The 115,343-nt window shown below is 43.0% G+C and carries 78 protein-coding genes, 2 tRNA genes and 2 pseudogenes (2 of these 82 only partly in view); 44 read left to right on the top strand and 38 right to left on the bottom strand.

The genetic code is table 11. The features are described from left to right. The 3 genes in view from trkA to EHV08_RS10460 are tightly spaced (at most 11 nt apart) and all read left to right on the top strand, a layout consistent with a single transcriptional unit that may run on beyond the window. Nucleotides 1-483: the 3' end of a Trk system potassium transporter TrkA gene (gene trkA, locus EHV08_RS10470; protein WP_126679218.1), read on the top strand. The gene continues 870 nt to the left of window position 1, outside the view; only the last 483 of its 1,353 coding nucleotides appear in the window; the start codon falls outside the window, past its left edge; it ends in the stop codon at nucleotides 481-483. After that, entirely contained in the window at nucleotides 477-1,934 is a 1,458-nt protein-coding gene (locus tag EHV08_RS10465; RefSeq protein ID WP_126679217.1) for a TrkH family potassium uptake protein, read from the top strand. The genes trkA and EHV08_RS10465 overlap by 7 nt, the downstream gene beginning before the upstream one ends. Before the next feature lie 11 nt (nucleotides 1,935-1,945). Further along, nucleotides 1,946-2,908 (top strand): type I phosphomannose isomerase catalytic subunit, encoded by a 963-nt coding sequence (locus EHV08_RS10460; protein ID WP_126679216.1) that lies wholly within the window; start codon nucleotides 1,946-1,948, stop codon nucleotides 2,906-2,908. 188 nt (nucleotides 2,909-3,096) lie between these two features. Here the strand turns inward: EHV08_RS10460 and EHV08_RS10455 are convergent, their stop codons facing one another. From EHV08_RS10455 to EHV08_RS10445, 3 genes are all read right to left on the bottom strand, one after another. After that, the gene (locus EHV08_RS10455) at nucleotides 3,097-4,239 is read right to left on the bottom strand and encodes a cytochrome d ubiquinol oxidase subunit II (RefSeq protein WP_126679215.1); all 1,143 of its coding nucleotides are present in this window, start codon (nucleotides 4,237-4,239) and stop codon (nucleotides 3,097-3,099) included. A 126-nt stretch (nucleotides 4,240-4,365) separates the two neighbouring features. Then, nucleotides 4,366-5,931, bottom strand: coding sequence for a cytochrome ubiquinol oxidase subunit I (locus EHV08_RS10450; RefSeq protein ID WP_126679214.1), 1,566 nt, complete (start codon nucleotides 5,929-5,931; stop codon nucleotides 4,366-4,368). Between the two features lie 16 nt (nucleotides 5,932-5,947). Continuing rightward, complete coding sequence (locus EHV08_RS10445; RefSeq protein WP_126679213.1) at nucleotides 5,948-6,163, bottom strand: DUF4492 domain-containing protein; 216 nt, start codon at nucleotides 6,161-6,163, stop codon at nucleotides 5,948-5,950. Nucleotides 6,164-6,693: 530 nt separating this feature from the next. Here EHV08_RS10445 and EHV08_RS10440 point away from each other — a divergent pair. Genes EHV08_RS10440 through EHV08_RS10420 form a run of 5 tightly spaced genes read left to right on the top strand, consistent with a single transcriptional unit; the run spans nucleotide 6,694 to nucleotide 12,524 of the window. Then, nucleotides 6,694-7,566, top strand: coding sequence for a hypothetical protein (locus EHV08_RS10440; RefSeq protein ID WP_126679212.1), 873 nt, complete (start codon nucleotides 6,694-6,696; stop codon nucleotides 7,564-7,566). A 17-nt stretch (nucleotides 7,567-7,583) separates the two neighbouring features. Then, nucleotides 7,584-9,065 carry a TolC family protein gene (locus EHV08_RS10435; RefSeq protein ID WP_126679211.1) on the top strand — a complete coding sequence of 494 codons (1,482 nt, stop codon included), beginning with the start codon at nucleotides 7,584-7,586 and terminating at the stop codon, nucleotides 9,063-9,065. A gap of 29 nt (nucleotides 9,066-9,094) precedes the next feature. After that, the gene (locus EHV08_RS10430) at nucleotides 9,095-10,081 is read left to right on the top strand and encodes an HlyD family secretion protein (RefSeq protein ID WP_126679210.1); all 987 of its coding nucleotides are present in this window, start codon (nucleotides 9,095-9,097) and stop codon (nucleotides 10,079-10,081) included. Nucleotides 10,082-10,084: 3 nt separating this feature from the next. Further along, nucleotides 10,085-11,266 carry an ABC transporter permease gene (locus EHV08_RS10425; RefSeq protein ID WP_126679209.1) on the top strand — a complete coding sequence of 394 codons (1,182 nt, stop codon included), beginning with the start codon at nucleotides 10,085-10,087 and terminating at the stop codon, nucleotides 11,264-11,266. A gap of 13 nt (nucleotides 11,267-11,279) precedes the next feature. Next, on the top strand, nucleotides 11,280-12,524 hold the full coding sequence (locus EHV08_RS10420; RefSeq protein WP_126679208.1) for an ABC transporter permease: 1,245 nt from the start codon (nucleotides 11,280-11,282) through the stop codon (nucleotides 12,522-12,524). Nucleotides 12,525-12,677: 153 nt separating this feature from the next. Here EHV08_RS10420 and EHV08_RS10415 read toward each other — a convergent pair whose 3' ends face one another. Both EHV08_RS10415 and EHV08_RS10410 read right to left on the bottom strand, forming a co-directional pair. Beyond that, the gene (locus EHV08_RS10415) at nucleotides 12,678-13,763 is read right to left on the bottom strand and encodes a DNA/RNA non-specific endonuclease (protein WP_126679207.1); all 1,086 of its coding nucleotides are present in this window, start codon (nucleotides 13,761-13,763) and stop codon (nucleotides 12,678-12,680) included. Between the two features lie 109 nt (nucleotides 13,764-13,872). Then, complete coding sequence (locus tag EHV08_RS10410) at nucleotides 13,873-16,086, bottom strand: chitobiase (protein WP_126679206.1); 2,214 nt, start codon at nucleotides 16,084-16,086, stop codon at nucleotides 13,873-13,875. 246 nt (nucleotides 16,087-16,332) lie between these two features. Between EHV08_RS10410 and trmB the strand changes: the two genes are divergently transcribed. Further along, entirely contained in the window at nucleotides 16,333-17,106 is a 774-nt protein-coding gene (trmB, locus tag EHV08_RS10405; protein WP_126679205.1) for a tRNA (guanosine(46)-N7)-methyltransferase TrmB, read from the top strand. A 286-nt stretch (nucleotides 17,107-17,392) separates the two neighbouring features. Here the strand turns inward: trmB and EHV08_RS10400 are convergent, their stop codons facing one another. Next, nucleotides 17,393-18,388 (bottom strand): DUF4435 domain-containing protein, encoded by a 996-nt coding sequence (locus EHV08_RS10400; protein WP_126679204.1) that lies wholly within the window; start codon nucleotides 18,386-18,388, stop codon nucleotides 17,393-17,395. Nucleotides 18,389-18,457: 69 nt separating this feature from the next. Beyond that, nucleotides 18,458-19,267, bottom strand: a complete 810-nt coding sequence (locus EHV08_RS10395) for an AAA family ATPase (RefSeq protein ID WP_126679203.1) — start codon at nucleotides 19,265-19,267, stop codon at nucleotides 18,458-18,460. A 242-nt stretch (nucleotides 19,268-19,509) separates the two neighbouring features. Here EHV08_RS10395 and dnaK point away from each other — a divergent pair, with 242 nt between their 5' ends. From dnaK to EHV08_RS10380, 3 genes are all read left to right on the top strand, one after another. Continuing rightward, nucleotides 19,510-21,420, top strand: coding sequence for a molecular chaperone DnaK (dnaK, locus tag EHV08_RS10390; RefSeq protein WP_126679202.1), 1,911 nt, complete (start codon nucleotides 19,510-19,512; stop codon nucleotides 21,418-21,420). A gap of 76 nt (nucleotides 21,421-21,496) precedes the next feature. After that, a complete protein-coding gene (locus EHV08_RS10385) occupies nucleotides 21,497-22,108 on the top strand; it encodes a peptide chain release factor 1 (protein ID WP_203227067.1) in 612 nt (203 codons plus the stop codon). A gap of 27 nt (nucleotides 22,109-22,135) precedes the next feature. Further along, on the top strand, nucleotides 22,136-22,597 hold the full coding sequence (locus EHV08_RS10380) for a DUF6078 family protein (protein ID WP_126679200.1): 462 nt from the start codon (nucleotides 22,136-22,138) through the stop codon (nucleotides 22,595-22,597). Between the two features lie 54 nt (nucleotides 22,598-22,651). Here EHV08_RS10380 and EHV08_RS10375 read toward each other — a convergent pair whose 3' ends face one another. After that, entirely contained in the window at nucleotides 22,652-23,038 is a 387-nt protein-coding gene (locus EHV08_RS10375; protein ID WP_126679199.1) for a hypothetical protein, read from the bottom strand. A gap of 6 nt (nucleotides 23,039-23,044) precedes the next feature. Next, nucleotides 23,045-24,346 carry an ATP-binding protein gene (locus EHV08_RS10370; RefSeq protein ID WP_126679198.1) on the bottom strand — a complete coding sequence of 434 codons (1,302 nt, stop codon included), beginning with the start codon at nucleotides 24,344-24,346 and terminating at the stop codon, nucleotides 23,045-23,047. A 645-nt stretch (nucleotides 24,347-24,991) separates the two neighbouring features. On the opposite strand from EHV08_RS10370, the pseudogene EHV08_RS10365 reads away from it, so the two are divergent. The 22 genes and pseudogenes from EHV08_RS10365 to EHV08_RS10260 all read left to right on the top strand — a co-directional run bounded on the left by EHV08_RS10365 (nucleotide 24,992) and on the right by EHV08_RS10260 (nucleotide 57,965). Continuing rightward, nucleotides 24,992-25,956, top strand: a pseudogene (locus tag EHV08_RS10365) (Fic family protein). Between the two features lie 120 nt (nucleotides 25,957-26,076). Continuing rightward, entirely contained in the window at nucleotides 26,077-28,626 is a 2,550-nt protein-coding gene (locus EHV08_RS10360) for a DEAD/DEAH box helicase family protein (protein ID WP_126679197.1), read from the top strand. A gap of 612 nt (nucleotides 28,627-29,238) precedes the next feature. Further along, nucleotides 29,239-29,646: a hypothetical protein gene (locus EHV08_RS10355; RefSeq protein ID WP_126679196.1), complete on the top strand. Its 408-nt coding sequence runs from the start codon at nucleotides 29,239-29,241 to the stop codon at nucleotides 29,644-29,646. A gap of 20 nt (nucleotides 29,647-29,666) precedes the next feature. Further along, nucleotides 29,667-32,183 (top strand): phosphoadenosine phosphosulfate reductase domain-containing protein, encoded by a 2,517-nt coding sequence (locus EHV08_RS10350; RefSeq protein ID WP_126679195.1) that lies wholly within the window; start codon nucleotides 29,667-29,669, stop codon nucleotides 32,181-32,183. Nucleotide 32,184: 1 nt separating this feature from the next. Next, nucleotides 32,185-32,604 (top strand): hypothetical protein, encoded by a 420-nt coding sequence (locus EHV08_RS10345; RefSeq protein WP_126679194.1) that lies wholly within the window; start codon nucleotides 32,185-32,187, stop codon nucleotides 32,602-32,604. A 3-nt stretch (nucleotides 32,605-32,607) separates the two neighbouring features. Beyond that, nucleotides 32,608-36,042, top strand: a complete 3,435-nt coding sequence (locus EHV08_RS10340; protein WP_126679193.1) for a hypothetical protein — start codon at nucleotides 32,608-32,610, stop codon at nucleotides 36,040-36,042. A 6-nt stretch (nucleotides 36,043-36,048) separates the two neighbouring features. Further along, entirely contained in the window at nucleotides 36,049-38,469 is a 2,421-nt protein-coding gene (gene pglZ, locus EHV08_RS10335) for a BREX-4 system phosphatase PglZ (protein WP_126679192.1), read from the top strand. Nucleotides 38,470-38,472: 3 nt separating this feature from the next. Beyond that, nucleotides 38,473-39,894, top strand: a complete 1,422-nt coding sequence (gene brxL, locus EHV08_RS10330) for a BREX system Lon protease-like protein BrxL (protein ID WP_126679191.1) — start codon at nucleotides 38,473-38,475, stop codon at nucleotides 39,892-39,894. A gap of 191 nt (nucleotides 39,895-40,085) precedes the next feature. Continuing rightward, a complete protein-coding gene (locus EHV08_RS10320) occupies nucleotides 40,086-41,096 on the top strand; it encodes an LPO_1073/Vpar_1526 family protein (RefSeq protein ID WP_126679189.1) in 1,011 nt (336 codons plus the stop codon). A gap of 133 nt (nucleotides 41,097-41,229) precedes the next feature. Then, nucleotides 41,230-42,681, top strand: coding sequence for an ATP-binding protein (locus tag EHV08_RS10315; protein ID WP_238988069.1), 1,452 nt, complete (start codon nucleotides 41,230-41,232; stop codon nucleotides 42,679-42,681). 145 nt (nucleotides 42,682-42,826) lie between these two features. Next, nucleotides 42,827-43,120: a helix-turn-helix domain-containing protein gene (locus tag EHV08_RS10310; protein WP_074550557.1), complete on the top strand. Its 294-nt coding sequence runs from the start codon at nucleotides 42,827-42,829 to the stop codon at nucleotides 43,118-43,120. A gap of 122 nt (nucleotides 43,121-43,242) precedes the next feature. Continuing rightward, entirely contained in the window at nucleotides 43,243-44,082 is an 840-nt protein-coding gene (locus tag EHV08_RS11745) for a hypothetical protein (RefSeq protein WP_238988068.1), read from the top strand. Between the two features lie 135 nt (nucleotides 44,083-44,217). Continuing rightward, the gene (locus EHV08_RS10300; RefSeq protein WP_126679188.1) at nucleotides 44,218-45,471 is read left to right on the top strand and encodes an ATP-binding protein; all 1,254 of its coding nucleotides are present in this window, start codon (nucleotides 44,218-44,220) and stop codon (nucleotides 45,469-45,471) included. A 307-nt stretch (nucleotides 45,472-45,778) separates the two neighbouring features. Beyond that, nucleotides 45,779-45,934, top strand: a complete 156-nt coding sequence (locus EHV08_RS11955; RefSeq protein ID WP_455430459.1) for a RipA family octameric membrane protein — start codon at nucleotides 45,779-45,781, stop codon at nucleotides 45,932-45,934. Nucleotides 45,935-46,255: 321 nt separating this feature from the next. Beyond that, entirely contained in the window at nucleotides 46,256-47,149 is an 894-nt protein-coding gene (fic, locus tag EHV08_RS10295) for a protein adenylyltransferase Fic (RefSeq protein ID WP_126679187.1), read from the top strand. Nucleotides 47,150-47,222: 73 nt separating this feature from the next. After that, complete coding sequence (locus tag EHV08_RS10290; RefSeq protein WP_126679186.1) at nucleotides 47,223-50,660, top strand: hypothetical protein; 3,438 nt, start codon at nucleotides 47,223-47,225, stop codon at nucleotides 50,658-50,660. Next, a complete protein-coding gene (locus EHV08_RS10285; RefSeq protein WP_126679185.1) occupies nucleotides 50,657-51,106 on the top strand; it encodes a DNA-binding transcriptional response regulator in 450 nt (149 codons plus the stop codon). Before EHV08_RS10290 ends, EHV08_RS10285 begins: the two co-directional genes overlap by 4 nt. After that, the gene (locus EHV08_RS10280; protein ID WP_158676080.1) at nucleotides 51,061-52,341 is read left to right on the top strand and encodes a 5'-methylthioadenosine/S-adenosylhomocysteine nucleosidase family protein; all 1,281 of its coding nucleotides are present in this window, start codon (nucleotides 51,061-51,063) and stop codon (nucleotides 52,339-52,341) included. The genes EHV08_RS10285 and EHV08_RS10280 overlap by 46 nt, the downstream gene beginning before the upstream one ends. A gap of 731 nt (nucleotides 52,342-53,072) precedes the next feature. After that, nucleotides 53,073-53,879 (top strand): SGNH/GDSL hydrolase family protein, encoded by an 807-nt coding sequence (locus EHV08_RS10275; protein WP_126679183.1) that lies wholly within the window; start codon nucleotides 53,073-53,075, stop codon nucleotides 53,877-53,879. A gap of 17 nt (nucleotides 53,880-53,896) precedes the next feature. Continuing rightward, a complete protein-coding gene (locus EHV08_RS10270; RefSeq protein ID WP_126679182.1) occupies nucleotides 53,897-55,342 on the top strand; it encodes an MBOAT family O-acyltransferase in 1,446 nt (481 codons plus the stop codon). A gap of 12 nt (nucleotides 55,343-55,354) precedes the next feature. Continuing rightward, nucleotides 55,355-56,683, top strand: coding sequence for a DHHW family protein (locus tag EHV08_RS10265; RefSeq protein ID WP_126679181.1), 1,329 nt, complete (start codon nucleotides 55,355-55,357; stop codon nucleotides 56,681-56,683). Nucleotides 56,684-56,735: 52 nt separating this feature from the next. After that, on the top strand, nucleotides 56,736-57,965 hold the full coding sequence (locus tag EHV08_RS10260; protein WP_126679180.1) for a CobW family GTP-binding protein: 1,230 nt from the start codon (nucleotides 56,736-56,738) through the stop codon (nucleotides 57,963-57,965). Between the two features lie 114 nt (nucleotides 57,966-58,079). On the opposite strand, the gene EHV08_RS10255 is transcribed toward EHV08_RS10260, so the two are convergent. From EHV08_RS10255 to EHV08_RS10245, 3 genes are all read right to left on the bottom strand, one after another. Continuing rightward, nucleotides 58,080-59,525 carry an OmpA family protein gene (locus EHV08_RS10255; protein ID WP_126679179.1) on the bottom strand — a complete coding sequence of 482 codons (1,446 nt, stop codon included), beginning with the start codon at nucleotides 59,523-59,525 and terminating at the stop codon, nucleotides 58,080-58,082. Between the two features lie 55 nt (nucleotides 59,526-59,580). Further along, nucleotides 59,581-60,312, bottom strand: a complete 732-nt coding sequence (locus EHV08_RS10250) for a hypothetical protein (protein ID WP_126679178.1) — start codon at nucleotides 60,310-60,312, stop codon at nucleotides 59,581-59,583. Nucleotides 60,313-60,780: 468 nt separating this feature from the next. Further along, on the bottom strand, nucleotides 60,781-61,794 hold the full coding sequence (locus tag EHV08_RS10245) for an aspartate-semialdehyde dehydrogenase (protein WP_126679177.1): 1,014 nt from the start codon (nucleotides 61,792-61,794) through the stop codon (nucleotides 60,781-60,783). A 104-nt stretch (nucleotides 61,795-61,898) separates the two neighbouring features. Here EHV08_RS10245 and EHV08_RS10240 point away from each other — a divergent pair, with 104 nt between their 5' ends. Together EHV08_RS10240 and EHV08_RS10235 are read left to right on the top strand one after the other, a co-directional pair. Continuing rightward, nucleotides 61,899-64,019, top strand: a complete 2,121-nt coding sequence (locus EHV08_RS10240) for a cation:proton antiporter (protein ID WP_126679176.1) — start codon at nucleotides 61,899-61,901, stop codon at nucleotides 64,017-64,019. Nucleotides 64,020-64,059: 40 nt separating this feature from the next. Then, a complete protein-coding gene (locus tag EHV08_RS10235) occupies nucleotides 64,060-64,722 on the top strand; it encodes an ABC transporter ATP-binding protein (protein ID WP_126679175.1) in 663 nt (220 codons plus the stop codon). Nucleotides 64,723-64,926: 204 nt separating this feature from the next. Here the strand turns inward: EHV08_RS10235 and EHV08_RS10230 are convergent, their stop codons facing one another. The 13 genes from EHV08_RS10230 to guaB form a co-directional block, all read right to left on the bottom strand. Then, nucleotides 64,927-65,529: a hypothetical protein gene (locus EHV08_RS10230; protein ID WP_126679174.1), complete on the bottom strand. Its 603-nt coding sequence runs from the start codon at nucleotides 65,527-65,529 to the stop codon at nucleotides 64,927-64,929. A 490-nt stretch (nucleotides 65,530-66,019) separates the two neighbouring features. Beyond that, nucleotides 66,020-67,414: an asparagine--tRNA ligase gene (gene asnS / locus EHV08_RS10225; protein WP_126679173.1), complete on the bottom strand. Its 1,395-nt coding sequence runs from the start codon at nucleotides 67,412-67,414 to the stop codon at nucleotides 66,020-66,022. Between the two features lie 75 nt (nucleotides 67,415-67,489). Further along, nucleotides 67,490-68,962: a pseudouridine synthase gene (locus EHV08_RS10220; RefSeq protein WP_126679172.1), complete on the bottom strand. Its 1,473-nt coding sequence runs from the start codon at nucleotides 68,960-68,962 to the stop codon at nucleotides 67,490-67,492. 84 nt (nucleotides 68,963-69,046) lie between these two features. Continuing rightward, a complete protein-coding gene (gene purB / locus EHV08_RS10215) occupies nucleotides 69,047-70,393 on the bottom strand; it encodes an adenylosuccinate lyase (protein WP_126679171.1) in 1,347 nt (448 codons plus the stop codon). Nucleotides 70,394-70,574: 181 nt separating this feature from the next. Next, nucleotides 70,575-70,649, bottom strand: a tRNA-Val gene (locus tag EHV08_RS10210). Nucleotides 70,650-70,823: 174 nt separating this feature from the next. Then, nucleotides 70,824-70,898 (bottom strand) — tRNA-Val (locus tag EHV08_RS10205). Nucleotides 70,899-71,223: 325 nt separating this feature from the next. Then, nucleotides 71,224-72,432: an OmpA family protein gene (locus tag EHV08_RS10200; protein WP_126679170.1), complete on the bottom strand. Its 1,209-nt coding sequence runs from the start codon at nucleotides 72,430-72,432 to the stop codon at nucleotides 71,224-71,226. A gap of 177 nt (nucleotides 72,433-72,609) precedes the next feature. Further along, on the bottom strand, nucleotides 72,610-74,424 hold the full coding sequence (gene mutL, locus EHV08_RS10195; RefSeq protein ID WP_126679169.1) for a DNA mismatch repair endonuclease MutL: 1,815 nt from the start codon (nucleotides 74,422-74,424) through the stop codon (nucleotides 72,610-72,612). 15 nt (nucleotides 74,425-74,439) lie between these two features. Beyond that, a complete protein-coding gene (locus EHV08_RS10190; protein WP_126679168.1) occupies nucleotides 74,440-74,712 on the bottom strand; it encodes a hypothetical protein in 273 nt (90 codons plus the stop codon). Then, nucleotides 74,709-76,403 (bottom strand): OstA-like protein, encoded by a 1,695-nt coding sequence (locus tag EHV08_RS10185; RefSeq protein ID WP_126679167.1) that lies wholly within the window; start codon nucleotides 76,401-76,403, stop codon nucleotides 74,709-74,711. Before EHV08_RS10185 ends, EHV08_RS10190 begins: the two co-directional genes overlap by 4 nt. After that, nucleotides 76,400-77,863: a peptidylprolyl isomerase gene (locus EHV08_RS10180; RefSeq protein WP_126679166.1), complete on the bottom strand. Its 1,464-nt coding sequence runs from the start codon at nucleotides 77,861-77,863 to the stop codon at nucleotides 76,400-76,402. The genes EHV08_RS10185 and EHV08_RS10180 overlap by 4 nt, the downstream gene beginning before the upstream one ends. Beyond that, complete coding sequence (locus EHV08_RS10175) at nucleotides 77,863-79,341, bottom strand: foldase protein PrsA (RefSeq protein ID WP_126679165.1); 1,479 nt, start codon at nucleotides 79,339-79,341, stop codon at nucleotides 77,863-77,865. Before EHV08_RS10175 ends, EHV08_RS10180 begins: the two co-directional genes overlap by 1 nt. A 24-nt stretch (nucleotides 79,342-79,365) precedes the next feature. Beyond that, nucleotides 79,366-80,844, bottom strand: coding sequence for an IMP dehydrogenase (gene guaB, locus EHV08_RS10170; RefSeq protein WP_126679164.1), 1,479 nt, complete (start codon nucleotides 80,842-80,844; stop codon nucleotides 79,366-79,368). A gap of 737 nt (nucleotides 80,845-81,581) precedes the next feature. Between guaB and EHV08_RS10165 the strand changes: the two are divergent. Then, nucleotides 81,582-82,824, top strand: a pseudogene (locus EHV08_RS10165) (phage integrase SAM-like domain-containing protein). On the opposite strand, the gene EHV08_RS10160 reads toward EHV08_RS10165, so the two are convergent. The 4 genes from EHV08_RS10160 to EHV08_RS10145 all read right to left on the bottom strand — a co-directional run bounded on the left by EHV08_RS10160 (nucleotide 82,779) and on the right by EHV08_RS10145 (nucleotide 87,664). Next, nucleotides 82,779-84,068, bottom strand: a complete 1,290-nt coding sequence (locus EHV08_RS10160; protein WP_203227066.1) for a DUF6383 domain-containing protein — start codon at nucleotides 84,066-84,068, stop codon at nucleotides 82,779-82,781. The pseudogene EHV08_RS10165 and the gene EHV08_RS10160 sit on opposite strands and share 46 nt — an antisense overlap. 113 nt (nucleotides 84,069-84,181) lie before the next feature. Then, nucleotides 84,182-85,633, bottom strand: coding sequence for a S8 family peptidase (locus tag EHV08_RS10155; protein WP_126679163.1), 1,452 nt, complete (start codon nucleotides 85,631-85,633; stop codon nucleotides 84,182-84,184). A gap of 8 nt (nucleotides 85,634-85,641) precedes the next feature. Continuing rightward, entirely contained in the window at nucleotides 85,642-87,030 is a 1,389-nt protein-coding gene (locus tag EHV08_RS10150) for a T9SS type A sorting domain-containing protein (RefSeq protein WP_238988067.1), read from the bottom strand. Nucleotides 87,031-87,037: 7 nt separating this feature from the next. Beyond that, nucleotides 87,038-87,664 (bottom strand): TetR/AcrR family transcriptional regulator, encoded by a 627-nt coding sequence (locus tag EHV08_RS10145; RefSeq protein ID WP_126679162.1) that lies wholly within the window; start codon nucleotides 87,662-87,664, stop codon nucleotides 87,038-87,040. A 395-nt stretch (nucleotides 87,665-88,059) separates the two neighbouring features. Between EHV08_RS10145 and EHV08_RS10140 the strand changes: the two genes are divergently transcribed. Together EHV08_RS10140 and EHV08_RS11835 are read left to right on the top strand one after the other, a co-directional pair. Continuing rightward, the gene (locus EHV08_RS10140) at nucleotides 88,060-88,986 is read left to right on the top strand and encodes an IS982 family transposase (protein ID WP_126679161.1); all 927 of its coding nucleotides are present in this window, start codon (nucleotides 88,060-88,062) and stop codon (nucleotides 88,984-88,986) included. A 142-nt stretch (nucleotides 88,987-89,128) separates the two neighbouring features. After that, a complete protein-coding gene (locus EHV08_RS11835) occupies nucleotides 89,129-89,263 on the top strand; it encodes a hypothetical protein (RefSeq protein ID WP_262707391.1) in 135 nt (44 codons plus the stop codon). Nucleotides 89,264-89,279: 16 nt separating this feature from the next. Here EHV08_RS11835 and EHV08_RS10130 read toward each other — a convergent pair whose 3' ends face one another. The 5 genes from EHV08_RS10130 to nagB all read right to left on the bottom strand — a co-directional run bounded on the left by EHV08_RS10130 (nucleotide 89,280) and on the right by nagB (nucleotide 96,756). Continuing rightward, a complete protein-coding gene (locus tag EHV08_RS10130) occupies nucleotides 89,280-89,765 on the bottom strand; it encodes a hypothetical protein (RefSeq protein WP_126679160.1) in 486 nt (161 codons plus the stop codon). 1 nt (nucleotide 89,766) lies between these two features. Further along, a complete protein-coding gene (locus EHV08_RS10125) occupies nucleotides 89,767-91,950 on the bottom strand; it encodes a peptidase domain-containing ABC transporter (RefSeq protein WP_394366042.1) in 2,184 nt (727 codons plus the stop codon). Between the two features lie 49 nt (nucleotides 91,951-91,999). Next, nucleotides 92,000-94,219 carry an outer membrane beta-barrel protein gene (locus EHV08_RS10120; RefSeq protein ID WP_238988066.1) on the bottom strand — a complete coding sequence of 740 codons (2,220 nt, stop codon included), beginning with the start codon at nucleotides 94,217-94,219 and terminating at the stop codon, nucleotides 92,000-92,002. A 142-nt stretch (nucleotides 94,220-94,361) separates the two neighbouring features. After that, a complete protein-coding gene (gene gwsS / locus EHV08_RS10115) occupies nucleotides 94,362-95,591 on the bottom strand; it encodes a grasp-with-spasm system SPASM domain peptide maturase (RefSeq protein ID WP_238988065.1) in 1,230 nt (409 codons plus the stop codon). Between the two features lie 373 nt (nucleotides 95,592-95,964). Further along, a complete protein-coding gene (nagB, locus tag EHV08_RS10110) occupies nucleotides 95,965-96,756 on the bottom strand; it encodes a glucosamine-6-phosphate deaminase (RefSeq protein ID WP_126679156.1) in 792 nt (263 codons plus the stop codon). A 173-nt stretch (nucleotides 96,757-96,929) separates the two neighbouring features. Between nagB and hflX the strand changes: the two genes are divergently transcribed. From hflX to EHV08_RS10085, 5 genes are all read left to right on the top strand, one after another. Next, entirely contained in the window at nucleotides 96,930-98,186 is a 1,257-nt protein-coding gene (hflX, locus tag EHV08_RS10105; protein ID WP_126679155.1) for a GTPase HflX, read from the top strand. Between the two features lie 59 nt (nucleotides 98,187-98,245). Next, a complete protein-coding gene (locus EHV08_RS10100) occupies nucleotides 98,246-100,111 on the top strand; it encodes a DUF4954 family protein (RefSeq protein WP_126679154.1) in 1,866 nt (621 codons plus the stop codon). Between the two features lie 32 nt (nucleotides 100,112-100,143). Further along, nucleotides 100,144-103,041 (top strand): M16 family metallopeptidase, encoded by a 2,898-nt coding sequence (locus EHV08_RS10095; RefSeq protein WP_126679153.1) that lies wholly within the window; start codon nucleotides 100,144-100,146, stop codon nucleotides 103,039-103,041. A gap of 216 nt (nucleotides 103,042-103,257) precedes the next feature. After that, nucleotides 103,258-104,904, top strand: coding sequence for a fumarate hydratase (locus tag EHV08_RS10090; protein WP_126679152.1), 1,647 nt, complete (start codon nucleotides 103,258-103,260; stop codon nucleotides 104,902-104,904). Between the two features lie 542 nt (nucleotides 104,905-105,446). Next, nucleotides 105,447-106,907 (top strand): sensor histidine kinase, encoded by a 1,461-nt coding sequence (locus EHV08_RS10085; protein ID WP_238988064.1) that lies wholly within the window; start codon nucleotides 105,447-105,449, stop codon nucleotides 106,905-106,907. 162 nt (nucleotides 106,908-107,069) lie between these two features. Here EHV08_RS10085 and EHV08_RS10080 read toward each other — a convergent pair whose 3' ends face one another. From EHV08_RS10080 to EHV08_RS10065, 4 genes are all read right to left on the bottom strand, one after another. After that, a complete protein-coding gene (locus EHV08_RS10080; protein ID WP_126679151.1) occupies nucleotides 107,070-110,942 on the bottom strand; it encodes a hypothetical protein in 3,873 nt (1,290 codons plus the stop codon). A gap of 114 nt (nucleotides 110,943-111,056) precedes the next feature. Beyond that, nucleotides 111,057-112,610, bottom strand: coding sequence for a DUF4465 domain-containing protein (locus tag EHV08_RS10075; protein ID WP_126679150.1), 1,554 nt, complete (start codon nucleotides 112,608-112,610; stop codon nucleotides 111,057-111,059). A gap of 57 nt (nucleotides 112,611-112,667) precedes the next feature. After that, a complete protein-coding gene (locus EHV08_RS10070) occupies nucleotides 112,668-113,945 on the bottom strand; it encodes a YncE family protein (protein WP_126679149.1) in 1,278 nt (425 codons plus the stop codon). Next, on the bottom strand, nucleotides 113,942-115,343 hold the 3' portion of the coding sequence (locus EHV08_RS10065; RefSeq protein ID WP_158676079.1) for a TonB-dependent receptor plug domain-containing protein. 557 nt of this gene lie beyond the right edge of the window; the window shows 1,402 of its 1,959 coding nt (coding positions 558-1,959); its start codon lies off the right edge, out of view; the stop codon is at nucleotides 113,942-113,944. The genes EHV08_RS10070 and EHV08_RS10065 overlap by 4 nt, the downstream gene beginning before the upstream one ends.

The following is a 115,343-nucleotide window of genomic DNA, read 5'->3' as shown; positions in this document are numbered from 1 at the left end:
GATGAAGGTATCGGAAACACTCAAGCGTTCGTTGCTCTGACAAACAATGCCGAGACAAATATCCTCGCCTGTCTCACGGCGAAGCGCATGGGAGTGCGCAAAACGGTGGCGATAGTAGAGAATATGGACTATGTAAAAATCGCCGAGAGCCTTGACATCGGCACCATTGTCAACAAGAAAGCACTTGCCGCGAGCCGAATATATCAGATTATGCTTGACGAAGATGTCAGCGTTAGCAACGTGAAATTTTTCACAACGGCCAATGCCGACGTGGCAGAATTTACCGCGCAGCAAGGCTCGAAAGTAACTCGTAAGCGCGTTTTCGAACTCGGACTACCTGAAGGAACAGCCATTGGCGGACTTGTTCGCAACGGAGTGGGAAAACTGGTAAGCGGCGGTACGCAGATAGAAGCGGGCGACGTAGTAGTGATGTTCTGTCATAACATCAATATGGCAAAGTTAGAAAAGTTCTTCAAATGCTGAATCTGAAGATTATATATAAAATCATCGGTCAACTGCTTTATATCGAAGCGTTCATGATGGCAACGTGCATCGTCATGGCATATTACTACGGCGAGGACGATCTCATGGGCTTTCTATTCTCCACAATAACCACCGTGGTGGCAGCACTCGTATTCCGTTTTCTCGGAAAAAATGCCACCGACAGTCTTGGCCGACGCGAGGCTTATCTCTTGGTTACGACGGTATGGCTGATATTCAGTTTCTTCGGTGCCCTTCCTTTCTATATAACCGGTTATCTGCCGCATTTCACCGATGCCTATTTCGAGACGATGTCGGGGTTCACTACCACCGGTGCGAGTGTAATAGAAAGCGTAGAACTACTGCCACATTCACTGAAATTCTGGCGTTCGTTGACTCATTGGATAGGCGCACTCGGAATTGTTTTCTTCACCATAGCCATCATACCATCGCTTGTGGGTGGAAATATGAAAGTGTTCTCTGCCGAGGCTACCGGACCGATACGTGCCAAGATGCACCCGCGATTGAAGACCACAGCGAAATGGATATGGAGCATGTACGGCGTGCTTACCATAGCATGCGCCATCTGTTTCTTCTTCGCCGGAATGGACGTTTTCGACAGCGTGAACTACTCAATGGCAATCACCGCTACCGGAGGCTTCGCCACCCACGATGCCTCCACAGGCTATTTCCATTCCGTGGCCATAGATTATACCGCCATAACGTTCATGTTCCTTTCCGGAATAAGTTTCTCACTCCTCTATGCAATGTTCTTCAAAGGCAAGGTAAAAGCATTCTTAAAGAACTCCGAACTGAAACTTTATGTCTCCTTAATTATCCTCGCTACGATTGGGATAACTTTTTTTCTGATGCGTTCCACAGACAATAATATCCACGACGCATTCCGCAAATCGCTGTTTCAAGTGGTTTCGTTCATTACGACGACCGGTGTTTTAAACGATGATCCCGGTAAATGGCCGCATATCACATGGGTAATCCTTACCATCTGTATGTTCTTCGGAGGCTGTGCCGGCAGTACGAGCGGAGGTTTCAAGTGTGTGCGTGGCGTAATGATACTGAAAATACTTCTCAACGAACTGAAGCGTGTGCTGCATCCCCATGCCGTGCTTCCGGTGAAAGTGAACGACCGCATCATTCCATACGCAGCGCAAGTATCGGTGCTCAATTTCCTCGTACTGTATGTAATGCTGTGCCTGCTCTCCTATTTCATTATGATTCTATCGGGTGTTGACAGCACCAATTCCATAACCATTGCAATGAGTTGTGCCAGCAATGTCGGTCCCACACTGGGACTTGAAATAGGCCCAACAATGTCGTGGAGCATCCTTCCCGACATAGTGAAATGGATATTGTCGGTACTCATGCTTATGGGTCGTCTTGAGATAATCACCATTGTTGTATTATTCACATCATCCTTCTGGAAAGACAATTAAAACATATTACTATGCAGATACTGAAATTCAAGCCCCTGCTGAAACAGACTTTATGGGGTGGAGACAAGATTATAGGCTTCAAGAACATCACTTCCGACATGCAAAATGTTGGCGAGAGTTGGGAAATTTCAGGAGTGAAGGATAACGAAACGGTGGTGAGCGATGGCCCTATGAAAGGTCTGAAACTCAACGATGTGGTGGCAGAAATGAGGGAACAACTTATGGGACGTGAGAACTACGAGCGTTTCGGCAACGAGTTCCCATTGCTCATCAAGTTCATCGATGCCTGCCAAGACCTTTCCATTCAGGTGCACCCCACAGACGAGATAGCACGCAGACATGGAAAACAACGTGGCAAAACAGAGATGTGGTACTTTATGTCTTCAGACCCGGGAGCAAAGATATTCTGCGGACTGCGCGAGAATATATCACCGGAGAAATACCGTGAAATGGTGGAGACCGACACTATCTGCGACGCCCTGGCACAATATGATGTCAGCGAAGATGACGTTTTCTTCCTCCCCGCGGGCAGGATACACGCCATACGTTCGGGCTGTTTCCTTGCTGAAATACAACAGACAAGCGATGTAACATATCGCATATACGATTTCAAACGCAAGGATAAGGACGGAAACTATCGACAACTGCACACCAAAGAGGCGGCAGAAAGCATAGACTACACCGTGGAAGAGAATTATCGGACAGACTATGAGGCACATAAGAACATGGGAGTGCCTCTCGTGTCGTGCCCATATTTCCACATTTCGGTTTACGACCTTGACGAACCTATGACTCTCGATTACTCCGAACTCGACTCCTTCGTTGTCCTCATGGCACTTAAAGGCGAGGGGCGTATCATAGACGAAGAAGGCACTACGGTGTCTTTTAATGCCGGCGAAACCGTCCTACTGCCGGCAACAACACAAATGGTGAAAGTGGAAGGTACGGTGAAATTTCTTGAGACCTACGTTTAACTCAAATCTGCGCAGACAAGAATGACCGAATAAGGCAGACGCTGCGAGCACCCTACAACAAATCACTCGCTCACGAATAGGTCGCCGGCATGACATTTATCCATTCCGGGATATTCCACAAAATAACATAAACAAATAAATGGCGTGTGGTCACAATCCACACGCCATTTATTTGTTTATATCATTAATCAATATGCCTCGTCTTCCGAAATCTCTTCCTTGGTTATCTGCTTGCGGTCGAGCGAACGCCAAGCATAGATGATATACGCAAGTACGAAGGGGATGAGGAGCGACACATAGAACATGGTGCGCAGGGTAAACTCACTGCTTGAAGAGTTCTGTATCGTCAATGAACTCTGCAAATCGGCATTGGAAGGATAGTATGCTGTTCCGTTCCAGCCTGCAATGAGGAATAGTACGAGCACTGTAAGCACTGTTCCGATACCGGCAAACCATATACCTTTTTTATAAGTCTTCTTGATTACCGGAACGATAATGCCGTAGAGCACAAGAACCACTCCAATCAAAAGCACCACTGCAAGATACCACATGCTTAACAAGTTGTTCAGATACTTCATCGGTTCCATGAATATCACGCCAGTTGCCGGGTCGAAAGCATAGCCGTCTTTCAGCACTGTGCGCACGAGGAAGGCCACGAAGAGTATAAGGAAAGGCACTGCGTCAACAAGCAGGTTTGCGTGACAGCGTCTCTCGATAGCCTCATCCTTGATGTTGTTCATGAAATAGAGATTTCCAAGAATACGTGCAAGGAAGAACACAGCAAGTCCGAGAATAATATTCCAAGGGTCGAGCAACGCATCAAGACCATGCGAAGCATTAGCCCAACTGCTTATCACCGGTTCGATACCATCGGTGAAATTCTGCTTTGCCACAAGGAAATTTGAACCATCGAAGAATGTTGCCACGGCACCACCGAGCAACACCGGACCTAAAACGCCGTTCATGACAAGGAACCACTGGAATGTCTTTGTTCCGAGGATATTGCCTATCTTGTTCTGAAATTCATAACTAACGGCTTGCAGCACGAAAGAGAAAAGAATCAGCATCCAAAGCCAATAGGCTCCGCCGAAACTGGTACTGTAGAACAATGGAAAAGAAGCGAAGAACGCTCCACCGAAAGTAACGAGTGTCGTGAATGTGATTTCCCATTTACGACCGGTACTGTTTATCATCATGCGACGTTCCTCTGCCGTCTTGCCGAGTGTGAACAGTAGCGAGTTGCCACCCTGAACGAACATCAGGAAAACGAGCAATGCACCAAGCAGTGATATGAGGAACCACCAATAATGTTGCAAAAAATCGTATGTCATACCTTTATATTAAAAGTTAAATGTTAAATATTCTATGTTTCTTATTAAGAGATACCGAGCATTATGCCGAGCGTTGCGATACTGCAATGGGATTAGCCCAAACGCCCGACATCAAACACCCAAGCATCACTTCTTGTCATACTCCGGACCTTTCTTTATCTGCTTCAGCAAGATGTTTATCTCAACCGCAAGCATTGTGGTGAAGAGGGCGAGGAATACGAAGAACGTCAGAGCAATAGAGCTGGACGAAATATTGCTCACTGCGGCACTTGTAGGCAGCATGTCCTGTATGGTCCAAGGCTGACGACCGAACTCTGCAACGAGCCATCCGCTCTCACTTGCGATGTATGATAAAGGCAAGAGTATCACACCCAACCACAACAACCAGCGTTTGGTGTTGGCAATGTCCTTACGATAGGCGATGAAACCTACGATTGCGAAGAAGAGAATGAACAGCGTGCCCAGACCTACCATTACGCGGAAAGCATAGAAACAGATAGGAATTGACGGTACGAGTTCGTCTATATTCTTAATATATCCATAGCCGAAATATGGCATATTCTCTTTCAGCACCGGCAGATGACGCTGCGCCTCTGCCTCATTGCTTGCAGCCTTTGCCTTACGATATTCGCTGAGGGCAGTGATTGCAAGTTTTCCTTTTTCTATTTTCTCGGCATAAGAGATTTCCGTCTTTCCGTCGGGAGTTGAATAACCGTTGATGAGGTCGTTCACACCGGGCACATATCCGTGCATGTCGCGCGTTGCGAGGAACGAAAGAGTGTTAGGAATTTCCAATTTCATAGGTGGCTCTTTCTCGTTCTTGTAGTCGGGCTGTGAGAATGGATCGATGAACGAAAAGGCAGTAAGTCCTTGATCGGTACCACCGTTGTATAGTCCCTCCATTGCCGCCAACTTCATCGGCTGCACCTGCGCAACCCTGTAAGCACTCTCGTCACCGGTAATTGCTGCCAGTAACGAAGCCACAAAACCTACTACGGCTGCAATCTTGATGCTCTCAACTGCCAACTTCGTATCACGCTTTTTCAAGAGATACCATGAGCAAACGGCAACGACAAAGATTGCACCGATAATCCAAGACGAAATCACCGTGTGGAAGAACTTGCTCACTGCGAACGGCGAGAGGGCTACTTCCATGAAAGAAACCATCTCATGACGCATCGTGTCAGGATTGAATTCACATCCCACAGGATATTGCATCCAAGAGTTAGCAACAAGAATCCACCATGCCGAAATGGTTGCACCAAGACCGGTGAGCCATGTAGATGCGAGATGGAACCCCTTCGATACTTTCTGCCAACCGAAGAACATCACGGCAACGAAGGTACTCTCCATAAAGAAAGCCACGATGCCTTCGATAGCGAGAGGTGCACCAAAGATGTCGCCCACTATCCACGAGTAGTTGCTCCAGTTTGTTCCGAACTCGAACTCAAGGATAATTCCGGTGGCCACACCCATTGCAAAGTTCACTCCGAAAAGTTTCTGCCAAAAGCGGGCAGTGTCTTTCCAAAACTGTTTCCCCGTGCGGTAATAGCAAGTTTCTGCGATGCCCATGATGAGTGCCAAACCAAGTGTGAGTGGCACAAAGAGCCAGTGATAAATGGCAGTCAGCGCAAATTGCGCCCTTGCCCAATCCACCGCTCCTGCATCGACTGCAAGAAATAAATTGTTCATAATTATTTTAGTTTAGTTATCTGTTCAATATCTCTGTTGCTACAAACGATGACTCCTGTCCTTTTTCACTATGTTGAGAGATAAAATTAGGGAAAAAGAAGACTTTCAGTATTACAAATATGACAAACAATTTTATGCCGATAATAAGCCATAATGTCTTGCCTAACTTCATATTACGGAATCCATCATAATACAAGTAAAATGCTCTATATAGTAAATTGTTTTTATTCATTGTTTCTTTAAGGAAATGTTTCCAACATCAATAATAATCTGCAAAGGTAATAACTTTTTCATAATCTGCCAAATTCTGTTACAAAAATAATATTTTTACAAATCTTGAAACATTGAAAATTTCCCTCTTCCAATAAAGCATTTACCACCTATTCTACACTGATTAAATCGCAAATCAACTCAATTGAAATTTCTTATGCCAACCAATTTGGGCGAATTTGTCGTGCAAAATGGGCGATTTTGGTCAGCAATTTCGCCCATTTTGCTTTCCAATTCGGGCTAAATTGCTTTACATTATTTATTATACTGAGTAATAGCAGGTGATTTTACAGAAAGCGAAAGGGTGTAAAAAGCAATTTATTAACAATATTCGAGAGCATAAATCAAGGAACCGAGATTGTTCGTTATTTCCTCAAAAATATTATTTTTAAGTTACTTAAAGGTTTAAAAGGCGTATTTTTTTTGTTCGTTTTAGGAAAATAATCTAAATTTGCAATCGGATAATAGAAAACCGGTTTAAAACAAAAAAACATGAATAAGAAGATTATCATACCACTGATTGTGGTCATAGTATTATTAATAGGAGGTGTGGCGTGGCTCGCATTTGACCTCCGAGAGCAGAAACAGGCTAACGAAGACATGCAGGAACTGGCCGAACTCGACAAGAAAGAAATGGAGAACGAGTACCAGCGTTTTGCAGAACAATACACCGAAATGAAGTCGCGCATCAACAATGACTCCATCGTGGCGCAACTCACACGCGAACAACTGCGCACACAACAGTTGCTGAAAGAACTGCGCTCGGTGAAGGCTAACGATGCACGCGAGATAACACGACTGAAGAAAGAACTCGCAACGTGCCGCGCCGTGATACGCAGTTACGTGCTCGAAATAGACTCACTGAACAGACTCAACCAGAATCTCACAGTAGAAAACACCCGCGTAAGGGGACAGTATGAAGAGGCAACACGTCAGATTGAAGGACTGAATGCCGACAAGGTGTCGCTCTCCGAGAAAGTTGCAATAGCCGCCCAACTCGATGCCACGGCAATACAGTTGGTGATGCTCGACAAGAAAGGCAAGCAGACCGAGAAACTAAAAAAGGCGAAACAACTGCGCCTGACATTCAAGATAGCAAAGAACGTCACTGCAACGAACGGCATAAGGACGCTCTATGTGCGCATCACCACTCCGACGGGAACGGTGCTCGGCAATGCCGGAGTGTTCCAATATGAGAACCGACAGTTGCAATGCTCCATGAAACGGAGCGTGGAATATGGTGGAAATGAAACACCGGTTACACTCTATTATGACATAAATCAGTTCCTCGGAGAGGGCACTTATCAGGTCGCTATCTTCTCTGATGGGCAGCTGATTGGTTCGCGCAGCGTGAAATTTGAATAACAACAGACATTTTTTATATGTATAGACTCTTATCATTTGTTGCCGCCATGGCCTTTTCGGCAGGTGCCTGTGCCCAGCGTGTGCTGTCGCTCGACGACTGTCGCAGCATGGCATTGGAGAACAACAAGCAACTCAACGTGGCACGACTGAATCAGGAAGTGGCACTGAACACACGCAAGGCGGCACGCACGAAATACCTGCCGAGGCTCACTGCACTCGGCGGTTACGAACTGACAAGCCGCGAGGTGTCGTTGCTGAACGATGACCAGAAGACGGCACTGAACAACATCGGTTCTAACGTGGCCGGCAAAATGGGAGGCGCATTGAACGAAATGCTCTCCAACTTTGCAGGGCAAGGGATCATCACTCCGCAAATGGCACAGACGATAGGCGGACTGTTCTCCGGAATGGCAACACCTATGGCGCAGACGCTGAACGGCATAGGAAGCAACATCAGAAAAGGACTGCGCACCAACAACCGCAACACTTTCGCGGCATCTGTAATGGTAACACAGCCTGTATATACCGGAGGAGCAATCACGGCGGCCAACCGCCTTGCCGACCTCAACGAGCGACTAATGGCCGAACGACTGGAACTGTCGCGACAAACGACACTCTACGACATCGACCAAGCCTACTGGTTAGTGGTGTCGGTGAAACATAAGAAACAACTGGCTCGCAACTATCTCGAACTTGTTCGCAAATTCGACCATGACGTAAAGAAGATGTTCGAGGAAGGAGTTGCCACGCGGTCTGACAAACTTCAGGTAAGCGTGAAAGTGAATGAGGCAGAAATGCAATTGATGCAGGCAGAAGACGGTGTGGCACTGTCTAAGATGTTACTGTGCCAACTCTGCGGAATGACATACGAAGAGGACATCACCCTTACCGATGAGAACACCGAAAATCTGTCGCTGCCCACGCTTTACGATGGCGGAGAGAGTCCTACATACAATACGCGTCCCGAACTACAGATGCTTCAAATATCTGTGGATATGGCAAACACATCGACTAAACTCGTACGCGCGGCCTATCTGCCGCAGGTCGCTGTCACCGGTGGCTATCTCATGACAAGCCCAAATCTGTATAACGGTTTTGAGAAAAAGTTCGGCGGAACGTGGAATCTCGGAGTGCTGGTGCGTGTTCCGATATGGAGTTGGAACGAGGGAACGTATAAGGTAAGGGCGACAAGGGCGGCCGCACGGATGGCAGAGATGGAACTTTTTGATGCCGCAGAGAAAATCGGTCTGCAAGTAAGTCAGTGCCGCTTCAAGGTGAAAGAGGCTCACCGCAGGTATGCCCTCGCCGTGAAAAACGTTGAAAAGGCAGAGGAAAACCTGCGTTGTGCAAACCTTGGTTTTGCCGAGGGAGTGATGCAGACCACCGATGTAATGGCGGCACAGACCGCTTGGTTGCAGTCGAAAACGCAGAAAGTGGAAGCCGAGATAGAGGCCAGACTTAGCGATGTGGCACTAAGAAAGGCTTTGGGAGAACTATAACGAAGAAACAATAATAAATATCAAATATCATGTCAGCAAAGACGCAACATAACAACATACTACTCGCCATACTCGGAATTGTGGCGGTAGTGGCAATAGTGGCAGTCATCGGACTGTTCGCTTTCGGACATACCGACGAAGAAATCCAAGGCGAGGTAGAGGTTACCGAGTACAGAGTGTCGAGCAAGGTGCCCGGACGTATTCTCGAAATACGAGTTAAGGAGGGCGACCATGTAAACGTAGGCGACACGCTTGCCATTCTCGACGCACCCGAAGTGGAGGCTAAGATGACACAGGCGCAGAGCGTTGAGCGTGCAGCATCTGCCATGAGCGAGATGGCTCAGAACGGAGCACGCCAGCAACAGATACAGGGTGCTTACGAGTTATGGCAACAAGCAACGGCCGGACTTGAAATTGCCAAGAAGAGTTACGAGCGTGTGCAGCGTCTCTTCGACGAAGGAGTGATGACGGCACAGAAACGTGATGAGGCCCTGGCGCAGTTCAAGGCTTACGAAGCACAGGCCAAAGCGGCAAAGAGTCAGTATGACATGGCCGTGGAAGGTGCACGCAGCGAAGAGAAGAAAGCGGCGGTGGCGAAGGTCGGACAGGCACATGGTGCGGTGCAGGAGGTGCGCTCGTATAAGCGCGAACTCGTACAGGTGGCACAGATGGAAGGTGAGGTGAGCAGCGTGTTCTCAAAGGTTGGCGAACTCGTGGGCACCGGTTCGCCGATAATGAACATATCCGTTACGAAAGATATGTGGGGCACATTCAACGTTCGCGAAGACCTACTCAACGGAATGAAGATTGGCGAAGTGATAAAAGCATACTGCCCGGCATTCGACAAAGAAATAAAACTCAAGATATTCTACATAAAAGATCAAGGTACATACGCCGTTTGGAAAGCGACCAAAAGCAACGGGCAGTATGACTTGAAGACCTTTGAGGTGAAAGCCCGTCCTATAGAAAAGACCGAAGGTTTGTACCCAGGCATGTCGTTGATAGTGAAAAGATAGACAATGTATAGCAAAAGGAATCCTTTTCTGCGCATACTTAGTGTGGCACGGCGAGAATGTGGCATAATGATGTCAACGCCGATCTACCTCTTCTGTATGGTGGTGTTCCCCATCGTGTCGGTGATTTTCTTCACCTCAATGATGGACGACGGACTGCCGCAGGAGATGCCTATCGGTATTGTTGACAACGATAATACCGTCACAACACGCTCTATCATACGCCGTCTCGACGCTATGCAGACCAATAAAGTAGTAGGACGGTATGCCACTCCGGCGGAAGCGCGTGCCGCAATGCAGCGAAACGAGATTTATGCATTCCTCTATATTCCCGCAGGCACTACCTCCGACCTTATGTCGCAGCGCAGACCGAAAGTGTCTTTCTACTTTAACAGCACGATGCTCATGGCGGGTGCGTTGCTCTATCGCGACATGAGAACGGTATGTACGCTCGCTTCGGCGGCAGTGGGACAGGCCACCATGCGTGCGCGAGGGCACACCGACGACCAGATATTGGCGTTTCTGCAACCCATATCCATTGATTTGCACATGATAGGAAATCCCTGGCTGAACTACAATTTCTATCTCGGTTCGTTCATTATCCCCGGCTTGTTGTTGCTGTTCGTATTCCTTATAACGGCCTATTCCATAGGTACGGAACTGAAATTCCGCCGCAGCAAGGTGCTGATGCGCTTGTCAGACAATGACATTTGGGTGGCAATGCTCGGAAAGATGCTGCCGCAGACATTGATATTTCTAACCATATTCTACGGCTACCTTATATATATATATGGCTTTCTCGGCTTCCCGCATCAAGGAAATTGGTTCACAATCGCCCTCATCGGTTTTCTCGCAGTAGTAGCGTCACAGTCTTTCGGGATGTTCGTTTTCGGACTGATACCCTCGCTGCGTTTGTCAATGAGTGTGTGTTCGCTGTGGGCAATGCTTGGTTTCACTATGTGTGGTGCGGCATTTCCGCTCTTTGCAATGCACCCGATGCTGGAGGCTTTTGGACAACTTTTCCCCCTTCGACATTACTATATGTTCTATCAGATATGCGTCTTTAACGGCTATCCGATGAGTGATGCGTGGTTCAATCTCATCGCTCTGATTGTCTTCATCTGCCTCCCTATATTCGTTATGAAGAACCTGCGACGAGCAATGCTTGAATACGTTTATATACCCTAAACTCCTAAAAAACATGTATGAAAGTCTAAAAGACACCTGCTATATTTGGAGAAAGGAAATGCGCTCTGTCATAAGAGATGAAGGAGTGCTGATATTCTTTATCATTGTGCCGCTACTCTACCCCCTGGTATATTCTTGGGCATACGATAACGAGGTGGTGAGAGATGTCCCGGTGGCTGTGGTTGACCTGTCGAACAGTCATACCTCACGCCAATTCATACGTCGATGCGATGCTTCGCCGGAAGTGAAAGTAGCCTACCATTGCACCTCGATAGACGAGGCACGACAACTTGTGGGGCATCAGGTGGTGCGCGGAATACTCTACTTCCCTACCGATTTCGAACAAACACTCGGACGAGGACAGCAAACCAAGATGAGCCTATTCTGCGATATGAGCATGATGCTGACATATAAGGCAATTTATTCCACCGCGATGAATGTGTCGCAAGACATGAATGCCGATATTCAAGTTGCAATATCAAGCCCCCCAACCGACCAAGAGGATCGTATTCTAACACAGCCGCTCGACTTCGAAGATGTGCAGATGTTCAACACCACAGGCGGTTACGGCAACTTCATTCTGCCCTGTGTACTTATCCTGATACTGCAACAAACGCTGCTTCTCGGCATCGGACTCAGCGCAGGTACGGCGCGAGAGAACAACCGTTACCAAGACCTTGTGCCCGTGAGCCGCCACTACAACGGCATGTACCGCATAGTATTCGGCAAGTCGCTGTGCTATCTCATGATATTCTCGGTAATGGGTGCATACGTCACACTTGTCGTTCCGCGCATCTTCGGTTTCACAAGCATACCGCAAGCGACCGACCTTTTCGCACTGATGCTGCCCTATCTGCTTGCCAGCATCTTCTTCGGTATGCTCTTCTCGTGCATCATACGCTATCGCGAGAACGTGATATTACTCGTTGTGTTCACCTCACTTCCATTCCTTTTCCTTGCCGGAGTGTCGTGGCCGGAGAGCAGTATTCCGGCAATATGGCGCGGAATATCATACCTTGTGCCCTCCACTTTCGGCGTACGCGGCTTCGTAAGAATAAGCAGTATGGGTGCTACTCTCAATGATGTTCGCAACGAATATATCTGGCTTTGGATACAAGTAATTGTCTATTTCTTCGCGACCTGCGCCGTATATAAATACCAACTGATTAGTGCCCGCCGACATGCAATAGAGCGAATGACGGTAATAAAGAATGCCGTAGAGAAGCAAAAGGCATTAAAATCACAAGTGAAAGAATAACAGTTACAATTCAGGAACTTCAAAACACATCATTCTCTCACCCGCCATTTGTAAAAAACAATATCCCATTCACGATAAATTACGCCCAAGTAAGGTCAACGTAAAGTCTGTGAATGGGATTTGAGTTTTCTCTATCTTATAATATAATGCCGTCTATTTGGAGTTAAATGTGATGCCCCAGAACCTTGCATTATCATTACTTTTATCGTTCTCAACCTCCTCTTCGATATCATCCGGGAGATTACAGAAGAAGTCTATATTCGTTCTTGACTGCAATTCCTTTATGGTTATGTATTCTGTCGGACTTTTTTTATAGTGCGGCGACCATATACCAAGAGCGTGATACTTTCCTGTTGCATTATTATAAGATAGCAGAGCCATATAGAAATATGCGGGAACACGCAACCCTGTTGCTGTCGTATTTTTTATATGTTCCGGCTTGTCAATTGTTGCAGCCTTCACGATATACAACGTGTCACATTCCACATCTGAAGCATAGTCCCTGACTTTCTTTTCCAGTTGCTGCCACACACCACTGTTATGCCCTGTCTCTTGCGGTTGCATATTGCTGAGATAGAATGTTTGCATATTCTGCTCTACGGAAAAAAGTCTGTCGCTTGACGGGCAGAGGTGACCTCTTGAGTATATTGAAGACGTAGGCCTATAATCCGCAAGTGTTGTTCTGTGAGCCGGATTTGTGATCTTAAGGTCTTCCTTGAACTTATTATTTCGCTTTGTGTTTTTGGGCAGATTGCCTGCATGCAACTGATAACATGTCCACCTGTTTCCACGTTTCTGTCCGTCCCATTCCAAAGAGAAATTCACAACCTGTTCTTTATCGGCATAGTGAGTTATCTCATAAGTGAAGTCTTCGTCACCCTGATGCAGTTTCGGGAACTCCAGTCTCCACGCCTCCTTGTTCCTTGCAAGGTCGGTTTCATTGTTTTTATTGATGTTATTATCATCCGTCTGTCCACCTTCTTGGTCGTAGAATGTAATGAAATCGATTTGCGAATAGAGATAGTCAATGCAGGAACCGTCCTTCATGTATATCTTTATACCGAGCGAATCCTTCGCTCCTCCCTGTCCGAAGATGATAACAGACCTATCTGTTTCATCTTTTTGAAATGTCAATACTGCACCGTTTTTCAGTTTTATACACTCCGGTGTCTTGTTTTTCTGTGCTATCGCATCAATAGTAACGATAAGCAACGATAAGGCTAAAATAATTTTTTTCATGATTTCTTTTTCTAATAAGTTAAATTCATTAAACAATCATTCTTTCTCACTAATCTTCCAGAATCTATCCCATTGTGTTGTTTATTTCCAATGTTCAAGTTGTATTTTATTATCTGACAACAAGTTTTTTACCATTAACAATGTATATTCCCTTGGGCAGTTGCGTTACACCATATCCTACAAACTGACCTCCAAGATTGTAAACCCGAGCATTATCAAGACATTCGTTCGTTCCCGTCATTATGCTACCGATACCTGTCGGAATATCATAGAAAGACACCATTACCTCATCTGCCGTTGCAGGCACAACGAAATATGCGCCCATTCCTGCCACCTTGCTCTGTTCTTCAGATGTCGGAGAGTATAGTTTTTCGTCTTCTCCCATGAAACGTTCGGTCTTGTCGTTCTTCATTACGTAAGGCTTGTATGTTCCAACAAAGTGGAATCCGTCGTGTTCAACGTCTTTTGCCAATACATTTGAGAGAGTGACACCTTTATATACAGTGTTCTCCAACTTCTTTGCCGGCTTATAAAGATACGGCATTCCGGGTTCTATATTCTTTGCTTCAACGAATGTCATCACGTTTTCTTCCACCGACTTATAACTGCGCAACGCACCTTCCACGTTTTCAATCCCGAACGGCAGTGTGATAGTGTTCCACGATTCGTCAGACAATTCGCGCTTCAGTCTTACCGCAGTGTTCGTGATATTCTCATTTGGTAACACAAAGTCGATATCCTCGCCGATAACATATACAATCGGCACGAACTCATTCTCTGCCACATTATGTATATTGGTTTTCTCCACCTTGTTATATATCGGGCGCAATTCGCTTGCATCCGGTGCTGTGGCGAAGACTATTGCCGACATGTCAACTACGGCATTGTCGTATGGTGTCTGATAGTATTTGTCAGCGTTCAGATTATAGGCATTGTTGATAGTAATTTCCTTTCCGTTCACAATCACCTTTCCTTTCTTCACCTGATGTTCTTTTATAACAACCCAGTCGGCTATATGGTTGCCGTACATATTATCTGTTACTGATGCCGGCATCACGTCATCTTCTGTCACGGGGTCTGCAATCAACAACTTTTCAGAGTTGGTTTTATTTATTGCTTCCAGCACAATCATTTCTCCGACACTTGTTTTCTTACCATAGACATATCCTGCCAAGTGCTGATTATATTTCATTGTAGGAGTGGTCTTTATGCCTTTGAAATAAGCCTTGTCGCCCTTCTTATCGCGCAAGAATGCATTGTCGTTGCCGTCGACAAACAGCACGCGCACATCGTCGCCATCGGGAATATAGAGGTAAACGTCTGTGCCGTCTTCCACTGTTCTCAACTCTTTCAGTCCTTTCACCTCCTGTGTCGGCTTAGGTGCTTCAGCATTTGCCGTAACGTTGATTGTATTGATGTAGCACTGACTTACTATACTGAATGTCACCGACTTGGCATTCCCTGTCCACGTACCCACTTTATCGTTTATTTCGAGCAATCCACCTGCACACGTTACGCTTCCTGCATTATCAAAATCTATAACTATCTTTGTGATAGGAGCACCGTTATCAGTCTTCAATGTCATTGTTCCGCCATCATAGATACGGAAAGTGTAACTGCCATCATTATTGTATAAACGAGCCTCTGTTATGTTTTTCGTGTTCGACAGTGTTACGCCTTTATTCTTTAAGTCATTGACGATATTTGTCCAACTTCCGGATTCCGGCACACTGATTCCTAACTCGGTAAGCCCCGCTTCGGTATTGAAAACGAAGGTTTGGGCAGTCTCTATCGGGTCTTCCTCATTCTCTTCTTCCTCTTCTTCCTCCTCCGGGTCGTCGCCCTCTTGCTTTTCGTATTCTATGGTTATCTTCTTTATATATATTGCCTTGGCTTTGTTTTCATACTTCAACACTATCTGTCCCGCTGCGTTTCCGGTAAAATTGTGTTCTGTATTGACATTTGTAAGTTTATATGTATCGCCAAAAGATTTTCCACCTACTGTAATTGTGAGATTTGCATCAATACCTTTGGCTCCGCTTGTTTCCACTTTGATAGAACTGACAGTACCCGATATGCCATCTGTCGATAAATTAACGTATGTAGCAGGTGCAGAACCCGAACCTATTTGCTGGCCTTTGTCTGCATTATAGCCGAAATATTGTGTATCGGTCTGCAAGGTCCACTTCACCCCACCGAGGTTTTGTTCACCATTTTCGGTAAACACTTTTGTTGCAAATTCATAGGTGTACGTATCTGCATACGCCGCATTTTCCCACACAGCCAACAGCAACAGCACGGTTAACCGCAATATTTTTTTCATTTTAATAAAATGTTTACGTTAATATTTTTTTAGTTATTATTCTTACGGTAAAATACATTCCATGCCACAAAGATAGTAATTTTATTTTATATAAAATAATTTTCGATTGAATTTTCCATTTTTTCATTTCAATATTCATTCTTTAATCCACAAATAGGTGACGACAATAAGGTTAAACACACTAAAAATATCAAATTTTCTTTGTAGTTCAACAGCCTTCCACTACCTTTGCACAAAAAAAGAAATATGGGCAAAGGGAAACTGGCAAAATTCGCCGATATGGAACGCTATGATAACGTGTTCCAATATCCTTATTCGGTTGTAGAGAACGTTCCGTTCGAAATGAAGGGCCGCTGGCGCGAGGATTATTTTCACAATGACAACCCGATAGTGGTCGAACTGGGTTGTGGCAAAGGTGAGTATGCCGTGGGACTGGCCCGAATGTTCCCCGACATCAATTTCATCGGAGTGGACATAAAGGGAGCGAGGATGTGGACCGGCGCGACACAGGCTGTCTCCGAGGGGCTGAAAAACGTTGCTTTCCTGCGCACCAACATCGAGATTATCGACCGATTTTTCTCCGAAGGAGAGGTACAGGAGATTTGGCTCACGTTCAGCGACCCACAAATGAAGAACCCACGAAAGCGACTTTCATCCACATTCTTCATGGAGCGTTACCGCCGTTTCCTCCTTGACAGGGGCATAATACATCTGAAAACCGACTCAAATTTCCTCTTCACATACACCCGACTTATGGTTGAGCACAACAACCTGCCTATAATAGTATGCACGGAAGACCTCTACGGCAGCGACATGCAGGGCGATGAACAGACAAAGAACATTCTCTCCATACATACTTACTATGAACAGATGTGGATAGATCGCGGTCTGAACATACGTTACATGAAATTCCTACTGCCCCATGAAGGTGTATTGACCGAAAGCGATGTGGAAATTCCGCTCGATGAGTACCGCAGTTACAAACGCGAAAAGAGGAGCGCAAAAGACAAAGCGAAATAACAACCCTCATCATTTACGACCGATTGGGGTTTGTCTCATATCGTAAATGAGCCTTGGTAAAAACATAACGCAAACCAATTTGGGCCGTTTTGCTTGGCAAAATGGGCGATTTTGCATCGCAATTTGGGCGAAATTGGTTTGCAAAATCGCCCATTTTGCAAACATACCGATATGCTGTGATCCGTATTTTAGTAGTTTACAAGCAAGTATTACAACCACGAATGCGATTGTCTTGATTTCCCTCCTCGCAGAAACCACTGATTATCAAAAACAAACAAGCGTTTGATCAGTGTAACAAATATTCCTCCACAGACTGTTGAATACGTTGGAACAGCGGAGACTTCATGTAAGAAATATTTTTCTTCAGCATCTGTTCGATGTCCTGTGTGCTGTGACTGTAACACGACAGTTCGTTGCGCATCTGCGTTTGGTGCATTGCCTGTCGGCGTATTTCCATCTCACGTTCGCGTATGAGTTGCGAGCATATTTTGTCGAGCATGGGCAGCACCGCTCTTTCAAGCAGATGATGTCCTTGTATATAAAGATAAGTCTCATCCGGCTTCACGCCCAACTTCTCTATCAATTCACGCTTCAGTTCCAGATAACTCTCCTTTGCATCCGGATGCTTGCGCTGCAACATGGCAATGCGCTTGCCCACCTTGTGACGTATGTTGGCAATCGAGGCATACGGGTTGTCAACCTTGAAGCCGCCGAACTCGATGACACGGTTGAAGTCGGTTATGGTGAAATCGATATATATAGGTCGCCGATAGTGCCATATACTCCACACGAAGAGCGGGAAAATGGCGAGACTGTATTGGCGCATGAACTCGTTGAGATCGAGCAGTTGATGGTCGTTGAGCGTCACTGCAACGCAAACATTATGCAGCGATGGCGCGTAACATTGCAGATTTTCTATGGAATAGGCAAAAGTATGGAACACGTACGGATTGCTGATTACCTTTCGGCTCGTCTCGGTGGCACCCTGTATGAGGTAGTCGTAGTCCGCATCCACACACGCAATCATGTCACGCCCCACCCTTTCTTCAAGTATTCGCATAATTGCGGACTTCTTTCCTCGTTCCAGAGTGCGGGTGGAGGGCAGCAAAACCTCGAAATAGCGCGTCTCGTCTTCATACATCGAGAGCACCGTGCGCCAGAAAAACACATCATCGTAACTCTCCACATAGGCCACGATACGCCGCCGCGCCGTCTTTGAACGCAGGCGGTTGGCCGCTTCAAGGTATTTTGACGATATTTTTTCTCTAAGCCTGTTTGACATGATAAAGAATTGAAATTGAGAAAATTATAACTGACAAAAGGACTTTCTTGAACGATAATTCGTCAAGCCTCAGGTGTCAATCAGAATATCGTTCACCTCCGTAACGTGACCCATCCAGCCGTTCATTATCACCGCAGGCGAATGGGTGGTAAGAATTACCTGAACGTTGGGATTCATCTCAAGTATGATACTTATCAAGCGTTCCTGCCAATCCACATGCAGACTCACCTCCGGCTCGTCCATGAAGAGTATGTATGGCAGTTTGTCCTCAACGAGAACGGTGAGCAATATCACAAGCATCTGCTTTTCGCCCGACGAGAGTTGGTAGGGCAAAAGCGTCTCGCCTATCTGCGAGAAACGTATCTCGTTCTCTGTCCGCACAATCTTCTTGGCAGTCTCACGGAAAAGTTCGTCTATGATGTCTTGGAATTTCTTCTTCGGTTCGCTTATCGCCTGCGCCGCCTGTGTGTCACCATGATGCAATGCTTCGATGATGCGGTTGCCCATGTTCACCTGATAGTCGAGATATTTGCGCTGCAACTTATACAACTGCAGGTCGAGTTCGGTGGCAAGACCGTGATCCATACGGCTCGTCATGTCACCATTGACAATAGGGCGGTCGAATGAACGTATCACGTCGAAGCGTATATGCGTGGCATCTGCCGGACTGGTCTTTATGTGCACTCCTTTCAAGGTGGGATTCGCGATGTTACCATCGGCCTCGATGCTCTTTACCACCTTGTTTATTATCGTACTCTTTCCCACACCGTTGATGCCGCTAAGCACGTTCACACGCCTGTCAAGATTCCAAACCACATGGCGTTTACCGCTCCATAGCGAATCAATCTCTATCTGTTCTATATAATCTGCGTGTTTCATACTCCGGTAGTATTTGTTTGCAAATATAACATTTTTTTTCCATTCCGCAATGACGTAACAGCAACATTTTTCCAAGTTTATGAAAACAACAGAGTCACGACGTACTTGACAAAATGTCAGTTCTTTTGTCATGACATGCCCAACCTGTCGCATTGGCATGGTGTTTGTTTTATCGTTAAGCGGATGGCCGACAGTGCATATCCGGATAATTAATGTGGAATAACAAATAAAAAAATAAGATTATGGGAAAGATTATTGGAATTGACTTAGGAACTACAAACAGTTGCGTTGCCGTTTTCGAAGGTAACGAACCGGTAGTAATAACCAACAGCGAGGGCAAGCGCACCACACCATCGGTGATTGGTTTCGTAAAGGATGGGGAGCGTAAGATTGGTGACCCGGCTAAACGTCAGGCCATCACAAACCCAAAGAACACCGTTTACAGCATCAAGCGATTCATGGGCGAAAACTGGCAGCAGACAGAGAAAGAAATTTCGCGCATGCCTTACAGTGTGGTGAACGAAAACGGATACCCGCGTGTGGAAATTGAAGGACGCAAATATACTCCGCAGGAAATCAGTGCAATGGTGCTTCAGAAGATGAAGAAAACCGCTGAAGATTACCTCGGACAGGAAGTTACGGATGCGGTTATCACCGTGCCGGCATACTTCTCCGACTCACAGCGTCAGGCTACGAAAGAGGCCGGAGAGATTGCGGGACTCAACGTGCGCCGTATCGTGAACGAGCCTACTGCCGCAGCATTGGCTTACGGTGTGGATAAGACAAACAAGGATATGAAGATTGCCGTGTTCGACCTTGGTGGCGGTACATTCGATATTAGTATCCTCGACTTCGGAGGAGGCGTGTTCGAGGTGCTCAGTACTAATGGTGACACTCACCTGGGTGGCGACGACTTCGACCAAGTGATAATAGACTGGCTCGTTCAGGAGTTCAAGAACGACGAAGGAGCCGACCTCACGGCTGACCCGATGGCAATGCAACGACTCAAAGAGGCGGCAGAAAAGGCAAAGATTGAACTTTCATCTTCTACAAGCACAGAGATTAACCTGCCTTACATCATGCCGGTGGACGGAGTGCCAAAGCACTTGGTGAAGAGTCTGACACGCGCTAAGTTCGAGCAGTTGGCACACAACCTGATACAGGCTTGTCTTGAACCATGCCAGAAAGCAATGAAAGATGCCGGACTTTCTGCATCAGACATCAACGAGGTAATACTCGTGGGTGGTTCGAGCCGAATTCCTGCCGTTCAGACTTTGGTGAAGAACTATTTCGGAAAAGAGCCTTCAAAGGGCGTAAACCCGGACGAGGTGGTTGCCGTAGGAGCAGCAATACAGGGCGCAATCCTAAACCAAGAAACAGGTCAGGACATCGTGTTGCTCGATGTTACTCCGCTGACACTGGGCATCGAGACCCTCGGCGGCGTGATGACAAAACTCATCGAGGCAAACACTACCATTCCGTGCAAGAAGACCGAAACATTCTCAACGGCCGTTGACAACCAGACAGCTGTGACAATCCACGTGCTGCAAGGCGAACGTCCGATGGCTTCGCAGAACAAGAGCATCGGTCAGTTCAATCTCGATGGCATCGCTCCGGCACAGCGCGGAGAACCACAGATTGAGGTAAGTTTCGACATCGATGCCAACGGTATCCTCAATGTAAGCGCGAAAGACAAGGGGACCGGTAAGGAGCAGAAGATTCGCATCGAGGCAAGCAGCGGTCTTAGCCAAGAGGAAATCGACCGCATGAAGGCAGAAGCAGAAGCAAATGCTGAAGCCGACAAGCGCGAACGCGAGAAGATTGATAAACTCAACCAAGCCGACTCAATGATTTTCTCTACCGAGAATTTCCTCAAAGAGAATGGCGACAAACTGGGCGACGACAAGGCAGGAGTAGAAACTGCCGTGGCAAAACTCAAGGAAGCGCACAAGAATAGTGACATCGCAGCCATTGACGCAGCAATGAACGAACTGAATCAGGTGATGCAGGCAGCAAGTGCCAAGATGTATCAGCAGACAGGCGGTGCTCAGCCGGGCGCAGACCAAGGCTTCCAAGGCGGACAACAGGCCGGCGGTCAACAGAGCAACAATGACGACACCGTTCAGGATGCAGACTTTGAGGAAGTGAAGTAAGAATAAGTATTAATGTAATCGCAGCTGTCCGAAAGGATTAGCTGCGATTATTGTGTTTAATCTCAATTTATAAATTATGGAAAAAGAAGCACGAACAACGTTGGAAGCCCTTATTAAGGAGCAGAAAGAAAGGATTCCCCTGTTAGAAAAGAGGTTACCTCCACCTAACGTTCCTATGCCTTCGTATTATGTATACGAAGATAACAAACTTTATATAAAATGGTTGACAAGGACTAAGAGATTCTTAGACACGCAATTTCCCGGTGATAAAGATGTTGATAACTTTGGGCGTATTAGTAAAGAGAAATTGTGTCCTGAACAACAAGAGGAATTATTAGCCATTCTCGAAGCCTTTTTAGAGTATCCGGATATTGTAGAGAAAGAAAAGCCTAATAGTTCTAAAGGATATAAGAATATCAACATAAATAACAACATAAGCAATACGAATACCCAATCCCAGCAGCAGTCTCAACAGCAAACTATTGAGATTCTCGTAAAAGCACTTGAAGACCAACTTTCGGTAACTCAGCTAAAAGAGATAAAGCAGATTGTAGAAGAAGAAAAGGGGGATTTGGAAAAAGCTAAGCCCAAACTCATTGATAAAATAAAGTCGTTTGGCGAAAATGTTGCTTCAAATATACTTGCAAATATTATAACCAATCCTGCCATTTGGTCATGTCTTGGTTAAAGTAAATACACAACAACATTTCCTTCTATGACCCTTGAAGAATACAACCAATTAGACATTGACTACGCACACTGTGCTGGCACTCACTGCGAGAAAGCCAGCCAGTGCTTGTTGCGCCATACAGCTTACACGATGCTAGAAATGAGTACGAAGGAGCGGTATATGGTTCTAAATCCGTATGTGGTAACGGGTGCGCAACCCTGTCCGCTCTATGAACCCGAGCACAAGGAACGCTACGCGTGGGGCATATCGAGCATCTACGACAAGGTGCGAGCTGCTGACTTGCACGGAGCAAAAAGGAAAGTCATGTCCTGCTTCGGCCCAGACATCTATTACAAGGTGAAGCAGCAGCGACGCGCCATCACGGAGGAAGAGCAACGAGATATCCGCCTCGCCTTTACCGAAATGGGCTACGATGGCTATGCAATCGAGTTCGACCGCTTTGAAGAACAATACCCCGCGCTGATGCGGTTGGTAAGATACAAGTAGGTATCTCGCTCTCTATACTTGACATACTCTGACTATTTATATTTAATTACCCTCTTATTTAGTCGTTCCTTGGATGATTCTCATCTCTGTCTCCTTATCACAACTTCCTTTGAAGCGTAACATGATTCTGTTTATCTCTCGATGACGATTGCGCTGGGCAATCTTATCATAAGGATGGACGAAAGTAAAGATAACCCATATTAAACCTACTGCAAGCAACAATTCCAACACTACAAATCCTGCAAAGGAAGAGAACTCTCCACAAACACTTACAGAGGAATGTGCAGTACCAAATGCATATAAAATAGCCAAGCCAAAGAAAACCGGATATATGGAATATCGAGCAACTACCGAATTGGCTTCGTATTTCAAGAACTGTTTGAGTTCCGAAACATATTCTTTATCAAAATAAGTATTCTTAATCTTAACTGCAAACTGCATTACTTGTTAGTCTTTCAGACAAGCCAGCGGAATGACCTTGACACCATCAGGACGAGTGTAGGCCATTTCTCCTCCGGTGATAACCATCAGCAAGTCTGGCTCACGAAGTTTGATTTGTCTTTCAGTTATATTATGTTCTTGTACTAATCTTTTGATTTCTTTTAAGTGTTCAGCTCCCTCTTCTATTTCACGGCTTCCTAATTTGAATTCAATTAGGGCATATCGCCCATCATCAATATGAAGAACAGCATCTGCTTCTAAATCATATCTGTCGTGATAATAAGACATAGAACCTCCAAGGGATAGTGAATAAGCCTTAAGGTCACGGATGGCCATGCATTCGAACAAGAATCCAAAGGTTTTCAAATCTGTATAGAGTGCCTCTGGCGACAATCCTAAGGCAGCAACAGCAATTGAAGGATCGACAAATTCACGCTTAGAACCACGACGTATGGCTGATGCAGAACGAATAGCAGGACTCCATGCATCAATATCTTGAATGACGAACAAGCGTTCGAGTGCATCAAGATATGCATCGAATGACGTTGTACTGACACCCTCCAAGTGCTCGTTGACATCTCGATACACCACGGTCTTCTTTGCCAACGTCGAGATATTACGTGCATAACTCTGAAGTATTGCGCTTGCTACTTTTTCGTTTCTTCTTACGCCATCTATTGTCGACATATCTGTACTACACACTATTTGTACGTAGTTCTTGGCTATTTGCAGTTTTGCTTTATCAAACTTAGCATACAACGAAGCTGGCCATCCACCACGACAAGCAGCAAATATCAGTTCTTCAATAGACATGTCAGACATTACACCATCAATGTCCAAATCCTGATTATCAAATAGTTCTTTTATTGAAATTTTGCCATTAGACTCCAAAGATTCATAAAGACTCATTGGAAGCATTTGCATCTTTGCAATTCTACCGCTACCAGAATGTTTAACAAATTCACTTTTTTTCTTTGGGTCAATAGAATTGGAACCTGTCAAAATAAATTGCCCAAACTCGTTTCGTTTATCAACCATAACTCGCACCGAGTCCCATAGCACAGGAGCCTCCTGCCATTCATCTATAAGACGTGGAGTGCCACCAGACAGTAGAAGTGAAGGTTTCACTCTAATGGTAGACTGATATTTGTCACGCATATCAGGATCTTGCAGCCTGATAACACTATTTGCTTGTTGCTCTGCAGTTGTGGTTTTGCCACACCACTTAGGGCCTTCTATGAGCACAGCTCCGGAGGAAGCCAATAGCAGACTCAGATATTCATCTGCTGTTCTTTTGAGATATTCCATATTGTTTACTAAATTTGGTGCAAAGATATTATTTTTTTATAAACCTCGCAAATTGCTTGGTGTTTTTGTGGTGTTTTGATTTGTGTTTTTGTGATGTTTTGTTTGGTGTTTTTGTGGCATTTTAGTTAGTGCTTTTGCGGTAAATTTATTTTTTTGACTTTGTGTCTGACTAAAGAAAGCATCTCAAAACCACATTGACGATTTAGCAATATGGTTTGATAAGTCTTCTACGTTGGCTTTATGTACCATATTACGTTTTCTTACCGTTTACACATTCTTGTAATGCACTGAATTTAAATAATGTTTATCTTTGAATAAATAAAGTAAGAAATCATCTATAAATAACAGTGCTGCCGCATAGGAACACAATCCTTATGCGGCTGTATTATGTTTATTACCAACGAATTATCCGACCCAAAAACATATTAGAAAAGCATGGTATGTATGCCTTGAAATCAAAAGCAAAATCAGAGAGAACAACAATCATTCATCAAATAAAAGATAGAAATAGAAGTGCTATGATAAACTTTCAATAAGAGAACAACTTTCTCACGTTTTTTCATTCTTTATACAAAAATATTTATTAAATTTGCATGTCAATCAAAAGGAGTTGAAAAACACCCAAGATTAGTAATAATATTCACTATGGCAGAACATCAAGAACGACATAAGCAATCCATCCGCTTCTTCAACGACCGTGAAGTGAGGGCTGTGTGGGACGACGACCACAACAAGTGGTGGTTCTCGGTATTTGATATAATTGCAGCAATCAATGAGCAGGACGATTATCAGAAGACGAGAAACTATTGGAAATATCTCAAAACAAAGTTGAAGAAAGAGGATACCGAACTGGTTAGTGCCACTAACCGGTTCAAGTTGCAAGCACCGGATGGTAAACAACGATTGACAGATATGTTGGATAGCAAGGGCGTAATCTTATTGGCAAAGGCAATACCAAACAGCAAGGCAATGTCATTTCTCGATTGGTTCACCTACAGCGACAACACCATTGATGGACAGAGCAAGAAAAAAGCATATCAACTCTTTGAAAGTGGAATCTTACAATCAGCAGAGCCTGGCAGCATCAAATGCCTACAACAGATACATGCTTATCTCTTTGGCGGATTATACGACTTTGCAGGACAAATCCGAACTAAGAATATATCCAAAGGAGGCTTTACCTTTGCTAACTGCATGCACTTCCCTACTACGCTGCAAACAATAGAGCGAATGCCTGAAACCACCTTTAATTTAATGAGATTATGGACAAATATGTGAAAATGAAAATTCGTGCAAGCGAGTACCATGTGAACTCGTTCACAAATGGTCGAGTGCTGCCGAATTTATGCAACGTTGCCCATCCTTTCATGGAGGGCAATGGTCGCAGTACTCGCATTTGGCTCGACCTCATGCTAAAGCGTTCTCTAAAACGGTGTGTGGATTGGAGTCAGATAGACAAGAACCAGTATCTGTCTGCCATGCGTGAAAGTGTAACTGATAGCACGCATATCAAGTCTTTGGTACAGCCTGCACTCACCACCAAGATTGACGACAGAGAAATGTTCATGAAAGGTATTGACTATTCATATTATTATGAGCAAAATGTGTGAATATAAGGTGGAACATGGCCAGATAACAATCAATGAACCTAAGGTACATTCTAAAATGGAATCAAAGCAATATAGTCATAGATTCATGTAAAAAACAAGCAACATAATAAATATAAAAAGATGATAGATTTTAAAAGTAAAATCAAAAGTAAATCCTTTGCAAAGGATACAAATCCTGTGAATATCTATTCTAACCTGGATAGACAAGCATCTGCTGGTCCTTTAAGGCCTATTCAGAGATCTGTACTTGATGATTGGTATACCAATCATAATGATGATCGTGATGTAATAATAAAGTTACATACGGGAGAAGGCAAAACGCTCATTGGGCTCTTACTATTACAATCAAGATTAAATAGTGGTAAAGGACCTTGCCTCTATGTTTGCCCTAGTATACAATTGGCCGAACAAGCATCAAATGATGCTACCAAGTTTGGCATAAAACACCAATTGCATAAACAGGGAGAAAGAATACCCGATGAATTCCTTGAGAGCAAAGAAATTTTGATAACATATGTTCAGCGACTCTTTAATGGACGAACACAGTTTGGAATAGACAATAACAGTATAAAAATCGGAACTATAGTTCTTGATGACTCTCATGCTTGTATAGATTCCATTCGTAGTGCTTTTTCTATTAAAGCCAATCGACAATCTGATATTTATAAATATTTTTTATCTTTGTTCGAAGCATCTATGCGAAAGCAGGGTGAAGGAACATATATAGATATAAAAAACACAGAAAGCTCTTATGAACTTATGCCTGTACCTTATTGGGACTGGATAGACAAACAAAACGAAGTTGCTGAATATATGAATCAACAACAGGACTGTGATGAAGTTAAATTTGTATATCCTCTCTTAAAAGATATATGGAGCGATTGTACTGCCTATTTTACAGGTTCTGGTATAGAGATAACACCTGATTATAATTTAATTCATAGATTTACTTCTTTTACAAAAGCAGATCAACGTATCTTAATGTCTGCAACGACTCAAGATGATTCTTTTTTTATAAAAGGATTAATGATGAGTAAAGAATCTGTTATACATCCATTAACAAATTCGTTAACAAAATGGTCTGGAGAGAAAATGATATTATTTCCAACACGAATAGATAAAAGTCTCAATTCAGAAAATATTCGCAATTTTGTTTGTAAATCCTCCGTGAAAGGAATTATTAGCAAAGTCGCTCTAGTTCCTTCTCTGTGGTGGGGAGATGATTATGAAAAGAGAGGAGCTAAGATTGCAATTAGGGGTAAACTTCCTGAAGAAGTTAACTACTTGAGAAGCGGTGGTCCCTATAACCACACTGTCGTGTTCATAAATAGATATGACGGAATAGATCTTGCAGATAATCAATGTCGAATATTAGTACTAGATTCTCTACCTTCATTTGGGAATCTATCGGATAGATATGAGCAACAATGTAGGGAAGATAGTGCACTTATCACAACAAAGATAGCACAAAAAATTGAACAAGGACTAGGAAGAAGCGTAAGAAGTGAAAAAGATTATAGCGTAATTCTTATAGTAGGTGAAGACTTGGTTAGTTTTATTAAGACATCTATTAATCAAAATCTTTTCTCTCCCCAAACATTAATGCAAATTAAAATAGGAGAAGATGTTTCAAATAGTGTGAAAGATGAAATTTCGGATATTCAAACCGCAGGAAAAGCATTTTCCGAAGTAATAAGTCAATGTCTTAATCGTGATGAGAATTGGAAGCAGTTCTATAAAGAAGCGATGGATGATATTAAGCTGAAAGAAGAAGCACACCCTCTTATAGACATAATAATAAAAGAATTTAGAGCAGAACAGGCTTGCATAAAATCAGATTATTCAAGAGCGGAGAAAATATATCAAGACCTTATTAACATAGACTTTAAAGATAGAGAACAAGAAAAAGGTTGGTATCTTCAACTAATGGCAAAATGCGTCTATCGTAGAAGTAAAATAGAGTTTGAAAATATACAAAAAACAGCCCATGATTTAAATCCCTATGTCCTAAAACCTTTAAACTGCAACTACAAGGTTATAAGTCCAATCAATCAAAAATCGCTTACACTTATCCACGAATATCTTTGTAGATTTAAAACATACGAGGACTTGACACTGAAAATGGATGCAATTCTATCAGACCTCAGTTTTGGTACAAAATCAGACAAATTTGAAGCTGCACTTCAAGAAATTGGAAAATTATTAGGCTATATAAGTCAAAGACCAGACCACAAATATAATGTAGGGCCTGATAATTTGTGGATATTTCCTAATGGCTTAAATTTCATAGGATTTGAGTGTAAAAATGAAGTGTTATCTACAAGAAAATGCATTTTAAAAGAAGAAGTCGGACAAATGAATAATCATATAGGTTGGTTTGAAAAAACATATGGCATAGATAAAAATATTAAATATATCCATATTCATCAAACCAATGTGGTTTCTGATAAAGCAAATTACACAAAAGAAGTCTCCATTATAACTTCTAAAGAGCTTACTGAGTTAAAAAAGAATATAAAAGGATTTATCGGCGAATTCTCCAAATATGACTTAAAAAGCATTAATGAAGACTACATTAAGAAAGCGTTAGAAACTCATAAATTAACGCTTAAAGATGTGGAAGGACTTTATTCGATAGCACCAATTCCTCTCCAAGGGCCAAACCTATGATGGTGATAACATCCAAGATGTTTTCTAATTGATACTATTCAAATTGAGGAAACATTTTTGTACCATGTAAATATAAGTCATTGATAATCAGTATAGGATATATTTGAGGAAGTAAAGTATGAAAACATCTATAAATAACAAAGCAGCCGCATAGGGCACAATACTTGTGCGGCTGTATTGTATTTGTTGCTAACGGATTTTTCAAGCAAAAAATATTAGAACAGCATGTTGTATATGTATTGAAATTAAAATAAACTCAGAGAAAACAATAATCATTACGGCTCAACAACCGGAATTATCCGTTGAGCCGTCTTTTGCAAATGGGTCTTCAGTGGTTGAAGAACTAATCAATTCTAATCCGGAGGAGAAGGAAATGTACCAAATAAACGTGCAACTATAAGATAAATGTCACCTATAGTTGCGCTTTTGGTTAATTCTGCACAAAAACAAAATGTTTTTTGTACGTTTTGGTAGTTATTACATTATTTATTATTACCTTTGTATTCAAAATTTGACAATTCAATATAAGAAAATTCGTATAATTCAAAATCTATTATCAGATGTTATTGGCACATTGCTTAACTCTGATCTAAAGATTGGATACAGATAGATATGGAAGAGACAAAAGTGTTCACACAAGAACAGAAGACTGAATCATTGCGCAAAGCTTTGATAGAAGTTGGTTATGACATGGCCTCTTCTCAAGCTGAAAGCATGGAAGAAGATACAGAATCTTGGGTAAAAGATATTATTGACGGCAAGATTAATCCTAAATGCATTGATATCAGTGACCAAGCAAGCCATTCATTTTATAATAATGAATTGGATATATGGTTTGAACCAGACGGGGAAATTTTCCCAGAAGGCTGTGGTGAATGGGGACTTAATGAACTCATTGAAAATAATGGTATTTCAGACGATGAAGTGTTTGATTTATTGTATGAAGGCGCAGCCAATTATGTAAATGAAATCTATGGCGAGGGCTGGAAAGACAGATACCCTGAGCCTAAATATAAATAAGAATTTGTGTTATAATAAATATGTTTAAAGTTTCATGGGATAGAGAAACAGGAGGAGTGAAGTTGAGCTCACTGGTTGGGAAAGATACGGTAAATATCTCTCCTCGTCCAGTATTCTATGAAGAATTAGACCTTCTTGGACTTAACACTTTGGGATGGCAATACCCACAGTGCGAAGAACCGTTGCTATGGGCATGTAACAAGGAGTATTACTATCGTGGAGACTTGGTTTTTGAGGCTAAGGATGCTAACATATATGACAAAGCAACTATAGTATTTCAACCAGGCAAAGAGAAGTTAAAACTGAAGCCAGTCAATATGCAGAAAATGCTCGAACATACAAAAGAGCAAATGTTCCTTTGCGAGAGCGAAGCTATTGAATTCATTCGTGATATATACGATACATATAGTGGAGCCAATCGCATGACAGAAAAACATGCTGCCAACAGAATGGATTTTGAATCTCTCGCTGAAATTCAAGAGAAGAAGACAAAACAGAAAATGGCCATTGTGAAGGAAGATTGCGAGAGCTTTGATATTATGCCTTTGAGTGAAGCTGAGAAGCAAGGAAAGAAAGTATTAAAAGCAACAAAGATAGACTATTTTCTCGCTTCATTCTCTGGCGGCAAAGACAGTCAAGTTGTGCTAGACCTCTGTACTCGTGCACTTCCGCCAGACTCATTTCAAGTTATATACTCAGACACAGGCTATGAACTGCCAAGTTCTTTAGAACTATATGATGAAGTGCAGAAACACTATCATGAACAGTTTCCAACGTTAAAATTCCGCACAGCAAGAAATCATGAGTCTGTCCTCAATTATTGGGATAAGATAGGAACGCCTAGTGATAAACATAGATGGTGCTGTGCCGTGATGAAAACAGCCCCACTATATAGAATGCTCAAACTTCCCAACTCAAATAAGCAAGCGAAGGTACTTGCTTTCGAAGGAGTGAGATCTGAGGAGAGTGTAAAACGTTCAAGTTACGAGCGTATTGGAAAAGGAGTTAAGCATTCATTCGTGACTAATGCAAGACCAATATTGAAATGGAATACCACAGAGATTTTCATCTATTTGTTTCGATATAATCTTACAATAAACAAGGCATATCGAATGGGAAAGCCTCGTGTAGGCTGTATTTTCTGTCCTTTTTCGTCTCCTTGGGATGATATGGTAGTGAACAACAGGTTTAAATCTAACCTGGCTCCTTTTCTTAATAGAATTATCACTATCGCAAAAGACAGAAAAATTCCTAATATAGATGAATACATACAAGAACGTAAGTGGAGACTTAGAGCAAGTGGAAATTTTGTTTCACAGAAATCATCTGTTGAATTCATAAAAAGCACTCCACATTTGGTCGCTTCAATAAGTAATGCTAAAATCGATATTGAAAAATGGCTCATCACTATAAGTGATTTTACAATGTCAAGAAATGGTAATGTTGCCCAAGGTGAGTTTAATTTCAAAAAGAAAATATATGCATTTGAGATAAATTATAAGGATGATTCAAATTACACATTCACATTATACAATGCCTCAGACATAATGCTAGTTAAAGCATTAAAGCGTGTATTGTACAAAACAACATACTGTATAAGTTGTGAGGTGTGTGAAGTTGAATGTCCTACAGGAGCACTTTCTGTATATCCAGATATTAAAATTGACAAAACAAAATGCACTCACTGTCACAATTGTCTTGACTTTCATGAGCATGGCTGTGTTGTTGCAGATTCATTAGTAAAAAGTATGGAAAATAAAGCAAAAGCAGGTAACATTTCCAAATATGGTACTTTTGGAATCCGAGAAGAATGGTTGTCTGAGTTCTTTGCGGATTCTCAGGTCACATTTTGGATTGTAGGTAATAGCTCTCTTGGTAACAAGCAAGTTCCTAGTTTTAAGGCATGGTTGAAAGATGCGGAAATTATAGATTCCAAAAATATTCTTACTGAATTTGGACAGTTCTGTATTGATAACATGGTTAATGACCCAGAATTAATATGGTCATTAATCTGGATTAACATTGTATATAATTCAGAACTTGTTAGTTGGTTTGCAAACAATGTAAAACCTAATCATGCTTTCAATCGTGCTAGTTTATCAGAACTTGCTTATGATTATTTCTCATCATCGTTCTCTAAGAACACGATTGACTATGCCTTCCAAGCACTTATGCAGGTATTCAATTATTCTCCTTGCGGTGAAACATTGTGTCAGGGTGCTGAGTATGATAAGAATCATCTTATAAGATATGAATTCAAAGAACTATCAGAGATTGCATTGGCTTATTCTTTGTATAAATTCTCAGAAGCTAATGGCACAACATCCTTAAGAGTGAAGGATTTCTATGACGAGGACTGTAAAAACGGCATAGTTCGAGAATTCTGCTTGTCAAAAGAAACATTTGAAAAAGGATTAAGAACACTAAATTCAGCAAAAGATAGAATATTAGTTGCCAACCTCAGTATGGGACTAAATCACATAACCTTACAGGATGGACTAACACCACTCGATGTATTAAAGAAACTTTTTAGGTAATATGAATCAAATTCTTGTCTCATTTTACAAAGATGCGTTTAGTTCTTTGCATTGTTCTATATGCAAAGGCAAGGTTAACGTGGCTAAACCTTTGTTGCTTTTGTCAATAATAGAATTAATAGGTGATGGCGTGCAAAGTAATCGCTTTGAAATCCAAAGTATAAAAGAAAAATATGAGGAGTTGCAAAAACAATATGCAGCAATAACACCATACCAATATCCTTTATATTTCCTAGAGAACGAGGAATTCTTCCACTTAAAATGGAAAAAGACAAGAATAAAGACTCACACTCCATCTGCTAAACTAATTCGCGAAAATATCGAGTACGCTTTCCTGGACAATGCACTATGGGATTTATTGCAGGAGCAACAGATGCGAGAAGATTTCCATACATTAGTAATAAACAATTTCTTGAAATAGATTATGACCAAAAGATATTCTGACGCAATACGGATTCGAGAAACAAAATCCGCATATAATATTCAAACTGAGGAAAGTAACGAATGGAAGAACTTCATTCCTAATGAGCAGTTTAATGAGATATTACAAAAGATAATAGGTTCTGTCAGCAACAAAATTGTTGACGAGCATCGTTCTTTTTGGTTAGAGGGTACTTACGGTACAGGCAAAAGCCATGCCGCTGCTGTTATCAAACACCTTCTGTGTGATCCGATTATAGAAATAGAAGATTACATAGGCGAAGAATACGGTGCAGATAAGTATTCTATTATTCGTGAATCATTATATGCTTTTAGAGAAAATATACGATTGTTCCCTGTGACTATGTATGGGCCATGCTCTATTTCCAACCGATATGACCTTTCCTTGCAAATACAATTACATATAACGCAAGCATTACATGATGCTGGTATTGATGTGACTGTGCAAACAGATTTCGATAATTTCATTTCGAATATTGAGAAAAGTCCTGCCATATGGGATACAATAATCAGTAATGACACAGAATTACAATCGTATGCACCTGATCGCAAAAAATTAATCAAAGAATTAAAAGATAAGGATGCTTCTTCCGCTGTTCTTTCATTAGCTAAAAATGCTCTCAGGAATTCTGGCCTTCATGTCAGACTCGAACAGGAAAACTTATGTAAATGGTTTTTTGAGGTTCAAGATGAGCTTGTCAAGAATACCGATTATAAAGGTATTTTCCTTATATGGGATGAGTTTACTGACGTTATGGATCTTGATATTGGTGCATCATTATTGGTTAGCCTTCAGGAATTGACCGAAGCTACAATGCGTTCAAATAACAATTCCTATATTCTTCATATTGCTCATCCTTCTGCATTAGATAAATTAAAAGCAGACGAACGTACGAAAACGACAGGTAGATACCACTATATGCATTATAATATGGAACCAGTATCTGCTTTCAAGATTATGTCTCGCAAGTTTATGCATGAACAAGATAGTAGCAATCCTGTTTATGCGCTATATCATGAAATGACAGATAGGTATTTTGCGCAAATGCGCGAAGTTTATGAGAAATATGCGGAAACATCCAATAATCCAATGGAAACATTGGAAGACCTTAAATCTCTATTCCCTGTACATCCTGCTACGGCAAATATGGCAACATATTATGCGCGTGAAGTAGGGTCTTCATCAAGAAGTGTTTTCGAATTTTTGGGAAGCAATCCTGCTATTCGCGAATTCCTTGACAATGAACAATTCTTCGAGCAGGGACAAATGATTACATCAGACTATTTGTGGGATTTTGTGTTGGATGAATTCAACAATAAAACTACGAAGTATGGTGTCGTAACGGAGCGTTTTAATTCATATAAACTGCACGTCGCCAAGAAAGGTGATGCGTACCTTGCTGTATTTAAGGCAATTTTACTACTCAATGCTTTTAATAATCTTGCAGCAAACGAAACTGTAACTCCAAGCGAAGAAAACATCCGCAATATGTATGTAGGAACTCCCATTGACAAAGATATGGATGAAATACTCGAGTGGATTAATACAGAGGGTGTTGTTCAGCGTTCACCACAGGGGATTTATGAAATACGTTTTTCGGCTCTTGACACAAAAGAAATTGAGGAAATAAAGCAGCAACTTCTTGATAAAGATTTTAGATTTACATCTCAAATTTTAAACTATGGTGATACTGCCAGAAAAGAGATGGAAAAGAAATTGAAAATGGTCAATCGTCCACTATCTTTTGATTTCTATTCTGAGGACAATAATGAATACTCGCTATTACACAATATTGAGATTAAATATAAAGAGACAGAGTCATATGAAGTATATCTTACTTTATTAATGGCTCGTACAAATTCTGAACTTGCAGCCATTAAGGAAATTGCAACAAAGGCAATGAATGATGAACGTTTCCAAAATGTTGCATTTGTCGTTTTTGATACGATTTTAGAGTCACTAGAATTTGATCGTTTCATAGAATATCAAGCAAACGCCATCTGTTCTGGCAAACATGGGTATGCTGAACAAACGAAATCTCATACAGACAATGCAAAAGCAATTATTTGCGATTGGATGAAAGATATTTCATCTGGCACATGCACAATATATTTAAAGGGACAAAATTCGGTTATTTCTTCGCGCACATTGCCTAGCATTATAAATAGCAGTATTGCACCGAACATATTCTATTCAGGACCAGAATCCTTAGAGATTCTACGTCTGAAGGCACCCTCTACATGTTGGGTAAAACAGTTCTCTAATAAAACTGCTGATACGGTATTGTCTTTTAACACAAAAGATGAAATAACTACACGTTGTATAGGTCCGGCAAAACATATTCAATTGCTTCTACAGGATAGTGTTGATGACAACCTTCAGTTTAAATCTGGAGTTGACACGAAACATCCATTATATGTAGTATCAAGGTTCGTGAAGTCAAGGATTGACCATACCGATAAGCAGAATATCTTTAATTTTGCTGATAAATTTAGAGAATTGACAATGCCACCTTATGGTTTATTCAAGTCTCATGCAGGATATGGTATGCTGGCATTCGCCTTACGCCCATACGTTGATAAAGTTTTCGACACAAATGGAAAGCCTATTAATGCTCAACGAATGCAAGAACTGATAGATTACACCTTCAAAATATGGGACGGAGCTTCAAGTAATATACATAAAGTTGATGTAAAGTTTGAGACTAAAGAGGAAGGTTCTATTGCCAAAGGATTGATTTCCATGTTTCAACTTGGTAAACTCAAAGATTACAAAGACGTTACCAGTTTGACAGATGCACGATGGGCTCTTCGAAATGGCTTTTGTCCTGAGGCTGGTTTCCCTTTGTGGGCAATCAAATATTGTGATAAGCTTCAAGCACTTAATTGCAAGGACAAAATAGCAAAACTGACGGACAACATCATTACTATCTATACAGAGGTCGGAAGTAAGAATCCTGCTCTTATGGTAGAAACTGATGGATTAATCACGGAAGTCAAGTATGAATACATGCCTCTTCTAAACTATGATGTGGAGAACAACTTTGAAAATGGTTTCCGCAACTATCTGTTATCTGACGAGATAGTAAACCTACAGTTAAGCGACTACGAAACAGCTTTAGCTTATATTCGTCAACATATGGAATCAGGAGTAGGCCTTTGGACAGAAGCTGCTGTCATAGAGCAATTGAAGAACTGGAAATTAAGACTTAATCAAGTCGAGCCAACGCCTAACCCTGCCCCTCAAGACGACAATCCTGGTACAAGTGTTTCAGAGCCGCCAGCGATTGACACAGGTAAACACTCGAAAGCGAAAGCTCGTATTCAGTCTATATCGTCCATCGACGAAGCGAAACAGTTGCTGGAGGCATTGTGCGATTTGGGCTATGATACAATTCTCGACACCATATTAAAATAAAAGCGTATGTTTAAAACCTTTACCAACTTTAAGGAATTACTTTGGAATGTGCATGCAGATTGCAACATAGAAGGTGATGGTGCAAGTACAGCCAACAGATTCCCAGTGAGGTTTGTCTTATTCGACAACTTCCGCGACTGCTGCATGTTCGTGGAAGACATTTCTCATCTGCCAAATATCAATATACAACGATTGGAAGACTGGATGGATGAGGAGTACCCTGATATCTTTATTCCACATGACAAGTTGGCCAAGAAGATATTGCAACTCATCAGGTCAACACCTTCTGAATATAGAATTATTATGCCTTTCTCTGAAATTGCAAGATTCTATGACAACAGAAACCAACTAGAGTTTGATGCTCTAATTTCCACTGTCAAAGGGTATGACACGGAAAAAGAAGGTTTTAAGCATAAACAGAGAATTTACATACCTATTGTGGGACAAGAAGGAAAGATGCAGCACTTCCGTGATGACTCACAATCGTTTATCTGGTACTATCACAATTCTGATAGGCAACTCGATTATCGTCTGATAATGACAGACGGCACTACGTATGGAGTCAAGGGATTAGAATCTAAGTATAATATTGCGAACACACTTACAGAATGGCTTGGCTTTTGGAAATACCCTGAGCTGAAGCAAAATATCATCAGCATTTCAAAGTCAATATATTCTCACCGAGAATATGCGAAACCAGACAATGCTTTTGAGTTTTGCAAATGCGAGAATGCTTATCAGTTCTTGACAAATGGTTTGAAGCTTGATGTTGATTGCATCCCTTACAATGAGGATGAGAAAGTATATTGGGACATGCTTGCTTCAAAGGTAAACTTTGTTAATTTCAAATTTGAGCAGTTTTTTAATGAACAGTTTGGCATCTACAATCTTGCAGACTACAAGGTGTTCTTTGAAACATGGTTTAAGAACAAAGAACCATTCATGCGTTGGCTTTTAGCAAAATACTATGTACAGAAATTCTGTGACATGGGGTATATCTGCCGTGTTCTTCAACACCTTGATGGATACAGCGATGCTGCATTTGCCAAAGGGCTAACTCTGACTATCTTCAGTCTGGATGACCAGGAATCATATATAGAAGAAAGACATGAAGGACTTATGCAGGGGTATAAGAACAATATGGAACTATCACCTGATATTCAGTCTTATCTTGTCGGGAAAATAAAGGATATAGAGGCAAAGACTGGCATATTGTCTGCAATCAAGTATGTTTCATGTATGTCGTATGGCGAAAAGGCATTGGTCATAGAATGGTATCGAGATGGAAAGATATCAAAGGAAGATTTGCTTATCCTATACCCTGATTTGTATTATTACTTAGATAAGACTGTTGCTTCTGCTGAAGACACATGGGTGTTAGACTACATGGATAAATACAAAGAGGCTAAAGTCAGGAATATCTATTCTGACGATGTAAGGGCTTATATTCAAACTAAGAACCAAAATCATGTTGAGCACTTTAAATGGACAAATAAGTTTTCCACGACAAGGACTCTGTTGAGCATGCGTTCTGACATTCAGTGTTACCTCTGGATAGATGGTCTTGGCGTTGATTGGATTCCTTTCATTAGTCAGATTGTGAAAGAGCATGAATCAGAAGGCTATTATTTGAACGAAGTGTATGTTGCTACCGCAAAAGTTCCAACAAGGACTGATATTAATAAAGCTGATATTCAAGCTTTGTCTGGAGGATTGTTTGAGAAAACTGGCGATTTGGACGAAATTGCTCATACCTGTAGGGCATATCCAAAGTTTATCATAGATGATCTTGAAACTGTAAGGAAAGCAATACATAAATTTTTGATGGAACACCCAGGAGTAAAAATTGCCATAGTGTCTGACCACGGCATTTCTTATTTGTCTCAACTCGTGCCAGGACATAATTTGAAAGGATATAAATCAGATCACTACGGCCGTATTGCCGAGACTACAGTTCAAAGCAAAACATCTATCGTAACAGATGGCAAGTATGACATAATAAATATGCCAGACAATAAGACCATATGTCTTTGTGCCTTGAAGCATGAGTCTTTGATGGCTAAGATTCCAGAAGGAATGGGATGTCACGGAGGTTGTACTCCAGAGGAGCAGTTGGTCCCTATCATGATAATCTCCCTAGAAAAGAATGTTGTCACATGGCGAGCTTCACTCAAATCATTCGAAATAGAGGAGGCAAATCCTGTTGCTATTTATGAAATAGTGGGATTAGATTCAACTCAAACTCCATTTATTGAGTACAATAATAAAAATTATGCCCTTAGTGCTAAGGGGTGCGTTTTCACCAGCGAAAGATTAACTCTCGTTAAAGATGTCACAAAGGTGAAACTAAGAATAGGCACTTGGGAAAAAGAAGATACATTTACAATTAAAATGGCCGTTGAGGAAGACGACCTGTTTGATTTTTAAGATATGAATGCAAATATAGTTCAGAAAGTACAGACGCATTTAGGAGCACAGGCTTTGTATAAAGATAGTGCGACAACTGGTAATCTGTTTGCAGGTCGTAACTTACCATCTTTCGTAAAGGATTATCTCCTTAAGAAATATGCTCATGGAGAAGATGTCGACAGAAATGGACTTACATCTTTTTTGAACAAAGTTATGCCTACAGGTGATATTCGTAGCCAACTGATATCTGGACAAGATATAACCTTGCTTACAAGATTTTCCGTCAACATTGATTTGGTACATAATGTCCGTCGTTTTGGAATTCCAGATTTAGGTATAAAAGAACGTGAGGGACAGATACCTGAACACGTTGCTTCAAAACATCCAGAATTAGTTGACGGTGAAATGTGGGGTATCATAAAAATGTGTCTTCTGCCAGATGACGATGGCAGAAAGAGTCATGTTGAAATGGTTGATTTCAAACCATTTAAGCCTTATACTTCTGTAGATGTGAGCTTCATTCAGAATGTCAGAAAGAACTTTACTACTTCGGAATGGATTGATTTGATTATATCATCGATGGAGTACGAGCCTGACTCTTTTGAAACAATGCATCAGAAATTAGAGTTTATTACTCGTCTTCTATTGTTTGTAGAGCCACGTCTTAATGTTGTCGAACTTGCGCCAAAGGGTACGGGTAAATCATATGTGTTCAACAATATCAGTAAATACGGATGGCTCGTAAGTGGTGGTAAAGTAACACGTGCCAAATTATTCTATGACAGAGCAAAAGATCAATCTGGCATTTTGAAAAACCATGATTTCTGTGCTTTCGATGAAATACAGACAATTGTGTTCCAAGAACCTGCGGAGTTACAAGGTGCTTTGAAATCATATCTAGAACAAGGTAAAGTCACCATCGGTGATAAGGAATTTACGTCAGAATGTGGTTTGATGTTGATGGGCAACATACCCCTTACGGAAGATAGGAAGCCCGTTAACAAGCGTTACTTCGATGCATTACCAGATAACTTCCGTGAATCAGCATTGCTTGACCGTTTCCATTGCTTTATAGAAGGATGGTATCTGCCTCGTATCAATAAGAGTATGATTTACAAGGGGTGGACAATGAACATGGAATACTTCTCTGAGATTATGCATACGCTTCGTGTTCAGAATGTTTATGCAGAATTGTTCGATAAACTTGTTGATTACGACAGACAAGCAGGTATGCGTGAGTTTACTGCGGTAAAACGTATTGCCACAGCATACATCAAGCTTCTCTTTCCTCATTGGATAACAGTGGAGGAAGTGGATTTGGATGAATTTGACACTTTCTGCTTGCAGCCAGCCATTCATCGCAGAGGCATTATTCAACAACAATGTCACTATATTGATCCTGAGTATAAGGCAGAAATGCCTGCAATTTGGGTGAGAAGATAAACTATAATATTTTGTTAATATGGAAAATTTAAGTTGGTTATTCGACGGAATAGGTACACAGATTATCACATTCCTGGTGGGAACTATTACTGGTGGTGTTTGTGGATACAAAATAGGTATTCACAACAAGACAAAACAGTCTCAGAAAGCAGGTAATAATTCTTCTCAAACTCAAATTGGCTCAATTAATTATGGATCTAATAAGTAAAAAAGATTTTGAACAGCAGCAGAAGGCCGGTGACAACTCCACCCAAATAATGGTTTCTGGAAATGTAACTGTTGGCATTACTGAGCAGCAAGCAAGAGATATATGTAGAACTGAATGTGCTATAGCTTTGCAAAATTGGGCATTTCAAGCAGGGGCATTTGCTGAAGCTAGAATTCAAAAATTAGAAGACAAGGTTTTGCCAAAAATGTTGTCTTATGACAAGAATCTGAGCATTTTTGGTGATCCTGGCTTTCAGATATTACTCAGAAAAGCTCAAATAGCAGCAGCTTCGTCAGAAAGGGAGGATGATTATGAAATATTGTCAGATCTTTTGTTATATCGTGCTGAACAAGATAAAAATAGAGAGATAAGATTGGGTATAGCCAAAGCTATTGAGGTTGTTGACCAGATTGATGAAGTCGCACTTATTGCCTTGTCTATTGTGTATGCAGTTTCAAAATATACCCCAATTAGTCCAAGACTTAATAAAGGGCTAGAGGTTCTTGATATTCTATATGGCAAGATTTTAGACAAAAAGAGTTTACCTACAAATTCTTCTTGGATGGAACATTTAGATTTACTATCAGCCATAAGATTAAGTCCAGATGGCATTAATTCATTCAAAAAAATCGAGGAATATATGCCAGAACGATTGGATAATTACTTTGAAGCAGGATTGAGGAAAGATTCAGATGAATATAAACTTGTAATAGAAAAACTACAGTCCGTAGGAGTACCATGTACTTGCTTCGAACCACATCCGTTAAAAGAAAACTATGTTCGTCTTACAACACCTAGAGAAGTAGACAAAATCATATTGTCAGTAAAAATTCCTCAGGGTACAATTCAAATACCTCTTACAGAGCAACAGAAAGAAGTTTTTGAATATGTAAACAGCATTAATTTTCAATTGAATTGTAAGGATCAAGAGATGACTGCGTCATTTTGGAAGATATGGGATAATTATCCTCATCTGAAAGAAGTAAGACATTGATGGAATAACCTTAAACCGTATTTTACGATTACTCCTGTTGGAGTGGCTTTGGCTAATGCATATATTCGTGGAAAAGAACCTTCAATTCCTTCAATATACTAAAAATAAAACTAACATAATTCGGAATGTAAATATGATTGGAAATATCGACATACTGGTAAAAGAACTCTGCAAGCTTCCCAAGGAGGTTGGCTGGGTTGAGTTTAAGCACAACAATTGTGAGCCTACAATGATTGGCGAAGATATTAGTGCTCTTGCCAATACGGCAACCTTGAATGACCGCAACTATGCCTATATGATTTGGGGCGTGGATGATAATACACACGAAATCGTTGGAACAAAGGTACGCCTTCAACTTGAAAAGAAAGGTGAGCAGGAGTTGGAGAACTGGCTTCGCTATCTTCTTTCCAAGAATGCGGATTTTGAATTCTATGATGCAGACATAGATGGTAAGCATGTTGAGTTAATTAGAATCCACAAAGCACTTAGCGAGCCTGTTGCATTCCAGAAGATTGACTACATCCGTAGTGGTAGTTATACAAAGAAGTTGCACGAGTTCCCCATATTCCGTGCTCAGTTATGGGACAAGTTACGCCACGCTCAGTTTGAAGATGTTTGTGTAAAGACAGACCAAAGATATGAGGATATCATCAGATTGCTTCAAGTGGATGCATACTTTACCTTGTTGAAGATACCACAGCCAGCAGAGAAAGATGCTGTTGTGCATTATTTAAACGAGGACGAAATCATCCAAAAGCAGGATAATGGTCTTTATTCGATAACAAACTTAGGTGCTCTGCTATTTGCAAAGGACTTGAACGAATTTGCGAGGTTGGGGCGCAAGGCGATGCGTGTGGTTCAGTATAAGGGTATCAACAGATTGTTGATACAAAAAGAGGAATCATTTATACAGGGCTATGCTGTTTGCTTTGAAAATATCGTGCGTTACGTGAATGCCCTATTACCAAGCAACGAGGATGTAAATGCCGTCCAACTATCAACAACAAGCAAGTTCCCACTACCATCTGTTAGAGAGGCCATCGCTAATAGCCTTATTCATCAAGACCTATACATAACAGGAGCTGCTCCTGTAGTGGAGATATTTGACAATCGTATAGAGGTAACTAATCCTGGTACTCCATTAGTAGATGTGCTTCGTATTATTGACAACCCACCGAAGTCAAGAAACGAGAAGCTCGCGTCTCTCATGCGTCGATTGAAAATGTGTGAGGAACTCGGTCGTGGATGGGACAGAATGGTGTTGGCGTGTGAAGCTCAATACCTACCTGCTCCTCGTATAGAAGTATTCCAAGATAGCACCAAAGTCACTCTTTTCTCAGAGATGGAGTTTAGCAATATCCCAATGGAGGATAAGCTATGGTCATGCTATTTACATGCCTGTCTAATGTATATACAAGGCGATGCTTTGACAAACAAGTCGCTTAGGGATAGGTTTGGTATTCCAGAAACATCATCCAGCAGTTCTTCTCGGTTAATTAAGGAAGCGATTGGAAAAAACTTAATAAAAGTACTTGATCCAAATACAGCCCCTCGATATATGAAGTATATTCCTATTTGGGCATAGATTTAACTTGCTGGTAACTTGCTGAGATACTAACAATCGGGGTTGTGGAATAATACAAAATGCTGATATTCAGACAAATAATAGATTGAATTTAACTTGCTGGTAACTTGCTGGCAACTTGTTAACGATTAGAAATTGATATAGTATGCTATTCGGAGATAAGATTAAAGAGCTCAGAGAAGAGCAAGGTTTGCTGCAACGACAGTTGGCAGCATTCTTAGAGATTGACACCCCAATGTTCAGTAAGATTGAACGTGGTGACAGAAGAGCAAAGCGTGAACAAGTCATCAAACTTGCGGAATACCTTCATCAGGATGAAAAGGAAATGCTGACCTTATGGTTGGCAGATAAGTTCATTGATGCTGTTGAAGATGAGCAAGAGCGTGACTTGTGTAACGATGCTATTATTGTAGCACAGGAGAAAATAAAGACATTGTAATTATGGAGATTGACATCTTTCCCGTTCCATCTACAAAAGGAGTACATCGCTATATTGGCACGTCATTCTTGGGACTAATCATCATTACCTAAATAGTTGGCGCTTACAGGATTGCTCAACAGATGATAGGTGAGGGCAAAGAGTTACTTTGTTTTCTTGTCACTATACCTATATTTATAGAAGGATATGCTGTATTAGTATTGTTGCTTCATGCCATCAAGCAATGTCTCTATGCTTACTTCAAGAGCAATAGAAAGGAGTTGAACAATCGAGCAGACCGAGAGAACATGGATGCCTGCATCATAAAGCATTTGGAGGATATTCAAAAGAAACTGGAAACAAAGCCTGTAATGGAAATACCACAACGTAATGTGATTCCCCAGCCTGTACAACATGTACAACAAGAGCCACAAGTATCCAAAGTTGCAAATGATTTGAAACCAAAGATTCTACCAGAACTCGAAGAGACGCTCAAAAACGCTCAGCGAGATTTGGCTCCGTTCATTCAGCAACTGTACATTGGTCGCATCCAATTAACAGAAACTAAAGAAAAGCAAGAGAAGGACAAACTTGATAAAATCCTTAGATATACGCGTCTCATTTTCCTTCCACACGGATTCAGCGATGAAGAGCTTTTCCAGATTGAGGAAGCCGTTAAATTGCTTGTACAATACAACAGCATTGTGAATTGTGTATCGGTAAAGATTGAAAAGAAGAAACTGAAGCAGACCGATCTGAAGAACTTTGCATGGAACATCGGACATCAATATAACATAGACTCCGAGGTGCTGACTATGTTTGTGGTCAATCTGTTTCATTCTTGGTTCAAGAATACCGAGAAGGGCACTATACAAAAGACGCTCCATAACACAACAGGTACATACTCAATTAAAATTGACGAGAGTATCATAGAGCATCTGACAGAGTTAGAAGAAAAGGTGCTTGGCAAGAATCGCAAATAATATAATATGGCAATACTTTGCATAAAAAAAACGTCAATGTTGCCATTTTTTTAATATAAAGCCTTGTATGATTAAATAAAAAGACTATCTTTGCATTGTGAAAACGTCAATATTGACATAAATTTAATGTAAACAATGGAGATAAAAAGAGATCGATATCTAAAAAAACTGATTGATAGCCGTCAAAATGGCTTTATCAAAGTTGTAACAGGAATCCGCAGGTGTGGCAAGTCATATCTGCTGAACGTCTTGTTCTACCACTACTTATTAGATAATGGAGTGACCGATGACCACATCATCCGTATTGATCTCGAAGACCGAATGAACAAGGAACTTCGGAACCCTGATACAATGCTACGTTATGTTCACGAGAGAATCAAGGACAAAGATCTATATTACATCATTATTGACGAGGTACAGTTGATGGATGAATTCGTAGATGTTTTAAATAATTTCCGTCATATTGCTAATGCTGATACATACGTGACAGGAAGTAACTCTCACTTCCTGTCATCTGATATTCCTACGGAGTTCCGTGGTCGAGGAGAAACGATACATATAAATCCTTTATCTTTTTCCGAGTTCTATTCTGCTATAGGTGGGGACAAACAAGATGCATGGCGCGAATACTATACTTATGGTGGTTTACCGCTCATTCAATCTTTTGAAACCGAAGAGAAGAAGATAAACTATCTGAAGGGACTATTTGAAACAGTTTATTTGGCAGATATTATTGAACGACACAAAATCAGGAGTGATAGTGAGTTCCGAGAGTTAGTGCTCATTTTGGCATCGTCTATAGGTGCACCTTGTAATCCAACTAAACTGTCAGACACTTTTAAAAGCGTCAAAAATGTGAGTATTGGTAGTCAGACAATTGCAAATTACCTCACCTATTTGTCAGAGTCGTTTCTGCTGAACAAAGCCATACGCTATGACATAAAAGGAAAGAAGTATATTAATACACTTTCCAAATACTACTTTTCTGACATAGGTTTGAGAAATGCCATCTTGGATATGCGCCAACAAGAAGAGACGCATATCATGGAGAACATTATTTATAACGAACTGATTACACGTGGTTATAGCGTGGACGTTGGGATGGTGGAGATTAGAAAACCAGATAAAGATGGAAAATGGTCTCGCACACAACTCGAAGTGGACTTCATTGCCTGTTTAGGAAGCAAGAAGTATTATGTACAGTCGGCTTTGTCCATTCCTGATAGAGAAAAAGAGATACAGGAGTCTCGCTCACTAATGAACATCAATGACTCTTTCAAGAAGATTATCATTGTTAAGGACCACATCATGCCACGTCGTAATGAAGATGGCATACTGACAATAGGTCTTTTTGATTTTCTTCTTAAAGAGAATAGTTTGGATTTATAGAACAAATAGTCCTTACTTGGGATTTCTATTTTTTGTTTGGCTTTACAGTCTCTTTTACATTCTCTTATCGTTCACACGTATTTATAAATAACTGATACACAGTGGCGTTTAGATTTGAGGAGGTGAAGTAAGACAAGAATTATAACCGTGCCCCAATAGTAGAAATACCATTGGGGCTTTTATTTATTTTATCAAACACTATGGCAGAGAATTCAAATAAAAAAAAGAAAAGAAGTGACAGTATATCAAAACAGGAATACATAAACTGTTATTTTCCAGCTGCCCCTAACAAAAAAAGAAGGAAAAACTGATAAAACAAACTTTTAACATAGCACTCGAGACAAGAAGATTTGAGATAGAATTATATTGGAAGCGTACAGCATACTTTATTCTATTTATTGGTGCAGTCTTTATCGGATATTATCAAATAATACGTGAGTTCGGGTTAAGAAAGTCTCTATAAAAGTTGGTAATCTCGTTAGTTTTTTGTAACTTTATGGTTGCAAATCAAGAACTTACAAAACAACTAAGCAAAGTCATACGACAAAACAAACAGACAGAAGACAGCCAACATTATTAACCGACAATTGCATAGCGACATTCCCTACCCGTACGTTTCCTGTCATGGCAAGCATCATAGCCCGTCATCTTGATGAACTGCGAAAGGGGGAAGGAAGACATACAGAAAAAAAGAAGTTTTTAGTCCATTATACAAGAAAAATCATTATATTTGCAAATGATTTATCGTGTTAATCAATACCATAGAAGAATAATTCTTTTCATAATGGCAGAACATCAAGAACAACATAAGCAATCCATCCGCTTCTTCAACGACCGTGAAGTGAGGGCTGTGTGGGACGACGACCACAACAAGTGGTGGTTCTCGGTACTGGACATCATTGCTGCAATCAACGAGCAGGACGATTATCAGAAGACGAGGAACTATTGGAAGTATCTCAAAACCAAACTAAGAAAAGAAAATAGTCAGTTGGTTAGTGCTACTAACCAACTGAAGCTAAAAGCCTCTGACGGGAAGTCTTATAAGACAGATACGTTTGATGCAGAGGGTGTAACCCTTTTGGCAAAGCATATCAACAATACCAAGGCAACGAGCTTTCTTGACTGGTTCCTCTATAGTGATAACACTATTGACGGACAGAGCAAGAAAAAGGCTTATCAGCTTTTTGAAAGTGGTATCTTAAAGACTGTAGACCCAGGTACAATCAAATGTTTACAGCAAATACATGCTTATCTCTTTGGAGGACTGTATGACTTTGCAGGGCAAATCCGAACTAAGAATATATCCAAAGGAGGTTTTACTTTCGCTAATTGTATGCACTTCCCCGACACTTTGCAAACAATAGAACGAATGCCCGAAACAACCTTTGATGAGATTATGGACAAATATATCGAAATGAACGTTGCTCATCCTTTTATGGAGGGTAATGGTCGCAGCACTCGCATTTGGCTTGACCTCATGCTGAAGCGCGCTCTCAAACGGTGTGTGGATTGGAGCCAAATAGATAAGAATGAATATCTGGCTGCAATGCGTGAAAGTGTAGCAGATAGTACACATATCAAGTCTTTGGTGCTGCCAACTCTCACTACAAAGATTGATGATAGAGAAATGTTTATGAAAGGTATTGACTATTCATACTATTACGAACAGAACAAATAAAATATAAAATGAAATGTTATTATATCAATAATTGAATTTACGACCTCATATTTGAACAAAAGAACATTAAATAATGAAGACATATCATCTAAAACAATTATCACTCAATAACTTTAGGACCCTGCCTAAAGCTAAAGCTATTAACTCATTGAAATCCCTCTCAAACATCATAGAAATTCGCGATGTTGTAGATTGTGTAAAGAGGATTTACAGTACTATTCCCAATGATATTGAGGGTATTCTCTATCCTAAGACTCTTTCTGAACTATGTAAGAAACCATCTATTTTTTTTAGGCCCACTTCTGTGTTGGGGGAGATTAATTGGATTCTTTCTTATATGAGAGGGCAATGGTCTAACATTGCATGGTTTGCAAGAAAAAAGATTCAATTTGAGAATTGTTTTCTTCTTGGTGATTATCAGGAATCACACAACATTATTGAGGAAGTGAAAAATAAGTTGGGAGTTTCATTATGGTATTATGAGACAAAATGCCTTTTATATGAATATGAAGGGGAAAGTCAGAAATGTTTGACCTTTATTTCAGAAACACTACATTCTTGCAAAAAAAACAACAACTATATCCTATCTGTACTATACAATATTTATGAACGCACTCAGAAAAAATTATCTCCTTATAAGTTTGATGAGGACCTGAATGCATTATATAAACGCAATAGGACTGAGTTGCATAAGGATTATTATAAATATGTATTATTTAGATTAAACTATTACAATCAGTATGCCAATACGGATCTGTCGTTACCTATAATGTTTGAATCATTGGCAGCTTTGGTAGATAGGTATTTGATTCTGGTATCTGTCATAAAAAGCGTACTAGTCAAAGATCCATATAACAAAGATCTTATTGCAAAAGGATGTTATTTGTTTAACAAAACCAAAGATAAAAGCCTACATTCCGTAATAGCCTTGACTGGGAGAAAAATAGAAGGATATTACAATCAACGCTATATAGATATGCTTGATTGTTATTATTCTGGTGAATACGCAAAATGTTGTGATTACGCAAAATATATTATAGAAGAGAATCCTGCCTGTTGCTTCGATTCATTTATCTTCTATACTCGTTCTCTTATATACCTTAAACAAGGATATGAAACTCCATATAAACAAGCTCCTAATGCGCCAGTTAATAGTATAAGTAAAGGTATCTACGATGTCCTCACCTACAAGAATGTAGAAGAAAATCTTTATGCATTATATCAATTCAACAAGAATATTTATTCTTTTACAATAGCTGCAGGATTAGATTCTTTTTACAAAATAGAATCAAATGAACATGTTAATCATCGCTTAACATTGATGAATATCATGTATTATGATCCAATTTTCTCAAGAATGTGGGATGATGTTGATGGTGCAATATCATACATAGAAGAGTATAAGTTGCATGATATAAATTCTGTAGCTTGTGATATTTGGCAAAAACGCATCAGGAATGAGCAAGTTGATATTCTATCATTGCCATTGCATATAGCAGAGCCAATAAATGCCGAGTACTACTATAAAAGAAATATGTTCTCAGACGCCTTTAAACACGCAGAAAACCTTTATAAAAGTGCAAAGGAATATGTTCCAATTAGGCAAACTGCTGTCGCAAAGATGATAGATTGCCTCTTTAGAGATCAGAATGTCCAAAAAGCGATAAATCTATATGTTGACTATTACGTAAAAGATGTCGCATCTGTTGCCAAGGTCGACACATCATCTATTATACAAATGCTACAAGATAAACTCTATGAAGGAATAAGAAGAAATATTGACTTGTTGATATTTGTTATACTTACATGTAAGGAATCTGTAGATAAGAGTTTTATTTTGTTGGAATTATGTGAACTAAATCATATAAACAAACCATCAGAATTAACCAAGGTGATAGATGTGAATTCTATTGGTAAAGAGAAAGTTGAGCTTTTATTTTTCCTGTTAAATAATGATGAAATATTAAAACATTATTCAATTATAGATAGTTTTAAAGAGAGACTGTCCGAAAGAAAAAACCTCCTTCAATATAACATCTCATTAAATTCACAAAAGAAAGAGGTATATCAGGAGCAATTAAAGAAAATTGACGATGCCTTACTCGTTTATAATCTTTCGAGAAATATGGATGAAAATAAAATATATGCAAATGAGGATGCTATCATAAACTATAAGCTTGCCGAGATTGACGGTCTATTTAATAGATATAAGTTATTGGTAGATACTGTAGTTTCTCAAAGGAAGAATATCTATGTTGTTAATTTCAACGGCTCGTCTTTTTTTGACAATTCAAAAGGATATGAAGAAAAGACTAATACGAAGATTTCGATTAACAGCAATGGACTGTATGAAGTGTTCAATAACCTTTATTGTGAGATCAAGGAACAGTTTCTTAATAGCGACTATGGGCTTGTTGCATATTTAAGTACACGTGTTCGCCATGGAGAGTTGGAGAGTATGCTAAGACCAGAGATGGGGCAGAGGAATCTTATACTTCAAATTAAGGATGAAGAATACCAAAATGACGTGTATTGGACAGATACCTATAACTTAAACTCCACTGAACATCAAATTGTTAATAATGCACTTAAAGAATTCTCTAAGAGCTTTGATAATGCTGTTACATATTTGATTAAGCAAAAGCTTCAAATATACGACAAGAAAGATAAACCCAATGGATTATTCGTCTATGATGCAACCGCCGAGGAATGTGCTTTCAAAGCTATGGAGTTTGGTTTATCTCTTAAATTAAAAAATGGAGACAAATATTTATTCTGCCAACAAATGTTTAAATGGCTTTGGGAGAAAACTGAACAGAGTCTGGAAAACATTAGAAATTATATTAACAAAGATTTTATGAATGCTATCCTTTTTTCTATAGAAACCTTTGAAAGTACTATAAAAGATAGAATGCCAGATGGTTATGCACGTACTGATATGCTCTCTCAAATACGCTCAGCTACCGAAGCAATAAATCTAAAAATACGAAAAATATCTAGATGGTTCAATGTATCTCAGCCAAAACTTGAAGACGTCGATTTCAAGGCGATATCTCATCAAGTTTATAATACTATCAAGTTATCAAATACAAATTGTGAAACTGATGATCAACTATCAATCAAAGGAGAAACCTTTATGATAAAGTCCAATTATGTTATGCACTATGCAGATATTATGAGAAATATTTTTTATAATATGTTTAAGCATAGCGTCGATGCAATAGATGGAAAGCGCCACTTTACATTGAATATAGAAATAACCCCTGATGAAGTCAGGTACAAATTCGTAAATGAGACTTCTGAAGATCCTAATAAATTAAATATGATATTTAAAGAAAAACTTCAGAATACATCTTCCGCAATAGGAGAGGGAGGAAGTGGTATAGCCAAAATTAATAAAATCCTTAAACAAGATCTTGATTGCAAAGAGAACTCCATTGCAATGAATGCAGTAGAAGGATTATGCATGACAAATGTTACTATCAAATTATGCAATTTCAAAGTAAAATGAGAAAAATATTGATAATAGAAGATAATTCTACAAAACTCCAGCATATCAAGGACTTTTGTATCAATAATGTTAAGCAAAGTTGCCTAACAGATAGACAGTCTTATAATACAGCCCAACAAGAAGTTATCTTTCATGGTAGTGAATATGACATTATTTTATTAGATGTCAGTATGAACACCTATGATACAAAACGAGATGAAAATGGTGAGCAAGAACCTTTGGCTGGGGCTAACATATTAAGGTTTATGAAACTTCGTCATATAAAAACTCCTGTCATCGTTGTAACCATGTATGAGAGCTTTGTGGATGGAGTACGTATTAATGCGTTGGATGAACGTTTTGAAGCTCAATATGGAGATATTTACAAGGGATTCGTTTACTTCAATTTGAAAAACGAAGATTGGAAAGAAGAATTATTGTTAAAATTAAACAAAATATTACGATGATTAGGATTTTAATAATGGATGATGATACGGATAAAACAACTCGTATCAAGTCGGTACTTACAGGTATGTGCATGGTCAATGCCGACAATATAGAAATTGCTCGCTCCCTGAATTCAGGTAGACAAAAGCTATCAAAGAATTTATATGATTTACTTCTTTTAGATTTAGTTCTCCCTGTAAGTGACAATGATCCTATAGAACCCGGAAAAAGCGAAGACTTTATCAATGAATTGTATCGTATAGGACGCTTTAAAAAGCCCATATACGTTATTGGGTTGTCGCAGTATGAAGACAAAGTTGTTGCAAATACAGGAAAATATGAAAAAAAATTGTGGAAACTCATCCATTATGATTTGCAAAAGGATGATTGGGAACAAATTCTCCAAAACGCAGTAGAATCAATAGTCTCGACAAAAGAACAGCTATTGACAAGTCTCCATAATAAGAATAAATATAATGTAGGTATCATTTGTGCGTTGTCAGAAGAGTTCGAACAGATGAAGATTGCTTCTGGATTAGATTGGAAAAAGGTAGCTATTGAAGGAATTTCCAACGACTTCTTTGAGGCTGATCTTCGTACAGAGCTAGGTCATACTTTAAAAATTATTGCAGGACGCAATAATATGCCAGGAATGCAGGCTACTTCAGTAATGGCATCATGTATGTTCTCCTTATTCAATATAGAAACACTATTCATGACGGGAATTTGTGCAGGATTTAAAAAAGAGGGAATTGATTCCATCGATTTTGGTGATATATTCATAGCAGAATCTGAATACGATTATGGGAGCGGAAAACTCTGCGAATCTGCAGATGGTACATTTTTTAAGAAAAATCCTAAAATGTTGGAATGTGATTTTGATTTGAAGGGTAAGATGAACACCTTCATGGAAGAGAGACATCCAGAAAATCTTATCTCACGTGTACTTGATACCAAGAATCTTAATCTAATGAAAAAAAATCCTTCCATACACTTCAAACCCGGCGCATGCGGATCGTACGTCGTAGCAAACAAAGGATTTATGAGAGATTTATTAAAAGAGAACCAGAAACTTCGTGGTTTAGATATGGAGGGGTATGGTCTATATATGACTGCTCATATCTTAGGAAAAAAGTGCATGATGATTAAAAGTATATCTGATTTTGCAGATAGTGACAAAGGAGATACATATCATAAGATGTGTTCATATTCAAGCGCTTGGTTTCTGTTTGAGTTCTTGAAATACACGTATTAGCGCACATTTTTACCATAATATATTGTGTAATGCTTAGAAATATGTACAGCTGCAGTAACAAAATTTAAGAACAAAGATGAATAAGAAGTACATAGCATAGTTGTTTATTGATAATTATAGTTTCTTGTCATTTAAGATGCTCACCGCGCGTCTTATTTGTACCATGAAAATATAAATCACTGATAATCAGTGTAGGATATATTTAAGGAAGAAAGCGCGGTTATAACACAAAGTCCTGATAGCAAAGATAAGTTATCGGGACTTTTTGTGTGTACTTTTATCTTTTTAACAGCGCGTCAATCTTTTGCAGCAACTAAAGCATTTCTTATTGTTTGAGGACGTTTGCAATATAGAAACTTTCTGATAAGGGGTAGTCGGCATCGTGCGTTTTGTATTGTGCGAGCGGAGTACTTTTTTCTTCAAATAGATGTTTGCTGATGAGAAAGGACAAATAGGTATTGTACTTAACACTTTCTCGACTGGATAACGATGTAGCGAACGATGTTCTTTTCGTTGTTAAGACAAGTGCTGAAGATAAACCCAAACCAAGATATACACAACCTTTACACAACATTCGTCAAAACTTTGAGATATGCAAGCATTTTCCTGAAAATCTTGTTTTTCTTCGCTTTTCTTTTTACTTTTTTTGCCATCTCGGAAACTTTAATTAACTTTGCCACCTAATAAAAACAACACTTTTTTCAAGAAGCAATTGCAACAAACAACAGATAATGAGAAGAACGATTATTGCAATATCATTATTGCTCTTTACAATATCCGTGGCAATGGCGCAACAGAATGCCCACAGCAACATTAATGTTGCGATATTGGGCGACTCCAACACGTGGATTGGAGGTGATGACTGCGACAAAGGAAAAGGGTGGAACAAATGGTTCAAAGACATCTTCCGCCCGGCTTCGTGCAAGAGTTATGCCCGAAGCGGAGCAACATGGACCAACACACCGCAGACAAAGACGAACACCGAGGAGAACATCGCGGTACTCGGCGACGATAACGTGATATACAATCAGATAGTGCGACTGCAAGAGGCGGTAAAAAAAGGATTACAGCCCATGCCCGACCTCATAATCATTGCCGCCGGCACAAACGATGCTTGGTTTGAAGACAAACGCCCACTCGCATTCTCGCAAAATGCCGATGAAGTGTTTTCCATGGACGAAAAGCCTATTACCAACCGTCCCGTGAACACAATAACATCGCTCGCCGCATCGGTGCGCTATGGTTGCGAAATGCTTATGGAGTCTTTCCCAAATGCCCAAATAATACTTCTCACGCCACTACAGTGCACCGCCACTACGCTCTCACAGATACTTAGAACCGGTGACATTATCGAAGACTGCGCACGACACATGAGCATCTGCGTGATAAGACAAGATAAAACATGCTGCGTGAGCCGCACAAAGGAACTGCGCACCAAGCGTTTCACCACCGACGGCACGCACACCAATGCAGAGGGGGCACGACGCAACGGCATATTCCTCGCAAAAAAGATTGCATCAATGCTACAAACTGAATAACAACACTTAAAAGATTTATGGTATTTTCAGACCTGTTTTTCATCTTCGCATTCATTCCGTCATTCGCCTTGCTGTATCTCATAGCATCGTTCATAGACCGGAAAGCAAATGCCTCTACCATCACTCCGTATAACCGAACCAAGAACTGGGTACTTGTTATGTTCTCGCTGCTGTTCTACGCATGGGGCGAACCTGTCTATGTGTTCCTCATGCTGTTCAGCGTATTGGTGAACTACATCGCAGGGCGTATCATCGACCGCACCACGAGCCAGCGCCGACTGGCACTCACAATAGGCCTTGTATGCAATATCCTTATCCTCGGCGTGTTCAAGTATTTAGGCTTCTTTGCCTCTATCCTTTCAGACATAGGCATCAGCATTTCGCTCCCTACCCTCGCCTTACCCATCGGCATCAGTTTCTATACTTTCCAGTCGGTGTCATACCTCATTGATGTCTATCGCCGTGAGTCGCCGGCTCAACGCCGATATGCCGACCTGCTGCTATACATCTCGATGTTCCCGCAACTCATTGCCGGTCCGATTGTGCGTTACGACACCGTAGCCAGAGAAATAACCGACCGCCACGTCAGTGCAGACGACATTGCCGACGGTGTGTTCCGCTTCTTCGTAGGACTCGGAAAGAAAGTCATCATAGCCAACCAAATGTCTGAGATTGCCGACCAATTCCTCGTTGGTGGTATTGGAAATCTCTCAACCACCGGTGCATGGATTGGAATACTTGCTTTCTCACTGCAAATCTATTTCGACTTCTCCGGCTACAGCGACATGGCCATCGGAATCGGCCGCTGTCTCGGTTTCCATTTCAAAGAGAATTTCAACCACCCGTATTGCTGCGACTCCATTACCGATTTCTGGCGCAGGTGGCACATCTCTCTGGGCAGTTTCTTCCGCGATTATGTGTATATCCCGATGGGTGGCAACCGCAGTCATCAGGCTTTCAACATACTTGTGGTGTGGTTTCTCACGGGAATGTGGCACGGTGCGAGTTGGAACTTCATCATCTGGGGTGTATATTTCGGCATCATCGTAATGGTCGAGAAATACACCTTGCTACGTATAAAACAGCACATTCCGGCACCATTGCTTCACATCTACAGCCTGGCGTTGGTTGTCATTGGTTGGGGGATGTTCTACTTCGAAGATTTCTCACAAATGATGGTGTTCTTCCGTTCGTTCTTCGGAATGGGCATCACTTTCACCGATTTTGCTTCACAAGCAGCCCTAATGGACAAGTTCTGGCTGTTCCTCTTCGCCCTCGTACTCTGCATGCCGGTGCGCACTCTCATCGCCGACAGTTCGTCTCGACTATTTCGCAACAACCTCATGTTTCACAACGGTGCGATTCTCATAGGACGCACGATGCTGTCGCTCATAGTACTGGTACTCAGCGTGGCACTGCTTGTGGGCGCAACAAACAACGCATTCCTTTACACACGCTTTTAAAACATCATAACAATGAGACACAATCATATCTATCTTGGCCTGCTCTCCGGAGTGTTCACCATACTCACCGTGGTATTCCTGACATTCCCACGCAGCACATTCTCTGAACTCGAGAAGCGCGACCTTGCCACATTTCCGGATTTCACATGGGAGAAACTCACAAGTGGAAAGTTCACATCAGAGGTTTCGTCATGGTTCAGCGATAGCGAACCATTCCGCGACCGATTCATGTCGATGAGCATGATGTTCAGCAAGGCACTGAAACTCAACATCGAAGGCGATGAGTCAATAACATTCCATGCCGCCGAAGCAACACCACAAAACTCCGGAGGCGATGACGGAATGCCCACGACAGAAGATGCCAACGACACCACATATAATTATAAGAACAAAGTGACTGCCAACGAGAACGCCAAGATTGCGCATGCGGGAATCGTCGTTGTGGGCACCCCTCCTACGGCACGCGCACTGATGGCATACGGCGGGGGAGCAGAGGGCGGAACGGCATACGCCAACGCTGCCAACCGATATAAGGAGAAATTCGGGAACAGCGTGAACGTATATTGCATGGTGATTCCTACGGCAATAGAATATTACTGCCCTGAAAAAGTGAAGAAAGTGACCAAACCGCAGTTGCTCACCATAAACAACATAATGAAACATCTGTCGCCCGGAGTGAAGGCGGTAAACATACATCAGACTTTGGGAGAACACGCCGCAGAAAACATCTATCTGCGAACCGACCACCACTGGGCACCTCTCGGCGGTTACTACGCTGCCAAAAAGTTCGCCGAAGTGGCAGGCGTGCCGTTCCGTGACCTCAACAGTTACAGTCGCGAAGTGGTTCACAAATATGTTGGTTCGATGTATAGTTACTCCAAGGACATCGCCATAAAGCAGTCGCCTGAAGACTTCGTGTATCACGTTCCGAAAGGAGTGGAATACACCACGACATACATTGTTTACAACATCAATAAGAACTATCAGGTGACGGGCGAGAAAGCCCCTGTCAAAGGGCAATATTTCGTAAAGTTCAAGGACGGAAGCGGAGGGGCATACTGCACTTTCATGGGTGGCGATTCGAAGATTACGCAGGTGAGAACATCCATCAAGAACGGCCGCCGTCTCATCATTCTCAAAGACAGTTTCGGCAATGCCATACCCGGTTACCTGTTCTTCTCGTTCGAGGAAATACACATCATCGACAACCGTTATTTCACCAAGAACATGAACACATACGTCCGCGACAACAAGATTACCGACATATTGTTTGCCAACAACATCTTCAGTGCTTACTCATCGAAGATATGCAACAAATATATAAGTTTCTTGTCGCAATAGTAAAAGACATCATTTCTAAAACAACCACTTTTTAAAACAAAACAAAAGGAAAATGAAACAAATACCGGTATTGTTGCTCACGGGTTATCTGGGCAGCGGAAAAACTACATTGCTAAATAGAATTTTAAGCAACAAACGGAACATAAAATTCGCTGTAATAGTGAACGATATAGGCGAGGTGAACATAGATGCCGAACTGATACAGAAAGGAGGAGTGGTGACACAGGACGACGAGAGCCTCGTGGCACTACAGAACGGATGTATATGCTGTACATTGAAGACCGACCTTATAGCACAACTCAACGACATCATAAAGACCGGAAAGTTCGACTACATAGTGATAGAGGCAAGCGGTATCTGTGAACCGGAGCCCATCGCACAGACCATTTGCTCGATACCGGCCATGATACCGGAGGCTCGCAAGAACGACCTGCCGCTCCTCGACTGCATCGTCACCGTGGTGGATGCCCTGCGCATACAAAGCGAATTTGCATGCGGAGAGCGACTTACGAACGACAGTCTCGACGAGCAAGACATAGAAAACCTCATAATACAGCAGATTGAGTTCTGCAACATCATTCTGCTGAACAAGGCTTCGGAGGTTAAGCCCGAAGAACTCAGTCAAGTAAAGCAGATAATAAGAACCCTGCAACCAAAGGCCGAAATAATAGAATGTGACTATGCCGACATAGAATTAGAACAAATTCTGAACACGGGAATGTTCGACTTCGAGCGCACAATAACATCAGCGCGTTGGATTCAGGAAATAGAACGCCCAATGACAGAAGAAGAGGAGCACGAGGCAAAACATGCTCACGAACATCATCATAAGCATGAGCACGATCACCACGACCACGGACACGGGCACCACCACCATCACCACGACCACCATCATGAGGACGGCGAGGCTGACGAATACGGCATAAGCACGTTCGTGTATTACCGTCGGCAACCTTTCGACATCAACAACTTCGACCAGTTAGTGGCAAAGAAATGGCCTCGCGAGGTGATACGCACGAAGGGCGTGTGCTACTTCGCACACAACCGCGACATGTCTTTCCTCTTCGAGCAGGCCGGAGTTCAGAAAACACTGCAAGGAAGCGGACTATGGTATGCCACCGCAAATGGTGAGGAACTGGAACAACTGATGACACAGAACCCTGACATGAGACGCGATTGGGACGAGACCTACGGCGACAGAATGATAAAACTCGTATTCATAGGACGGGGAATGGACAAGGAAAACATTACCGCAGAACTCGACAAATGTCTGACAGAATAGATTAACAATAAAAAACTCGGGCGAATTTGGATTTCAAATTCGCCCGAGTTTTTTATATAAGAGGAGTAATCACACTCTCATTTAACATGAGAAACACTTATGCAGTGATTGATATTACTCAATAACTTTCATCTCTGTACGACGGTTCAACTGGTGCTCTTCCTCACTGCAAGGCACACCGTTAGAACATCTGTTGAGCAGGCGTGTCTCACCATAGCCCACTGAAACGATGCGTGACGAAGCAACTCCATGCTCTACGAGATATGCCTTAACCGAGTTTGCACGCTGCTGTGACAGACGCTGGTTGTATGAGTCAGAGCCACGCGAGTCGGTATGCGACGACATCTCAACACGAATGTTAGGATTGTCAAGAAGATAAGCAACGAGGCGGTCAAGTTCAGGACGTGCATCCGGACGTATCGTAGCCTTATCGAAGTCGTAGTGGATGTTGTTAAGACGTATCGGTTCATTCAGTTTAGGTTTCGTCAGACAGTGTTCAACAGTAACAAGCGATGTCTTGACAGGATCGTATTGATTTTTATCCACAACGAACTCCTCTGCCGGCAGACATTCTTTCTTCGTGATATTGATTGTATAGCGTGTATCTGCTCTTAGAGAAACAGAATACTCACCACGGCTGTCTGTCGTGAACACCTGTGCTTTACTGTGCTTGCCACCCTGCACTTTTACTGTGGCACCTACTGCAGGTTCTGTCGTTCCGCAAATGGTTACACGTCCTCTGAGAGTAAATTCTGTTGGCTTTACTACCGGTTTTGGTGTAGGAACAACAACCGGTTCCGGCCCCTTCTTGGCATTGATACGGAATACCACTCCACAGAACGCTCCGAAAGACGACATATCTGTCTTGCCCGAACTATATGTACGATTAACAGCCGCCCTTTCCTTTCTGTAAGGAGCCCTTATTATTACCGGATCATACCAATTATCAGCATAAGGAACGTTGAAGCAATGCATATAGTATGCGCCAAGATTAACACCTACAACATCGTTGAAGAAATATGTAAAACGCAGTTGTGACTTCATGGCCAAGCGTGTCTTGGAATCTATTTTTTCGACCTTATAATATTCATAATTATGACCGCTCTCCGGCGAACACTCACCACCGCTTATGTTTACCATACCTGCACGGAGATTCAACTCTGCCATGAACTCAGGAAGAATGGTGGCGGGAAGACGGAACGACGGACCTGCACCCAAAAATATGCGTTCCACGTTCTTCTTATTCATTTTCAAACCTTCCAAATATCGCGGATTAACATCCTTGAAATCGAAATCGGCTTTGTTTGTGATATAGTCTCCATCCAAACCTAAACCGAACCAACTCCAATAATGGTCTATGCCAAACCCTATGTTTGGACCGCCTTTGAACTTAAGATGACGATACGAATTATGATGATTCAATCCGAAATCATATCCTCCATGCAAAGAGAACTGCCAATGACGGTTAAGAAGTTCCGATCCGGCTCTCAGACCAACTTGTGAGAACGATGCAGTTATTCCCAATAGAAATAATACTGCTGATAAAAATAACTTTTTCATATTAGTATATAATTTTGGTTAAAGTTTTGTTGAATATTTGATTAACTCATTATTGTCATTTTATATCCGGTTGTATATATTTGGCAAGTTCCAAATCCTTATTCTTTACACGGCTTTCAACAATCATATCGAAAGTTATTGAGCCTTTCTTTCCATTTACTACACTTTTTATCAATATGAAAGACCGTACAAGTCCATTGAATTGCACTAAATAACAAGTTCCGACCTTCGGATCATATATATTATTACTTACATGTTTAAGATTCTCTTTGCCTCTGTTTGCTTTTGCAAACGCTCTTGCAAACGCCTTGTAATCACGAGAATTCGCCAACGTCTGAAAGTCTTCCGCACTAAAAGGCTCTCGAGGTTCAGTCATCAAACTCGAAACCATATTTGCCTGATTCCAATAGGAAACTCCTTTCTGATTTAGTGTGTAAAGGTCATCTTCATTCTTGTATGAGGTACTTGAAAAAGCCGCAGGAGAAAGGATATGACCGGGACCATCATATGTAGAATGGAATAACATAACCAATTCTTTTGTTTTAGTCTTATCAATATTAGACAATTTTACAGTAGAACCATTTTTCAATTTTAGGAAATGCCCATTTGTTTTGTTTTTACAAGCTCCCAAAGTTATGTTTTTGTAAACAGTAATCGTCGCTTTGTCATGGGTTACTCCATCTCCTTCGTCGTCATCATTGCCGCACGAAACAAACACTATCGCTGTCGCCATTGTAAGTATAACTAATAGCAAACCCAGCATTCTTGATTTCTTAAAATAATTCATAATCATTCAGTTTTTAGTTAATATTAATATTATGTTATCTCTTATGTTATCCGTTTCCGGAATAGTTAGTTTTAGGATGTACATTCAACATTCTGAACATTGTGCTGATATTTGGCAGTTATGGTTATATCTACCTATACAAGTTCATGCTTTTGTTATTTTCTTGCAATATTATAAATTTTTATTGAAACATGCAAGTATTTTTATAAAAAATATTATCCACTCACAAAATAAATTGAAAATCATTTACACAACATTCAAATACAATGCAAAATTGTATAATTATTTGGTGTTAAAACAATTTATGAACGATTGGGGGTTAATACATCTTCTCTTGTTTTTCAATTCATCCTGTTTTGAATTGCAAAATCGCCCATTTTGCAGACCAAAATCGCCCAAATTGCTTTGCAAAATGGGCGATTTTGGTTTCTAATATATCAACTACTGCACTACGGCAGGCGGCATTACTTATTTCACATCACCGACTTTCACCAAATACTCGGCTATCTGAACGGCATTGAGTGCAGCACCCTTGCGAATCTGATCGCCTGAAAGCCAGAACGTAAGACCGCAATCATCGGCAATGTCTTTGCGCACACGACCCACGAAAATGTCGTCTCTGCCGGCGGTATCAAGCGGCATCGGATAGACAAGGTTTGCGGGGTCGTCTTTCAGCGTGATGCCGGGAGCGGCTGCGAAAGCCTCACGTGCCTGCTCAACAGAGACCGGACTCTCGGTCTCTATCCAAACACTCTCTGAGTGGGAACGCAGCGAACTCACCCTGACACACATCGAAGAGCAACGTGCATCGGTGTGCATTATCTTGCGGGTTTCATGATACATCTTCATCTCTTCCTTTGTATAGCCGTTGGGCTGGAATACATCTATCTGCGGAATGACGTTATATGCCAGTTGGTGGGCAAACTTGTCGATTGTCTTCACTTCGCCCTCTTCTATTATCTCGCGGTATTGCTGTTGCAGTTCGGCCATTGCCGCCGCCCCCGCTCCCGACGCACTCTGATAGGAAGCCACACGTATGCGCTTGATGTGCGAGATGTTCTCTATCGGTTGCAGACACACAACCATCATTATCGTTGTGCAGTTGGGATTGGCAATGATGCCGCGCGGACGCTTCAGGGCATCCTCTGCATTACACTCCGGAACCACCAACGGCACATCGTCGTCCATTCGGAACGCACTCGAATTGTCTATCATCACTGCACCATATCTCGTTATGTCTTCTGCAAATTCCTTGCTTGTTGCGCCCCCTGCCGACGTGAAGGCAATGTCAATGTCGCGGAAATCGTTTCCATGACGCAATAAACGCACTTCTATTTCCTTCCCACGGAAGTTGTATTTCGTGCCGGCGGAACGCTCCGAACCGAACAGCAACAACTCGTCAATGGGAAAATTACGCTCGTCAAGGATGCGCAAAAACTCCTGTCCTACAGCGCCACTCGCGCCTACTATTGCCACTTTCATACGTAATAAATGTTTAAAATCCGATGCAAAAATACAACTTTCTATCGTATTATATGCACGATACGGTTATTTTTTGTAATTTTGTATGCAAAACAAGAAGCACGATGTTCGACCTTACAGAATATTTCCCGATTACCGACCCCACGCTGATTTTCTTCGTGGTGTTGCTCATCATATTGTTTGCTCCAATCATAATGGGTAAACTCAGGATTCCTCACATAATAGGAATGGTGCTCGCAGGCGTGTTGCTCGGACAATACGGACTGAATATATTGGTGCGCGACGACTCTTTCGAATTGTTCGGGAAGGTGGGACTATATTATATAATGTTTCTTGCTGCACTCGAAATGGACTTCGAAGGAATGAAGAAGAAACGGAAACATCTTGTTATATTCGCCTTGCTATCGTTCTCAATTCCGTTTGCGGTAACCTATATTGCGAGCACTTACATTCTTGGCTATCAGCCCATTTCGGGTATAATGCTGAGTTGTATAATGGCCTCGAACACTCTCATTTCCTACCCTATTGTGAGCCGTTACGGTTTGCAGAGCAAGCCGAGCGTCATGCTCAGCGTAGGCGAAACGATGATTGCGCTGTTCCTTGCGCTTGTAGTAATAGCAGCGGTGGTATCAGTAGGTGGTGACGGCGGTGGCATTATGTTCTGGATATGGTTTGTCGTCAAGATATTGGCGGTGTGCTTTTTCCTGGCTTTTGCCATACCACGACTGACACGTTGGTTTCTTCGCCGTTACAGCGATGCCGTGATGCAGTTCATCTTCATTATGGCGATACTGTTCATGAGTGCTGTACTGACCGATGCGGCGGGGCTGGAAGGCATTTTCGGGGCGTTCCTTTCCGGACTTATCCTCAACCGTTATATTCCTCATCTGTCGGCACTTATGAACAGAATTGAGTTCATAGGAAACGCACTTTTCATTCCTTATTTCCTCATTGGCGTGGGTATGCTGATCAATGTGAGGGTGCTTTTCAATGGTGGGGAAATAATTGCCGTGGTTGCGGCGATAGTGTTCTTCGGCACGTTCGGCAAGGCTATCGCGGCTTACCTTTCATGCTACCTATGCAGGTTGCCGCTGTCGTCGGGTCACATGATGTTCGGTCTGACCTCTGCACATGCTGCCGGAGCCATTGCTGTACTCATGGTGGGCATGAAAATGGAGGAGGCTCATGGACTGGGAATCGTTGACGACAACATGCTCAACGGTGTTATTATAATGATACTTGTGACGTGTATCATATCTACTTTTGTCACCGAGCGGTCGGCGCAAGGCATCACGCTGCGCGATAAGGACATGGCAAGCGAAGACACACACAACGATGACGAGAAAATACTTATACCGATGAAGTATCCGGAGTATGCAGAACGCCTCGTCAACATGGCCATACTGATGCGCAACCCGAAACTTAACCGCGGATTAGTGGGACTGAACGTGGTGTATGATGACGAGAAAATGGCGAAAAATCAGGAAGCGGGAAGACTGCTGCTGGATAGAATGACGAAAGTGGCGGCAGCCGCAGATGTGAAGATGGAGACACAGGTGAGGGTGGCGGCGAACATCGCGAACGGCATAAAGCACGCTTTCAAGGAGTTTCATGCCAGTGAGATTATAATCGGAATGCACACTCACAAGGAGGTATCTACGAAGTTCTGGGGACAGTTTCATCAGAGTCTTTACAACGGATTGAACCAACAGATAATGATGGTGAGACTCATACAACCGATTAATACCATACGGCGCATACAGGTGGCAGTGCCTTCGAGAGCACAGTTTGAAGCGGGATTTTATCGTTGGTTGGAGCGTTTGGCACGAATGACGGATAGTCTCGAATGTCGCATTCAGTTTCATGGGCGCGGAGATACGCTGCAACTGATAAGACAATACATCAACAACCGGCACCCGGAAGCAAGAGCCGACTATTCCGAAATGTATCATTGGGTGGGACTGCCGAAACTTGCAGGTACCATTGCCGACGACCATCTCTTTGTTGTTGTGGCTGCACGAAAGGGTACGGTGTCGTACAAGAACGCACTGGAACGTTTGCCAGAAGAAATCACGAAGTTCTTTACCGGAAAGAACATCATAATACTATTCCCTGACCAATATGGTGACCCGATGGACGAAATGACGTTCGCCCAACCGCAACACTTCGAGGACAAGAGTGCATACGAGCATCTGGCGGAATGGATTGAGAAAGTGAAAAAGTAAATTTAAATGCCGAAAATCATAACAAAAAAGGAGATATAAGATGATAGAAATTAATGATATAAAAAAGAGTTTCGGCTCGCTACAGGTGCTGAAAGGGATTGACCTGCGTATAGAAAAAGGAGAGATAGTGAGTATCGTGGGGCCAAGCGGGGCGGGTAAGACGACACTGCTGCAAATAATCGGAACGCTCGACAAACCTGACAGCGGAACAATAAAAATCGATGGCATAGACATTTCGTCACTGTCGGCAGGCAAACTGGCTGATTTCCGCAACCGGCACATCGGCTTCGTGTTCCAGTTTCATCGCTTGTTGCCTGAGTTCACTGCCATCGAGAATATTATGATTCCGGCATATATAGGTGGGACAAACAAGAGCGAAGCAAAGAAACGGGCAAAAGAATTGCTTGAGTTCATGGGACTTACAGACCGTGCAGAACATAAACCGGCAGAACTTTCGGGAGGTGAGAAACAACGCGTGGCGGTGGCAAGGGCACTGATAAACAACCCGGCAGTTATCTTGGCTGATGAGCCTTCAGGGTCGCTTGACTCGAAAAACAAGGCCGAACTACACCAACTTTTCTTCGACCTGCGCGACAAGTTCGGACAAACATTCGTCATCGTAACACACGATGAATCCCTCGCTGATATTACAGACCGTACAATAAAAATGAAAGACGGCCTGCTGGAGAACATACAGACATAAGTTTTGGGACAGAAAGACAAAAGTGTTAGAACAAAAAGACAAAAACGTTTGGGGATAAAAATCAAATAGCATAAAACGATTTGCGGGATTACCTTCTTATAGGCAACCCCGCATTATTTTTCTAAAACCAAGCCCCCTTAATCAAATAAGTCGGCGTAATGGGTCAGTTTCTGTTGTTTTTACCACTAAGATTTTTTTACCCTTTTACTCTTTCTCCTCTTTTCTTAAGTAATCATTTACTGATTTCTTTATCAGGTTTTCATCGTCAAAAATGTTGTACCATACAATTATCAACTCGTCATCACTCCAATAAGTAAAACAAGAGACCGGGGCTTCAGAGAGAATATCTACCTTTAATGGCTCACTTCCAACCATCGTTTTTAAATGGTTTAATAATCCTTCTTGACCGGGTGCGAGTTCAAGTCGCTCTACTGCGAAATATGAATTACAAATGCTATCATCTTCGTTAAGATAAGTAACTTTCAGACGGGTGTGTTGATAATGATATTTTATATTCTCAACCTTCTTATTCAATGACTTACTATTACTTTTGATGAGAGACTTTAAAAATGGGATTACACTAAATTGATGTATATTTTCAAGTTGATAAACCTTGTCTGAGGATACTTTGGAGTATGCTTTTTTATCCCAAGAATACTCCGTGGATTCTACGACTGTGATGTGTGTTCTACAAGAATCTTTTGGGTGTGATACCTTTATTGTGTCGCACGAACTCGTATCTCTCCCTGCAACAGAAGAAACATTCAGCAGGTTAAGCAAAACGAAAACTAATAAGTATGGTCTCATTTCTCTAATGATTCGGAAGGTTTATTGTTCCAAGTTGTCAGATTCTTACAAATATAACCCGTTGTCGGAATTAATTTAGTGGATACTTAATTCTTCCGATAATACGGGAACAATAGTGCATTTTCAGTGACAAGGTTTTCATAAAAGTGCTTGCATATCTCAAGGTTTTGTAGTAGTAATAAAAAAAGTTGTGCATATCTTGGTTTGAACTTAATGACTAGAGCAGCACTAAGTTGCTAAAACCAATGATATGCACAACTTTTTTTCCATGCGTATCTACTTAATTTAATCCCGCTAACGGGTAAATATAAGTGTTTTATATGTAACATTCTGAAGAACATAAATATTTCGAAAAGAATACCTCTTAACGTAAATATCCGTAAATGGGATGCTAAACATATCCCTCCTTTATGTCTTCCTGTCCTAAAAAGATTTTGTATTCAAAGTCTTAAAGGACATGTCTTTCTGTTCTCAAAAGGCCTTTACCTCCTTAGAAGTCGGCAGACTTTGGTGTTCTCGGGAACGGTATAACGTCGCGTATATTCTGCATTCCCGTAACGAACAATATCAGACGCTCGAATCCAAGTCCGAAACCTCCATGAGGACATGTTCCATATTTGCGTGTATCAAGATACCACCACATATCCTTCATCGGCACCTCTCGGCGCTCTATTTCAGACATAAGTTTCTCGAAATTCTCCTCACGCACCGAACCACCAATAATCTCTCCGATCTGTGGGAACAGTACATCAGTACCCTGTACGGTCTTATCGTCATCATTGAGTTTCATATAGAACGCCTTTATATCCTTCGGATAGTCTGTCATGATGACAGGTTTCTTGAAATACTCCTCAACGAGATAGCGTTCATGTTCGCTTGCGAGGTCATCTCCCCAGTTACATGGGAACTCGAATTTTTTACCATTCTTCACTGCCTCTTGCAGAATTTCCACACCCTTGGTGTAAGTCAATCTCACGAATGTTTCTTTCAGAACACCCTCAAGACGTTGAATAAGGGTTTTATCAACAAACTGGTTAAGGAATTCAAGATCGTCACGACAGTTGTCCAAAGCCCATTTAACACAATACTTAATGAAATCCTCTTCGAGGTCCATCAAGTCGTTAAGGTCTATGAAAGCCACCTCCGGTTCAATCATCCAGAACTCCGCCAAGTGTCTCGGAGTATTGCTGTTCTCTGCGCGGAAGGTAGGACCGAAAGTATATATCGCACCGAGTGCCGTAGCACCAAGTTCTCCCTCAAGCTGTCCGCTAACCGTCAGTGAGGTCTGCTTTCCGAAGAAATCATCGTCATAGACAATCTTTCCATCCTCGTCCTTTTTCAAGTCGTACAAGTTCTTTGTCGTCACTTGGAACATCTGTCCGGCACCTTCACAGTCGCTTGCCGTTACAATAGGCGAATGGAAATAGAAGAAACCATGCTCGTGGAAATAGCGATGTATTGCGATTGCCATGTTATGACGTATGCGCATCACAGCCCCAAAAGTATTCGTTCTCAGACGAAGATGAGCATACTGACGCATATACTCGAATGTCTGACCTTTCTTCTGCATCGGGTAATCGCTTCCGCAAAGACCATATACCTCTATGCTTTCGCAATGAACCTCAGATGCTTGTCCCTTTGCCGGACTCTCAACGAGTTTACCGGTCACACCGATACACGCTCCGGTGGTTATCAGTTTCAAGGTTTCGTCATCAACGGTACCTGCATCAACCACCACCTGCACGTTCTTTATCGTTGAGCCGTCGTTAAGTGCAATGAAATCTACCGCCTTGCTTGAGCGGTGGGTTCTAACCCATCCTTTTACACAAACGTCCTTCCCATATTCGGTATCTTTCAGAACGTCAACTATTTTTGTCCTTTTCATTTCTATCTATTTAAAATCGCTGCCCGTCGCAAGAAATCTCACAACGGGAAGCGGATGACAATACTAATGATTAGTTTATTCGAACGCTCCCATGCGCAACATTTCCACTTCCTGCTCTGTGAGGAAACGCCAGTCGCCACGACGTAGGTTCTTCTTTGTAAGACCGGCGAATAATACACGGTCGAGTTTCAATACGCGATAGCCAAGTTTCTCGAAGATGCGGCGCACGATGCGGTTCCTTCCGCTATGTATCTCGATGCCCACCTGCTTCTTATCGAAACCATCATTGGCATACTCAATTGCATCGGCATGCACCTCACCATCTTCCAGTTCGATGCCTTCCTTTATTTGTTCAATATCCTCCTGCGCCACCGGACGGTCGAGGAATACGTGATACACCTTCTTCTTGAGGAACTTAGGATGAGTGAGTTTTGAAGCAAGGTCACCATCATTGGTAAGCAGAAGCACACCGGTTGTATTGCGATCGAGCCGCCCTACCGGATAGATGCGTTCCGGACACACGTTGTTAACTAAGTCCATTACGGTCTTGCGCTGCTGAGGATCGTCAGATGTGGTGACAAAATCCTTCGGTTTGTTGAGTAGAACATAAACCTTTTTCTCCGGAGATACCTCGTTTTCGTTGAAAACCACCACATCAGAACGCAACACTTTTGTACCCAATTCGGTAATAACCTCACCGTTTACTGTAACCTTTCCTGATGTAATAAACTGATCGGCCTCACGACGACTGCAAACTCCCGCATTGGCGAGGTATTTGTTCAAGCGTATCGGCTCGTTCGGGTCGATGTTCTCTTCCTTATATTCTATGCGTTTCTTCAGACTGTATTTTGCATTAGGATTATATCCCTGTGTACGTGGACGATAACCATATCCACCTGCATTATAACCGCCCTGCTGACGTGACTGGTAACCTCCGCGAGACTGATAACCGCCCTGCTGACGTGGCTGGTAACCTCCGCGAGGCTGATAACCATTCTGTTGACGTGGTTGGTAACCTCCATGTGGCTGATAACTACCCTGCGGACGTGGCTGATAACCACCCTGTTGGCGCGGCTGGTAACCACCTTGAGGACGTGGCTGATAGCCTCCTTGCTGGCGTGGTTGGTAACCACCTTCTTGTCTATTCTGATAAGCATCTTCCTGACGCGGCTGATAACCACCGTCATGACGAGGTTGATAGCCACCTTGCTGACGTGGTTGGTAACCGCCACGTGGCTGATAACCATTCTGTTGACGTGATTGGTAACCTCCACGGGGCTGATAACCGCCCTGCGGAGTGCGTGGACGGTAAGAACGTTGTGGAGCGTCACCCTGCAATACCGCACCGAATCCATCGGGACGGAAACCGCTATCTCCTGTCTCATCACTACGTGTTTCTACAGGACGTGAAGTGTGAATTCGAGGTCTTGGAGTACGACCCGCGCTACGATAATCTCTTGAATATCCGCCAACCGGACGGTAACCCTCACGGCTCTCGCCCTGTTCTGCAGAAAATTCCTCTGTCTTGTTTTCTAATTCTTCTGACATAATCTTAATTGTTTAAAACCTCACGGTGTTTAATTTATTATATTTTTTTAAATTGTTATTCGGTTAGTTGCATGTAGGCAACATTCAAATTCCGGTGTAATTATGCGGAGTTATGGCACGCAGTTCTGCTTTCACCTCATCACTCACATCAAGTTTTCCGATGAAATCGTGTATCGTTTCAGGTGTCATTTTCTCATTTGTTCGTGTTAGAGCCTTCAATGCCTCATAAGGATTCGGGTAGGCCTCACGGCGAAGAATGGTCTGTATGGCCTCTGCCACAACCGCCCAAGTATTGTCAAGGTCATCTGCGACTCTCTCTTCATTGAGTATCAATTTACGCAGTCCTTTCATAGTACTCTGTATCGCGATTACGCTATGACCGATAGGCACACCGATGTTGCGCAGTACTGTTGAATCGGTAAGGTCACGCTGCAACCTACTTACCGGCAATTTCTGTGCCAGGAATTGCAGAATGGCATTTGAAATACCGAGGTTTCCCTCACTATTCTCATAGTCTATGGGGTTCACCTTATGCGGCATCGCACTCGAACCAACCTCGCCGGCCTTTATCTTCTGCTTGAAATAATCCATTGAAATATACATCCAGAAATCGCGATCAAGGTCGAGAATAACGGTGTTTATGCGACGTAGGGCATCGAAAACAGCACCCAATTGGTCGTAATTGCTTATCTGTGTGGTGTATTGTTCTCTCACAAGACCTAATCTTTCACTCACAAAACGGTTGCCGAACTCTCGCCAATCGTAATCAGGATATGCCACATGATGGGCATTGAAATTACCGGTAGCACCACCGAATTTCGCCGTTATATCTATTGCTTTAAGCGAGTCGAGTTGCTGCTGCATACGATAGGCGAACACTCTCACTTCCTTACCCAATCGTGTTGGACTGGCCGGCTGACCGTGAGTCTTCGCCAGCATAGGCACTTCAGCCCATGTTTCCGCATAATCGTTGAGAAGTGCAATAAGTTCTTCCACCTGTGGAATGAACATTTCATCCAACGCATCTTTTAGTGAAAGTGGAACAGAAGTGTTGTTTATGTCCTGCGATGTAAGTCCGAAATGTATAAACTCCTTATATTTACTGAAATCACCTATCTTGTCAAGACGCTCCTTTATGAAATACTCTACGGCCTTGACATCATGGTTCGTGACATTCTCAATATCCTTGACATGCTGTGCATCATCCTCGCTGAAATTACGATAGATGTCACGCAGAGGTTCAAAAAGATCATGATTAAAATCTTTCAGTTGAGGAAGCGGCAGTTCACAAAGCGCAATGAAATATTCTATCTCTACCCTTACACGGTAACGGATAAGTGCATACTCTGAAAAATAGCATGCTAATGAATCAGTCTTTGTCCTATACCTGCCATCGATAGGTGAAATTGCTGTCAGTAAGTTAAGATTCATATTAATACGTTCTTCTTTATTCTCTCGAATTCTCTATAATATAAAATGACAATATAATTATATATATCAAATACTTGTTGATAGGTTAAGTTATCTTCTGGCTTTACGAAATCCTATTTTTTATCATCTATTTTAACCAAAATTCCCGCATCTCTTCTCTGAGAAGCGGGATTTTGCTTTGTGGGCGTTGACGGATTCGAACCGCCGACCCTCTGCTTGTAAGGCAGATGCTCTAAACCAGCTGAGCTAAACGCCCGTGCTTTACGAAAAGCGATGCAAAGATACAACGTTTTCACGAAACCTCCAAACTTTTCCTTATTTTTTATCGACATAAAGCAAAAAAACATTCTTACCAAGCCAAAATCAAAAACATCATAAGCAAAAAAAGAAAAGGCTTCACAACCTTTCGGAAGCGAAACCTTTTGCTTTGTGGGCGTTGACGGATTCGAACCGCCGACCCTCTGCTTGTAAGGCAGATGCTCTAAACCAGCTGAGCTAAACGCCCTCTTTTTTCTAAAAGCGATGCAAAGGTACATACTTTTTTTAAAACCACAAAATTTTTCAGAATATTTTTCATTATACATATAGAAAAAGAACAAAAAGCCGGATTTGATTAGAAAGAAAGACACAATTTAATTGGACAGAAAGACATAAGGAGTTTGGACAAAAAAATTTGTCTTTATGTCAAAACCATTATGTCTTTATGTCAAATCAATTTTGTCATTATGTCAAAACCACGTTCTGTCTTTATGTCAAAAAGAAAGTGCCTCTCCGATTTCGGAGAGGCACCTTATAAATATTTTATTAATCTGCTAAATTTTCAGCATATATTACTTAACAACCTGTACAGTAGCACGACGGTCGTAACTGATTGGAGACAGGATCTTAACGCCACCCTTAGCCTCCTTGCGAATCTTATTCTCTCTGATGCCCATCTTAACAAGCTCGCCAGCAACGCGGTCAGCACGCTTCTCAGACAGCCACTGGTTGCGCTTCGGAGTACCAGTTGCGCTATCAGCATAACCTGTAACGAGGAGGTTGCTGTCAGTTTCCTTGGCGTATTCAGCAAGTGCGCGAACGTTTACGAGGTCTTTCAGTTCTGCGATTTCAGTTCTATCGATATTGAAGAATACAGAGATCGGAGTAGCAACGAAACGCTCTGCAGGAGTATTGGTATCAGTGATACGGATTGTCTCAGGCTTAATCTTCTTCAGGCTGTCGATTTCAGCATCGCGGTCGCGAATGATGTTGTTCAAGTCGTTGATACGGCTCTCATAACCTGCGCGGATAGCGTCAACATCGGGAACCTGATTCCAGCCGGTCTTACCAACGTTGATTGTCAGGCCAACCTCAGCATAGAGTACGTTGTCGTGAGAATCCCAACCACGGTGACCTTCGTCAACATTATTGTCAATACCGTCAAAGTCTGACTCCCAACGATTCCAACCAGCCTCAATATTCAAAGCAACGCGCTTTGAAAGATTGAACTCGTTCAAGAGACCAACACCAAGACCCATTGAATAACGGTTAGCAGTACAGTTACGAGCGAAACCGCCACCTGCAAATGGAATGAAATTCCATACACGGTTCGGGTTGTAACCCAACAGCATGTTGCTCAAGTTGAACATTACCTGTCCCTGACCGGTCCAGAAGTTGAAACCTTTGCTTCCGGAAATCATATCATTATCTGTTGTCAACTTTCCGTTTGGAATATATATACCCGGTTCTCTATGAGTACCAACTGTACGTCCCCAAATACCAGAAGCCTTAACACGAAGACCCAAGCCCGGAGTAAACCACTTACCGATAGCAGCAGAAGCCTCGAAGTTTCCACGGAAACCCTTTGCGAGAGACTGACCCATGTTCAAGCCATGCTCCTGACCAGAATAAAATACATCATACTGTCCGCCGAGCTGGATGAACCAGTTGCTCCAGAATGAGTTTGTTGCAACGCTATACTTAGAGTAAGCGTAAGTGTCCTGTGCATTACCTGCTACAGAAACAGCGGCAAAAGCCAATGCGATTAAAAACTTTTTCATAATTAAAACTATTTATTTATTGATAAATATATAAAGTCTTTTTCAAATAACCTTAATACGATATTTGCTGCAAAGTTAATAATATTTTTTTAACTGCAATACATTTTTTGTATGTTTTTTACTTTTTAGGCAAAAAAAACTATTAAAATCGTTATTTTAGGGTAAATTTCCATATAATTACTCAAGCATTCGTTCTATATCATGCTGTTTAAGGATTGAAAGTATCAATTTACCATCAGGTGTGTAGTTGACATTTGATGTGGCAAACAGTTCAGCTACTATCGTTTCCATCTCGTCATTTCCCAACACCTGTCCATGAGGTATGGCAGCACTGCGTGCAAGACTCAATGCAAGCGAATGATTTATACCGGCCGTATCAACAACACCGTTTTCAATTGCAGAATCTACCATATCCTTTATCAACATACTGACATTCATACCCTCAACACCTGACGGAATACCGTTCACAGCATAACTGCCGCCACCAAGATTGGTAAGTTCGAAGCCGAGATGCTCCATCTCCGGCATTATTTTCTGTAACGTAACGATGTCGGAAGGTGGGAATTGAATCATCTCCGGGAACAATATTTTCTGCGAACGATGTCCGTTACTTTTCATTTGTTGCATATACCTATCATATAATATACGTATATGGGCACGCTCCTGATCTATTATCATAAGACCGGATTTCACCGCCGTCATTATATATTGCCCCTTATATTGATAATGTGTAGGGGCTTTTTCATCTATCAATCCCTCTCCTTGCGTATTGTCATCGTCAAACAGTCCCTTTTCTTCAGCAGTCTCAGGAATCAGTCCTTCGTATATTTTCTCCCAGTTTCTTGTTACATTATCTCGATGGTTCACATGTCTGCCACTCTCTTTGAAAGGATTATATTGAGGATTATAATCCACCTTTGGAGCAGCGAAATCATTGTCAGAGGAATCGAACACCGGAATATCAGGTTTCCCTTCCACGTCAAAATCTATTGTTGAGACATCATTGAAACGCCCCAACGAGTCTTTCACCGCAGCAGTAAGTATCTGCCATATCGCCACCTCGTTATCGAATTTTATCTCAGTCTTTGTGGGATGAATATTCACATCGATATTCTCCGGTTCCACGGTGAAGTATATGAAATAAGGTACTTGGTCACCTGCGGTTATCAGTCGCTCGTAAGCCTGCATCACTCCCTTATGGAAAAAGCCGTGCTTCATATATCTGCCGTTTACGAACAAATACTGATGAGCACCCTTCTTACGTGCCGACTCAGGCTTTCCCACAAACCCGGAGATACGACAAACCGTAGTATCCACGTTCACTGGAAGCAGGTCTTGATTTATTTTCTTACCGAACACATCTACTATACGTTGATGTATGGTCGCGGATTTCAGATTGAACACCTCCACACCATTGTTATGAAAAGTGAAACTCACCTGCGGATAAACGAGCACAATGCGCTCGAAAGCAGAAAGAATATTATTCAGTTCGGTGGTATTCGACTTCAAGAACTTACGTCTTACCGGAACATTGAAGAAAAGATTCTCCACCGAGAAGTTACTCCCCACAGGACAAGATGCCGGTTCCTGTTTCATCACCCGCGACCCACTTATCGACAACCGAGTACCAATTTCATCTCCGGCGACCCTCGTTTTCAGTTCAACCTGCGCCACCGCAGCGATAGAAGCAAGTGCCTCACCACGGAAACCCATCGTATTGAGAGCGAACAAGTCATCCGCCTTTCGTATCTTCGACGTGGCATGACGTTCAAATGCAAGACGTGCGTCGGTCTCCGTCATACCCCTACCATTATCTATCACCTGTATAGAGGTGCGCCCGGCATCGACCACACTGACATTAATCAGTGTCGCTCCGGCATCAATAGCATTCTCAACCAACTCTTTAATCACCGAGGCGGGGCGTTGTATCACCTCACCTGCGGCAATCTGATTTGCCACACTATCCGGCAAAAGTTGTATTATATCACTCATTGTTACCTTATTTTTCTAAGAGACCAAATACAAAATGGCCACGACCAATGCCACCAAGGCAATAGCGATGAACATGAGATTCCCTCCACTACCCGACCTGCGGCGGTTTATGTGCGGCGTATTTCCGGTAAACGCGGAACGGAAATCGGTGACACCGTGATTCTCTCGACCATCCACACATTCTCCCCTCGCCCGCCTTTCCAAGTCTTCCACGAACCGCTTCCTGTCGTCTGCATATATCATACGATGCTCGAAGCGGCGCGGCTTGCGCTGGCCGAACCACATCATAACTTAATCTCCCCTCCTTTCAGCGTCTCCACAATTCCGTCTTTTATCCTTTGCAACGGTGCTTCATGTCGAGTCTGCGGCTTCAAAACCTCCTCTTCTTTCTTGCCTCTTATGTTGAAAATATCATCTTTATCCACCGGACGAATCCCATCGAACCATGCAAACCCGTCAAGAAAATCCTTACCCGGCGGAATCTGCGACATGGGATAGGCCGTCCCTTCTGCCTTCGGAGTCCATATCTTCTGCAATTTCCCGGCCTTTAAGAACATCCTTATCGTATCCGTCTCAAGATAGTTGAGCATTATTATCGAACTGTCTTTCTCCTCCATCGGATAGAACACGGTGCGCACATTGCCTATTGCCTCGGTCTTACTCAGTTTCCCGTCATCGAAATAAGCAAACATCTCGCGCGACGACACCTGATTATAATGCGTACTGTCACGCAGCATCTCGGCAGAGAAGGCCTGCCCAATGACATGCGCACGTTCAACGGTAGAGTCTTTCATGAACACCTCAATCTTCTCTCCGAACATCTGTCTGTTGTCATTCCACACTATCGGGTCGCGATACATCGTCATACAAGAGTCTTTCGTGTTATACACAAGCGAGTCGCACACTGCCTGTACATCCTCTCTATAAGCGCGTACCTTATAATAACAATGTGCGGTTCTGAAAACACTGTCGGTATTTATATTATATGTATATAGGCGTATGGTGTCGGAATGAACATAAAGAGTATCTTTCTGCGAGAAGTCTTTCATCAATGGTCTTTTCGTTGCCATTGCCTCGCCAATGTTTTCGTTATACCAAAAATAATCACATTCCAGAGAGTTCTTGTTTTCCTTGTCCACATATACAACTTTATTGAAGCCCTCACTCACGCCACTCTTCTCATTATAAAAAAGACTGTCGGCCGTAATCTCCTTTTCCTCGTTCACCACCTTGCTCCGCCCGAAGAGTTCGGTCTGTCCGGTATTACTGTTATAGAATCCCGATGTTGTATTGATTGTACTTTCTTTTGAAATAATGCGCGAAGGACCCACCACATGCGCCACCGACGTGCGGGTGTCGTAGTGCAAGGTGTCGGTGTGTATCGTGAAATCCTCGTTACGCAGCGTGACATCATAGTTGAATATCGCCTTACGCGTATCGGTGCTATATTCTCCCCAGTCAGAAACGAGAACGTTTTTCTTGTCAACCATTCTTCCTCCTTCGAAGAAATATCCCACGCCATACAGTCTGTCGTAGTTCAGACTGTCGGTGTATAGAGTAGTGCCGCGATGCTTAAGCACCACGTTATGGCGTGCCTCAGCCATCTGGTCATTACCGTCATAATATGCTTTTTCGCTTGTCAGTGTCACCGAGTCGCCTTGCACCAGTCTGACATGCCCGAAAGCCTCGAACGAATTTTCCGTCTCATAGAAGAACGCACTGTCACATCGCAGCGTTGCCCCTTTATGACGGAACTGCACATTACCCTTGAGCACCTGCGCCCCCGGCGTGTTAGGGTCGAAACGATCATACATGAGCACATCGGCATGAACAAGATAAATCCTCTCGTCGGTCGTCTTCCGTCTCTTATGCTTACGCGGGCCGTTGCTCATCGCACATAGACCGAACAGGCATAGAATCACCATCAGAATGATTCTATGCCCGCCGAAAATCTGCCTTACATTATTCAATGCGGTCATTTCACCCAGCCTTCATATTCGAAATTGCAGTTACGGTAGCGATCTTTCATGTAAACATAAGTGGTGCGCAGTTTGTTTTTCACCCACGCTTTCAGGAATTCCTCCCTGCGCTTTGACAGCACCACGTCTTTCATCACTTGGAAATCTTCGGTTATCGTGGCACGATGTCCCTCGATTCTCGACTTCAATTTCACTATCGCGCAAACCGTTTTGCCTTTCTCATTCACCATTTGGAAAGCATTTGAAATCTCTCCTACCGACATCTTTTCCACCACTCTCGCCACTTCGCTCGGCAGGTCTTGCATGCGGAAACGCGATGTGCGACCGGCCTCCGAATAGTTGGCCATCAGTCCGTGGTTATTCTTCGTGTCCTTATCATCAGAGATATAAGACGCTGCCACGTCGAAAGTGAATTTACCTTCACGTATATCCGTCGCGGTGGAATCGAGCCTTGCTATTGCATCATCGATTGATGCACGGCTCACTTTCGGCTTCAACAAGATATGGCGGCACTTGATTTTCTCACCTCTCTTGTCAACAAGTTGAATAATATGGAATCCGAACTCCGTCTCAACAATCTTTGAAATCTTATTTGGGTCGGTAAGATTGAATGCCACAGAAGCGAATGCCGGGTCGAGTGTTCCTCGTCCGGCATAGTCGAGTTCGCCACCTTGTCGTGCCGAGCCCGGATCTTCCGAATACAGACGAGCCAATGTCGCGAACGTCGTTTCGCCGCTTGTCACGCGTTCGGTATATGAGCGCAGGCGGTCTTTCACGTTGTTCAGTTCTTCCTGTTCAATTCTCGGCTGGCGCGTTATTATCTGCACCTCCACCTCTGTCGGAACGAACGGCACACTGTCTTGCGGAATATTCTTAAAATAAGCACGCACATCGGCAGGTGTCACTGTAAGATTACTCACCAGTTTTTCCTTCATTCTTTCTATCATCTGGCGGTCGCGATATTCGTCGCGCATCTGCAATCTCATCTGTGCCAGCGTCTGGTTGCGGTATTCTTCGAGTTTCTCACGCCCTCCGGCAGCATTTATCAGATAGTTTATCTGTTGCTCCACGCCCTGCGTTATGTCGCTCTCGCTCACCTCGATACTGTCTATTGCCGCTTGGTGCAGATAGAGTTTCTGCACTGCTATCAGTTCAGGAATGGCACAGTCGGGGTCGCCGTTGAGTTTAATACCTTCCATCGCGGCCTGCAGACGCATCACCTCCACATCCGATTTCAGTATCGCCTCATCGCCCACAACCCATATCACCTCATCCACCACAGACGATTCGCGCGGTGGTTGCAGATCTTCTGCCCCGACAGTACTATCCGCCGGAGCATCATTTTGTGCCATGACGTTCCCGCCCCTGCTCTCTGTCACCTTTCCGGAGCGTGCCGTCATACTTGCCGAAAGAACCAAAAGCCCCATTGCGGCAAGTGCTATTTTTCTTAAAATTCTCATCAATTATGTTTGTTTACGGTGCCCACAACATCATCGTTCACCACCACTTTATATCTCTTGCGCAGTTCGTTAACCCACGCTTTTTCCATTTCCTCCTGATAGTCGGCAGTGACCAGACCGCGCACATCATCGTAACTTTCCGGTCCTTTCTTGAGAAGTTTGCCGTAAGTGGAATCGATAGGGAAGTCTTTCATCGGTGTCAGCGTGGTGTCTTTCTTGAACACCATCTTGTCTATCACGGCATTGTCACCCTCCTTGAATATGCCTTTCTCCACGCGAATACGGAGAACCGAGTCGGCATTGAACGTAGTGCGCAGTTTCTCTGCCCACTTATCGAATGCCAATCCCTTAACACACTGTGCCACGGCTTTCTTGTCTGCCTCGTTCTTCACATGGTAAGCCATGCCTTTGAAGCGTGGCTTGTCCCAAGCATAGCGTTTCTTATTCTTTTTGAAGAACTTCTGCAAGCCTGCTTCATCCTTAGCAGCCTTCTCCCATACAGTGCGATTGCTTATCTCGTACAACAGCAGTCCGTCGTAGTATTCGCGTATGAGGTTCTTCATGTCAGAGTCCGATTCCGCCATTTCCGCAGCGCGACGGTCGAGAAGATTCTTCTCTTCCTCCACCATCTTTGCTTTCTGTTCACCGGCAAGATTGTCAATATCGTCTTTTATCCCGAGTTTCTGGGCTGCCAGTTCTTTCACTCTTCTGTCTGCCACGGCATCGCGCAGGTTTCTGCTCTCCATCCATTTCAATATGTCGGGACGCTCTTCCTCGAACGGGCGCAGATACTTATGCTCGTGCATTTTGAATATTACATATCCCATAGGCAGCAAGAACGGACTGCTCATCTCACCGTCTTTCAGTGAGAACAGTTGTGCGGCCATATCTTCCTGCAATTGACTTCTCGTCAGCGGAGGCAACTTTCCGCCACGAATTGCCGTACCTTTATCATCTGAATGCAAGCGTGCCATTTCTGAAAAATCGGCACCACCGAGCAGTGCGGTGTAGATAGAGTCTATCCTCGTCTTCTGCCTGTTCTGCTCTGCCAGCGGTGCATCGGGGCTCAGCGAGAGCAGTATATACGATGCCATTGCCTGTCCGTCGGGGCCTATCTGTTCCACAGTAGAGTCATATATATTGCGCGCTTCTTTATCCATCATTTCGTCAGTGGCGAACGTTGGACGCACCTGCTGATTGCGATAGCCGAGAAACTCCTCCTTGAACGAGGTCAGGGTGTCGAGGCGTGCATCAAGAGCCGCCTGCACTTTCAGTTTATAGTTCACGAAGAGATCAACATATTCTTTCACCGACTTCTTGTCGATTACTCCATTTGCGTTGTTCTTATTGTAAGAGTACTCAAATTCCGAACGACTTACAGGCTGTCCTGCAACAGTCATTATCACCGGGTCTTCGCTCTGTGCGAATACCATTACTCCGCAAAGGAGCATGGCTGCTACGAGAAATGTCTTTTTCATTATATTATATTCTTTCAATTTCTATTATTCCGGGCGCGAATAGTTAGGTGCCTCACTGGTTATCATTATATCGTGCGGATGACTCTCCATCACTCCGGCATTTGTTATACGGGTGAATTTTGCATTGTGTAGCATATCAATAGACGATGCTCCGCAATATCCCATTCCCGAGCGCAGACCACCTGCAAGTTGATAGATTACTTCCTGCAAGGTTCCCTTGTATGGCACACGTCCTGCGATTCCTTCCGGAACGAGTTTCTTTACATCCTTCGTACCGGCTTGGAAATAGCGATCCTTTGAGCCGTTCTCCATAGCCTCAAGCGAGCCCATACCTCTGTAACTCTTAAACTTACGACCGTTAAAGATTATCGTGTCGCCGGGACTTTCTTCTGTTCCCGCCACGAGAGAGCCTATCATTACCGAACTACCTCCGGCTGCCAGGGCTTTCACCACGTCGCCCGAATAGCGTAATCCGCCATCGGCGATGAGTGGAACACCCGTACCTTTCAGCGCACTGAACACGTCATACACGGCACTGAGTTGCGGAACGCCGACACCGGCAACCACTCGTGTGGTACAAATAGAACCCGGTCCGATACCCACTTTCACGCAGTCGGCACCATTGTCCACGAGCATTTTCGCAGCCTCTCCGGTGGCAACATTACCCACAACAATATCAACGTTGGGGAAAGAAGCCTTTGCCTCGACAAGTTTTTCTACCACAGACTTTGAATGTCCGTGAGCGGTATCAATCACAATGGCATCGGCTCCGGCCTCAACGAGAGCCTGCATGCGGTCGAGAGTGTCGTCAGTAACGCCCACTCCGGCAGCCACGCGCAGTCTTCCCTTGCTGTCCTTGCAAGCCATCGGTTTATCCTTGGCCTTGGTAATATCTTTGTATGTGATAAGTCCCACCAGACGATTATCCTTGTCAACCACCGGCAGTTTCTCTATCTTGTTAGCCTGCAGAATCTCCGCTGCGGCGTTAAGGTCGGTCTGAAGATGCGTCGTAACGAGGTTATCTTTTGTCATCACCTCGTCTATCTTCTTGTCGAGATGACGCTCGAAGCGCAGGTCACGGTTAGTGACTATACCCACAAGGTAATTATTCTCATCTACCACCGGAATACCACCGATATGGTATTCTGCCATCATTTCAAGCGCATCCTTCACGCAGCGGCCTTTCTGTATCGTCACAGGGTCATAAATCATGCCGTTCTCGGCACGCTTAACGATAGCCACTTCGCGGGCTTGTGCTTCAATAGGCATATTCTTGTGGATCACACCGATTCCTCCCTCGCGGGCAATGGCAATGGCCATCGCGCTCTCGGTCACGGTGTCCATTGCCGCCGTAACGAACGGAATGTTCATCTGTATGTTCCTTGAGAACATGGTTTTCAACTCCACCGTCTTAGGCAGCACTTCGGAATAAGCGGGAATCAAGAGGACATCATCAAAAGTGAGTCCGTCCATCACAATTTTATCTGCAACAAATGATGACATATATTTTGTGTACCTTTAAAATTTATTGCGTGCAAAAATACGCATTTTTTTTAAAACTTCATACGCTTTTCAACATTTTATTGGCAGATTAATTCAATTTAACGCGTTGTAGAGGTTTTTCAACTCCTCAACCACTTTGTTTCTTATGTTCAGACCATTCGCCAACAGTCTTATGTCGATTATTCTTATGCGGGCATAATCAGTAGTTAAGAATTAAGGGAAACAGGGGGAAACGCAAGGAATGTAACTATTTGAAATAGTATTATTTAGCTTTTTCTTGCTATTTTGAGGGTAAGCGAAAACGAGCATAAAACGGCAGGAGTTCCGTTACCAAATCGTAACCCATCGAGGAAAAAGCAAAAATGGATTACGAATTAAAGATAAATATTGCTGTCCGGTAAAAGCGAATTGAAAGTTTGCAATCCTTTTGTCTAAGGGCAATACAGACGTTTTTAGATCTATGGGGCTTGTATTCCAGTTATAAATCGTAAGCATTATAAAAGTGCTTGTTTTTATAAGATAATGATTTTGTTCTTGGATTTAAGGTCAAATAATATAGTATTAAAGGCAATTCCTCTTACACAGATTGGGAGAAAAAGTTTTAACGGACAACAATAAAAGATAAATAACTGTGTCATAGGTTTTTATTCCCCATCTTTCATTTTTCTGCATCGCTCAGAAAAACTTGTTCATCAGTACCTTTGCAGACAAAAAAATTTAGAAAAAACGACAGAAAAATGAAAGAAAACAAACTCAAAGTATCGTTCTTCGTTCAGGCGAAACGAACCGACAAGAAAGGACTTGTGCCCGTCATCGGGCGCATCTCAGTGAGCAGAACCCATTCGGGATTCTCCACCAAGAGCAAGACTTCGCTCACTCTTTGGGATAGCCATAAGCAACGGCTCATCGGCAAGAGTGCAATGGCGGTGTACGTCAATCAGAAACTCGGCGAATGCACCGCACTCATCCACGCACGCTTTCACGAACTCAGTGAAAGAGAAGAATCCTTTAACGCCACAGACGTAAGGGATGCCTATCATGGGCAAATCCACTGCTAAACCTTGCTCTTGAAGAGTTTCGGGGATTATCTCACACAGACAAAGGAGCACATAGGCATCGACCGATCCTTGAAGACCTTCAAACTTCGTACCTACCAATTCTCCTTGCTTCGTGAGTATGTGCAGAAAAAGCATAAAGTAAGCGACATTCCCCTTTCACAGTTGGACAAAGCCTTTATTGAGGGCTTCGAGTATTATCTCACCATCGACCGCAAACTGAAACGCAGCAGCATATCAAGTGCCCTTTCCGCCTTACAGACCATCGTTCGCATGGCGGTGAAGAAAGGCGTGTTGGACTTCTATCCGTTCTTGGGCTACAATTACGAGCGACCAAAGGATGAACCTCGAAGCATCACGCAGGAAGAACTCCAACGCATCATCCAGTTAGAGATTGAATGGGAGAACTACCGCATAGTCCGTGAATTGTTCGTTTTCTCTTGCTTTTCAGGGCTTGCAATTTCTGATGTCCGTAATCTTCGGGAGGAAAACATCGTCTTGGAAGAAAGCGAACTCTGCATCAAGGGCAGACGTATGAAGACCAAGACACCGGTACCGTGTGCAGGTGCTTCCTCCTGCTTGGGCAATAATGGAGCGGTACAGGGGAAAGCGTACGGGTTTTGTCTTTGACGTGCCAACCACCGACATTATTATCAACGGCATGCACCACATACAGAGAAACATCGGTATGGAAAGTCCGCTGGCCTTTCACATGGCGCGGCATACCTTTGCATCACTTATCACACTTTCGGCAGGTGTGCCTATCGAAACGGTGAGCCTGTATTTATATTCTGTCCATGCAGACAGACCGCAATTCCGTCGGAACAAAGGCATGCCGCATGGACAGAATGTCAATTGTCTGTTACAGGCGGACTACCGTCAAATGGCGACTTTATACGATTTCCCGTCAATGGAAACAACATAAATGCCGTTTGCCGTCAAGTTCAAAACAAAATGACGTGAAGTAACAATATGGTCGGCAACTTTCTTCCCGTCCGTTGAGTAGATGCATACCGTCGCGCCTATCGGTGCATCTATTATCGTTATTCTTCTGTCTGACACCTTGATTTCCATCTTGTCGTTAGATACGCTGCCGATTCCTGTGCCGATGTTCACATCAAAACTGTTCTTGGCATTTACCGACACATTGCCGTCAGCCGAGATTACCGTCCCCTCTGGAATCACGATGCTGCATCCTTTTTCGGGAACTCTCAATCCGCCGAAATCACAGGAAACAATCCATCGGCCCCACCTGCCATCCTCATCTTCGGACAGCGTGGGCGTGACCTCCTTGATCAGATTGTTGTCGGTGTCGAACAATTGAATTTTGGGGTCTGACGAGAGCATGACGGCCTGCCTGTAGTAAAAGCGCACCTCGCCGAGCACGTCAATGCCGTGATTGTCAAAGAGGCTGCACCATACATAGGTTATCGGCTCTATCGGCTTTGTATATCCACCGATGAAATCCACTCTCGTCTCTTCGTTGGTGATGTCCGTGCGAAATCTGGGGATCAGACTGCCTTCTGGCATTACGAGAGAATAGTGGACGTCTTTCTCAAAATTCATCTTCATCCCGAAGTCGGCATACGCCTGCCCCAGGTTCCAGTCCCAGCCCACATGCGCATCGAATGTCCTTACGGGCACTCCCTCGCGGTACAGGGTCATGGTGGGGCTGCCCACCGGCTCGGTCTCGGTCCCGTAGTAGAACCAGATATGCTCTTCGGTTTCTACCGAAGAACCGCTTTTCACCGAGCAGTCAGTACTTATGATCTTTTCGGGGACTTCAAAATCAAATTTCAGGTCTCCATTTTTTACGTCGGGCGCGCTCTTCAGGAAGATTGCCCCCGCCGGAATTTCCAACTTGTAGGAATTGCCCTTGGGAAGGACAAGTTTTTCGAAAGTGACAAGCACGATGCCTTTCTCCATATAAGTATAGGAGGTAATCACACCGGTTGCCATTGTCTTGTCTCCACAGGTTATGGTCGCCTTGGCATCTTTGGATATGTCAACATGAGCCGTAAATTCCATGTGAACCTGATTTATAGGCTCATAGACAAGCTTGTTCTCAATGCTGCACTCCTGCGGTACCAAGGTTGCAACGTCGTTGGCGTAAGCGGATATTGCGGACATACAGAGTCCGACAATACCGAGGAATAAATGCTTTTTCATATTAAGCTCCTTTCTTTAAATTTATTTGTTAATATTGAGGTCTGAACATACAATATGGGGAAGTATGTAACAGGCCGTAAAATCATCAGTGACGAGGTGTATTCACAACGGCTTTATAGGCATCTATCAACCCGTTCGTTCCAGCTTCCGAATGCCTTGTTGGTGTCGTATGCGTATGTCCCGATTTTCTTCGCATTCTTTGCGATGATTTCCCTAACCTGATAAGCAGAAAGTTGGGGATTGCGCTCAAGTATCAAGGCTGCTAATCCTGCCACATGCGGAGCAGACATGGAAGTTTCACCCTTATATGCAATCTCATTACCGGGTACTGTTGACAGAATAGATGTGCCCGGAGCCGTAACGAACATGTTCGACCCGTAGGCAGAGGTTGCCGAAAGCGTCCCGTCCTGTTTCATATTTGCAACGGCAATTACTTCCGGACGATAGTCTCCAGGGAAGGAGATGGGACCACTTGTGTTGCCTGCCGACTTCACAAACACGCATCCTCTGCCTTCGCGACCTTGTGACAGAGCCAAGTCGATTGCCTCCTTGACTATATCTTTATCGGAACACCACCATGAGCAAGAGATGATATCAGCACCATGCTGCCAAGCCCAATTTATTCCATTCGCCAGATTGCTTTCCAATTCTGTTGAACCAGACAGGGCGTTGCTGACAGACATTAAGGTGGCATCCGGGGCTACTCCTGCCACCTGTATCCCATTATTCCTTACAGCTGCTGCAATTCCTGCGCAATGTGTACCGTGGGCACCGTAAACCTTGCCGGGAGAACTTTTTGTTTCCGTATCATAACTCAAACTGCTGATATTGTCAGCCAAATCCTGATGGGCAAGATCTATACCTTGATCGACGATGGCAATTGTGATGCCGCGCCCTGTTGAATATCCCCATGCCCGGCTGACAGAAATATCCATCCCTTCATATGCCGAATTATACAGTCCCCATTGATTGAGGACGTTCGGATCATAGGAAATTTCGAGGGCATCGAAAGAGAAGCCCGGCGAGGAAGATGCAAACTTTCCGGATTCATATATCGAGTTTGCCACCACTACTGCATCTCTTCCAGAGGTTTCCGATACCCTCATGCTATACCATAGTGGCATAAAGGGATTCTGCCCTATAATTTCACAGTCGTATTGTCTTGCAGTACTTTGCAAAACTGGATAATCTTTTTCCGATTTCAGCTTTACATCGATATATCCTGTCGGGATAAGTTCCTTTCCGTCCTCAGTTACGAAACAAGACTGTATGGAGACGGCATCGGATTTGGAAGCGGCCGCAAGGAACTTGACACTTTGCGCTGTCATTGAAGGTTTTACCTTATAAACTTCTATTATGCTTCTGCTGTCAGAAATGCTCTTCTCAAATTGCAGGTTTCCGTTGCTGATACCTGCATTGCCGGCGAGAGGGGAGATTACTACTATTTTGGAGGCATTTTCCGTCAGAGGAATCCGTTTCCCATCATAATAATAAAATGCATCCTGAGCATAGGACACTATATTCACAGCTAATGCGAACAAAAGAAATATGATTGTCTTTTTCATTGCAAATACTATTTGATGATTATTTTTTGTGTATGGACCGATTTGCCCTGCTTTATCAACGTGCAGATATATACACCTTTGGAAAATTGAGGCACATCGATGTTCTTTGCTGACACAGGGGAGGAGAAAACACTCTGTCCACATATATTGAGAATGTAAATATGGTCACAGTTCTCAATGGAACTCAACTCTATCGAGCCGTCACGGTATGCCATGCGAATGTTCCGCCTGTATGTGATGTCGTCAATCCCGGTTTCTCTGGGATTGATAACGGGACGAATGGGATAACCAAGTGTTCTTATGCTTGAAGACCTACTTGGTCCTCCTGAACCAAAAGAAATATCCATTGCTGAAGAAATATGATCATCCGGCGCACCTTCTACCTTTTCAAGAATACCTGTCCAATAAACGCCTTTCCAATTCTGGAAATGATACGTTTTTCCTTGATTTGTATCGGCATATCCTGCAGCGGGAAGAAAAAGGGTGTTTTCATTTGCGCCATGGTGAAAACGAATGCCCCAAATGCCGTCCACTTCTTCCCATTTGTTCCAGCAAAGTCTCACGAGTTCTCCAATCTCTTCATATGTAGGCAGGCGCCACCGTCCGCCCCACTTTACCCTTGCGGCATCGTATTCCGTTCCGCAGATGTTTTCTCCGATATTCGTGCATAACATATAATAGGCAACTCCGGGAATCTCTTTATATCCTTCAAAGAATTTGTAATTCTCATTAGTATATTCCTCTTTAGGCTCTGTCTCTCCCCATGCAAAGTAGTCTCCGAAATCTATGGAAGATTCGGCTCCGATGTTGCAGGTTGCCCACAAAGTACCGCTCGGTAATCCCATATCTATATATTCGTGTCCGTCTATGACGTTTGTCTGCGCATGGGAAACAGAAACGAGTAGGATGCTTAATATGGATGTAAAAAGAAATCTCAATTCTGATGCTACGCAAACGGCTTTTTGATGCAGTCCTGCAAGTATATTACTGTAGCATATTTTTAGTGCTTGCAATGAGGTAAAGCATACACCTGCAGAAGAGAATATTTCCATAGGATAGCAGGCTAACTCACCATGAACCATAGATGCATGGGAAGGAAGCAGTTGGTCTGGGGTACTTGTTCCACAAGCTAATAGCGTCAGGTTGTTTGAAACACATCTATTTTCAAATAGCCCACAAACGGCTTCCTTTGCCAGTTGCGCATTAGAGTGAGTTATTTTTTTGTTTTTATCCAATCCATAATATCGGGTCTTGATACCATTTTGTCTAAGGACAATGGAACGAACCCTTGACGGATTTCCACCAATTTTCCCGATATAGTCCTCCATATCCTCATTGGCAATGGGAGAATTAGGAAGATATGCCGATATGCTATTGATATATACTGCTTTTTCCATAGGAGTATTATTTGGTTATTAAATTATATATTATGTATATCTGCTCTTTCAATTCGGAAATGGAAAGTTGGCTACTCAAAGCACTTCTGTATGACAATCCAATATATATATATCTAATGGAAGATATAATCTTTTCTGTTTCCACAGTTTGAGTAATCTCTCCTTTCTGTTTGGCAAGCTCTATTACCTCTTTCCACTCATGGTTCTTTCTTTTCTCGTATTCTTGAAACTTCTCTTTCCAATCCGGATAGTTGTCTTTCAGATACAAGATAAATGACATGAAATTGGCAGGAGTGACTGTGCCTTTTGTCATTATAAAAAATGATTTCATACGGCGACAGATGTTTTCTACACGATTATCAATGAAATCCTTTAATGGTGTTGAACTTGTAAATTCAAGAAAGTCTGTAGCATCATTAGTCAAGAATTCAAATACAAACCTATCAACGGCATGATTGAATATATCTTCCTTATTCTTGAAGTGATGGAACATATTGCCACGAGAAATGCCGGTCGCTTCCACTAAGTCCGAAAATGATACTGCTGCATAACCCTTTTTCAGAAATAGTCTGAACGACTCATTAAGGATAATGTCCCTTTTGCTTATGCTTTCTTTATCTATTTGTTTTTCCATTATTTCATACATGCTAAATTCAAAACAGAACGTTTGTTCTGTGTTTATGAGTGCAATATTATGAAAATTATTTCAATCCACCAAATATTTCGGAGGATTTTTCTTCAAAAAAAGTTTCATTTCTCTCTTTTTCTCATTTTGCAATAGAAAAATAGTTGTTTCTATTCATTTTTGATGATTAGGCAATAATGCTAAAAAATCCTGACAAATTACTTCCATTAAAATTAGTTGGTAATAATTTTAAGTGTTCCAACAATTTATTTCCGTAAAAACACACTGTTTTCATCAGAAAATACGCGAGTTCGGGTTAAGAAAGTCTCTATAAAAGTTGGTAATCTCGTTAGTTTTTTGTAACTTTATAGTTGTAAATCAAAAACTTACAAAACAACCAAGCGATGATTACCAAGGACAAAATTATAGAAATTTTCTGTATTATTGATGAGTTTGACAAGAATTTGAATGTTGAACTGAGTAAAAACCTATGTTTACCTTCCTATAATAGCAATGGAAAACGTTTTAGGAATCGTAAGGGAAGGCTTTCCGAGAGTGAAATCATGACCATCCTTGTATGCTATCATTTCGGTACATATCGTAATTTCAAGGAGTATTACCGGAACTGTATCCGTGGGTGGCTCAGGCATGAATTCCCAGCAGCCGTCTCCTATAATCGTTTTGTGGAACTCATGCCCCGTGTGTTCTTTAAGATGATGTTGTTCATGAAACTCTATGCCTTCGGCAAATGTACAGGTATAACGTTCGTTGACAGTACGATGATTCCGGTATGTCACAATGTAAGACGGTACTTTAACAAGGTCTTTGCAGGGTTCGCCAAGAGTGGAAATGGTACCATGGGTTGGTGTCATGGATTCAAACTGCATCTGCTTTGCAATGATTCCGGTGAAGTGATAACATTCTGTCTTACAGGAGCAAACGTAGATGACAGGGATAGCAGAGTGTGGACGGTATTTGCAAAGGTTTTGTATGGAAAGGTATTTGCTGACAGAGGATACATCAAACAGGAACTCTTCGAGAATCTGTTCAGTCAAGGTATTCGACTTGTTCATAGACTTAAAGCAAAGATGAAGAATAAACTTATGCCTATATGGGACAAGATTATGCTAAGAAAAAGATATATCATCGAATGCATTAATGAACTGCTAAAGAACAAAGCGAACCTTGTACATTCACGACACCGTTCCATACATAACTTTATCATGAACTTATGTTCTGCCCTTACGGCATATTGTTTTTTTGAGAATAAGCCGGAGGCACTGCCTGTATATGTGGAAAAATCAAGGCAGTTGGAACTCTTTTCATGCTAAACTTATCCCGAACTCGCGTAATAACTGTGTTTATTTGAGAAAAGAATGTCTGCTTAACCTTTCTTTGGCCAAGAAATATATCAGCAAAACTTGGAGAGGATATCTTTTGTTTCATGCCATAAAGGTACAAAAAGTATTTGATATGAGCAAAGAAAATGAAGAGTTTTGCAGAGGTCTCGTAAAGGCATTGTTGCAGGAGCTTGTCGGTTTGACAAAAGAACTCACCGCCTTGCAAGAGAAGGCGGTAAGTTTGACCATTGACTATCGGGATAGATGAGATATGCGTGATGGGATTATATTCCCCCAAGCATTTTTTGCAGCAGATTGCCCGATGAGCGTGTTATTTGGAAATCCACCGTTTGGTTTTCCACAGATTTTATCTCAGTTGTCTTGAAACGGCATAGGGCTTCCTGACGTTCCAATGTGTCACGGACGGAAGAAAGGTCTTGTATCTGCCCTGCAAACGTTCCATTGGGAGATTGCAGATAAATCATTTGTCCCTTCGTATTGTCAGGACGTTTGTTCTCAAACTTGAGCAAAATGGTGGTGTCCGTGCTGTCCGCCGGTGCAGCGGCTGTTACTCCGTGTACGGTAACCGTACCCGAATATACCTGCTTATAGGGCAGGAAACAGGCTACTGCCAAAAGGCAAAGCAATACCGCTCCTATGGCGGTGATACCATAGCGGACAAATGCGGAGGGTATCTGCCCAACGATACTGCGTACTTTCTCGCTGCGAAGCTCAAAACTCCGTTCCTGTTTATTTTCCTGTGTTTTCATATCAGTTGCCGAGTTCTAATTGGTTCTTTACTAAGGCGAAGTATTTGCCACGTTTGGCGGTCAGTTCCTCGTGTGTGCCCACCTCTGCGATTTTACCATCGTCAAGCACCACTATCTGGTCAGCATCGCGAACAGTGGAAAGGCGATGCGCCACCACTATAACGGTTTTTCCTTTGTAGAAATCCGAGAGGTTTTCGGTGATGGCTCGCTCATTGTTGGCGTCAAGGGCGTTGGTGGCTTCGTCCAAGAAGACGAACATAGGATTCTTATAGACTACCCTCGCTATCAAAATGCGTTGCCGTTGTCCCTGACTGATGCCCTGTCCGTCCTGTCCTATCATCGTGTTGTAAGCCAAAGGTAGGGCTTCTATGTAGTCGGCGATGTTTGCCACACGGGCAGCATGGCGGATGCGATCGATGTCGGGCTCATCGTCAGATATGGCGATGTTTCTCGCTATGGTATCAGAGAAGAGGTAACCCTCCTGCATCACCGCACCGCATTGGCTCCGCCACCAACCGAGATTGTATTCATTCAGGTGGGCATTGCCTATCCGGATGCTTCCATTCAGTGGCTCATAAAATCCCAAAATGAGTTTTACGAGCGTGGCCTTTCCGCTTCCGCTTGCCCCCACGATTGCCGTTACTTTGCCGTTTGGAATGGAGAGACTGATGTCGGAGAGAATATCTTTCGGACTGTATATGTCGTATTTAAAGGATAGGTCTTTTATCGTGAGGGAATGTCTTTCGACTGTTTCGTCAGTATAGGCGAAACGTGTCCGTTCGACATTCTCCTCGTTGGTCTCGGTATGGATCTCGTTCATGCGGTCAAGGCTGATGCTTACGTCCTGCCATGAGTAGATGAATTGGATGAGTTGTTCCACGGGACTGTTGAGCTGCCCGATGATGTACTGCACCGCCAGCATCATACCGAGTGTCATGTTTCCGTGTATCACGGCTGTGGCGGCAAGAACGGTAATGAGGATGTTCTTCACCTCGTTGATGGTAATGCTTCCTGCCTGTTGCACTTGTTGCAAATTGAGGGATTGCAGGTTGACCTTGAAGAGGTCGGCTTGCACATCCTCCCATTCCCAGCGTTTGCGTTGTTCGCACCCCTGCAGTTTGATTTCCTGCATGCCACCAATGAGCTGGTAGGTTACATTACGGTTGCGTCCAGCCTGCTCGAAATATTTGTAGTCGAGCTGTCTGCGCTTTTTGAGGAAGAGGATTATCCAGCCTGCGTAAAACGATGTTCCCAAGAGGAAGACAAGGAAGATGCCGAGATTATAGACAGCAAGGACGACACCGAAGACAAGGAAAGTAAAGAACGAGAACAGCAAACTCAGACTGCTCGATGTGAGAAACTGCTCCACACGTCGATGGTCTTCAATACGCTGCAAGAGGTCGCCCATCAGTTTGGTGTCGAAGAACTTCATCGGCAGTTTCATCAGTTTGATGAAAAAGTCCGAGATGAGCGAGATATTGATACGGGTGGAGATGTGCAGGAGTATCTTTGACCGGATGAAGTCAATGGCGGTACGGCTGAAAAGAAGCATCATCTCTGCCAGCAGCACCAACCACACAAAACCGATGTCCTTGCCTCCAATACCCGTATCTACGATGGCTTGGGTAAGGAATGGGAAGACGAGTTGCAGGAGCGAGCCGAGCAACAGACCGAGAATGAGCTGCGTAAAGAAACGCTTGTATTTCTTGAGATAGCTCCATAGGAATTTCACTCGGCTTTGAGTCGGTACTGTTTCCGTATCGTTTTGAGCGTAGAACTGTTCCGTTGGCTCGAGAAGAAGGGCTATGCCTTTCTCCTCACCGTTGGTCTTGGTGCTTATCCAATGCTCGCAGAACTCCTCCTTGGTATAGGTGACAAGTCCCTTGCCGGGATCTGCGACATAGATGATATACTTTCCTTTACTGTGCTTTTTTATTTTATAGACAACAACAAAGTGATTCTGATTCCAATGGACGATGCAAGGTAGTGGAACTTCATGGGCAAGAGTATCAAAACTCAAATGTCCCCCAACAGTCTTGAAACCTATTGTTTCGGCTGCTTTACTGATTCCAAATAAAGAAACACCTTCTTTGGTCAAAGCACAGTTATGACGTATTAGTTCTATATCTGGATTTCTTCCAAAGTGTACAAGCAATATAGCTAAACATGTTGGACCACAATCCATTGCATCTTTTTGACGAATAAAGTACATAATCAACTACAAAATAATATTTCTAAAAACGCCGTATCTCGCTACTGTTTCCTTGAGAAGCCTTGTTCTTAACAGATACTGTATTGAATGTATATTTGAATGTCAGTCCTATGTATCTATTGGAGGTATCCCATAGTTGGTTTATGTGGATATTATCCACGGCAGTGCGCATTCTGTTTCGTCTTTGAATATATTGACCAATATTAAGGCTAAGATACATCTTTCTGTCAAAGAAGAACTTATTTATCGACCCCGATATGCCCCCTGTTCCCAACGACTCTTCTATTCCGTTGAGCGTTCTTGAATAGCCCGTATAGCAATTCAGGGTGTACCCATTGCCCAAATCAAATCTGTTGGTAATATCGATAAAGTAGGAAGGTTTATTGAAATAATCCCTCTTTGGCTCATAGCCAAAACCAAAGGAGCCATACGACAGTTCACCAAAAAGGTCGATGGTCCAAAAACGATAAGGCTTAATCTGATAGATTGCAGCCATGCCATATTCCCAATGGGTGGGTGTGTTTTCAAATGTTTTTTTAATGACTTGTGAGTCATCGTCAAAACTATAATATACAGAAACACCATTCCGTATATGCTTTGCCTTTAACTGCACAACTAAATCCTTATAGGAAATGTTGAGATAGAAATTATTGTTTTGTGTGGACTTCAGTTGTGCGTTTCCTGTGCTATACAAAAATGGATAGACCATTGAGGATATTCCGGAAAGCACAAAATACTGCGGGCGAGAGGTGAATGTTTGCCAATTGAAACTTGCGCCTAAGCCATTTGAAAATTTATAACTGATTCCTATTTTCGGATTGTAGTAAAACTTCTTGGTATCCGAATCGCTCTGATTTGGAAAGTGTCTTTTTTCCCATTCAATGCGTATGCCTGTGGAAACAGACAGATTCTTGTAACTCCAATTATATGAGAAGAACGGACTTAACAGATTCTGCACGGTCAGACTGTTGCTGTTGTTCACATTCCCTTCGAGAACATCGGAAATGTCTTTTCTCCTCGTGTAAGTCCATTGAATGCCATATAACATGTCCCCTCCCCAAGGTCCTTTACTTCCCAATTCCAATTTGGAGTCGTAAAGAAAGGATTTGTTCTCGCTGTCCATGTTGAAATAATTGTCATTGTCAAGGAAAAGTGACTGATGCCCTTTATTCAATGAATGATAGAGATAGTTCTGGAAGTTTATGTTTATTCCTGCTATTTTCCCAATATAATAAAAAGTTCCGTTTACTCCATGATTTTCCGATTTGTTTTTTGAGGAATGAGAACCTATCTCTACATTGTCCTTTCTGTATGTATTGTCATAGTAAGACGTCTGTCTTGGACTCATGGAGGCACTCATATAAAATCCCAAAGATTGCATATCGTTAATATCGTAGTTTAAGCCTGTGTCAAACGAGTATCTCAAATTATTCTGTCTGGATTTTCCCGTAACATTGTAAGATAACTCCCCCTCCGGTCTGGACACTGTATATTCTATATCTGTCTCGGGATCAAACTTGGGGCTTGCCACTCTTAGGAGAGTAATCAAGGATAGTCTTTTCTTGGAGTAATTTGTGCGTAAAGTATAGTATTGGGATAGTCTTTGACGTTGATAAATCTCAGATTCAAAGGTTATTCCAAGATGATCTTTATACCATCGTTTTACCGTCAGTTCAATGACAGCTTTCGTTTCTATGGGATAGGTCACTCCCGAGTCTGTGATGATTTTGACAGACTCTATTTGCGAAGCATCTATATTCTGTATTTCGGAAGGATCTCTCACTTCTCTTCGGTTGATGAATATAATGGCTTGTCCACGTCCTCGAACGGAAAACGAGCCATTATCACCAGACAACAAAGGGAGTCTTTTAAGGACATCATTTGCAGAAGAGAGTTTTGCAAGAGAAGTACCTGCCACGGCTGCCAAATAATTGCCTTTGTCGAATTTTAAAGGAGAGCGACGCGCAGATACTGTAACTTCATCAAGAGTCATTTGGGTTTCTTCAAGATGTATCTCCCCTATATCGTGATACTGTGCTATCGGCACTTGAACGGATTTGGTTACATATCCCATGAAACTGCAATACAGCACTAACGAATCTTTGGGGCTTTCCTGTTTCCGTTGCCATTCTATTTCAAAGCCTCCGTTCTCGTCACAGACTGTCCCAACAAGCAAAATCCCGTCAGGGGAATGTAATGTTATCGTTGTGCCAGATAGAGGTTCGTTTGTCTTGGAGTCCACAATGCGCCCCTTATATTGTACAATAGAAGTACCGTTTGTCTGTGAAAAACAAATTTCATTGCACAAAGATAAAAGTAAGCATATGAAAATAAACTTACTGTTGTTAAGGTAGTTAAATAAATTATTCATATTAGAAACGAAATTATTTTTTCCATTGATTTGACGAGGTGGATAATTGGCATTTACTTGGACGACCATATAGAGTATCGTCTTCTGTATATGCCCGACAATCAAAACATGAGTATTTATATTGACATATAGAACAGATGTTTATTTTGTCCTTAGTTATATACCAATATTTTGTGAAAGAATTCTCTTTTATGACTTTACATAAATCAACTGAGTCAACATGACCAAAATGATGTCTCATAGATGGGCAATTTTTTACAAATCCGTCTGAGTCAACAGATATTTTTTTATACAAACAAGAATTTACAAAAATATTTTTTAAAATATAATCGCTTCTTGGTATTAAAGCTGTTTTGCCAAAACTGATATTACCACAATCTGTGGGTGCTAAAGATTGCTTTGTGCTTTTATATATAGTTTTTCGCAAATCTATGATATCTGGATTAATAAATGAAATAGAACTTTTATCGCATCGAAAAACAAGAATGTTAAACAATTTACATTCATTTTCGATGATTGTGACTATTTGTGAATACATTTCCATTGGAAGATATGTATCAACACGTACAATTGAATTTGAAGTTCGTATGCAAGATATAGCTTTCTTAAAAAAGTCCATGTTTATTTCCCAAAAACGTAATAGAATTTTACTGCATCGAAATGAGGTTAATTTTTTAATAAATCCTTGAATATCAAATGATGATGTTTCTTTGATATCAATAATTGCAGAGTCTATTATAGAAGTTGAAATATTAAGACTCTCTTTGAAGCCCTTTATAAATTGTTCTTGCGATCCAAATTGCTCTACATTATTTACTAAACGAGCAAGTTTGTTTGAAAGAAGAAATTGTACATATGAAAAAAGAATTCTTTTTTCATATGTAGAAAAGGAATTTAAGATTTCTCCTATCGTTTTATTTCCCAAAATAGTTATGAATTCAATAACAGAATTTGGCACTTTAAATAATCTTTTTTCCGACAAGTCATAGAGAATAGACTGGTTTCTCCCTTTTGAAATAATGACATCATGGAAAATCAAAAGGTACATATTCTTAATATCCTCAAAATCCTTTGAAGAATAACTTTGAAGAGTTTGTTTATCCTCAATGCTTGAAGCATTTTCAGAAACCTCAGGTACAGCAAATTCTAACTTCTCAAAATCAATAATTGAATCAATATGAATCCCATCATTAAATGGATAAAGAAATTTTGTGGGAATATTCCTCTTTGCAAATATAAGCAATATGTCTTATATTTGCAAGAAAACCACTCATTATTTTTTTTAGATATGTTTTTCCTCGTCGAAGTTAATAGTCTTTCCTAAAAAATATTATATTTGCAGCAATAAATCAAGTGTTCTTTGAGACATTGCAGAATAAAGAGAGGGAAAGAAACTCGCTCGTTTCCAACTTGTAACCCATTTATCCTTTATTCATTCTTAGTTTGCTGATTATCTGAAAGATACAGAAATATTGAATCTTTTGCGGGCAAAATGGGCAAAATTGGTCTGCAAAATCGCCGATTTTGGAAAGTAAAATCGCCCAAATTGCAAAGCAAAATGGGCGATTTTACATATTCTGGCTTATATGAGCACGGAGTATCCGCGCCGAAAGCATTTACAGATTGTTCTTCTCGATATCTTTGAAGTATTTGTAAGTGCTCACTTTCAGTTCATCGGTAGCGGCTTCGTCACAGACAATTATACCTCTACGATGGTTTTGCAGCGCACTGATTGTCCACACATGTGTCACCGGCCCTTCCACTGCTGCCTGCAGGGCGCGTGCCTTGTGGTGACCATTCACGAGTATCATCACCTCTCGGGCATCCATTACCGTCTCAACACCTACGGTGAGGGCACGGGTGGGCACTTTGCTGACATCATTTCCGAAGAAACGTGAGTTGGCAATGATAGTGTCTTCGGCAAGTGTCTTGATGCGGGTGCGCGACGATAGCGACGAGAATGGCTCGTTGAAAGCGATGTGACCATCGGGGCCTATGCCACCGATGAAGAGGTGTATTCCTCCGGCCGCCCGTATCTTGTCCTCATAGGCTGCGCACTCTTCTTCGAGGTTGGCAGCGTTGCCGTTGAGTATATTGATGTTTTCTTTCGGGCAGTCGATATGGTCGAAAAGGTTACGCGCCATAAACGAGTGGTAACTCTCCGGATGACTTTCCGGCAGTCCCACATATTCGTCCATATTGAACGTTACGACATGCTTGAACGAAACACGTCCTTCGCGATATGCTTTCACCAGTTCGGCATACATCCCTTCGGGCGATGAACCTGTGGGAAGACCGAGAACGAAAGGGTTATCCGCCGTTGGGTTGTAGGCATTTATTCTCTCAACAACATGGTTTGCAGCCCATTCAGACATCCGTTTGTAGTCTGACTCAATAATCAATCTCATAATAACACATTTAAAAAAACCGCTGCAAAAATAATACTTTTGTAAAAAACCGACAAGAAACGCTCCGATTTTTTTATAAAATAGTAGGCATTTTTTGGTGCTTCGCAGAATTATTCGTAATTTTGTCGCGATAATAAGCGTATCTAAAAACATTGTATTAGCAAAATTAATTGATGAAAGAATTTGTAATATCCGAGGTCAAAGCCGAGACTGCGATACTTGTAGGCATCATCACAAGAGAGCAGGACGAAGCAAAGACAAAGGAATATCTTGACGAACTGGAGTTTCTCGTCGATACCGCAGGAGCGGTATGTGTGAAACGGTTCACACAGAAAGTGAGTGCTCCGAGTCAGACATCATACGTTGGAAAGGGAAAACTCGAAGAGATAAAACAATTTATACAGGACGAAGAAGACAACGAGCGTGAGATAGGTATGGTGGTATTCGATGATGAGTTGTCGGCCAAGCAGATACGCAACATAGAAAAGGAATTGAAGGTAAAGATACTCGACCGCACCTCGCTTATCCTCGACATTTTTGCCATGAGGGCACAGACGGCAAATGCCAAGACACAGGTGGAGTTGGCGCAATATCGCTATATGTTGCCACGACTGCAAAGACTGTGGACTCACCTTGAGCGTCAGGGTGGTGGCTCAGGCTCCGGAGGAGGTAAGGGAAGCGTGGGACTGCGCGGCCCGGGAGAGACACAGTTGGAGATGGACCGCCGTATCATTCTGCAGCGCATCACGCTGCTGAAACAGCGTCTCGTGGAGATTGACAAGCAGAAAACCACACAGCGGAAAAGCCGTGGACGACTGATTCGCGTTGCTCTCGTGGGATATACCAATGTGGGTAAATCGACAATGATGAACCTTCTTTCAAAAAGCGAGGTGTTCGCCGAGAACAAACTATTTGCCACACTCGACACTACGGTGCGCAAGGTGGTGGTAGAGAACCTGCCGTTCCTGCTCGCCGACACCGTTGGGTTTATCCGAAAACTGCCCACCGACCTTGTAGATTCGTTCAAATCGACACTCGACGAGGTGCGCGAGTCTGACATGCTGGTGCATGTCGTGGATATTTCACACCCCGACTTTGAGGAGCAGATAGAGGTGGTAAACAATACCTTGAAAGACCTTGGGGCTGCCGACAAACCGCAGATGATTGTGTTCAACAAAATAGATGCATACACATGGGTGGAGAAAGAGGCTGACGACCTGACACCGCCGACGCGCGAGAACATCACACTCGAACAACTGCAGAAGACATGGATGGCGAAGATGAACGACGACTGCATATTCATCTCGGCAAAAGAGAGGACAAACGTCGATTTGCTTCGTGATACGTTGTACGAAAAAGTGCGCCAACTGCACGTGGAGAAATATCCGTACAACGACTTCCTTTATGAGCAGTATGACGAAGGAGAGTAATGGCGAAGGTTTTCAACCGTGTGGAGATATGGCAAATATAACAAGATAACTGATATTTGATGAATATAGATACGAACAATTACAGGAAACTTACAGAGAATGAAATAGAAATCCTTGAGAGCAACAACTGTTGGGCAGAGGACTGGTCGGCTATTGATGTGGCAGAGGATTTCGTACCTAAATATGTGAAGAACGCGGTGTTTTATGGCACAGTGAAAATCGGAGTGTTCGAGAATAATATTGAGGTGAGCCGCGGCTTCTTCAAACATTCGGGCATCTATCGCGCCACACTGCGCAATGTTTCGGTGGGCGACAACTGTCTGATAGAGAACATCAGCAACTTCATAAACAACTACACCATTGGCGAGGGGTGCTACATCTCTAACGTATGCACAATGGAAACGACCGATGGGGCAACCTTCGGACAGGGCAATCTCGTGTCGGTGCTCAACGAGGTGGGCGACGGCAACGTAGTGCTTTTTGGCAATCTTAATTCGCAGTTTGCCGCTTTCATGGTGAAACATTTCAAAGACAAGGACGTGAAAGGAGCTATACGCCGACTCGTTGACGAAGACATCAGGCTGCACACACCCGACCGTGGCACGATTGGCAACGGCGTGAAGATTGTGAACACGAAAGAAATAACGAACACCATAATAAGCGATGCGGCCGAGATTGACGGTGTGGCACGACTCAGCGACTGCTCTATAATGAGTTCGCCGAACAACAGCGTGTATATCGGCACCGGAGTAATCTGTGAGAACTCGATAATAAGCGATGGTTCGAGCATAATCAACAGCGTCAAGATGCAGAACTGTTTCGTTGGCGAGGCGTGCCAGATAAGCAACGGCTTCACCGCCTCGGCGAGTGTATTCTTCGCCAATTCGTACATGGCAAACGGTGAGGCATGCGCCGCGTTCTGCGGTCCGTTCTCGGCAAGTCACCACAAAAGTTCGCTGCTTATCGGCGGCCAGTTCTCATTCTACAATGCCGGTTCGGCCACCAACTTCTCGAACCATGCCTACAAGATGGGACCGATGCACTATGGAATACTGGAACGAGGAACGAAGACAGCGAGCGGTTGTTACCTGCTGATGCCGGCAAACATCGGTACATTCTCGGTGTGCTTCGGCAAACTGATGCACCACCCCGACACGCGCGACCTGCCTTTCTCCTACCTCATTTCATACAACGACGACATGTATCTCGTGCCGGGACGCAACATTACGACCGTAGGTCTGTATCGCGACATACGCAAATGGCCCAAGCGCGACATGCGTCCGCAAGAGTGCCAGAAGAGCATCGTGAACTTCGATTGGCTCTCGCCATTCTCTGTCGGGGAAATTCTCCGTGGAAAGAAGATTCTCGAAGACCTGCGCGAAGCATCGGGAAAGAACGTTTCCGAGTATATCTATCATGAATATCTCATAAAGGGCTCGTCGCTCGAAAAGGGTATAAAATATTATGACATAGCACTGCGCATATATATGGGAGCCGTGATGAAGCGTGTACTCAAGCGCGGAACATTCGGTGTACCATCGACAAGCATAGGACTGGGCAAGTGGAACGACCTTGCGGGACTGCTGCTGCCGGAGAGCGAAGAACAACGACTGATAGACGACATCAAGAATGGTGAACTGTCTGACATCAACCAAGTGATAAACCGATTCAACGAAATAAACGACCATTATCGCGAATATCAGTGGGCATGGACATACCGTCTGATACTCGACTACTACCGACTCGACCATATAACAGAGTCGGACATCGAGCGCATACGTCAGGACTATATCAAGGCAAGGCGCACATGGATTGCCGAAATACGCAAGGACGCAAGTCACGAATATGAAATGGGCGACGTGGAAGAGTCAGTTTATGAGAACTTCATCAATAGTCTTGACCACGAGACTGACTTCGAAAATTGAGAAATATAAATATAAACCTAATTATTAAAATTATGAGAAAAACATTAACATTGTTGCTTCTGTTGTTGTGCATCACAGCCGGAGCGAAGGACTACAACTACCGAACGGTGGACGGAGACCTGCTGAAGACACGTATCTACACACTGGATAACGGTCTGCAAATCTATCTCTCGGTAAACAAAGAGAAACCGAGAATACACACATACATCGCCGTGCGTACCGGTTCGAAGAACGACCCGGCCGAGACAACGGGACTTGCACACTATCTTGAGCATCTCATGTTCAAGGGTACAAAGCAGTATGGTACATCAAATCCGGAAAAAGAAGCTCCCTATCTCGACCGAATAGAGCAACTGTACGAGGAATACCGCAACATCACCGACCCGCAACTGCGCCGCCAAAAGTATCATGAGATTGACTCGGTGTCACAGATTGCAGCAAAATATTTTATCCCGAACGAATACGATAAGTTGATGGCAACAATCGGAGCACAGGCAACAAACGCCTATACTTCGTTAGATGTGACATGCTACACAGAAGATATTCCTTCGAACGAGGTTGAGAACTGGGCAAAGATTCAGAGCGACCGCTTCCTCAATATGGTAATACGCGGTTTCCACACCGAACTCGAAGCCGTTTATGAGGAGTACAACATCGGTCTGGCACAGGACACTCGCAAGATGTTCGACGCACTCTCGGCGAAACTGTTCCCCGGTCACCCTTATGGCACACAGACAACGATAGGAACACAGGCTCACCTGAAAAATCCGTCGATAACAAACATCAAACGTTACTTCGACAAGTGGTATCGCCCGAACAACGTGGCCATCTGTATGGCCGGCGACTTCAACCCGGATGAAGTTGTGGCAATAATCGACAAATACTTCGGTAAATGGGAGCCGGGCAAAGACGTTGAGCAGCCTAAGTTCAAGGCAATGACTGAGTTCACTCAGCCTTCCGATACCACCGTACTGGGCAAGGAAGCAGCAAACGTATGGCTCGGTTGGAGATTTGGCAGAGGTGCTACGTTGCAGAGCGACACACTGGGAGTCATTAGTAATCTGCTATACAATGGCACCGCAGGTCTTATCGACCTCAACCTCAATCAGAGCATGAAAGTTCTCGGAGCATGGGCCGGCGATGAGTCAATGATGGACGGTTCGGTATTCATAATGGCCGGAACACCTAACGAGGGACAGAAACTGACAGAGGTTCGCGACCTCCTTCTCGGAGAGGTTGAGAAACTAAAGCGTGGCGAGTTCAGCGAAGAACTGCTGAAGGCGGTTATCAATAACATGAAACTCGGTTTCTATACGCAAATAGAATCTAACAGGAATCGTGCCGACATGTACGTGGATGCGTTCATCATCGGCAAACCTTGGGAACAGGTAGTGGGACGTATGGATCGCGTGTCAAAAATAACAAAGCAAGAAATTGTTGATTTCTGCAACCGTTATTTCAAGCAGAACTACACAGTAATTTATAAGGAAGAAGGTGAAGACCCGAACATCACACCGGTTGACAAACCTGCAATAACTGAAATTCCTACCAACCGTGACATGTCAAGCAAGTTCGTAAATGACATCAAGTCATCAAAAGTGACACCGATACAGCCACGCTTCGTTGACTTCAATCGTGACATCACAACCGTCAAGACAAAGAAAAACCTGCCATTGGTATATGTTCAGAACACTGAGAACGGACGTTTCCAAATGAGTTACACCTTCAATATCGGTGACGAGACAGACCCACGTTACTCTTATGCAGCACAGTATCTGCAACTCATCGGAACCGACAAGATGACCGCAGAGGATGTCAAAAAGAAATTCTATAACCTCGCTTGCGACTTCAACACAGGCGTAAGTTACGACGAGATGTCAATCAATCTTAACGGACTCGACGAGAACATGCCTAAGGCAGTGGCACTGCTCGAAGACCTGATAATGAACGCACGCGCCGACAAAGACGTGTGGAACATGTTCGTTGAACAGGAAGCAAAGCAGAGAGCGGACAACAAGAAGAACCAACAGGCTAACGACCGTGCACTCCTGAACTACTGTATGTACGGCGAGTATAACCCCACGCGCAACGACATCAGCATCGACGAACTGCGCAACACCGACCCACAGGCTATGCTCGACATGCTAAAGCAACTGATGAAATACGAGCACACATTATTATATTATGGTCCGTCAAGTAAGGAATCGCTGATAAAGGTTATCGACAAGAACCACAAAATCGGCAAGAAACTCATGACCGTGCCGGAAGGAAAACGCTACAAGTATCAGGCAACACCTCAGAACGAGGTATATATTGCGCCATATCAGGCTCAGAACATTTATATGACCATGTACCACAACGAGAACCGTCCTTGGAACGAGAACGAAGTGGCAGTGTCATCACTGTTTGACGAATACTTCGGCGGAAGCATGAACTCGATAGTATTCCAGGAAATGCGCGAAGCACGCGGACTGGCATATAGTGCCGGCGCAAGTTATAGAACGCCGTTCCGTAAGGGCGACCCTGAAAGTTTCATCACATACATCATCACTCAAAACGACAAGATGATGGATTGCATCAAGCAGTTCAACGTTATCCTCGACACCATTCCGCAGAGCGAAACTGCGTTCTACATCGCAAAAGATGCACTGAAAAAGAAACTCGAAAGCCGCCGTGTAACGAAATTCAATCTGATATACAAATATCTCTCTAACAAGAGGTTGGGCATCGATTACGACATCAGCGAGCGCGTATATAACGGTCTTGACAAACTCAAAATGCAAGACATTGTTGACTACGAGAAGAAACTTATGGCTAACAAGCCCTACCGTTACATCATTCTCGGTGATGAGAATGCTCTCAACATGGATGCTCTCAACAAGATAGCACCGGTGAAACGCATCTCAACCGAAACGATATTCGGTTACTAATAGCGAATAGTAAAATAACAAAGACAGTTTTTCGAGAAGCGAGGAGGGAAGAAAAAGACGAGAGAATGGTGACCGACAAGCAGCGATGGCACGGCCTACGCATCAAGCCTTCTCATAAGTTGATCATCACCCGCCACCTCTCCCCTCCTCTCTTTTCTCTCTTCTCTGAACAGCATCAGAAATAAAACATAAACATTATAAACAACAACAAACATTATGACAAATACACCTGAGTTCAAGTACGCTCCCATGTTCCAGAAAGGAAAGGACACCACGGAGTACCGCTTGCTCTCGAAAGAGGGGATAAGCATTGGCGAATTTGAAGGACACAAGATTCTGAAAGTAAGCAAGGAGGCACTCACACTGCTTGCACAACAGGCATTCCACGATGTGGAGTTCATGCTGCGCCGCGAGCATAACATGCAGGTGGCAGCGATACTCAGCGACCCGGAAGCCTCTGAGAACGACAAGTACGTCGCTCTGCAGTTCCTCCGCAACGCCGAGACGGCATGCAAAGGCGTACTGCCTTTCTGCCAAGACACCGGTACGGCGATTATACACGGTGAGAAAGGTCAGCAGGTATGGACAGGTTTCGAGGACGAGGAAGCACTCTCACGCGGTGTCTATAACACATTCACCGAGGACAACCTGCGTTACTCACAGAACGCACCGCTCAACATGTACGATGAAATCAACACACGTTGCAACCTCCCTGCACAGATAGATATTGAAGCGGTAGAGGGCGACGAGTATCGTTTCGTAATGGTGGCAAAGGGCGGTGGCTCGGCCAACAAGACCTACTTCTACCCCATGACTAAGGCTACGATACAGAACGAGGGCACATTGCTGCCTTTCCTCGTGGAGAAAATGAAGAGTCTCGGCACTGCAGCATGTCCGCCTTACCACATCGCATTCGTAATCGGTGGCACCTCGGCAGAGAAGAATCTGCTGACAGTGAAACTCGCAAGCATAAAGTATTACGACAATCTTCCCACCACAGGCGACGAGACCGGACGTGCTTTCCGCGACATCGACCTTGAGAACAAACTCCTCGCTGAGGCTCAAAAAATAGGTCTCGGTGCACAGTTCGGCGGAAAGGCGCTTGCCCACGACATACGCATAGTGCGCCTGCCGCGCCACGGAGCAAGTTGTCCTATCGGCATGGGAGTAAGTTGTTCGGCCGACCGCAACATCAAAGCGAAGATCAATGCAGACGGTATATGGCTTGAGAAAATGGACGATAACCCTACAGAACTTATCCCTGAAGAGTACCGCAAGCCGGGAGAGGGAGTCAAGGGAGTAGAGATTGACCTCGACAAGGGCATTGACAGCGTTCGTGCAGAACTGTCAAAATATCCCGTCAGCACCCGAGTAAACCTGAAAGGAACAATAATCGTGGCTCGCGACATCGCCCACGCCAAACTCAAGGCACGCCTCGACGCAGGCGAAGAGATGCCGTCTTACTTCAAAGACTACCCCATTTTCTATGCCGGACCGGCAAAAACACCGGAGGGTTACCCATGCGGTTCGATGGGACCGACCACTGCAAACAGAATGGATCCATACGTTGACGAGTTCCAAGCGCACGGAGCATCGCTCGTGATGATTGCCAAGGGCAACCGCACAGACGCGGTGACAGAGGCTTGTCGCAAGCACGGCGGATTCTATCTCGGCACTATCGGCGGCGTGGCAGCAGTGCTTTCGCAGTCGAGCATCAAGTCGATAGAGTGTGTTGAATACCCCGAACTCGGTATGGAGGCGATATGGAAAATCGACGTTGAAGACTTCCCCGCATTCATACTCGTTGACGATAAGGGAAACGATTTCTTCAAACAACTGAAACCACGTCAGTGCAGTTGCTAAGAGAAAGCGAAAAGAAAAAGAAACAATCATTCCTTTCCTGATAAGGAAATGATAGATTCTTTATATCATATTTACTATTAAACAAGAGGTTTTAGGGGATATTTTCCGCTAAGACCTCTTGTTTAATAAGACACCAAAGACTTGAAAGCGCAAAGCAATTTCGCCTGTTTTGGTCAGCAATTTCGCCCATTTTGCTTTCCAAATTCGCCCAATTTGCTTTCTAATCTCGCCCATTTTGCAATCACAAGGCTATCCTATTGGCATCTGATTCGTGGTCATATCGCTAATAATAATCATCATTATGTATTTCCAAGAAAAAAAGAATATGAAATTACGAGCCGTTCAGAACGATATTATATTTATGTTACAAAAAGCAAGAAAAAGGCATTATAACATTGTCGGACAACGATAATTCACTACTTTTGCAAAGGAGATAAGCGATGAGAGGTGAGTGTTCTTTCTGCGCTTCACTCTGAAAACGGCACGTTTCGGAGCCGAGAGTAACGATTGTATTACAATAATATAAAAGCAAAAAAGAGGATATGGATATTGCTTCAATGAATGGCAACATAAGAAAACGTTCCATCGGAGGGCGCGTTTTCATACTCATTTTGTCGCTGTTCGTATTCGTGATTTTCTCGTTCGTGTTCCTATACAAGTCGAACGACAACAAAAACAGGATAGAGAACATCAACCAACGGTTGCAAGACTATAACGACCGTATGTATGAGATGCTGCAACTGCAAAGACAAAACGGTGGCATTGCCGACATCGGAACAATAACAGAATATATAAAAAAGCACCCGCAGGAGAACATGCGCGTCACCTTAATACACGAAAACGGCACCGTGATATTCGACAGTCAGCGAAAAAAGACGGAGGCGATAAAGAACCATGCCAACCGCATAGAGTTCAGAAAGGCTCTGAAAGACGGACGAGGATATGACATAAGCCGACCAAGTGCCACGGTGAAAGGCAATTTCTTCTATTCCGCGACACACTACCCTGCCGACTCATTGGTAATACGCACGGCACTGCCTTTCGACGAAGACCTCGGAAAAGACCTCTCGACAGACATCATCTTCATGAGCATCTCAATCATTGCTCTTATCATAGTGTCGGTGTCGCTCTACCGATTCATCAACCGCGTGAGCAACAACGTTACACAACTTAGGATATTCGCAAGCAAGACCAACAAGAACATGACACTCAACATAGAAGACCTTGCGAAATTCTCTGACGACGAACTGGGGGAGATTTCAGAGCATATCGTGAAACTATACATACGCCTGCAAAAGACGAAAAACGAACAGAACATCCTCAAACGACAACTCACGCAGAACATAGCGCACGAACTGAAGACACCGATAGCGAGCATTGAGGGCTATCTGGAGACAATACTCTCGTCGCCCGACATCGACGAAGAGACGCGCACGCGTTTCATAAAACGATGCTACGACCAAAGCATAAGACTCGGACATCTCGTAAACGACATTTCGGCACTCAACCAAATGGATGACGGAATGGCCAACATACAGTTCACGAAAATTGATATCGCGCAGCAAATTCGCAAGATAGTGAATGAGGTGGCACTCGAACTCGAAAACAGGAAAATGACATTCGACCTGCATATACCTCCCACAATGCACATCAACGGAAACCCATCGTTGATATACAGCATATTCCGCAACCTTACCGACAATGCCATCGCATACGCCGGCGAAGGCACCACAATAACTCTTAGCGCGACAGTGCATGCCGACAACGAGGCCTACCTCTTCCGCTTCAGCGACAACGGCGCGGGCGTTCCGCAACATCATCTTGACCGACTGTTCGAGCGTTTCTACAGGGTTGACAAAGGACGGAGCAGAAAGATGGGAGGAACAGGACTCGGACTGTCAATAGTGAAGAACGCGGTGCTTGCACATGGAGGCAGCATAAAGGTGGAGAACAACCATTCGGGCGGACTATGCCTGACCTTCACGCTGCGCAAAAACCTTTAGTCAGCACAATCTGCCCGGCAATCGAACAAAATCGATCAAGGACTCTAATTTACCGGTATGGGTTAAAAATATCCTGAGTCACTTCACAAAAAAATCGCCCGGACACCGCAACTCATTGCGAATGTCCGGGCGAAAATTAATGTATCTTTTGAAGATCGGTCGTTATCTTCTTGTCACCTTGACCACCTTACCGTTCTGCAAGCGCACTATGTTCAGTCCGCGTTGCGCCTGTGGCAGTCGGCGACCGTTGGCATCAAAGATTTCCTTCGCGCCCGAAAGGTCGCAGTCGAGTTCATAAATGCAGTTCGGCAACTCGTTGTAGTAGGTGTTAGTGGTTTCGCTATAGAACACCTTCATTCCACCTATAACAGGATGTTCGTCCTTACCAATCTCTTGTCCGAACGCCTCGCCAAGTTTATAAGCCACCTCGCCCGACTTCATCTGCTCCTCGGTGACGAGGGTATGAGCGTCGGTGATGTTGTACTCACGCACGGCAAAGACATTCTTGAAGTTCTCCTTGGTAGAAGTTCCGCCGACACATGCACCGGCTTTGTCATTACATTCTATCTCTCCAAGGCTGAACACATTCTCTACCACGGCAGTGAGGAAGTTGGCACCGGCAATACCACCGGCCGAGAGTGGCGACTTCACAGTACCGAGGTTGTAGCAGTTGGTAATCACAGACGTTCCTTCAGAGAGGTAGCCCACCAAACCACCGGCATAACTAACAGTAGCGTTCACAGTTGCCTTGTTGACACAACGGTCAATCGTTGTATTGTATCCCAGATATGCTGCCAATGCTCCGATATACTGACTTCCGGTCACTTGTCCATCGATGGTTAGATTCTTGACAGTACCATTGTTCACGAAGCCGAAGAATCCCTGATGAGAGTTCGTTGGGTTATCAACGTATATACCGCTGATAGTGTGTCCCTGACCATCGAATACTCCCTTGTAAGCCTTGCTGGTAACGCCTCCGCCCATCGGTCTCCAGTCGTAGTCGGCGAGGTCGATGTCGGCAATGAGCACAGCCTTTGTGTCCCTGTTGCCTGAATTAACATCGTTGCCATACCACGCCATTTCTGCTCCTGTAGCAATCTGATATACTCCATCAACGCTGCTCGGTTCGGTCTTTGTCACACCGTCCCATGCATCCGGCGTACTTGCTTTCTGCATACCGACATTGACTATCTGTTCGCCTTCAGCATCATCGGCTATGGTGAACTTGCCACGATAACATCTGTAACCCGCCTTTGCACCGATGATTACATAGTTGCCGTATGTTCCGGAGAACGTACCGTCACCATTATCAGTCACGGGCTTGCCATTTTTGGTGATGGTATATGCTACATCCGGAACGTCAGAAACAGGACGAATCACGAATTTTTTAAGAGGAGAAAGCGCAATACGAACTTCAGGAATGAAGCCGAAGTAGGTCTTGTGAGGAACGGCAGTGAAGTTAGGAGAGCGACCTGCCAGACGACTTATGGTGCGGTGATTGCCAATTGGGTCGCCGTAACCATTTACCTGTAACACGCCCTCATTCATTACAATCTCCGGCGTTGCGGCCACATCATGGTCTTCAGCAATCTCAAACATGATTGCCTGTGCTGCCGGAGCAGAGCCGAAGGTGTATTGTCCCGGTCCGAGAATCAGCGACGTACCGTTAGGCACACTGTTGTAAGTAACATACGCAGACATGTTGTAAATGCCCGAAAGTTTGTTTGCCGGGTGGCGCAGACCGCTGTATTGAATCTTCACCTTGTCGCCCGGTTGGAATATATTGCTGCCCGGACGCGACTCATTGGTTATTTCGCGGTGGCACGGTTTAGCCGTGAGCACCTGATAGACGGCATTGCCCTGCGCATCTTTCATGCGTACTATCTGGCGTCCTTCTTTCAGTAATAGCGTGTATGAGCCGTTGTCATTCTTTGTCACGCCTTCGCTTCCGAAGCCGGTGTATGTTGCCATCTGTGCACCGATAGTAGGATATGCCATTTCCACAGATGCCACACCTTCCGGAGTGAAGGTATATTCTGCGCCGGGTTCGGTATCAAGATAGTAGAACACATCGTGCTCTGCATCTACGTTTTCGCCTGCCACCTTCAGTGCGCCGGTGTTGTATGCCTCGTTGATGTGCATGTTAGGCTTGATGGTCGTAGCATCGCCACCAACGGTAACTACGTATGCAGCAGTATTCTCGGGCCATATCGCGCCCCAATATTCGCCACCCATATAAGGCGTTTTCTCCACCTTTTGTGTCTTATACGAGTAGTCGTAATAGTTTGTTCCGATGGCATCGTAGGTGACGAGAACAATTGCCGTACCTTTTCCAACGGCGTTTATTACCGACCAACAGTCGCCACCTTCGGAGTTAGGACGCGGCGAAATTTCTATTACTCCGGTGCTCGGATTACCGTCCAAATCCACTACAGTGTAATGGAAGTCGGGTTCCATGAAGTAGTTGTTTGTCTGCGTGTCGGTAAGTTGCCATGTACGCATTGCGTGCGCATCATACTTATCGCCCACCTTCATATTCAGATGTCCTCGTTCGTTTATGTTGACGAAGATGTCTCCGGTCTCATATCCTCCGTTCCATGTCACGTCGTGCTTTATCGTTTTGGGTCCGAAGGCAGCATAGTCTTCTTCTGTAAAAATCAGTTCGGGACACACGTTGTCGCCCGCTTTCGAAATGAAATAGCCTGCTTGTGTAAGTCCACCCTCACGCCAAGTGCGATAGTTATAGACCTGATATTCTGCCAAATGATATGTCAGCAACTTATTGTTTCCAACCACCTCTGTCTTTGTTGGCTTTATCTCTTTAAAGGCAGTGAAGTGTGCGAACTTTATGCCAAGGAACAGTTCGGCATCGGCGGGAATAGTGATAGTGCGGTCGCCACCCTTCGGTATTATACCTGCCACGTTGACACCTGCCGTAAGTGTGCCGGCCTTATAGAGGGTCATGTAACCTTCGGCCTGATGTTCCTCGCTTGGTGTCATCGTCACGTAGTAACTGTTGCCATTCAGTGCAAGGAAAGTTTTGCGTCCCGGTATTATGCTGTTGCCTACTGTAATTTCTTGTTTCACTCCTTCGCGTGAGTTCACTTCGGCCTCAACGGTGTAATCCACATCAGCCTCCCAGAAGACATTTTCACCTTTGGTGTTTGTAGCGTATGCTGTGTTTGTGAACACCATGAATGACTGTTCCGGTTCGTCGGTAACGTTGATTTCGATTGTTCCGTTATTTGTTGTTCCGTTTGTGGCGTATGCCGTGAGCACATAAGTACCTTTCGTAGCCTGGAAATTGTAGTTTCTTCCTTCCGGAGTACCTACATCTACGGCATCTCCCGTTGCCTTGTTTGCAAGACTCATGGTCGGTGAAATGCCATTCATCGTCACTTTGATATTTACAGGAGTTGCTGTAGGTTCGGTGTAATAAACAGTGTATTCATTTATATAAATAGTTGTAGTAAATTCTGGTTTCTCCACAACCTCTAAGTTTTTGGCAAAAAGTGTAATATCATTACCCCCTACCTGATAATTACCATTAGGAAATGTAAAATTCACAGAAGTTTTTTTATCACCTACCTCTATGCCATAATCGTTTACTATTCCATGCGCCTCGTCCATTGATCCACCATGAAATGCCAAAGAAGCAAATTGATTATCACCCTCTGTTGCGGTAATCAAGCCTGCACCACCTCTTAGATTGGCTCTTACTATAGCAGAGATACCCGTAATAGTACAAGTAGAAGGCATGCCGGAAATAGTAATACTACTTGAATTACCTTTACTTAAAATAAAACTGCTTATATCTTGACTATTAAAATCGACGGTCACTCCTTCTGGCACATCACCTATTGCTTTTGCGGAATACACTTTCGTTTTACGATTATAATTCGGTATAATCTTGAACGATTTCACTGCACCTGTTTCTTCTTTCCTCATCTTCACGCCATTATCAGCAAGGCACTCTTGTGAAGATGCGATTAAGAATACAAGGGACAGTAACAATAAAGTAAATAACTTTTTCATACTGTTTTGATATTTAATTTTAAACATAAACATTTAACAACACAGAACTAATCCGTGCATGGTATGTTGTAATGGCTCACACCAGAACAACATACCATTTTCCGAAATTAGTCCTTAGTATATAACTTTCTTACCATTGATTATATAGATACCTCCCTTAACTGGGTTGTCTATGCGAATTCCCTGAAGATTATAGATAGCAGTATTCTCTGTCTCCGACTTCATTTCGGTAATTCCTGATGTTGTAGAGTCGGTGTAATAAACGGTGTATTCATTAATATAAATATTAGTATTAAAGTCAGGTTTCTCTACTATATTCACGTTTTGGGCAAAAAGTGTAATATCATTACCTCCTACCTGATAATTACCATTAGGGAATGTAAAATTCACGGAAGTTTTTTTATCACTTACCTCTATGCCATAATCGTTTACTATCCCATGCTCTTCTGTCATCGATTCTCCATGAAATGCTAAGAAAGCGAATTGAGTATCACCCTCTTTTGCGGTAATCAAGCCGGCACCACCCATCAAGGAGGCACTTACGACAGAAGATATTCCTGTAATAGTACAAGTAGAAGGCATGCCAGAAATAGTAATAAAACTGGAATTGCCAGGACTTAATATAAAACTACTTTTACAAAGACTTTCAAAAGATACGGTCATTCCTTCGGGTACATCACCTGTAGCAGTAGCAGAATATACTTTCGTTTTACGATTATAATTAGGTATAATTTTGAACGATTTTACTTCACCAGAATCTTCTTTCTTCGTATTCACTACATTGTTAATATCGTTTCTACCTTCGATAGGGAATCTTACTGCAACATCATCATAGGCAAAGTATGCAGGCTGAGAAAGTCCGTAACCATTGTCATTGCTGCCAACAATATTAAAATAAACCTCATTTACTTCTTCCAAATTTGAAAGATTCCATTCAGACCAATCTGTAATAAGAATGTTGCCATATCTTGCCATAAACAACTCGTTACTCCCAATAGAATCTCCATCCAAATATCCTGATGCAACAATCTTCAAATAATCATTCGGGCCGAGGGCAGCAGTGAGGCTATTACCATTCTTCAAACAGTTTACAAGATAGGTGGTAAGGTTTACGTACATGTGGTCAACAGTACGTGCAACGCCATCTCCGAATTTGAAAGACGGAAGATTTTCTGCCGAATAACCGGAGTTGTCATGATAACCATAGTGTACACAGAAGTTGTTAGAGCCGTTATGACCGTGTCCGTTCCTGCCACTCGATGCGTTATTAGGAACATAAACCGAGAGTTGGTGCAGATAGTCGCCTTCGCTAAGTTTACCATTCCAATAGTTCGAAATGGCATGACCGCCACCCCAATACATCGTTGTGTTCCAGTTTAAAGGAAGTTCTGAATAGAGAAAGGTATTGTCCCTGTCATACCATTTGTAATTAACGCTGGTGTATGGTTGCGAAGGATTACCATGATTCGCACCATAGAGCAGTGTTCCTCCATACTGTGGATTGTCTATAAGAGACGACCAGTTGCGATGCCCCAAATAGTTTGTAGAGTCCGAAACATAGTCGGCATCCTCGAAAGTCAGAGTTTTAAGAGTGTAGGTAACACCCTCCTGAGCATATGCGGACAACAATCCGAAGCATAATGCCAATAAAGTAAATAACTTTTTCATACTGTTTTATTTTTTTAATTGTTAATAAAAAGGGTTTCTATAAATAATTCATGGCTGTCATTTGCAAACGATTTTCTTACCGTTCTTTATATATATGCCGCCACGTTGGGGCTTCTCGACCTTACGTCCCAGCAGGTCGTAGATTGAGTTATCGGTTCTCTGTTCCTCGTTTTCAACATTCTCTATGCCCGTGAACTGTCCGTTTGGAGGTAGTGCGAGGAAATGTCCGGGATTGATATACACCTTGTAAGTGCCGAGTTTCACTCCTTCGGGATTCCATTGATGGAGCGCACCCGCTTCAGTATATGAACCGGCATCGGTGGCATAGACGTAACCGGTGTATGGATTAACGTATATGGCGTATGGCATTGTCATGCTTTTGATGTCCTCAAGCAGTGTTCCGGGAAACGATTCGGTCGTTCCCACCACTCCATCGGTACGAATAATCTCAGCCGGATCGATAATTACGTAGTTAAAAGTGTATTCACTTGTATAGTATGAAAACCTCGAACCAATCACGTAGAAGCGTCCATCGCAAGTCGTAGTGTTGTATGTTGCGGCGTATGGCATAACGACAAAACTGCGCGGTTCGTCATTAAGGGCTTTCTTACAGTCGAAAATGATCGAGTTTGCCGGTATCTCGTAGTAGTTACCCGGAGAGTTGATGCAGAGATATTGTCCTGATTTTGACATTTTGCCATATAGGTTTATCGTGCCCGTATCAACGTTTTTCACCAGTTGCATAGTCTCGGCATTGAGAATACTGACGGTGGTTTCGTACTCGTGAGGCTCTTGAAAGGCATAGCCTCCGGTATTTGCAACGAAGATATGACCATCGTAAAGGGCGATGCCTTCAGGCTCATAGCCCACCTCGGTGGCGGCAACAACCTTGAAGTTGGTGATATCAATCTTCGCCACATAACCCTTGGTAAAGGCTTTCATGCCGTCAATGGTTTCGCACTCGTGTCCGTAGGAAGACACATAAACATATCGGCCGTCAGAAGCAAGTTTACGATTGTTGGGCACATTCTCGGTGGCTGCCACGGCAGTACCATCGGGACGTATGAACTGAATGATGTTGCTCCAGTTAATAGCAATGGCGATGAGCGTGTCGTTGATCTGAATAATGTCATTCGGTGTGTCGCCGAGTTTGTAACCGTTCTTCTCTCTGAACCATTCGTTTGAAACGACATGGTCGTCTTCAAAGTAGGTCAACTTGCCATTGTCGGCCTGCCAGTTACCTTCGTTCAGAATGAGAATCTTTTCCTGACCAAGCAATTCCACCGGAATAGCAGTCAAAAGGAATAAACAAATTAATGATAAAGTTTTTTTCATATTACAAAAGTTAAAGTTGCTTTATAGTTTCTTCCCACCATCGGGTATCTCGGAATATGCTCGTATTGGACATCGAGCAAGTCGTTGACCTCAAGCGTGAAGCCGTAGTTTCGCCATGTATATGACAGTTTAAGGTCTATATTGTTATAAGGTTCGAGAATGTCCCTTGGGTCGGCGTATGCCCACATCCTGCTGCTTACGTGCAGGTCGGAGAGGGTGAGTGAGAGTGTTTTCCAAGCCACAATGCCCGTAATGCCGTAACTGATTGTAGGCGAATAACAGATGGGCTTGTTGTATGTGTCCTCGTTTTTAGGGTCTGTGCGGTTAAGGTCGCGCTGCCATGTCAGCGAAGTGAGCAACGAGAAGTTCCAGTCGCGAGGCGCAAAGTTGGCCGAGGCAGTGGCATTCAGTCCGCGACAGAAGGTCTCGCCATAGTTCATCATCGACCATGTGTATGTCCCTTTCAGCGGAATACATACGATACGGTTTTCTATTTTGTTCTGATAGACATCGGCTTGAATAGCGGCCTTCCATTGTCTTGAGTTGTAGTGATATTCCATACCGATGTTTAGTTGCTTTGTGTACTCCGGCTTCAGATTACGGTTGCCTACTTGTGTATAATACAAGTCGTTGAGCGTCGGGGCACGGAATATTTTCTTATACCAGCCGCGCAGTGTCACGCCATACAGGGTGTAGCCGACGGATATGGAAGGAGTGATGCGCTGCAAAGGGTCGGCTGCACCGACTTTCAGTTTGGTATGGTCTTTGTAATGCTGATAGAGCATTGAGGCAGACAGCTGCAAGTCTTTATAGTTTGCCTGCACTGCGACAACCGCTTTCTGGTCGAGTCGGCGTATAGAGGAGAAATGTTTCAGGTCGGCACTAAGCCATGACATTCGGGCATCGTAACCGGTGTTCACCGACAGCCATTCGATGGGCATATAACAGTAGGACAATGAGGCATAGATGTCGTTCTGCCGATAGTGGTTATTGACCTTTGCCGTGTTCTGATTTTCCGGGTAATCGGTGCAATAGCGCAGGTACTCGTTGCTGTATTTGCTGTTCACCTTGAACCTGTGTCTCTTCGCAAATTCCCTCGTATATGATGCCTGCACGAACATGTCACGATCCCACTCGCGCCCCACGTTGGTGTATTTGTCGCTCAGTCGCCTGACAATACCACCCGGGCATCCGCGTTCGGAGTCGTAGAAATAGAGATGCGAGGAGAAGCCACCATTGAAAAGTGCCCCTTCGGCACGCAGGTATCTGATGTCGGAGTTGCGGCGTGTGCCCACGGTATCTTCATATTGCGACTTATATCGGAAAGGATAATCGCCCTTTGAGTTGAGGTATTCCAAATCAAGGAAGCCGCTCCAGTCGTTTCTGCTGAACTGAACA

The organism is Prevotella koreensis, from assembly GCF_003977605.1.
In the GTDB taxonomy this organism is placed as follows: Bacteria; Bacteroidota; Bacteroidia; order Bacteroidales; family Bacteroidaceae; genus Prevotella; species Prevotella koreensis.
This window is presented reverse-complemented; position numbering and strand designations above follow the sequence as displayed.

What these genes read in the sequence shown, in the direction of transcription:
- EHV08_RS10200 (WP_126679170.1), bottom strand. Translation starts at nt 72,432, where the DNA reads ATGAAAAAGTTTTTAATCGCATTGGCTTTTGCCGCTGTTTCTGTAGCA.
- EHV08_RS10445 (WP_126679213.1), bottom strand. Translation starts at nt 6,163, where the DNA reads ATGAATAAAAACAATTTACTATATAGAGCATTTTACTTGTATTATGAT.
- EHV08_RS10145 (WP_126679162.1), bottom strand. Translation starts at nt 87,664, where the DNA reads ATGGAAAAACAAATAGATAAAGAAAGCATAAGCAAAAGGGACATTATC.
- EHV08_RS10185 (WP_126679167.1), bottom strand. Translation starts at nt 76,403, where the DNA reads ATGACCGCATTGAATAATGTAAGGCAGATTTTCGGCGGGCATAGAATC.
- EHV08_RS10440 (WP_126679212.1), top strand. Translation starts at nt 6,694, where the DNA reads ATGAATAAGAAGATTATCATACCACTGATTGTGGTCATAGTATTATTA.
- EHV08_RS10175 (WP_126679165.1), bottom strand. Translation starts at nt 79,341, where the DNA reads ATGAAAAAGACATTTCTCGTAGCAGCCATGCTCCTTTGCGGAGTAATG.
- EHV08_RS10430 (WP_126679210.1), top strand. Translation starts at nt 9,095, where the DNA reads ATGTCAGCAAAGACGCAACATAACAACATACTACTCGCCATACTCGGA.
- mutL (WP_126679169.1), bottom strand. Translation starts at nt 74,424, where the DNA reads ATGAGTGATATAATACAACTTTTGCCGGATAGTGTGGCAAATCAGATT.
- EHV08_RS10360 (WP_126679197.1), top strand. Translation starts at nt 26,077, where the DNA reads ATGATAGATTTTAAAAGTAAAATCAAAAGTAAATCCTTTGCAAAGGAT.
- EHV08_RS10100 (WP_126679154.1), top strand. Translation starts at nt 98,246, where the DNA reads ATGAATATAGATACGAACAATTACAGGAAACTTACAGAGAATGAAATA.
- EHV08_RS10460 (WP_126679216.1), top strand. Translation starts at nt 1,946, where the DNA reads ATGCAGATACTGAAATTCAAGCCCCTGCTGAAACAGACTTTATGGGGT.
- nagB (WP_126679156.1), bottom strand. Translation starts at nt 96,756, where the DNA reads ATGAGATTGATTATTGAGTCAGACTACAAACGGATGTCTGAATGGGCT.
- EHV08_RS10090 (WP_126679152.1), top strand. Translation starts at nt 103,258, where the DNA reads ATGACAAATACACCTGAGTTCAAGTACGCTCCCATGTTCCAGAAAGGA.
- EHV08_RS10465 (WP_126679217.1), top strand. Translation starts at nt 477, where the DNA reads ATGCTGAATCTGAAGATTATATATAAAATCATCGGTCAACTGCTTTAT.
- EHV08_RS10315 (WP_238988069.1), top strand. Translation starts at nt 41,230, where the DNA reads ATGATTGGAAATATCGACATACTGGTAAAAGAACTCTGCAAGCTTCCC.
- EHV08_RS10300 (WP_126679188.1), top strand. Translation starts at nt 44,218, where the DNA reads ATGGAGATAAAAAGAGATCGATATCTAAAAAAACTGATTGATAGCCGT.
- EHV08_RS10180 (WP_126679166.1), bottom strand. Translation starts at nt 77,863, where the DNA reads ATGAGAATTTTAAGAAAAATAGCACTTGCCGCAATGGGGCTTTTGGTT.
- EHV08_RS10190 (WP_126679168.1), bottom strand. Translation starts at nt 74,712, where the DNA reads ATGATGTGGTTCGGCCAGCGCAAGCCGCGCCGCTTCGAGCATCGTATG.
- EHV08_RS10370 (WP_126679198.1), bottom strand. Translation starts at nt 24,346, where the DNA reads ATGGAATATCTCAAAAGAACAGCAGATGAATATCTGAGTCTGCTATTG.
- EHV08_RS10395 (WP_126679203.1), bottom strand. Translation starts at nt 19,267, where the DNA reads ATGAAACACGCAGATTATATAGAACAGATAGAGATTGATTCGCTATGG.
- EHV08_RS10130 (WP_126679160.1), bottom strand. Translation starts at nt 89,765, where the DNA reads ATGAAAACACAGGAAAATAAACAGGAACGGAGTTTTGAGCTTCGCAGC.
- EHV08_RS10340 (WP_126679193.1), top strand. Translation starts at nt 32,608, where the DNA reads ATGACCAAAAGATATTCTGACGCAATACGGATTCGAGAAACAAAATCC.
- EHV08_RS10235 (WP_126679175.1), top strand. Translation starts at nt 64,060, where the DNA reads ATGATAGAAATTAATGATATAAAAAAGAGTTTCGGCTCGCTACAGGTG.
- EHV08_RS10245 (WP_126679177.1), bottom strand. Translation starts at nt 61,794, where the DNA reads ATGAAAGTGGCAATAGTAGGCGCGAGTGGCGCTGTAGGACAGGAGTTT.
- EHV08_RS10375 (WP_126679199.1), bottom strand. Translation starts at nt 23,038, where the DNA reads ATGCAGTTTGCAGTTAAGATTAAGAATACTTATTTTGATAAAGAATAT.
- hflX (WP_126679155.1), top strand. Translation starts at nt 96,930, where the DNA reads ATGAAAGAATTTGTAATATCCGAGGTCAAAGCCGAGACTGCGATACTT.
- EHV08_RS10415 (WP_126679207.1), bottom strand. Translation starts at nt 13,763, where the DNA reads ATGAAAAAAATTATTTTAGCCTTATCGTTGCTTATCGTTACTATTGAT.
- EHV08_RS10380 (WP_126679200.1), top strand. Translation starts at nt 22,136, where the DNA reads ATGACCCTTGAAGAATACAACCAATTAGACATTGACTACGCACACTGT.
- EHV08_RS10095 (WP_126679153.1), top strand. Translation starts at nt 100,144, where the DNA reads ATGAGAAAAACATTAACATTGTTGCTTCTGTTGTTGTGCATCACAGCC.
- EHV08_RS10250 (WP_126679178.1), bottom strand. Translation starts at nt 60,312, where the DNA reads ATGAATTATTTTAAGAAATCAAGAATGCTGGGTTTGCTATTAGTTATA.
- EHV08_RS10220 (WP_126679172.1), bottom strand. Translation starts at nt 68,962, where the DNA reads ATGTCAGAAGAATTAGAAAACAAGACAGAGGAATTTTCTGCAGAACAG.
- EHV08_RS10450 (WP_126679214.1), bottom strand. Translation starts at nt 5,931, where the DNA reads ATGAACAATTTATTTCTTGCAGTCGATGCAGGAGCGGTGGATTGGGCA.
- EHV08_RS10410 (WP_126679206.1), bottom strand. Translation starts at nt 16,086, where the DNA reads ATGAAAAAAATATTGCGGTTAACCGTGCTGTTGCTGTTGGCTGTGTGG.
- EHV08_RS10140 (WP_126679161.1), top strand. Translation starts at nt 88,060, where the DNA reads ATGATTACCAAGGACAAAATTATAGAAATTTTCTGTATTATTGATGAG.
- EHV08_RS10070 (WP_126679149.1), bottom strand. Translation starts at nt 113,945, where the DNA reads ATGAAAAAAACTTTATCATTAATTTGTTTATTCCTTTTGACTGCTATT.
- pglZ (WP_126679192.1), top strand. Translation starts at nt 36,049, where the DNA reads ATGTTTAAAACCTTTACCAACTTTAAGGAATTACTTTGGAATGTGCAT.
- asnS (WP_126679173.1), bottom strand. Translation starts at nt 67,414, where the DNA reads ATGAAAAGGACAAAAATAGTTGACGTTCTGAAAGATACCGAATATGGG.
- EHV08_RS10240 (WP_126679176.1), top strand. Translation starts at nt 61,899, where the DNA reads ATGTTCGACCTTACAGAATATTTCCCGATTACCGACCCCACGCTGATT.
- EHV08_RS10455 (WP_126679215.1), bottom strand. Translation starts at nt 4,239, where the DNA reads ATGACATACGATTTTTTGCAACATTATTGGTGGTTCCTCATATCACTG.
- EHV08_RS11835 (WP_262707391.1), top strand. Translation starts at nt 89,129, where the DNA reads ATGAGCAAAGAAAATGAAGAGTTTTGCAGAGGTCTCGTAAAGGCATTG.
- EHV08_RS10385 (WP_203227067.1), top strand. Translation starts at nt 21,497, where the DNA reads ATGGAAAAAGAAGCACGAACAACGTTGGAAGCCCTTATTAAGGAGCAG.
- EHV08_RS10160 (WP_203227066.1), bottom strand. Translation starts at nt 84,068, where the DNA reads ATGAAAAAGCATTTATTCCTCGGTATTGTCGGACTCTGTATGTCCGCA.
- EHV08_RS10270 (WP_126679182.1), top strand. Translation starts at nt 53,897, where the DNA reads ATGGTATTTTCAGACCTGTTTTTCATCTTCGCATTCATTCCGTCATTC.
- EHV08_RS10080 (WP_126679151.1), bottom strand. Translation starts at nt 110,942, where the DNA reads ATGAAAAAGTTATTTACTTTATTGTTACTGTCCCTTGTATTCTTAATC.
- EHV08_RS10400 (WP_126679204.1), bottom strand. Translation starts at nt 18,388, where the DNA reads ATGTCAAACAGGCTTAGAGAAAAAATATCGTCAAAATACCTTGAAGCG.
- EHV08_RS10345 (WP_126679194.1), top strand. Translation starts at nt 32,185, where the DNA reads ATGAATCAAATTCTTGTCTCATTTTACAAAGATGCGTTTAGTTCTTTG.
- EHV08_RS10260 (WP_126679180.1), top strand. Translation starts at nt 56,736, where the DNA reads ATGAAACAAATACCGGTATTGTTGCTCACGGGTTATCTGGGCAGCGGA.
- EHV08_RS10425 (WP_126679209.1), top strand. Translation starts at nt 10,085, where the DNA reads ATGTATAGCAAAAGGAATCCTTTTCTGCGCATACTTAGTGTGGCACGG.
- fic (WP_126679187.1), top strand. Translation starts at nt 46,256, where the DNA reads ATGGCAGAACATCAAGAACAACATAAGCAATCCATCCGCTTCTTCAAC.
- EHV08_RS10155 (WP_126679163.1), bottom strand. Translation starts at nt 85,633, where the DNA reads ATGAAAAAGACAATCATATTTCTTTTGTTCGCATTAGCTGTGAATATA.
- EHV08_RS10085 (WP_238988064.1), top strand. Translation starts at nt 105,447, where the DNA reads ATGGATATTGCTTCAATGAATGGCAACATAAGAAAACGTTCCATCGGA.
- brxL (WP_126679191.1), top strand. Translation starts at nt 38,473, where the DNA reads ATGAATGCAAATATAGTTCAGAAAGTACAGACGCATTTAGGAGCACAG.
- EHV08_RS11745 (WP_238988068.1), top strand. Translation starts at nt 43,243, where the DNA reads ATGATAGGTGAGGGCAAAGAGTTACTTTGTTTTCTTGTCACTATACCT.
- EHV08_RS10255 (WP_126679179.1), bottom strand. Translation starts at nt 59,525, where the DNA reads ATGAAAAAGTTATTTTTATCAGCAGTATTATTTCTATTGGGAATAACT.
- EHV08_RS10435 (WP_126679211.1), top strand. Translation starts at nt 7,584, where the DNA reads ATGTATAGACTCTTATCATTTGTTGCCGCCATGGCCTTTTCGGCAGGT.
- EHV08_RS10355 (WP_126679196.1), top strand. Translation starts at nt 29,239, where the DNA reads ATGGAAGAGACAAAAGTGTTCACACAAGAACAGAAGACTGAATCATTG.
- purB (WP_126679171.1), bottom strand. Translation starts at nt 70,393, where the DNA reads ATGAATCTTAACTTACTGACAGCAATTTCACCTATCGATGGCAGGTAT.
- EHV08_RS10285 (WP_126679185.1), top strand. Translation starts at nt 50,657, where the DNA reads ATGAGAAAAATATTGATAATAGAAGATAATTCTACAAAACTCCAGCAT.
- guaB (WP_126679164.1), bottom strand. Translation starts at nt 80,844, where the DNA reads ATGTCATCATTTGTTGCAGATAAAATTGTGATGGACGGACTCACTTTT.
- EHV08_RS10150 (WP_238988067.1), bottom strand. Translation starts at nt 87,030, where the DNA reads ATGGAAAAAGCAGTATATATCAATAGCATATCGGCATATCTTCCTAAT.
- EHV08_RS10420 (WP_126679208.1), top strand. Translation starts at nt 11,280, where the DNA reads ATGTATGAAAGTCTAAAAGACACCTGCTATATTTGGAGAAAGGAAATG.
- EHV08_RS10350 (WP_126679195.1), top strand. Translation starts at nt 29,667, where the DNA reads ATGTTTAAAGTTTCATGGGATAGAGAAACAGGAGGAGTGAAGTTGAGC.
- EHV08_RS10230 (WP_126679174.1), bottom strand. Translation starts at nt 65,529, where the DNA reads ATGAGACCATACTTATTAGTTTTCGTTTTGCTTAACCTGCTGAATGTT.
- EHV08_RS10275 (WP_126679183.1), top strand. Translation starts at nt 53,073, where the DNA reads ATGAGAAGAACGATTATTGCAATATCATTATTGCTCTTTACAATATCC.
- EHV08_RS10310 (WP_074550557.1), top strand. Translation starts at nt 42,827, where the DNA reads ATGCTATTCGGAGATAAGATTAAAGAGCTCAGAGAAGAGCAAGGTTTG.
- dnaK (WP_126679202.1), top strand. Translation starts at nt 19,510, where the DNA reads ATGGGAAAGATTATTGGAATTGACTTAGGAACTACAAACAGTTGCGTT.
- trmB (WP_126679205.1), top strand. Translation starts at nt 16,333, where the DNA reads ATGGGCAAAGGGAAACTGGCAAAATTCGCCGATATGGAACGCTATGAT.
- EHV08_RS10125 (WP_394366042.1), bottom strand. Translation starts at nt 91,950, where the DNA reads ATGGATTGTGGTCCAACATGTTTAGCTATATTGCTTGTACACTTTGGA.
- EHV08_RS10290 (WP_126679186.1), top strand. Translation starts at nt 47,223, where the DNA reads ATGAAGACATATCATCTAAAACAATTATCACTCAATAACTTTAGGACC.
- EHV08_RS10265 (WP_126679181.1), top strand. Translation starts at nt 55,355, where the DNA reads ATGAGACACAATCATATCTATCTTGGCCTGCTCTCCGGAGTGTTCACC.
- EHV08_RS10320 (WP_126679189.1), top strand. Translation starts at nt 40,086, where the DNA reads ATGGATCTAATAAGTAAAAAAGATTTTGAACAGCAGCAGAAGGCCGGT.
- EHV08_RS10075 (WP_126679150.1), bottom strand. Translation starts at nt 112,610, where the DNA reads ATGAAAAAGTTATTTACTTTATTGGCATTATGCTTCGGATTGTTGTCC.